Below are 115,343 nucleotides of genomic sequence, written 5' to 3'. Positions count from 1 at the left end.
TGTTAAAAATAACCACGTATTTACAATTAAAAATGAAGACTTAAACAAAGGTTACTTCCCACTAGGGAAAGATATGATCTTAGACGAAGTTGCTGAATTCGTTTTAGGTAAATAATGTATAAAGGAAATCACTTTTACTTCGGTAAAGGTGATTTTTTCTTTTTATAAAGGGAATTAATACAGTCTTTCATTTCTTTCTGTTTCTCATTTCGTTTATAATATAAAGTAAGAATGTAGTAAAGAAAGGGGGATGTCGGAAAGTGGTATATTTAAACGACAAACTCAGCGAAACAAAAGTGTTTAAAGACCCAGTACATAAATATGTGCACGTGCGTGATCGTGTTATTTGGGATTTATTCGGAACGAAAGAATTTCAACGCTTGCGCCGTATTAAGCAGCTTGGAACGACATTTTTTACATTTCACGGTGCAGAGCATAGTCGCTTTACTCATTCGTTAGGTGTATACGAAATTATTCGTCGTATGATTGATGATGTGTTTGATGGCAGACCAAATTGGAATGCTGAAGATAGATTGTTATGTTTATGTGCGGCATTACTTCATGATGTCGGCCACGGCCCATTTTCTCACTCGTTTGAAAAAGTATTTTCATTAGATCATGAGAAATTTACGCAAAAGATTATCGTAGGCGATACGGAGATTAATGATGTATTAAGTCGTGTTGATAAGGAGTTTCCACAAAAGGTAGCAGATGTAATTGCAAAAACGTCTACTAATAAATTAGCGATTAGTATGATTTCGAGTCAAATTGATGCGGATCGTATGGATTATTTATTAAGAGATGCTTATTTTACAGGCGTAAAGTACGGAAACTTCGATATGGAACGTATACTGCGTGTAATGCGTCCGTATGGGAATCAAGTAGTCATTAAAAATAGTGGTATGCATGCTGTTGAGCATTACATTATGAGTCGTTATCAAATGTATTGGCAAGTATATTTCCACCCGGTAACGCGAAGTGCAGAAGTTATTTTAACGAAGATTTTACACCGTGCGAAATCACTGCACGAGAAGTATTATACATTTAAAAATCATCCTGTTCATTTCTATTCTTTATTTGAAGAAGAAGTAACAGTAGAGGATTATTTAAAGTTAGACGAGAACGTTATGTATTACTACTTCCAAGTATGGCAGGAAGAAGAAGATCCAATTTTAAGCGATTTATGCCGCCGTTTTATGAATCGAAATCTATTTAAATATGTAGAGTTTACAGATAAACACGGTTTAGATAATTGGATGGAATTAAGTAGTTTATTTAAAAAGATTGGACTTGATCCGGAGTATTATTTAGTAGTCGATTCAACATCAGACTTACCGTATGACTTTTATCGTGCAGGAGAAGAAGAAGAGCGTCTACCAATCCTACTTCTTATGCCAAACGGAGAGCTTAGAGAGCTTTCACGTGAGTCGGATATTGTTGAGGCGATTACAGGTAAGAAAAGAACGGATCAAAAGCTATTCTATCCGCATGATTTAATCTATGAAGATGGAAGAAAAGGAAAATATAAAGAGAGAATTATTGAGTTGTTAGAAGGAAAGAAATAAGAAGCAGCTAATGGCTGCTTCTTATGAAAAAACTTGAAATTATTTGTCGCTTAAGCGTTTTCCGCCAACTGCATAATGGTTTTTAGACATTTCTTCGATGAAAACAACGATGTTTTCTTCAGGAGCACCAGTTGTTTCGCTTACTGCTGCTGTTACTTTCTCAGCAAGAGCTTTCTTTTGTTCTTCTGTGCGTCCTTCTAGCATTTTCACTGTTACGTATGGCATGTACAATCGCTCCTTTTATGTAAGTTACACTCTTATTATAGCGGATTATAGGGAAGAACAATCGAAAAAACAAATAATTTCTTTTTTTGACATATGGAAGAGGAGATGAAGCATGGATCAGTTATTTAGATACCCGTTGCACCAAATTCCTTTGGTAGCAATGGCCATTATTATCGCATTATCAGTTCATGAATTTGCACATGCATATGTAGCATATAAATTTGGAGACGATACAGCAAAGAGACAAGGTCGTTTGACTTTATCACCGATGGCACACTTAGATCCTATAGGTTTGATTGCAGTATTAATTCTTGGATTCGGTTGGGCAAGACCGGTTCCTGTTAACCCATATAACTTTAAAAGACCGCGTCTTGCAGGTGTATTAGTTTCAATTGCGGGGCCGATTAGTAATTTAATTTTAAGCGCAATTGGTTTAATTATTTGGTATAGCTTATTAAAATTTGGTGTATTATACTCAATTCCATCTGCAGTAGCAGATACGTTAGCTCAATTTTTCCAGATTTTTATTATGCTGAATATCGTTTTACTTGTATTTAACTTATTACCGATCCCGCCACTTGATGGGTATCGTGTAGTGGAAGATTTAGCGCCAGCAAATATTCGCGCGAAAATGACACAGTATGAAAAATACGGGGCAATTGCGTTATTAATTCTCGTTATTACACCGCTTAGTAATTACACAATTCAACCTATTTTCCAGGTAGTTATTCCACATGTATTTGTATTTTTAGATAGCATCATTGCGCCTATTTTTGGCCTTTTATAATTTTTAAGTGAGGAGGATTTTACATATGACAGAGAAAAAGAAAAAAATCGGTTTTAATATCGTGAAAAATGATTCAACAGATGGACATGGTGGATTTGGTGTTGGGGCATTAAGCTTAGAAAACATTTCACCTGTATTTGTTGATGTACTAGAGAAAACTGCATTCGTTGATATTGGTGCGATGCACGCGCGTAGTACAGTAGAAAAAGGTATTAAGTTTTTAACAAATAAAGATGAAGTTCCAAACGGAAAACCATTTTGGCTTGTTTGGGTAACGATTGAAAGAACTGCGACAGGTGCGTATTACGCAGGTGTAACAGCTTGTGAAATGACAGTAGACCGTGAAATTCGCCGCGGATATAAATCACTTCCAGAGCACGTAAATAAAATGGATAAATCATTGAAGCGTCACATTATGGTTGAACATATGGATGAATCATCTAAAAAAGTACTTGGTACGTTCTTGAAAGAACATAATGAAGCGATTTGGAACGAATCTAGTGAAGAATTGCGCCGTGCATTATTAAGTGAATAAAAAATAGCTGACGGATGCCCGTCAGCTATTTTTTTACCAAGGAAGATATTTTTTCCACCAACTTGTTTTTTTCTTTTCTTCAGTCGTTTTTTCAAATTCTTCTTTATCATCGACGTGATCCATACAATATTCAGTCGGTTCGGTACCTTTAGCGAAATACATTTTCACAGAAATAGGACAATTTTTTGTAGCAATTTTACCGTTCTCTGGATTGATATTAACCGCTACGACGTCACTTGGTTGTTTAAATTCTTTTTTTGGTTGTCCATCTAACCCTTTCTCCATCGTATCAGTCCATATTTTCTTCGCATATCCTTGTTCTGCTACGTTTGAAATAGATTTAGGTTGATCATATCCGACCCACACACCAGTTACGATTTGCGGAGTAAATCCAATCATCCAACTATCCGTTTCAGTAGAACCAGATTTGCCGGCATATGTTCTTGATAGTTTGGATAACATCGATTGACCAGTTACAGCAGCATAGCTGCTTAGTTTCTTATTAAACATACCAGTCATCATTTCTTCCATTACAAACGCTTTGCTCTTGTCGAGAACTTGTTTACTCTCTAAATGAGCATCGTATAATATATTTCCTTCATGATCCATAATGCGGCGAATGAAAGTAGGTTTTACTTCTTTTCCACCATTTGCGAACATGCTATAAGCGTTAACCATTTCAATTGGTTTTACTGGTGATGTACCAAGAGCTAGAGAAGGAACATCTTTTAATGCACTTTTAATTCCAAATTGTTTCGCTGTTTTTGCAAGCGCGTCATCGCCTAAAAACAAATTCGTTTTCACAGCATAAATGTTATCAGAGACTGCGAGAGCTTGTGCCATCGTTACGAAATCATCTGCATAATAATCTTTATAGTTCTTCGGTTTATACTTTGAAACGCCGTCACCTAAGGTGAATACAGTATATTCGCTTTTTAAGCGCGTAGCAGGCGTGAATCCTCGTTCTAATGCCGCATAATATAGAAATGGCTTAAATGTAGAACCAGGCTGACGAATGGCTTGTGTAGCCCTGTTAAATTGACTTGTAGTATAATCAGTTCCACCAACAAGAGCAGCCACTTCACCTGTCTTTGGATTCATAGAGACGAGAGCAGTTTGTATGTTTGTTGTGTCAGGTATGTGATCTTTTACAGCTTGTTCTGCTACAGCTTGTAGTTTAGGGTCTAGCGTTGTATAAATTCGCAAGCCACCCCATTGTAAAGCTTGTTCGTCTAATCCAACATCACGAAGGAGCGAAGCTTGTACAGCATCTTGGAAATATGGTGCGACCTCTGCTACTTTTTTCGTATCTAATGAGGCAAAAGTTAGTGGCTCTTTCTTCGCTAAGGCTGCTTGTTGCTTCGTAATATATCCTTGTTCTACCATTTCATCTAATATGAGAGCTTGTCGTCCTTTCGCACGATCCTCTTTCAAAAAGGGCGAATAGACACTTGGCCCTTTCGGGATACCTGCGAGCATACTAGCTTCTGCTAATGTTAACTCTTTTGCCGTTTTATCGAAATATAGACGGGATGCAGCTTCGATGCCATAAGCGCCATGTCCGTAATAAATTGTATTTAAATATCCTTCTAAAATATGATTTTTATTATAATTCACCTCAAGGCGAATTGTGTACATTGCTTCTAATAGTTTACGTTTCCACGTTTTATCATGATCTAAGTAAAGGTTACGAGCATACTGTTGTGTAATCGTACTAGCACCTTGGACTTTTGCCATCGCTTTTAAATCGGCAACAATGGCACCAGCAATACGTTTCATATCAAAGCCATGATGTTTGTAGAATCGTTGATCTTCAATAGATAGTGTCGCCTCTTTTACATAAGGTGAAATTTCATTAAGAGATACATTGTAACGTTTTTGCATTTCATTACTTTGTCCTATAACAGTGTCATCATTTGCGTAAAAGACGCTTGTTTGCGGGACCGCAACAGGAGGAGGTCCCATAATTTTTGCAACTATAATAATAACAAAAAAAGAAAAAACGAAGAAAAGGACGCAAGAAAACATTGCGGTGAAGAAAAGACGTTTATATTTTTTAAGTTTTGGATTCATAGTTTGATCCATCTTTTTTCAGCCCCTCATTAATACAAGCGTTATTGTATTAGTATTGAGGGTTTTCATTTATTTTAAACAATGAAATTTCGAAAATAAAAAAGCCCCTTCCATTAAGAAAGGAGCTCAAAGGCACGTGCTGGCCAATCAGTAATGATGACATCTACACCATAATCAATCATAGTTTGTAAATCTTTGTATTCATTAATTGTATATGGACGGAAAACATACCCTTGCTCTTGTGCTAACTGCACAAATTCTTTCGTTAATAACTGGAAGTTTGGATGTAATCCATTTGCTTCTCTATGTTTTGCTTCGGCAATTGGATCAGCAAGTGGTGTATCATATAAAATTGCTCTTGGGATTTCAGGAGCAATTTCTGCTAATAATGAAACAGAGTCATGGTTAAATGATGAAAATACAATTTGATTAGAAAGATGATATTCACGCACAAGTGCAACAGCTTTTTCCTCAATATTTGGGTAATGAATAACATCTGTCTTTAATTCAATATTTAGTTGTAAGTTCGTTGTGGAAAGCCAAATGAAAACCTCACGCAACGTTGGGATTTTTGCTTCATGGAAAGAAGGGTCTTTATAGCTACCAGCGTCCAATGATTGTAGTTCCTCTACCGTTTTTTCCGAAACAAGTCCAACGCCATTTGTTGTACGATTGACGGTTTCATCGTGAATTACGACAAGTTCACCATCTTTTGATAAGTGGACATCGAGTTCAATTCCGTGAGCGCCAATGCGTTCTGCTTCTTGGAAGGCAATCATCGTATTTTCGGGATGTGTTCCTTTTACTCCGCGGTGAGCGAAAATAAGTGGTTTACTCATGTGAAATTCTCCTTATTATCTCTTTTCTTTCATTATGAAACTGCTTTAGGGAAAATACAATTGAATATGACAAACATTTACAAAAGTCTAACAGTTGCACAAAAGTTAACGTTAACGTAAAATGTAATAATCAAGTGAAGGGAGGAATAAACATGTATAAAATTGATGAAGTAACAAAGCAAGTTGGTTTGACAAAACGTACACTTCGTTATTATGAGGAAATTGGTTTAATTCATCCCCCTGAACGTAGTGAGGGGAACATTCGCCTGTATACAGACGGGGATATCGCCAGAATTAAAAAAATTGTGGAAGCGAAAGAAGTGTTAGGAATTACGCTTCAAGAGATGCAGCATTTTTTATCGTTAAAAGAAAGAATGGAGCAAAGAAGAAGTAGTGAAAATCCTCGTGACCGTGAAGTGATTCAAGAAATTAAAGAGATGCTTGAACAACAAGTGCAAACGCTAGACGAAAAAATGGAGCAAATGCAACGTGTAAAGGCAGAACTCGAAGATAGTTTACATCGTGCAGTAACATTTTTAGAGAACACAAAAGGAGAGTAATCAAAATGGAGAGCAAACAAAAACTAGGGAGATTGATTACAGTGGTGGCTACCTTCCTTGCCTTTTCGGGTATAGGGGTAGTTGACCCAATTTTGCCAATTATTGCTGAGAAAATCGGTGCAACGCATTGGCAAGTTGAAATGTTATTTACCGCTTATATTTTAACGATGGCAATCATGATGTTACCAGCTGGTATATTTGCATCGAGATTTGGTGATAAACGAATGATGACAATCGGCCTTGCAATTGTGACTGTATTTGCGTTTATATGCGGTATATCGCAAACGATTGCTCAATTATCTCTTTTCCGCGCTGGATGGGGATTAGGAAATGCGATGTTTTTTGCTACAGCAATGACGCTATTAATAGCATTAAGTAAAGAAGTTCATGAAGCAGTAGGATTATACGAAGCAGCTATCGGTTTAGGCATGGCTGGCGGACCATTATTAGGCGGGATATTAGGTGGTCATTCTTGGCGTTATCCGTTTTTCGCGACAAGTATTTTAATTTTCTTAGCATTTATTTTAGTATTCTTTTTTGTAAAAGAACCGGAGCGAAAAGTGAAGCGTAAGGCTGCTGGGGTAGGAGAATTACTTAACCTGGTGAAGTATAAACCGTTTATGCAAGGTGCGATTTCAGGAATGTTATACTACTACGGATTTTTCGTTGTGTTAGCATATTCACCACTTATTATGCATTTATCAGCTATTCAATTAGGCTTTGTATTTTGCGGATGGGGGCTCGCGTTAGCTTACGGTTCTGCAATTTTAGCACATAAGCTAGAAGGGAAATATGAACCAAAAACATTATTAAAGGGTAGTTTACTCGTATTTGCGATTTTCTTAATTGCACTATTCTTTGTGAAAATTATGTGGTTACAAATTACTCTTATCGTTTTATCAGGATTGGCATCTGGCTTAAACAATGCATTATATACAAGTTATGTAATGGATATTTCACCTTATGAAAGATCTGTTACGTCAGGTGTTTATAACTTTGTTCGTTGGTTAGGTGGTGCGATTGCTCCAATTTTATCAGGAATTATCGGTCATACTGTTTCACCACAAAGTCCGTTTTTAGTAGGTGGAATTGTTGTGTTAGTTGGTTGTATTATGATCCTAATTCCAATTCGTAAACCAGTAGAAATAGAGACAAAAGCCCTTTCTTAAGAAAGGGTTTTCTTTCCTTTTACGGTGCAAACCCTTTCCGCACATATGTTAGAACCCTCTGACTAAAATATATTTTCGGTATTTTTGTACTTTTAACTATACATTTTGGATGTTTTGTTTTATTTTTGTTAGGGGACATTAATGATGTCCCTATTATAAATTTGCATTGAAAGGCGTGATTGTACGATGGAACTATGGTTCACTGAAAAACAAACAAAACATTTTGGGATTACGGCGCGTATTAACCGCACATTACATACGGAGCAAACAGAATTCCAAAAACTAGATATGGTTGAAACGGAAGAGTTCGGAAACATGCTTATTTTAGACGGCATGGTTATGACAACAGAAAAGGACGAGTTCGTTTATCACGAAATGGTAGCGCACGTACCTTTATTTACACATCCAAATCCTGAGAACGTATTAGTTGTTGGCGGCGGCGATGGCGGTGTTATTCGCGAAGTGTTAAAACACCCAAGTGTAAAGAAAGCAACTCTTGTTGAAATCGATGGAAAAGTAATTGAGTACTCTAAACAATACTTACCATCAATCGCAGGTGCATTAGATAATGAGCGTGTAGAAGTAAAAGTAGGAGACGGTTTCCTACACATCGCAGAAAGCGAAAATGAATACGACGTAATTATGGTAGATTCTACTGAGCCAGTAGGGCCAGCAGTAAACTTATTTACGAAAGGTTTCTACGCTGGAATCTCTAAAGCGTTAAAAGAAGATGGTATTTTTGTTGCACAAACGGACAACCCTTGGTTTACACCAGAACTAATTACGACTGTGTTTAAAGATGTAAAAGAGATTTTCCCAATTACTCGTTTATACACAGCTAATATTCCAACATACCCAAGTGGTCTTTGGACGTTCACAATTGGATCTAAAAAACATGATCCACTAGAAGTAAGTGAAGAGCGTTTCCACGAAATCGAAACGAAATACTACACAAAAGAATTACACAATGCAGCATTCGCATTACCGAAATTTGTTGGCGATTTAATTAAGTAAGAGAATTGTATCAAACAAATAAAGTGTAAGTAGCTCATTTAAGGTGTTTGTCCAGAAGACTTGAACATGCTAGCTACTTACACTTCTGTAGAGAAAATCGTCTTCTTATTGTTAAAAAGAAGACCCGGTAAATCGAGAAAGAGGAGCAATTCGCTCCAAATTTGAGAAATAGTGAAAGGTTGGGATACCTTAAGTTCCACATAAGGAGGAAAAGAATATGCGTTTTGATGAAGCTTATTCAGGTAAAGTATTTATTAAAAGTCATCCAAGTTTTGAAGAGTCAAAGGTAGTTATTTATGGGATGCCTATGGATTGGACAGTAAGTTACCGTCCGGGATCTCGTTTTGGCCCTGCACGTATTCGTGAAGTATCAATCGGTCTTGAAGAATATAGCCCGTATTTAGATCGTGAACTAGAAGAGGTAAAATATTTTGATGCGGGTGATATCCCATTACCATTTGGAAACGCACAACGCAGCTTAGACATGATTGAAGAGTATGTATCAAAACTTTTAGATGCCGATAAGTTTCCACTAGGTCTCGGCGGTGAGCACCTAGTGTCTTGGCCAATTTTTAAGGCAATGGCAAAAAAATATCCGGATTTAGCAATCATCCACATGGATGCTCATACTGATTTACGTGAATCGTATGAAGGGGAGCCTTTATCCCACTCTACACCAATTCGTAAAGTGTGTGATTTAATTGGTCCGGAAAACGTATATTCTTTCGGAATTCGTTCTGGAATGAAGGAAGAATTTGAATGGGCGAAAGAAGTAGGTATGAACTTATACAAATTTGACGTATTAGAACCGTTAAAAGAAGTATTACCGAAACTTGCTGGCCGCCCAGTCTATGTCACAATCGACATTGATGTATTAGACCCAGCTCACGCTCCAGGAACAGGAACGTTAGAAGCTGGCGGTATCACATCTAAAGAATTATTAGATTCCATCGTAGCAATTGCAAATTCAAATATAAATGTAGTTGGAGCAGACTTAGTAGAAGTAGCTCCAGTCTACGACCATAGTGATCAAACACCAGTCGCAGCAAGCAAATTCGTGCGGGAAATGCTGCTCGGTTGGGTGAAATAAAAGTGAAGCCGACTGTTTAGACCCGGTGACTAAGGTTCTTTCCTGCAAAAGGTGCTTTTTACCTTTTGGCAGGGAAGGTTCTTAGACGCAAGGGTCTAGGAGGCGTAACTGGATAAAATAAAAGCGGAAGCGGCTCGCTCAGAATGTGAGGGGGATGGAGCTTCAGACGTAGAGGCGCTTTTTGCCTCGAAGGAAGAAGCGAAGCCACCGATCATTCTAGCCGCTGCAGCTAGATAAAGTAAGAGCCCTCTATATGATTAGAGGGCTCTTACTTTGTCGTTATGTGTTGGTAAGTCGATATATTAAAAAAATCGCTGATATATTTAAAAAACCGCCGATATAATTTCATTTACCATTATGCAACCTTCTCTTCCGAAGTAACTCCGCGAATTTCATCAGCAGAGCGGATTGGATATTTACGGAACACAATAGATCCAATGTATCCGACAATAGTGGTAACGATTCCACATAGTACGGCAGCAATCGTTACTTTTATAACGTCATTAAATCCGAATAGGACAAGAAGACCTGGAATTGGTGATGCTGTTCCTGGTGCATTATTAACAAGTTGGAATAGCGATGTAATAATACCGGCAAGTGCACCGCCAACGAAATTTGTCATATAGATAGGAATTGGATTTGCTGAGACAACATCGGCTTGTGTTAAAGGCTCGATTGCTACAGCAATTGTATCTTTCTTTGAACAAATTTTTAATCGTTTAAAGAAAATAAAGTTCATCGGGGCTGAGGCCGCAACGGCAAGACTACCAATCGCCATTGGTAAACCTGTTAATCCAAGCATTGCAGTTAGTGCCATAGAACTCAGTGGAGAGGTAGAAATAACTGTTATTAATCCACCAAGCATAATACCCATAATGATAGGACTTTCTGTAGTTGCAACTGAAATCATAGAACCGATTTTACCGAGTGTTGCGTTAACGAGCGGATCCATAAGCATTGCCATTCCGCGTGAGATTGGTGCAGCGATAAATAGGATTGCTAAAAATTCCACGCCAGCTGGTAATTTCTTTTCGAGAAATTTCACGACGAAAGCACAAACGTATCCAGCGAAAAATCCTGGTAAAATACCGAATCCACTAGTAGCGATACCAATTAAAACAGCGTATACGGGGGAAACACCGATTGCTAATGCGACTAAAATCGCTGCTGCGACACCGCTCATACTACCGGAAGCTTCTCCTACTGATTGTAAAAAGTCATTATGAAACATTTCTCCACCTATATAACGGTGAAATGCTTCAATAAGAAAACTTGCGATTGCTGCATTAGCTAAAGCACCCATCGCCTTCATTCCATAAGGCGCACGGTAACTAAAAAGTGTAAATAGACAAAGTACAACAAGTAATAGTGCTAAACCTTGCAAGATAGCCATTTGAAAACTGTCTCCTTTGATTTTTGTAATAAAAATTCGTATCATTCAATAATAATATAAAAGTGTATGAAACGGAAAAATTTTTTCTTGGGAACTTGCTGTAAGAAAAAATCCCTTACAATAATGTAAGGAAAGTGTAAGACTTTTAGATAGAGTATAGTATGCTCTTTTCCGTATAATACAAGTATAGATATAATACTAGTGAGAAAGAAGTGCAAACAGGAGGTTCATGTATGAAATTGGTAATTAAAGTTTTAGCTGTATTCGCCATTATTCTAGGTGGAACAGCGTATTATTTGAACACAAAAACAGAAGGTGTACATGCTTTTGTAGACAACTTCTTTTCAAATAAAGAAATACAAGATTATTATGCGGTTATAGATAAAGGTGAGAAAAAAGACGGAGAATACTTGTATACTTTTAAAGGGTATACAGAAGACGGAAAGTTACAGATCATTAAAAGAATGATGAACCGTGAATTGCATACGGGGGCGTTTATAAAAATTTATGCAAAAGGTATGCAAGGAAAAGGATGGGCTGAAATCCCGAAAGAATCTATTCCACAAAAAGCGTTGGAAAAAATAGAAAAACCATAAAAGGAGCGACTCATTCGCTCCTTTTTAGTGCGTTAAAATAGTGATAGATGTTTTTTCCTTGTTAGAAATAATTTTTGCACGTCCACCAATTGGAAAAGTGAAAATCGGGGTTGTATGCCCGAAACTTGCGTTTGCAATGATAGGAATATGTGCAAGTTCAGGTTTTGAAGCAATCATTTCTTGAATGTCTTCTATCGTACATTCTGCACCTTTTTGCATCTTTCCTATAATGATTCCCTTTATGTATTCAAAATCTTGCTGCTGCATAAGGGAATGTAAATAACGATCAAAAGTTTTAAGAGTAGATGTTCCAGTTAAACTATCTTCTTCAATAAATAAAATTTTGTCCTTTAAATTTGGCATATATGGTGTGCCTTGCAGTAAGTTAAATGTGCTCATATTGCCACCGATAATATCTCCCGTAGCTTCTCCTTCCTGAATTGAAACGTATCCTTCATTTTTAATAAATTCTCGATTTTCCTGATCTATATACCAAGAATCATCGCTCCATGTTTCAGATGGCAGGACTTCAATAGGCTCATTAGAAGTTAAGCACTTTAAAAAGTAATCGGTTGTATACTCGAGCCCTTTCTCCATTCCAAAGGAAGAGAAATGGGGTCCTGAATATGTAACGAGCCCTGTTTTTGCGTAAATTGCATTATTTAAAGCAGTAATATCTGAATAACCACAGAAAAATTTCGGGTTTTTACGAATTAGATCATAATCGAGATGTTTCAATAAACCATTGGAGTTGTATCCGCCAAGTGTCGTCAAAATAGCTTTTACATTAGGGTCTCCAAATGCTTTATGGAGGTCTTGAATGCGGGAAGAAATAGAAGAGGAAGCAAATCGATCTATCTCATCGGCATATTTTGAGAATGTAACTTGAAAGCCCATGTCGGTTAATCTTTTTATAGCAAGTTTTTTATTTTCATTTGAAACAATACTTAAACTACACGATGGTGAAATCACTCGTATTTCATCACCCTTTTTTAACTTTGTTGGTATCACTATACTCACCTCTTTAATTGAAAGAATATTTAGATTTAAAAAATATTTTATCATATGAAATAAAGTAGAAGTGAATTATTTTTTGAAATGGAGTTTTCCTGATTTTTCAGCAGACAGACAGAGTCTTTTTTTGATATGATAGGAAAAGTGATTTATTATAAGTAGTATTTAATATCTATAACATTTGAAAGGTGTGCAAGACGTGGAGAAACAACTTGCAGGCTTGCCGGTACACGTTCATTTCGTAACAGAAATCCGTGAAGGGGCGAGGAAGGAAACCGTTGCTTTTGAAGCAAATGGTCAATACTATGTAAAAGGTCAAGGTACATATGTAACATTCCAGGAGCCGAACGAACAAGGCGAAGTGAAAACAATTATTAAAATTCAAGATGAACAAGTTCTCATTATGCGTTCAGGTGCTGTTTCTATGCGTCAGACGCATGTGAAAGGTGAATGGACAACTGGTACGTATACGAGTGAACTTGGTACGTTTGCATTGCAAACAAAGACTGATAACGTTCTTTTTAAATGGTCGGATGAAAAGAAAAAAGGACAACTCTTCTTAACTTACGCATTGCTTCTAAGTGAACAAGAAGCTGGCAGATATACTATTACAATTAATTTGAAGGAGGCAAAATAATGAATTCCTTAGAACAAGTAAAAGGATTGATTAAAGAAGAAATTCAGGCTGCTGTATTAAAGGCAGAATTAGCGACAGAAGAACAGATTCCAAACGTTGTATTAGAATCTCCAAAAGATAAAACAAATGGTGACTTCTCTACAAATATGGCAATGCAACTTGCACGCGTTGCGAAAAAAGCACCTCGTATGATTGCAGAAGAACTAGTTGCAAATTTCGATAAAGCAAAAGCTTCTATTGAAAAAATCGAAATCGCTGGTCCTGGTTTTATTAACTTCTATATGGATAATAGCTACTTAACAGATTTAATTCCAACAATCGTAAACGCTGGTGAAGCTTACGGTGAAACGAATACTGGTAAAGGTGAAAAAGTACAAGTTGAGTTCGTATCTGCGAATCCAACAGGTGACCTTCACTTAGGGCATGCACGTGGTGCGGCAGTAGGTGATACTTTATGTAACCTATTAGCAAAAGCAGGCTACGATGTATCTCGTGAGTACTACATTAATGATGCTGGTAACCAAATTCATAACTTAGCTCTTTCTGTTGAAGCTCGTTACATGCAAGCTTTAGGCTTAGATAAAGAAATGCCAGAAGACGGTTACCATGGTGCGGATATCATTGGAATCGGTAAACGTTTAGCTGAAGAATTCGGCGATCGTTATGCGAAAGCTGATGAAAAAGAAAGCTATGAATTCTACCGTGAGTACGGTTTAAAATATGAATTAGCAAAACTTCAAAAAGACTTAGAAAGCTTCCGTGTTAAATTTGATGTATGGTTCTCAGAAACATCACTATACAAAAACGGAAAAATCGATCAAGCTCTTGCCGTATTAAAAGAGCGCGAAGAGATCTTTGAAGAAGATGGAGCAACTTGGTTCCGTTCAATGACTTACGGTGACGATAAAAACCGTGTATTAATTAAAAACGATGGTTCTTACACATACTTAACGCCAGATATCGCGTATCACCGTGATAAATTAGAGCGTGGTTTTGATAAGTTAATCAACATTTGGGGTGCTGACCACCACGGTTACATTCCTCGTATGAAGGCTGCTATTCAAGCACTTGGTTACGATAAAGAAACACTTGAAGTAGAAATCATCCAAATGGTACAACTGTATCAAAACGGTGAAAAAATGAAGATGAGTAAGCGTACGGGTAAAGCAGTTACACTTCGTGAGCTTATGGAAGAAGTAGGCGTGGACGCAATGCGTTACTTCTTCGCAATGCGTAGCGGTGATTCTCATTTAGACTTCGATATGGACTTAGCTGTATCAAAATCTAATGAAAACCCAGTATACTATGCACAATATGCTCATGCTCGTGTATGCAGTATCCTTCGTCAAGGTGAAGAGTTAGGATTAGCTACAGGCGGAGATGTGAACTACAAGCTTGTTACTTCTGAGAAAGAAGTAGAGTTACTGAAAAAACTTGGTGAATTCCCAGCTGTAGTTGCGGATGCAGCACAAAAACGTCTGCCACACCGTATTACAAACTATGCATTTGAATTAGCAGCAACATTACACAGCTTCTACAATGCAGAAAAAGTATTAAACCAAGATAACTTAGAATTAAGTAAAGCTCGTTACGAGTTAATGAAGGCAGTACGCACTACACTTCAAAATGCATTAGCAATCGTAGGAGTATCTGCACCAGAAAAAATGTAATGAAGAAAAGCGGAAGCGGACTTTCGTTTTTAAATAAAAGGCAATCACACGATGTTGTGATTGCCTTTTTATGTGGAGATAATAAAAAAATAAAATTTTATCAAACAAAAGAGGAATTTGCGTCGTCTTATATAAATGACAGGAGGCGTATGATGGAAGAAAAGATAGAAGAATTAATTGATATATATAAGAAGCAAATATATTCCTTATGCTATAAGTTAGCGAAAACGAAAGAAGATGCGGAAGATATTTTTCAAGAGACGTGGATAAAGGTTTTTTCATCAAGGCACCAACTTTCTTATGTGGATAATTATAAAAAGTGGATTACTACAATTTGCGTTTGTACATTTTATGACTTTTACCGCAAGAAGAAAAGATGGAAAGATCGCGTATTAGATTTATTTCATAAAGAAGATGGTGGAGAAGTAGAGTTTGTAGATGATGTGAATATATCAGAGGAAATCATTCAAAAGGTAGAAGCGGAAATGATATGGGAAGTTATACATTTATTAAATGAAAAATATAAAACGGTACTCGTACTCTATTACTATGAACAATATTCTTACAAGGAAATGAGTGAAATATTAAATATACCGATTGGTACGGTAAAGTATCGGCTTAATTATGGGAAAAAGAAAATGCGAGAACATTTGGAGGGGTTCGTTCATGAAGGAAGATAAATTTGAACAGAAAATAAAGAGCAGTTTAGCAGGAGAGATAATTCCAAGCGAAGAGCTAATCAATAACACGAAGCAGAGTGTGCGAAAGGCTCAGAAGTTAGAGAAGAGGTGGCTAATTAGTATTCATGCCATTTGGATTGTTTTGTTAACAATTGTTATAGAACAATTTATCACTCATTTGGATCATAAAATTCCTATGCTGATAGCAAGTGTGATTATGATGCACGTATACGTTCCGATATATGTTGTAATACAGTCATTTTTAAAGAAGGAGTATAAATTACATGATAGAGTTCGCTAATCCATTTGTAGTATTTGAGATAGCTGGGATTACAATGTTTTTGGCTTTTATAGCACTTTTAATATGTGTTGGGTCATGGGTATATACAGATGCTAAAGCACATCAAATGAGCAAAGGATGGAGTATTTTAGCAGTTATATTACCATTCTTTATTGGTTTTTTATTATATATGGCAAGAAGAAGTAAAAAGAAGGTTGAAGGAGAACGTAAGGTGAATTTTGTTAAAAAACAGAAAGTAACATTAGTTGCGATATTGGCAAGCACAATGTTTGTATTACTTAGTGGTTTTACTTTTGCACAAACGTTAGATGATGCGTGGAGAGCCGGATATATATATTTAGCAAATGAGAAGCAAGGGAAAACAAGTTACGAGGCAAAATTCTCATCATGGGATATTGCCGGTAAGGATATTGAATTTCAGTATGAAAAGGATACAGAAGTGACATTTTCTTATGAGACAGATGCAAAACGAGGAAACTTATGTTTTAGTGTGTATGAAAGACAAGGAGAAGGTATAAAAGAGTTAAAGGAAATTTGTGAATCGAAAAAAGGTACTTTTACAATTACTTTAAAAGCAAATGAGGAATATGTATTGAATATAAGCGGATTAAAAGTAAAAGATGGATTTGTAAAAGTGAATTGGGAAGAGAAATAAAAGGGTCCTATAAAGGACCTCTTTTCTATTGAATAGTATAAGTAACAGAAAAACTAACAGGACTATAGTAAACGTAAGGTGCATGAAATTGAACGTACATATTTCCATCTGTTTTTGCAGTGAAAATTCGGCCGTAACCATCAGAATAACGTCCAATAAGGTTATGATTTGAGTCATAAACACTGTAACTAGGAGTTTTGCTGTTAGGTTGAATTGTTAACTCTTGTCCCTTTTGAAGGAAAACAGGTTCTTGTTCAGAACTACCTCCAGTTTGCAAAGAATAAAATTTTGTAAAGCTTTGTTCTTGAGCGGCAGCAGCGACTTTTGTTTCAGGAATAAACGCGGTAGCGCCGGTAATTCCTGCTAAAGTTAACGCACCTGCTAAAATCATTTTTTTCATAATAGAAAAAGCCTCCTTATTAGTTGTAATCAGTTTTGTTACAATTAATATTGTATACGATAATGGGTAGGATAAAATATGCTTTTATGCATATATATTTTTTCTCAATAAAAGACCACTGATAAAATCAGTGGTCTTTTAAATGATTAAGCAGCTTTCTGTTCAGTTTGAGGAACAGGTTTTTGAAGCGAGTTATAAACTCCTGTTCCGATAACGTCTAATGCCATTCTCATTCGTTCAGGTGAAATGTTTTCTAATACGTTATCTTGAGGTGTATGGTATACCTTCTCAATATGATAGATTAATGGATTCCAACTATCGACACCCATCCAAATAAATAGAGCAGCAGGAATACCAGCTTCAGCAAATGGAACATGATCACTAGAACCGAATTTACCTTGTAGGACGAGGTCATTATTTAGTTGTTTACCTGCTTGCAAGGCAGCATCTGTTACAAAGTTTGTAGAGCCATCAGGTGTCATTGCGTATAAATTCTTTGCTTTATCATAATTTGTTGCAACCATGTCGGCGTTAAAGACACCTAAAATACGGTCGCGTTCTTTTTGGGATAGACTATTCACGTAATAATCCGAACCAAGTAATCCAGTTTCTTCAGAACCAAAGGTAATAAAGCGAATTTCTTTATCAGTTTCTACATTTTGAAAAGCACGAGCTAGTTCTAATACTAATCCAGTTCCAGAAGCATTATCATTTGCGCCAGGTGCTCCGACAACACTATCATAGTGCGAACTTACAACGACTGCTTTTTCATTACCTGTACTCTTTTTTGGTTTCTTTTTTGCGATAACATTTTGAGATGTTAATTTAGATTCATGTCTTGCCTTTAGAGAAAGGATTGTAGTTCCTTTTTTCGCAATTTCTTCTTTAAATGCATTTCCTTGCGCATAAGCAAGGCCAAATACAGGTACAGATTGTTTTTTCGTTAAACGAGGATTGAAAGTTTGCCCATAATTTCCGCGTCCGCCAATTAAACTGTATAAAAGAACACCTTTTGCACCTTTGCTAACAGCATTTTCAACTTGTTTATTATAGTCGGTAACTGTCGTTCCTCTTTCAAATAAAACAATTTTACCGTTTACTTCATTTGGAATATCTTCTAATTTTGTCCCACCTTCAACAAAGATAAGGGGAGCTGTAACAGCTTCTGTAGAAATTAGTGCATTAGGAGCAGCACCAGCTTGCCAATTACGTTTTGTTGATAGGGGTGATTCAATGAATCCAACGTATTGATCGGGCACCTGAAATGGTTGATATTCTACTTCATAGCCCATTGATTTAAGCTGCATACCAATGTAACGAGAAGCCCATTCTTCGGATTTTGTTCCACCGGGGCGAGGACCAATTGTTTCAGATAAGAAACGAACATGTTCAATCGCGCGGTTTGGATCAATCTGTTTTGTAATAGATGGAGTTTGTGTAACCTCTGACGTGGAATCCGCTTTTGCTTGCCCAATTGGAGCTAAGCTAACAGCAAGTGATACAGCAAGCAAAGAGCTTACTATTTTTTGTTTCAATGATTTTCTCATTTTTTCCTCTCCTATTCTTCTATTCTCTCTGACTGACAAAAGAAGACGGATAATGACTTTATTTTACCTTCACACCTTTTATTTTTCAATATTCTGACATTGAGAAATAAAAAAACGATATATGCATATTTGCATATTTTTGAGGGAGATATGTATGCTATCATTTTAAACGAAGGTTCGCTTTCTACTCTGAAAGCTCCTACATTGCATGAATCTAGTGTACCCAAACTTTAGATTATGTAGAGGAATGGAACCACTGTAGGGTTTCATTTCTCATGTTTGAATCAGTTGATGGTAATTATGTTTCCGCATTTCATAATTATTATCAGTGATATATGTAAGGCATCCATATGAAAATAAGAGGCTGTTCAAAGGTTTTCCGTACTTTTGGGCAGCCTCACCCCGTTAAAAGGACGATACTTTATGTATCGTCCTTTTTGTATAAAAAAACATCCAATCAATTGAGAGATTGATTGGATGTGAAAAAATTATTAATAATTTTTTTTGCGTTTTGTAGCTAAAATACTTAATAATCCAGCTAGTAGAAGAACAATACCTACTGTTTGTGTAGGGTCTTCTTTATGACCTGTATTTGGAAGGTGCTTATCCGTATTTCGATCATCTTGCTGTTTGTTATCTGTTTTATTCGATGTTTCTTCGGAAGTTCCGTTTTCGTGTTTCTCAGGTGTTTCATTATTTTGTTCTTCAGAAGTTCCGTTTTCGTGTTTCTCAGATGTTTCATTGCCTTTGTTATCTTCTTTATTTGGAGGAGTAATTGGCTTGTCATCTCCACCTGAAGAAGATTCAATTTTTTTATTTGAAACTGTAATTTGTAGTGGCTTAGCTTGGGCTTTATCAATTGTAAAGTTTATTGGTGATGCATCTAATTGATAGCCTTTAGGAGCCTTTGTTTCTACTAATTGATAATTACCAGGTTTCAAATCATTTACGATTACTTTTCCGTGTTGATCTGTTTTTAAACCTTCTCGGATGACTTTTCCATCTTGGTCTAAAATATTGAAAATGGCACCTTCAAGTGTTCCGTGGTGATCAATATCAACTTTAGTTAACTCAATTGAACCTGTTGTTAAACTATTTAAGGCTGTAACAGAGGTAACCTGAGATTGTCCTTTCGTAATTGTAAAAGGAATTGGTTTAACGTTTAAATCATAGCCAGTTGGAGCTTTCGTTTCAATGAACTGATAATCTCCCGGACGTAAATCAGAAACTGAAATCTTCCCATCTTTATCAGTAGTTAAATCAGTGCGAACAATTTTACCTTTCGCATCGATGATGTTAAACACTGCATCGGAAAGTTTTGTATCTGGATTTATATCATCCACTTTTATTAATTCTACAGCACCCTCAGTTAAGCTATTTGTAGCAGTAACTTGGAGCTTTTCTTTTTGGCTTTTCTTAATTGTAAACTTAATAGGTGTACTATCTAATTTATAGTGTTCAGGAGCTTTCGTTTCAATAAACTGATAGTCCCCAGGACGTAAATCAGAAACAGAAATTTTTCCATGTACATCTGTTGTAAGTTCAGTGCGAATGTCGTTACCATTCATATCAGTAATTTTAAATATCGCATCTTTAAGAGCAGTACCATCTACATCATCTACTTTAGAAAGTTCCACAGTCCCTTTCGTTAAGCTATTTGTAGCTGTAACGGAGATAGGATCAGCTTGGCTCTTTGTGATTGTGAAAGGAATTGGCTCTTTGTTTAAATCATAGTGTTTCGGAGCCGTTGTCTCGATGAATTGATAATCACCAGGACGTAGGTCAGAAACGCTAATTTTACCTTGTTGATTGGTAACAAGATCTTTGCGAATTACAGTGCCATTCATATCCACAATTTTAAATACTGCGCCTTCAAGAGTAGTGCCATCGATGTCATCCACTTTAGAAAGTTCTACGCCGCCTTTTGTTAAACTATTTTTCATAGTAACGGTAGCAATATCTTTTTGGCTTTTTTCAATTGTAAATATAATTGGTTTTTTGTCTAAATCATAGTGTTCAGGAGCCGTTATTTCAACGAATTGATACGTACCAGGACGTAAGTTTTCGATAACGATTTTACCTTCACTGTTTGTTTTTAAATCTGTTTTAAGTACTTTGCCATCTTGATCTAGTAAATTAAATACCGCATCGGCAAGTTTTGTTTGAGTGTTTAAATCATCAACTTTAAGTAATTCGATACTACCTTGTTTTAAGCTATTTGTAGCAGTTAAAGAAATAACTTTCTTCTGTCCTTTTTCAATAGTGAATTTGATTGGTGTTTCATCTAAAACGTAATGCTTAGGAGCTTTCGTTTCGATGAATTGGTAATCACCAGGACGTAGGTCGTTAATTTCGATTATTCCTTGTTCATTTGTAACAAGGTCTTTATGAACTACATCACCGTTCATATTAACAATTTTAAATACTGCATCTTTAAGAACAGTGCCATCAATATCGTCTACTTTAGAAAGTTTAACTGCACCCTTTGTTAAAGCATTTGTAGCAGTGATATGAAGAGTTTCAGTTTGGCTCTTTTTAATTGTAAATACGATAGATTTTTTATCTAAATCGTAATGTTCAGGAGCAATTGTTTCAACGAATTGATACGTACCAGGACGTAGATTTTCAACAACAATTTTACCTTCAGCATTTGTTTTTAAGCCTTCTTCAACTAGCTCACCGTCTGCATCTAATAAATTAAATACGGCGTTAGAAAGTTTTGTATTTATATCAATATCGTCAATCTTTGTTAGTTCAACGCTACCTTTTTTCAAAGCATTTTTGCCTGTAACATTGATCTCTTTCGCTTGACTTCTTTCAATTGTAAATGGAATCGTTGTTTCATCTAATACATAGTGCTCAGGAGCTTTTGTTTCAATGAACTGATAGTCTCCAGGGTGTAAATCAGAAACAGAAATTTTTCCGTTTTTATCAGTAACAAGATTCGTATGAACTTCCTTACCATTCATATCAACAATCTTAAAGATTGCACCTTCGAGCATCGTACGATCGATGTCATCAATTTTTGTTAATGTTACTGCACCTTTCTTTAAACTGTTAGTAGCGGTAACAGTAATATTCTCTTTTTGACTTTTTTCGATAGTGAACGGAATAGGATCTTTGCTTAAGGTATAGTCTTTTGGAGCTTTTACTTCAATAAATTGATAGTCTCCAGGACGTAAATCAGAAGCAGTAATTTTACCGTTTTTATCAGTCGTTAAACCTTTTCTAATTACCTTTTTAGTATCATGAGCGTCAACGATTATAAATTCTGCACCTTCAAGAGTAGTGCCATCAACATCATCAACTTTTGTTAAAGTGACGCCACCTGTAAGTAAACTATTTTTTACAGTAACAGGGATAGGAAGATCTTCCTTACTACCTTTTTTAATTGTGAACTTAATAGGTGTTTTGTCTAATTTATAATGTTCAGGGGCTTTTGTTTCGATAAATTGATAATCCCCTGGTGCTAAATCAGGAATAACTAATACTCCGTGATCATCTGTTGTTAAATCTTTCATAATTTCTTTGCCAGTTGCGTCTTGCAATGTGAATACAGCGCCGGCAAGAGCTTTACTACTTTCCACATCATCTTCTTTAATAAGTTTAACTTTTCCTTTCGTTAAACTATTTTTAAATGTAAGTGGAAGGAGTTTTTGTTGTCCTTTTTCGATTGTAAATTCAATTGGTTCTACATTTACATCGTAATAAGTTGGAGCCTTTGTTTCGATAAGTTTATAGTTACCAGGACGTAAGTCATCTACAACTAGCATTCCGTTACTATTCGTAACAAGGTCCGTACGAACATCTTCATTAGTATCTCTATTAACGATTTTAAATACTGCACCTTCAAGTGTTTCCTTTTCATCTGCAGCATTCACTTTTGTTAACTCAATACCGCCTTTTGTTAAGCTGTTTTTAGCGGTAACAGTAGCCTGAGTTGTTTGACTTTCTGTAATCGTAAATTTAATTGGTTTTGTATTTTTGTCGTAATACTTCGGTGCTGTTACTTCGATAAATTGATAATCGCCAGGGCGTAAGCCAGTAGCGATAGCTTTACCATCCGCACCAGTTTTTATATTTTCGCGAATGACTTTCTTTTCATCATTTGCATCAACAATTTTAAATACAGCACCTTCAAGAGCTGTACCATCGACATCATCAACTTTTGTTAATTCAACATCTCCTGGTTTTAAAGCATTTTCAGCTTTCACAAGTAGAGTTTCTTTCTGACTTCTATCGATTGTAAATTCAATAGGTTCTGCTCGTAAAACGTAATGTTCAGGAGCAGCTATTTCAATGAATTTATACGTACCAGGACGTAGGTTACTAACTTTAACTTTACCGTGTTTATCAGTAGTTAAGTTAGTGTGAGGGGAAACGTCATTATTATTTGTATCGACAAGCTTGAATACTGCACCTTCAAGTGGTTTTTTCTCACCAAACTCATCAACTTTTAATAATTCAACTTCGCCCGTTTTTAAGCTGTTATTTGCCGTAACAGTAGCAAGAGCTTGTTGGCTTTTATCAATTGTAAACTCGATAGGGTTTGTACTTAACGTATAATCCTTAGGAGCTTCTGTTTCGATAAATTTATAAACACCAGGCTCTAGATCTTTAACGGTAACTTTTCCATCTGAACCTGTTTTTATATTTTCACGAATTACTTGTTTCTCGTCATTCGCATCGACAATTTTAAATACAGCACCTTCAAGGGCAGTGCCATCGACATCATCGACTTTCGTTAAAGTGACACCACCTTTAATGAGGTGATTTGTCGCGGTAACAGTAAGTGCTTTCTGTTGGCTTTTATCAATTGTAAATTTAAGCGGTTTTTTATCTATTTCATAATGTTCAGGTGCTTTCTCTTCAACAAATTGGTACTCTCCAGGAAGTAAATTTTTCGCTTCGATTTGTCCGTTACCATTTGTCGTTAATTTGGTATAACCAGGAATTCTTTTGTTATTTTGGTCCCGTACACTAAATACAGCACCTTCTAAAGTATTACCCTCTTTATCAACTTTTGTTAGGATAGCTGAGCCTCTAATTAAGCTGTTTTGGGCCGTTTTATTAATTACTGTTGTTTGATCTTCCTCGATTGTAAATTCAATAAGTCGATCATCTAATTGATAATGCTCAGGAGCCTTTATTTCTTTTAAATAGTAAGTTCCTGGTTTTAAATTATCTACAGTAATTTGTCCTTTATCATTTGTTGTTAATTTTTCGTGTTCTGAAATTATTTTTTTGTCTTTATCAAGTAGTGTGAAAACGGCACCTTGCAGTGTGACGTTTTTATTCAGGTCATCAGACTTTGTTAAAACTACTTTACCGACAAACTTCTTATTTGCAAGTTTATATGTTGTAGTCTCTTGTGTACCAAGTTCAACAATTTTCCCTTGTTTTAAATCCCAGCTAATTACATAGCCTTCAGGAGCCTTTGTTTCTTTTAATAAATATTTATCGCGTTTCAAATTATTAAATTTAGCGATACCGTCTTTGTCTGTTGTAATTTTACGGATAACAGTTTTACCTGTACGATCGTATAAAGTAAATTCTGCCCCAGCTAATAGTGCGTTCTTATTGTCGTTATCTACCTTTATAATTTCAAGGTTTCCACGGCCTTTAGTAGCAGATCCTCCGCCTGAACCAGAAGACATTCTCACTTCAATCGTTTCAGTAGTTTCTGTGTTTTTAACTGTCAACTTATTGCCTGTGATTTTCGCTTTATTACTTACTTTTTCTTTATCATATGCATTAATAAGTGAGCGATATTCTAAAATATAAGCTCGATCAATTTTTTTCAAGAAGGCAATTTCGAAATGTTGCTTTCCGGTATTATTGTCTGTTGTTATTTTGAGTTTATAGTCTGTTCCTTCTTTTAATTCGTTTACTGTATCTTTTGTTAAATTTCCATATGGATCAACAGTTGTAGGATATAAGTGGAATGAATCTTCCACAATTACCTGATTTTCGGTTGGATCATCTGTTACAACGGCATCTGCAATGGTTGATTGGCTTTCGTTAATTGCGATACTCCAATTAATATAGTTGTCGTCTTGCACAGCTTTTTTAGTAACGAAGCTGCCACCTTTATTTACTTGAGTGTCACCTGTAAGGGTGTTTACAATTTTAGAGCCATCTTTTAAATCTGCCTCGTTTTTGTAGGTGCCTTGGATAAGTTCACCATCAAGGCTTGTTTTAAAGATAATATAGTAAGGTGAATTAATTGATTGTTTGAAATGAACCTTTAGGGTGTTTTTATTTTCCTCTGTAGGTTCTTCAAGTTCATATTTCTCAGTTGGTACAGCATTACCAGGTTGTGCATTATCAGGATTTCCATTTAAAATCATATCGCGCACTTCAATGGATCCAGGCACTAACTTTTGTTTATCTTGTATGACGTCTATAACATAAGGATCTTTAATCTCGACATTATTATAGTTAAAGCCTATTATCCAAGTAATTTCCTTCGTTTGGGCGTTATAAGAACCGTATTTATAACCATTTGCCTTTGTGAAAGTATCAGGATCGAAATTAGCTTCAACTTTATTTGATTGTGGATTAGAATCCGTATCTATCCAAGAAAGGTTACCTGTATTTTTAAATGAAGTTTTACCACTTTCTAGCTTTGTATAATCAAAGTCTGTCGTATATTTTACGACTAATGTCTTTGTCATATTAGACTGATACGTACCTATAAGAGTGATTTTGAAGCCTTTATCTGTTACATCTAAAACATAGTCAGTCCCAGCTTGAAGGGTATAATTTCCGTCTTTAATTTCTAGTTTCTTATCTTTTAATTGTAATCCACCATGATCAAAGGTGTCCGTAATAATCGCGTTGTTTAATGGATAGTTGTTATTATTTACTATAATTGTCCAAGTTGTTGTTTTGTCTTTATAATTTGTTTCAGCTTTATTATTAGATTTAATAATATTTTGCTGCTTGAAGCTAGCTTCATTTTCTTTACTTGAATCATTATCAGCTGTAACTTTATTTTTTACTTTTCCATCTTCTATAACTTTATTAGTTGGCTTGGTTTTATAGGTAATCACATAAGCACTATTAATATCATCATTAAACTGTAAATCGAATCCATTCTTCTTGTTACTTACAGTGTAATTATTAACAGCGTCTCCTGTTACAAGCGTTCCTTTTTCATTATATGAAGCGTTTTTTACAACAATAGAATTTGCATCTAGTTCGTGTGTATCGTCAAAAATATCTTTTAAAATCGCATCTGCTTTTTTGATCTCTCTTTGATCACCATTGTAAGTAATTGTCCACTCAATTGTTTGCGTCTTTGGATCATATTTACTTGTTTTATTTAAGTGTGTACCACGAGAAACCGTTACAGTAGAGCTTGCGTTTTGTTGCTTTTGATTATCACTCGTTATCGTAACGTTATTTCGGAAACTTTTAATATTTTCATCAGTAACTTTTGTGGCATATTCGATTTGATATGCTTTATTGATAGAATCTTTGAAAGCAATCTCCAATTTTGAACCATCTGATGAAATAATATTGTAATCTGTTGGCTCAGCTTCTGCACCACGCGTTACATTCCCATTAACATCAACTTCTAAATAATAAACTTTAATAGAATCTTTATTTAAGTTTGTACCTTGTGGAATGTTATCTTTAAAAATAGCGTTTTTAAGGGTGTCTTGCGTTTTGTTCATCTCTACTTTCCAATTAATTTCATTTGTATTAATTGGTCTATCAGGTAATCCTTTTTTATTCGTAGCTGTTTGTACATTAGGCTTAAAGTCAACTGTAATAGAAACATCCTTATCTTTAATCGGGAAAGGAATTTCTTGTGTTGTTGTACCTTTAATTTCAGCTTTATTAAATTCTGTCTTTAATTGTAGGTTACCAGCAACATCTGGATGCTCTTCAACATAATCGTTGAATGTCATCGTGACTTTTCCATCTTTTGTAACAGTAAAATTACCAATTTGATGGTTTTCACTATCATATAAAGGACTGTTAATTGTATTGTAAATCTTAAAATGTTTAGGAAGATCAAAAATATAGTAATCTCCATTTTTCACATTCATTGATTTTAAAAGTTCCCATGTAAACTCAATATTGGCAGGGGAATCTGTACTTGGACGGTTATCCTCTGTAAATGGTTTTCCGTCTTTATCCGTCAACTTTACACCGGTTAAAATGTTTGTTGTTATTTGCTTTGGACCTGAATTTGTATTCTCAGCAGGGCCGCTTGATAGCTTTTGTTCTGGATTGTCAGTAGCAATTTTAGCTGCTGGGTTTTGTTCCAGATTATCAGTGGCAGTTTTAGCTGCTGGGTTTTGTTCCGGATTATCAGTGGCAGTTTTAGCTGCTGGGTTTTGTTTCGGATTATCGGTAACAGTTTTAGTTGCTGGGTTTTGTTCCGGATTATCAGTAACAGTTTTAGTTGCTGGATCTTGCTCCGGATTGTCAGTAACAGGTTTAGCTACTGGATCTTGCGCTTGTTTATTAGTATCCTGTTTGGTGCCATCTTCTTTAGAGTTTTCTACTTGAACAGGAACTGATATAGGCTGAACCATTGTTCCTAAAGGAAAAGCGATTTGAACTGATTTTTCCCCAGTTTTTAAAGTTGAGTTAAACACGGTATCAACTTTAATTTTTCCTTTAGCGTCTTTCAAATTTTCTACTTGATCATTAAATATTAATTTTAATTTATTATCTTTAGCTGTTATAAAATATTGACCAATATTTTTTTGATCTGTTACTAAATCCCCTTGCAAATCTTTAGATACTTTTAATGCAAGTGGTATTTGAACTACTGCTGTATCATTTGCGTGTGCAACTTGTTGATCCTTTATTGACCAAGCGTATTCTACTTGAATGGTTGATCCTATCTTTATTAAATTGTTAGGATTTTTTGCTTCGTCAATAATATGATTCGTCGCATCTTTCATTTCAACAGTGTCAAATAAGGAATCTCCTGTTAAGGTTTCCGCTCTTACTTGATTGTATGGAAAACTAGCAAGTTGCGAAAATAGTACGAATACAATTAAACATACATTAAAAAGTTTTTTCATTTTTCCTCCTCTGAACATTCATTTGTCCATTGGGGACTTATTCCACATGAACAAATGGAATATTAAAAGTATTTGTTATAAGCTATTTATTTTTGTTATCCCTCCGTTTCTATACGCGTTCTCAGACAAACAAGATTATGTTCAAAGTAAAATTGTTTAACGTAAAACAAAATGTATATTTACACAGTTCTGTGGAAATATACACAATTCGACAAAAAATGTCGAAAAAAATACTGATATAAAGAATGATATCAGACCTTTATATGTGAGATAGTTTTCATGTATATCTAGTAAAAAAGAATGGTTATAAAGGTAAGTTTTACGATACATACTAACCAATGTAGTGTATCCCTTTGTGAAGGCTTATTTTTGCCTTAAAGTTATGTGGAAATAAAAATCTAGATAGGGTTGGTTTTGGTCAGAATGAAGACAATATGTACTTTGAAAATAGTCATCTATTTTGTCTAAAGAGAGTTGTGCGATTAGTGGACCGAAGTTGAAAGATGATAGTTTCTTACATTGTTAGATAAATATAAGGATTACAGAATATTCGACTAACACGTTACTACGGTCATTTTTGAGACTGTTTAAACAATAAGAAAGAAGGTGTTTTACTCCTTAGTTACAATATCTTTTTAGTAAAGATAAGCTTAAGTAACCTCCGCTAAAGATTATATACTTAAATGATAAAGAGTTCAACAATGGTTCACATATTTTCCCAAAAATAAAAAAACGGCTGTTTTATGTGGAATAAAACAACCGTTTTTTTATATTAGATTTCTGTTAAGATTATTGGTTCACCGCGTGTTACGACAACGGTATGTTCACATTGTGCAACAAGACTTTTATCTGGTGTAACGAATGTCCAACCATCGTCACCACGTTCAATAATATGATCAGCTTTCATAGAGATGAACGGTTCTACAGCGATAACAAGACCATCTTTTAGAAGCGCATTATCCATTGGGTCATAGTAACTTAAAATGTGATTTGGTGCTTCATGTAAGCTAAGACCAATGCCGTGACCAGTTAAGTTTTGAATAACATTGTATCCACTTTTATGTGCGAAGTTTGAAACAGCACGACCAATTTGATTTTGTTTTGAGCCAGCTCTAACCTTTTTCATTGCTGCCCAAAATGCATCAACCGCTGCTTGGCAAAGCTTTTCTTTTGCCTCGTCTTCTCCAAGTACAAATGAAATGCCTGTATCTGCATAATAGCCATCAAGTGCAGCAGATACATCGACGTTTACTAAGTCGCCTTCTTTTAATACACGATCTCCTGGAATACCATGAGCAACTTCTTCATTTACACTAATGCAAGTTACACCTGGAAAATCATATTCTTTTTCAGGTGCAGAAATAGCACCATGCTCATCTAATACTTTTTTACCGATCAAATCAAGCTCTTTCGTTGTCATACCTGGCTTCGCTTGTTTTTTCATTTCTTCACGTGCAAGCGCAACGATGCGGCCGATTTTTCGTAAGCCTTCTAAATCTTGTTCATTACGAATAATCATGAAAACCACTGTCCTTCCTCGAATATATATCTTATCCGATTGTATCATGTTTATTTTCGTCCTGCTACTCGCTTGCGGTATGCAGGTTGATTCCTCTCATAAAGAATACATGACAATTGTCATATCGATGTCATGACGCATCATACTGTTTCCTAAGTTTTCCAAGGAATACAATGTAAATATAAGAAACAGCGGGGGTGGAGAGATGGAAAAGATTATTGAAGTAAATGATGTTTCTAAAACATTTAAACATAAAAACGCAGTAAATAATGTTTCATTTCATGTAAATAAAGGGGAAATAGTAGCGTTGCTTGGTCCGAATGGTGCGGGGAAAACAACGACGATGTCAATGATGCTTGGATTAAAGGAACCAACGGAAGGTAAGGTCTCTATATTTGGAAAGAGTCCAAAGCATAGAGATGTTCGTAATAGCCTCGGTGCAATGCTGCAAGAAGTAAGTGTCATTGATAGTATTACGGTGGAAGAGGCAATTGAGTTATTCCGTAGTTATTATACGAATCCTATAGAGAAAGAAACGTTACTGCAGTTATCAAATTTAGAATCAGAGCGAAAGCAAAGATGTGAGAAATTATCAGGTGGGCAAAAAAGAAGGTTAAACTTTGCGCTTGCACTTGCGGGAAATCCGGATTTGTTATTTTTAGATGAGCCGACAGTCGGAATGGATATTACGTCTCGAAGAACGTTTTGGGAAACGATTCGAAAGTTAGCAAGTGAAGGGAAAACGATTATTTTAACGACGCATTATTTAGAAGAAGCAGATGCTTTAGCAAATCGTATCTTATTATTTGCGAACGGAAAGATTATCGCAGATGGTACACCAGACGAAATGAAAGCAACGATTTCGAGAAAAACAATCACATTTTACTCAAAGGAAAGCATTCCTACAAAATTACTAAAGGAATTACCAAAAGTAATAGAAGTAAAGTCAAACGAAGGACGCTTCATTTTAACAACGGAGGATACGGATGCAACTTTAAAAGCCATTTATCAAAGGAGTTTACCTGTAACAGATGTTTCAGTTGAACGTGGAAGTCTTGATGAGGCATTTGAACAATTCGTTGCAAATCAGAAGGAGGAAATCGCATGAGAGCGTTATGGATGCAGTGCAAAATAGAAATTTTACGTACATTCCGCAATAAATTATTTATCTTTTTCTCATTATTAATGCCTGTTATGTTTTACTACATTTTCACAAATGTTGTTCAAGTACCACAAAACGGAGATGCGTGGAAAGCACATTATTTAATTTCGATGGCAACTTTCAGTATTGTAGGGACTGCACTCTTTAGTTTCGGTGTAAGACTTTCTCAGGAAAAAGGGCAAGGATGGACACATCTTCTAAAAATTACACCGCTTCCAGAGGGAGCATATTTAACAGCAAAAATTATCGCTCAAACAGTAGTAAATGCTTTTTCAATATTAGTTATCTTTATTGCAGGGATACTAATTAATCATATTGAGTTAACGGTAGGGCAATGGATTGGTGCGGGGTTATGGTTATTGTTAGGGGTAACACCATTTTTAGCGTTAGGAACAGTAATAGGTTCCATTAAAAAGGCGGACGCAGCTGCTGGCTTAGCAAATATTTTAAATATGAGTTTAGCCATAGTTGGCGGGTTATGGATGCCGATTGAAGTATTCCCCAAAATATTAAGAACGATTGGTGAATGGACACCAACATACCATTTCGGAAGTGGTGCGTGGGATATTGTAGCTGGAAAATCAATTGGATGGGAAAATATCGCGGTATTAGGAGGTTATTTCCTTATATTTGTTGTAGTATCAATATATATAAGAAAAAGACAGGAAGCGGTATAAATGATAGAGAAGAAGAGGATTGAGATTTTTCCGAAACATATGGGATTCTTTCCGTACATGTGGTTTGTTTATCTATTATTTCCAATTTATCACTTAGCACAAGCATCAGGATGGAAGCTTGTGCTAGGGAGTGGTATGTTGATACTCTTTATTATCACATACCGTCAGCTTTATTTTGTTCAGAAGACGTTTATTTTATGGGCATGCATTCAAATGATACTCATCTTTTTATTTGCTTTATTTTATAATCCTTTTATGATATTTTTTGGCTTTTTCACAGCAAGTGCGATGGGATTTGCGCCAAATAAGAAAGTATTTCGAGTGCTGTTATGCTCGTTAGTTATAATGCTTGGAGCATTTTTATTTGTAAATATGAATCAACTAACACCAACAAGTTTAGTAAATATCGTCCCGATGTTTATTTTAATGCTTCTTACGCCATTTGGTATGCGTAATTTTAATCAGAAAAAGATGTTAAGAAATCAATTAGATGAGGCGAACGAGCAAATTAAAGACTTAGTAAAACGTGAAGAACGGCAGCGGATTGCAAGAGATCTTCATGACACATTAGGGCATACGTTATCTCTTATTACTTTGAAAAGCCAGCTTGTAGAGAAGTTAATCGTAAAAAATCCAGAGCGTGCAAGTGCGGAAGCGAAGGAAATTACACAAACGTCTCGTACAGCCTTAAAACAGCTGAGAGAATTAATTTCTGATATGCGTATGATTACGGTAGAAGAAGAGCTAGAGCAAATAAAAGCGATCTTACAAGCAGCTAATATTAAATTAGAAGTGAGGCAAGAAGCAAGATCGAGCTCGTTATCACCAATTGAACAAAATATTGTCGGGATGTGTTTACGTGAGGCCGTTACAAATGTTGTAAAACATAGTAAGGCGACGCGGTGCGCAGTTTCTGTATTAGAATCGCAAGGTGAGCTGATTTTGAAAGTAGAAGATAACGGAATCGGTTTAACAGATCAAAATCATGATGGAAATGGTATTCGCGGCATGAAAGAACGAATTGCTCTTATTGATGGATTTGTTGAACTAGGTACAATCAATCCAGGGACGTTGTTAACAGTAAAAGTTCCAGTTGTTATTAGAACAGGAAAAGATGAGGTGAGGGCATGATCCGAATTATTATTGCAGAAGATCAGCGGATGCTTCGTGGTGCGTTAGGGGCTCTGCTTGATCTAGAAGATGATATCGAGGTAATTGGACAAGCGGCAAACGGGGAAGAGGCGCTAAAATTAATTGAATCGTTAAAACCGGATATAAGTATCATGGATATTGAAATGCCGATTCAAAGTGGATTAGATGTTGCTGAAGCGTTAAAGAAAGAAAAATCATCATGCAAAGTAATGATTTTAACAACATTTGCACGGCCGGGATATTTTGAAAGAGCAATGAAAGCTGGTGTGCACGGCTATTTATTAAAGGATAGCCCAAGTGAAGATTTAGCTGCAGCAATTCGTAATGTAATGAAGGGGAAACGAGAGGTCTCCCAAGATTTAATGTTTGGCTTATGGCAGGAGCAAAATCCGTTGTCAGATCGCGAAAAGGAAGTATTGTTGCTTGCGAAAGAAGGAAAGACAGCAAACGAAATTGCGAAGGCACTTTATCTTTCACCGGGTACAGTACGTAATTATATTTCTGAAGTATTAGCGAAGCTTGATGCGAAAAATAGAATTGAAGCAATTACAATTGCGGAAGAAAAGGGATGGATATGAAAAGAAGTTTACCTATGATTGGTAAACTTCTTTTTTTATTATTGTACCGCTATTACTTTATTTATTTTTTGTAACGGTTTGTAACCGTGTGCTTCAAATGCCTTTGCAAATTCATTTGATACGGCAGTGCCATATAAATCTTTTGCAGCTTGTACGATGTGAGATTGAAGTGATTCAAAGTCTTCAGCGGAAGTTGCATAATTTTGCAATGCACGCATAACAACTTTACTGACTTTTTCATTGCCTTGTTTTTGGACAGCAATACCGTTATATGTTTTACCTTCAGCTAATTGATATAATACGTGACTGATAATACCAGAATTCACGTGTGATTCTTGATTATTACCATCGTTATAGAAATCTTGTAAATTTGTATATAGTTTATGACCGCCGTCACCAATTTCCCTTGGGATATCACGAATTGTTAGGCCACCTAATGTATCGCCCATAATCCAGTTTCCTTTATCTTTCTTTACGTAATATTCGATTTGTGTACCCCAGAAATCCGCTAATCCCTCGTTTAGTGCAGATGTTTCAGCACTTGGATATCTCACGACTTTATTTTTCGTCGTGCCACTAAATACAGCATGTCCAAATTCATGAGCTGTTACATCAAGAGCGGATGTTAGTTTTCCGTCTAAACCATCACCAAATACCATTTGGTTCCAAGCGGGATGCCAAAATGCATTTACATAGTCTTCTTTTACACCATCACTAACTTCAGTAGAATCAAAACCGTGTACACTAGCAACAACTTTTGAATCTTTATTGTCGTAACTTTTTAGATTATGTTCTTTCTTAAAGTAATCGTAAATATCACTCATGTTCTTCATAGCGCCCGCGGCTTCTTTATCTGCAAAACTAGGAGTACTACTTGAAATTAGTGTCCCTGGATAACCAGCTTGACTATATCCCCCGAGGGAATCAGCGTAGTTTGCATTATAAATATAAATACCATTTCCGCGTGATAAATCCGCTAAATAAAATTTTCCATCAGTTCCTTTGGCAATATTGAAAGAGATGTTTTCTTGAAGTGCATTTTTCCCAGTTCCTTGCTCACTTGCAGGGGATAATCTAGGTGATGTTACTTGATTTATAGTCTTATTCTCTTTGTTTTTAATGAATTTTTCTTGAAAAAGTACTTCGCCAGTTTTTAAATCAACGATAGCATTGCCGTTTATAATTTGTTCATTGTTTTCATAAGTAAATGTAATAACAGTTGCGAATGTATAATAGCCATCTTTTTTCTTATAAACAACGGTTTCGTTAGAGAATTCTGTCTCAACTGCATCACTTGGAATTTGAACTATATCGCGTAATTTAGATTTTACTTCATTTTTCGACAAAAAATTTGTTATAGTAAGATTAGGTTGTTGATTTAAATTTTGAACAACTTTACCACTAACAGTTGTGATTACTCCATTTTTATCTACTTTTACAATGAGATCTTGGCCATATACTTTATAGTTTTTATATGTTTGTGCAAGGCGAACTTCGGTTTGATTTTCTTTGGTTTCTTTATTTGTAGGTTGGAAATCTACATTTTTTTCAGTAGTGACTTGTTCTTGTTGAGCTTTCGCCCCATTTACCTCACCTTTTAAATACTTTTTAGCAATATTTTCTTTCGTATCATTTTGAGGTTGTGTTAATTTCCCGATTGTTAAACCAGGCTGAGCAATTTCAACTTTGACTACACTTTTGTCTAATTCTTGAGCATGAATAGCTTCTGTTGATAAAGGGCAAAGAAGACCGAATGTAACGAAAGCACTAGCAAGTTTTCTATAATTCATCTATAACACTCCTAATCTATTATTGTATGTGAGATGAATTGTATGAAAAATTTGCCGAATTTTATATATATTATGCATTATTTCATATCAAAAATTGTCGAATTCACATTATTGTAGTGGTATGACAACTTAACAAATTAGATTGTTATAATGGGATGGTGAGTAAGTATGCACGCAGAGAAATTAGGAAGTGAAATTAAGAAAATTAGAGTGTTGAGAGGATTAACACAAAAACAGTTATCCGAGAACATATGTCATCAATCGGAAGTGAGCAGAATTGAATCGGGTGCGGTATACCCAAGTATGGATATATTGCAAGGTATTGCAGCAAAGTTACAAGTTCCCATTATTCATTTTTATGAGGTACTCATTTATTCCGATATTGAGAGGAAAAAGCAGTTAAAAGATCAAATCATTATGCTTTGTAAGCAAAAGAAATATAAAGAAATTTATAATAAAGTATGGAATGAGTTGAAAAAGGAAGAATATCATCCTGAGTTTCAGCAATTTCTTCAATGGCAATATCATGTAGCAGCGTATGTATTGAAGAAAATTGATTATGAATATTGTATTTTAGAATTAAAAAAATTGTTAAATCAACAATTAACTGGGATTGATGTGTACCAAAATCTTTATATAGAGAATGCAATTGCAAATATTTATGCTGAAAATGGTTATTTTAAGAAAGGTATGGAGTTATTTGAAGGTATATTAAAGCAATTAGAGGCATTACCTGAAAATAAAGAGTTTGATGTGAAGGTAAGACATAATTATGCGAAAACATTATACTTAGATAATCAATATGAAGAGGCTCTTTATCAAATAAATAAAGCTATTGAAATATCTTGTCGAATTAATAGTATGGCATTGATTGGGCAACTATACTATCAAAAAGGTGAATGCTTAGAAAAGCTAGGCTATGATGAGACAGAGAGTGAAGAGGCTTATGAAAAAGCTTATTTCTTTTTTGATATATTAGAAATGCATACGTATAAAGAAAAATTTATGAAAAAAATGAAGAAATAAAATAACGCAAAAACTAAATATGCATAATTGCATAATATATGGATAAATTTTCATGATATATTAAAAGAAAAAATGTGGGTGATGGAATATGAAGAAACTACTTATCGGTAGTCTATTAACGTTAGCAATGACATGGGGTATTTCATTAGCGGATACAGCTTTAGAGAAAAGCAAAGTAATTTCTCATGATAATCAAGAGGTACAATTAGCTTCAGATATGCCTTTTGAGTTTTAAAAAAACAACCGTCTTACTTAGACGGTTGTTTTTTTATGGAGTAACATCCAAACATCTTTACTAGAAACAGGTTTGCTAATAAAGAATCCTTGAATGTGATCACAATTTTGTTTATGTAAAAATTCCCATTCTTCTTCCGTTTCTACACCTTCTGCAATCACTTTTAAATTTAGTTCTTTTGATAGTGTAATAATGGAAGAGACAATTGCTTCTTCTAAAGGGCTAGTTGTAATTCCACAAATAAACTCTCGAGCGATTTTTAATGTGTTGATTGGATATTTTGTTAAATAAGCTAAAGAACTATAACCAGTTCCAAAGTCGTCGATTGAAATTTGAATACCGAGATTTTGAAGTTGTTCTAGTTTTGCAACTACAGATTGATTTTGATTAATCGCGATGCTTTCCGTAATTTCAATATCTAGTGCTTCTGGTTTTAGTTCTGTTTCTTCCAACACCTTTGAAATAGTTGGGATTAAATCTGCATGGTTAAATTGAACAACAGATAAATTTACACCAACTTTTAAGTGAGAAAAACCTTGATTATGCCATCTTTTTGCCTCTAAACAGGCAGTACGTAAAATCCAATTGCCAAGTTCAATAATAAAACCAGTTTCCTCTGCTAGAGGGATAAATTGGGCAGGAGATACGATACCGAGTTTTGGATGCTTCCAACGTATTAATGCTTCAAAACCGATAATTTGTTTTGTTTTTGTGCTTACTTGTGGTTGGTATTCAAGGAAAAATTCATTTTGTTGTAATGCTTTTGAAAGTTCACCTTCTAAGAATTGAATTTCATTTTGAGCGATACTCATTTCTTTTGAGAAGAAAACAAATCTGTTTTTTCCATTTGCTTTCGCACGGTACATAGCCATATCAGCATTTTTCATTAATTCATTTACATCAGTTCCATAATCAGGGTACATCGCAATTCCGATACTTGGTGTAATAGAGAGTTCTTCGCCTTGAATGAAGAATGGTTTGTTTAAAATAGTTAAAATCTGTTCAGCTATAAAAATTGCACTTTTTTCTGAGTACATTTCTGGTAATAGAATTGTAAACTCATCTCCACCTTGGCGAGCGACGATATCTTTTGAACGCAAGCAACCGCGTAATCTTTTTGCTACTTCAATTAATAATAAATCTCCGACGTCATGACCAAGTCTATCGTTAATTTTTTTAAATCGATCTAAATCAAGGAATATGACGGCGACATCATTTGCGTTAGTTTGAGCTGTATTTAAAATGGCTTTTAAATCTTTTTCGAACTTTCGGCGATTTGGTAATCCAGTAAGTGCATCGTGAAAGGCTAAATGCTCTACTTGTTTTTGTTTTTCGTATAAAGTGGTAATATCACGCGCTATCCCAAACATTCCGACCACTTCTTTGTTTATAAAAGTAGGGATAAGTGTAATATGAAGATAATAATAATAGCCTTCTTGTTCTTTTGTACGAACTTCTAACGTTTGTGGCCTACCTTCCTTTGTAATTTGTAAAGCCTTCTTTAGTAGTTCGTGGTCTTTTGAATCAATGAAGTGTACCAGAGAATAGCTTGCCACTTCGCAATAATAGGCAGTAAATAAGCTTTCGCAAGCCTTATTAGATTGTTGAAAAATGCCATTCATATTTAAAGAGAAAACGGCATCGGGATGATCTTCGAATAAAGATTTATAGCGTTGTTCACTTTTTGATAATGCAAATGCACCTTCTTCAACTTCGTCCTCTAGTTGTGTAGTCAACTGTTCGTATGTAAGGATTAGTGCTTGATTATCTTTCCACATGTAAAGTTGCCGCAAGAATAACAAAATAAGTGATAATACGAGACCAATTAACATAAATTTATCATCCCAAGGTTGAATGATAATAAAGGAAAAAGTAATAATTATACTAAAATAAGGTAGTATAAAACGTACATAATCGAATCGATAATATTTTGCTTTCGTTTCATGTTGCATTGGTTTATCCAAGATATATAGTATGGAAGAAAGTCCAATTAATAAAATAGAAGCAGTGTGTATTAAATAATTAAATTCAGGAGAAGTTTTCATCCCAAAATTTAATTGAAACAGATGAATGTAACCGTATACGAGTATAATAGTGAAACCGATAATTAATGCGATTCTACTAGAAGAATATTGTTCTCTTCTATATAGACTAATAACGGCGTAAATTACTAATGATTGTGCAATAAAATAGCCAATTAAAATCCAAGTTTCCTTTGTTAGCATACGGAAGCTTGAAAGGTCCAAGATAAAAGTTAAAGTGAAATAAATGTTCATAATAACAATAAATATGCTATCGAATGAAAATTGAGCAAGACCCTTAATAGAGTAAATTTTTATAAACTTTATAGCAAATCCAACAAAGAGTAAAACATATTGTATGATAAAAAAAGGTAATGCTTTATATGAGAATATAACTTGCTTATGAATAGAAAGTGAAGGAAGAAATAAAGTTATCTCCATAGCTAACCCGCATAGACAAGTACATAATAATAAAATCCAAAATAATTTATCACCAGGCGTCATTTTTCTAATCGCTTTACATAAGCAATAGCAAGAAAAAAGTGCAGCGAAACAGAATAAGAAAAGAATCCCGATTTCTTTTATATTCGACTCACTTGGTATAAGGAATATCCAAAGAGCAAATATAAATATGTATATTATGACAGATTGTATATACTTTTTTTGATTAATCATATTATGACTCCGTTTCAATAAAGTTGAATCTCGGGGAGAAAATGCTAATTTAAATAATAGCATATAAAATAGAATATTTTTTACTATAAAAATTACTTTTTTGAAAAAATGGTGCAAAGTTACAATTTACCACTGTAACATTGCACCACTTATTCTTTTAATTCCTCTTATAGCAGAAAGTTCATCTATTAATTGGAATAGTGCTAAGTCTTTTTGTTTACTTTCAATCATAATATCGAAATTATGATTATTTTTTTTTGCAATGTGTAAGAAAGGCTTAATAAACTCTAAATCGATATATTCAGCATGAGCCCTAAATTCTTTTTCCGATCTCGGGGAGGAAATGTGAACTTTAGGAGAGATATTTGTATGTGACCAAGTTTCAAAAATTGCAGGAAGCAACTCTTCTAGTGGTTCCTCGCAAAGGTTGGCCATATGATGATGATAATCAAATACAAATGGAATATTTTCTTTTTGGCAAATTGATAAAGTTTCAGCGGTTGTATAGGTTTTATCATCATTTTCAAGAGTCATTTGTTTTTTTATATGTGTAGGAAGTTTTTTTATGTTTTCATGGAAGCGCTCAATTGCCTTTTCTTTATTTCCATAGGCTCCACCTACATGAATATTAATGTAAGAAGAATCTGCAATGCCTATAGCATCCAATATTTTATAATGGTAAGTCATATCCGTAATAGCGTTAGTAGTAATATGTGGCTTGTCGCTTGTAAATAGCGTAAATTGATTTGGATGAAAACTTATTCGTAAATTGTGTTCTTTAATTAAAGCCCCTATTTTATGCCAAAGTGGTGTGAATAACCCAATATAGTCAAACTCGACTTCGGGATGTGTTGCAAGTGGGACGATGGAAGACGATAGGCGATATAGTGGGATTTCATGTGCTATATTGTAATGAAGGATACGTATTGTGTGCTCTAAATTTTGCCTTATAACATGGTACAGTTTGTCTTCTCGTTCTTGCTTGCTAAGTTTCTTAAAGCTTGTAAACGTCATTGTTTTGGCAGGAGAACAGTCCCAGAGTGCCATTGCATGTGAGACATATCCAAACCGTATAATCATATGAGATACACCTCTTTTATTCATTGTCTTTCCTATAAAAAGAAAGCAAGCATTGTTCCAATCCATTCCTTTCCTCTATCGATAAGAGAAGGCGGGTTTACATCGCTATAGGAAAGTACGGATGCATTCTCTAGATCTTCATGAAATTTATTTTTTACTGTTTGAATGAAATGTTTATTATATAACAGGCAGTTTATTTCATGATTAATATATAAACTTCTCATATCAAAGTTTGCCGTTCCAATATCACAAATATCATCGTCCACTATAATAATTTTGGCGTGAAAAAACCCTTGTTGAAATGCATAAATATTGCAACCAGCCTGTATTAATTTTCGGCAGTACGGGAATTTTGCTTCCCGAACGAGAGGGTGATCAGCTTTTTCTGGAACAAGAATTGTGATTTGAACCCCTCTTTCTCTTGCTTTTAATAAGGCATTCATAATTTTTTTTCCAGGAATGAAATATGGCGTACCGATACAGATTTCTTTTTTTGCTCCGTTAATTAAATGTAAAAAAGTATGCTGTAAATAAGCACCATCAGTCGGAATAAATTGATGCAGGATGGTACCTGGTTGTTGTTTTGGAAAATAAAGAGAAGCATCCAATAAATTCTGTTTCGTATCATCAAACCAATCATGCAAAAATTGCTTTTGTAAATCTTGAACCCCTTCTCCTGTAAGACGTAAATGATAGTCTCGCCATAATCCTAAGTGTTCATTATGCCCTAGATACTCTTCGCCAATATTAAATCCCCCGATATAGCCGGTTTTCCCATCAATCACTGTAATTTTTCTATGATTTCTTTGATTGGCAGAAAAGAAAGGAAGAGGAAATTTTACCTTATGACAAAATGAAAAAGATACACCATGTTTTTGCAGGGAGCGAATAGCTTCGTTTGATAAAGAATGGCTGCCAAATCGATCAAGTAAAAGTCGTACTTCAATTCCTTCCTGAGCCTTATCAATCAACAATTTTAAAAATTCACGACTGATTTTATCGGTTTTTACAATGAAGAATAAAATATGAATGTGGTGCTGTGCTTGTTTTATGTCAGTAAATAAAGCGTCATATAAATCTTTCCCGTATGTATAAAGGCGAAAATCACTTTGACGTAAAGGGAAAGTGCGAGAGCTTACCCGTTTTAAATGAAGAAGTCTCCCGTATGAAAGGTCAATTGTAATCCAAAGAGCAACGGATATTAACAAAAGAGATAAGTAGAGCATCAGTGAATTCCCTCCTTCGCATTCTTTTCACCTTCAGTGTGTTACAAATGATACGGGTAGCACGGTTGTTATTATAAAGTTCATCAGAGGATAGTATGTTGCATTGATGAAAGTTGCACTTTATCCCGCTTTAAAGGGCAATAAGCCTCACACCTCAAAAACTGTTGAATAAGTAGAAGTTAGTTTGGAAATCAACTGCCCGTAAAAGCCCGATTGGTTCAACTAATAATCAGCGGGGGAAGAACCGCCCCTACTGATTAAAGTTTCACTTTATAGTTTCACCGAAATAAACAGCTTTATGAAAAAATGTGTTGTTCTATAACAAAAAACTGTTGACTGAATGCTCACTCATTATATAATGGGGATAGGGGATATAATTCAGAAAATTATATATTTTTGAAGATTCAAAAAGAAAGAGGGCTTACAAAGAGAGGGGTAGCATAAAAATGAATAGCTTACTGATTATTAATTGGCTGGCTGCCATTGCTGTTATTGCTTATGCAGGATATTTGTTTGTATATCTTATACGGACGAGAATGGCCTACATACAATTAGGAAAAAAAATTGAGTTTGACCGTCGTTTTAAAGAGCGTTGGGATCTCCTTAAGGTCAATGTTTTCGGTCAGAAAAAGCTGCTGAAAGATAAGAAAAGCGGCATCATTCACGTTATGTTCTTTTACGGATTTATTCTTGTCCAATTTGGAGCAATTGACTTCGTTTGGAAAGGACTCGCACCAGGATCACATCTTCCACTTGGACCACTATACCCTGCATTTACATTCTTCCAGGAAATTGTCACACTTGTTATTTTAATTGCAGTATTTTGGGCTTTTCATAGACGTTATGTAGAAAAGCTTGTTCGTTTAAAACGTAACTTCAAATCAGGTCTTGTTCTTATCTTTATCGGTGGTTTAATGATTTCTGTGCTACTTGGTAACGGTATGGGACTTATATGGCATGGCGAGGAGCTTTCATGGAGTGAACCAATTGCTTCTGCAATCGCTTACGTTTTTAGCGGGGTAAATGAAACCGTAGCCATTTCAGTGTTCTATTTTTCTTGGTGGGTGCATTTACTAATTTTGTTAACGTTTTTAGTGTATGTTCCACAATCAAAACATGCGCATTTAATTGCAGGACCAGCTAATGTATTCTTCGGTCGTCTTTCAAACCCAGGGAAGCTTGAAAAGATTGATTTTGAAGATGAAACGCAAGAAACATTTGGTGTTGGTAAAATTGAAGACTTTAGACAAAATCAACTTATTGACTTATACGCTTGTGTAGAGTGTGGCCGTTGTACAAATATGTGTCCGGCAACAGGAACAGGAAAAATGTTATCGCCGATGGACTTAATTTTAAAACTTCGCGATCATTTAACTGATAAAGGAGCTGCGGTAACATCAAAAGCACCGTGGGTTCCAGTAGTTGCCTTCAATAATACACAAGGAAATCAGTTAGCGATGATGGCAGCTGGAAAAGGACAACAAGAATCAGCGTCTACAACGCTCGCTTACGATCCGAGTTTAATCGGAGATGTTATTACAGAAGAAGAGATTTGGGCATGTACAACGTGTCGTAACTGTGAAGATCAATGCCCAGTTATGAATGAGCATGTTGATAAAATTATTGATTTACGTCGATATCTCGTCTTAACTGAAGGGAAAATGGACGCGGAAGCACAACGCGCGATGACAAATATCGAGCGTCAAGGAAATCCGTGGGGGCTGAACCGTAAAGAGCGTGAAACATGGCGCCAAGGTGATGACGAAGTAACAGTTCCAACTGTAAAAGAAAAATCAAAAGCTGGGGAGGAATTCGAGTATTTATTCTGGGTTGGTTCAATGGGATCATACGACAATCGTAGTCAGAAGATTGCGATATCGTTTGCGAAGTTAATGAACGAAGCAGGCATTTCGTTCGCAATTCTCGGTAATAAAGAAAAGAATTCTGGAGATACACCACGCCGCCTTGGAAATGAATTTGTATTCCAAGAGATGGCGACAAAGAATATCGAAGAATTTGAAAAGGCAGGAGTGAAGAAAATCGTTACGATTGATCCTCATGCTTATAACACATTTAAAAATGAGTATCCGGACTTTGGCTTGCAAGCAGAAGTCTATCATCATACAGAATTGTTAGCTCAGTGGGTGAAAGAAGGGCGCTTAAAGCCTGTTCACGCTATTGAAGAAACAGTTACGTACCATGATTCCTGTTATTTAGGAAGATACAACGAAGTGTATGAAGCGCCACGTGACATTTTGAAAGCGATTCCTGGAGTGAATCTTGTAGAAATGGCACGTAACCGTGAAACGGGAATGTGCTGTGGCGCAGGTGGTGGCTTAATGTGGATGGAAGAAACAACAGGTTCACGTATTAACGTTGCTCGTACAGAACAAGCATTAGCTGTACAGCCATCCATTATCGGTACAGGTTGTCCATATTGCTTAACGATGATCAGTGATGGAACGAAAGCGAAAGAGGTAGAAGAGAAGGTTCAAACTCTTGATGTGACAGAGATTTTAGAACGATCTGTTATCGGACAGAAAAAAGAAGCGATGTAGTTTGTAAGAATGTATACAACTTTAGAAAGAGGTGCAATGATTGCACCTCTTCTCAACGTAGGGATACCGAGCGAGCGCTCAGTGTTAAAAAATGAAATGGGGGAAAGAAACATGAGTAAAACAGTTATTTTAAGTGCTGCAAGAACACCAGTTGGAAAATTTGGAGGATCTTTAAAAGATGTAAAAGCGACGGAACTTGGAGGAATTGCAATTAAAGCAGCGCTTGAAAGAGCAAATGTTGCGGCTAGTGATGTTGAAGAAGTTATATTTGGAACGGTTATTCAAGGTGGGCAGGGACAAATTCCATCGCGCCAAGCTGCGAGGGCTGCTGGAATCCCTTGGGAAGTGCAGACGGAAACAGTGAATAAAGTTTGTGCATCAGGGCTTCGTGCGGTTACGTTAGCGGATCAGATTATTCGTACTGGCGATCAATCACTGGTTGTAGCTGGCGGTATGGAGTCGATGAGTAACAGTCCTTACATTTTACGCGGAGCAAGATGGGGATACAGAATGGGCAATAACGAAGTTGTTGATTTAAACGTTGCTGACGGTTTAACATGCGCATTTTCAGGTACACACATGGGCGTTTATGGTGGAGAAGTTGCGAAGGAAGATGGAATTTCTCGCGAAGCGCAAGATGAATGGGCATATCGTAGCCATCAGCGTGCGGTTTCAGCGCATAAAGAAGGGCGTTTTGAAGAGGAAATCGTGCCAGTAACGATTCCGCAAAGAAAAGGCGATCCTATTGTCGTTGCAAAGGATGAGGCGCCACGTGAAGATACAACGATTGAAAAGTTAGCAAAGTTAAAACCTGTATTTGATAAGACAGCGACGGTGACAGCTGGTAATGCGCCGGGACTAAATGATGGTGGTGCCGCACTTGTATTAATGAGCGAAGACAGAGCGAAGCAAGAAGGAAGAAAGCCATTAGCGACAATTTTGGCGCATACAGCAATTGCAGTGGAATCTAAAGATTTCCCAAGAACGCCAGGTTATGCAATTAACGCATTGCTTGAAAAAACAGGCAAGAAAATTGAAGACATCGATTTATTCGAGATTAATGAAGCATTTGCAGCGGTAGCAATTGCAAGTACAGAAATCGCAGGAATTGATCCGGAAAAATTGAATGTAAATGGCGGCGCGGTAGCGATGGGACATCCAATTGGAGCAAGCGGAGCGCGCATTATCGTTACACTAATCCATGCACTTAAGCAGCGCGGCGGCGGAATTGGAATTGCTTCGATTTGTAGCGGTGGCGGTCAAGGGGACGCAGTGATGATTGAAGTTCACTAATTAAAGTTCGAGGGTATAAAATTTATTAACAATTAAGGGGGAAGAAAAAATGGGTGTACAAAACATTGTTGTAATTGGTGCAGGGCAAATGGGGTCAGGAATTGCACAAGTATGTGCAATGGCAGGATATGACGTGAAGGTACAAGATTTAAAGCAAGAGCAATTAGATAGAGGATTGGCTATCATTACGAAAAACTTAGCCCGCCAAGTAGAAAAAGGACGCATGAAGGAAGAAGAGAAGGAAGCGACATTAAATCGTCTTACAGTAACGCTTGATTTAGATTGTGTGAAAGAAGCGGATCTTATTATTGAAGCAGCTGTTGAGAAAATGGATATTAAAAAGAAAATCTTTGCGAATCTAGATGAAATTGCTCCAGAACACGCAATTTTAGCGACGAATACGTCATCTCTGCCAATTACAGAAATTGCAGCGGTAACGAAGCGTCCGGAAAAAGTAATCGGTATGCACTTTATGAATCCAGTTCCAGTTATGAAGCTTGTTGAGATTATTCGTGGTTTGGCTACCGATGATGCGGTATATGAAGCAATTGAAGATATTACGAAAAAAATTGGGAAAGTACCAGTTGAAGTGAATGATTTCCCAGGTTTTGTATCAAACCGCATTTTACTACCGATGATTAACGAAGCAATTTATACGTTATATGAAGGTGTAGCGACGAAAGAAGCAATTGATGAAGTCATGAAGCTTGGTATGAACCATCCGATGGGGCCTTTGACACTCGCTGATTTTATCGGTTTAGATACGTGTTTATACATTATGGAAGTGCTGCATGAAGGATTAGGAGATAGTAAATATCGCCCATGTCCATTATTACGTAAGTATGTGAATGCAGGATGGTTAGGGCGTAAAACAGGTCGTGGATTCTACGTTTACGAATAAATGCCCCCTTTGTTACAACATAGTGGTCTTACCAAATTATTTAAAGGATATATAGCAAATGGAGGCGGAATATATGAACTTTCGTTTTAATGAAGAGCAGCAAATGATGAGGAAAATGGTTCGTGATTTTGCACAGAAGGAAATAGCCCCCTTTGTTCCTAGTATGGAACAAGGGGTGTTCCCGAAAGAGATTTTGCAAAAGATGGGTGAGCTTGGATTAATGGGTATTCCAGCGCCTGCAAAATACGGCGGGGCAGAAATGGACTTTATTTCTTACATTCTAGCAATTGAGGAAATCTCAAAGGTAAGTGCAACAGTTGGTGTAATTTTAGCTGTACATACGTCAGTTGGAATGAATCCGATTTTATATTTCGGAACAGAAGAACAGAAGAAAAAATATGTTTCTAAACTTGCAACCGGGGAATATTTAGGTGCATTTGCTTTAACAGAGCCAAATGCAGGATCAGATGCAGGGAGTTTAAAATCAAGAGCTGTGAAAAAAGGTGATCATTATATTATTAATGGATCGAAAGTGTTTATTACAAATGGTGGTGAAGCAAGTACATACATTGTATTCGCTTCTACAAATCCAGAGGCAGGAAAAAGTGGTATTTCTGCATTTATAGTAGAGAAAGATACATCTGGTTTAATCATTGGAAAAGATGAACATAAGATGGGACTTCTCGGTTCTCGTACAGTACAACTTACTTTTGAAGATATGAAAGTGCCAGCTGAGAATTTACTTGGGGAAGAAGGAAAAGGATTCAAGGTGGCGATGGCGAATTTAGATGTTGGGCGAATTGGAATCGGTGCGCAGGCGTTAGGAATTGCTGAAGCGGCGCTTGGCTGTGCAATTGATTATGCAAAAGAAAGGGAGCAATTCGGGAAGCCCATTGCGGCGCAGCAAGGAATTGGCTTCAAGCTTGCAGATATGGCAACAAGTGTCGAGGCAGCAAGGTTACTCGTATATAGAGCGGCATCTCTTAGGGCACAAGGATTACCATGCGGTAAAGAAGCATCTATTGCGAAATTATTTGCTTCTAAGACAGCGGTTGAAGTCGCGATTGAGGCGGTGCAAGTATTTGGTGGTTACGGTTATACGAAAGACTATCCAGTAGAACGATTTTTCCGTGATGCGAAAATCACGCAAATATATGAAGGAACAAGTGAAATACAGAAACTTGTTATTAGCCGTGCTTTATAAAAGGGCGAGGGGGAGACGGAGATGCATTTTAAATTGTCAGAAGAACATGAAATGATAAGAAAAATGGTTCGAGATTTTGCTAAAAATGAAGTGGCACCAACAGCAGCTGAGCGTGATGAAGAAGAGAGATTTGATCGAGAGTTATTTGATCAAATGGCAGAGCTTGGTTTAACTGGTATTCCATGGCCTGAAGAGTACGGCGGAATTGGAAGCGATTACTTAGCGTACGTAATCGCTATTGAAGAATTATCTCGCGTTTGTGCTTCAACAGGTGTAACACTGTCCGCGCATACTTCACTTGCGGGATGGCCAATTTTTAAATTTGGGACGGAAGAGCAAAAGCAAAAGTTTTTACGACCGATGGCTGAAGGGAAGAAAATTGGTGCATATGGCTTAACGGAGCCAGGATCTGGATCGGATGCTGGTGGAATGAAGACAATCGCAAAGAGAGATGGCGATCATTATATTTTAAATGGATCAAAAATTTTCATTACAAATGGCGGTATTGCTGATATTTATGTTGTTTTTGCGCTAACTGATCCTGAATCGAAGCAGCGCGGTACGAGTGCATTTATTGTAGAAAGTGATACACCGGGATTTTCAGTTGGGAAGAAGGAGAGCAAGCTAGGGATTCGCTCTTCACCAACGACTGAAATTATGTTTGAAGATTGCCGTATTCCTGTAGAGAATCTACTTGGAGAAGAGGGGCAAGGGTTTAAAGTTGCGATGCAAACATTAGATGGAGGTCGTAACGGTATTGCGGCGCAAGCTGTTGGTATTGCACAAGGGGCTTTAGATGCTTCTGTAGAATATGCAAGGGAGCGCCATCAATTTGGAAAACCAATTGCGGCGCAGCAAGGGATTGGCTTTAAACTTGCGGATATGGCAACAGATGTAGAAGCGGCACGCCTCTTAACATATCAAGCGGCTTGGCTTGAATCAGAAGGGCTTCCGTATGGAAAAGAATCAGCGATGTCAAAAGTATTTGCAGGAGATACAGCGATGAAGGTGACGACTGAAGCGGTGCAAGTATTTGGTGGTTACGGTTATACGAAAGATTATCCAGTAGAGCGTTATATGCGAGATGCAAAGATTACACAAATATATGAAGGAACACAAGAGATTCAGAGGCTTGTAATTTCTCGTATGTTAACGAAGTAGGAACGAAAGCGTAGGTATTTTCCTACGCTTTTTCCTTCCAAAAAATAATAGAGAGGTGAAGGGAATGGTTAAACATAATGTGCATGCATCGGTGAAAGATGAAAAATTAGTTGCGTTAAGACGTGAACAAATGATTAAAGGTGCGGTGCAACTGTTTAAACAAAAAGGATTTCCGCGTACAACAACGAGAGAGATTGCAAAAGCGGCTGGGTTTAGTATAGGGACACTTTATGAGTACATTCGTACCAAAGATGATGTTTTATATTTAGTTTGTGATAGTATATATGAACATGTAAAAGAAAGATTAGAGGAAGTAGTGTGTACAGAAAAAGGGAGTATAGAAAGTTTAAAGATAGCAATAACGAATTACTTTAAAGTGATGGACGAATTACAGGAAGAAGTATTGATAATGTATCAAGAGGTACGCTTTTTACCGAAAGAATCACTTCCGTATGTATTAGAAAAGGAGTTTCAAATGGTAGGAATGTTCGAGAATATTTTAGAACAGTGTACGGAAAATGGAACATTTACATTAAATAAAAAAGAAATACAGCTTCTTGCGCATAATATTTTTATACAAGGACAGATGTGGGGATTTAGACGCTGGGCGCTGCAAAAACTGTATACGCTCGAAGAATATACAGAAATGCAAATTAGGTATGTATTGCAAGGGGCCCATATGCTTCCGAAATAAGGAACAGACAAATTATAATTTTACTACCCTATAAAAGTTTCCCGTTTTTTTTGTAGCATATTTGTGCGACTTTTGTTTATAATGAATAGTATGGATTTTTTTAAGCAGGCCGTTATATATAAGGTTATATTTGATGAAAGGAAGTGCCGCATAAGTGGATTTTAAGCAATATTCACCAGAAGAGCTAAAAGAATGTTCAATGATTGAAGTTGTACATAGCGTTTTAGGGGATAAAAAACAAGCAACGACATTCAACGAGTTGGTTCAAGAAATCGCTCAAGTGCTGGGACTATCTCAAGAGCAAGTTAATGCGAAAATCGCACAATTTTATACAGACTTAAACATCGATGGACGTTTCATTAATTTAGGAGAAAATCGTTGGGGACTACGCAGCTGGTACCCATATGAGCAAATTGATGAAGAAATCTTGCCTCAACCAAAACCGAAGAAGAAACGTAAAGTTGAAGAAGACGGTTTTGACGACTACATTGAAGAAGACGAAGATGACTTCGACGATGCAGACGTAATTGAAGAAGAAGACGATGTAGAAGATTTGGACAAAGTTCTTGAAGAAGAAGACGGAGATGACGACGATCTTGATGATTTAGACGAAGATGACGACGACTTCGCTGAAGAAGAACTTGAGTATGATGAAACTGAAGAAGAAGAAGAGGAAGAACTGTAGTTCTTGACTTTTCATTATCGTCCATGTAGAATCATTTTTGGGCTCTTTAAAAAAGGACGATAATACTTTTAAAGTGTAAATATAAAAGAAAATTGCTCCCTACTTATTACTTTTTGTGATGAGGGGAGCAATTTTCTTTTTTGTTTTTTGTTTAGAAAATAAAAAGAGTCTAACAATAAGATGGATACAGTGTTATCTACATACGTTGCGCTTTGCAACGGTGATTATATAACAGCAAAATAGAAGGGAGCTTTTTCATGACTAAGTATATTTTTGTAACAGGCGGTGTAGTATCGTCTTTAGGAAAAGGTATTACAGCAGCATCTCTTGGAAGACTTTTAAAAAATCGCGGTTTAAACGTAACGATTCAAAAGTTTGATCCATACATTAACGTAGACCCAGGGACTATGAGCCCATATCAACACGGTGAGGTATTCGTAACAGATGATGGCGCAGAAACTGACTTAGACCTTGGTCACTATGAGCGTTTCATCGACATTAACTTAAACAAATACAGCAACGTAACAACAGGTAAAATTTACTCTTCAGTTCTTCAAAAAGAGCGTCGCGGTGAATATTTAGGAGGAACAGTTCAAGTTATTCCTCACATTACTAACGAAATTAAAGAGCGCGTATATCGTTCTGGCCGTGAAACAAATGCGGATGTTGTTATTACAGAAATCGGTGGAACAGTTGGTGATATCGAGTCTCTACCATTCTTAGAAGCAATCCGTCAAATTAAGAGCGACATCGGTCGTGACAATGTAATGTACATTCACTGTACGTTAATCCCGTACTTAAAAGCAGCGGGTGAAATGAAGACAAAACCAACACAACATAGTGTTAAAGAACTTCGTAGCTTAGGTATTCAGCCAAACATTATCGTTGTTCGTACAGAAATGCCTGTTTCTCAAGATATGAAAGACAAGCTTGCATTATTCTGTGACATTGATACAAAAGCAGTTATCGAAGCTCGCGATGCAGATACTTTATATGCGGTTCCATTATCTCTTCAAGAACAAAACATGGACCAAATCGTTTGTGACCACTTAAAATTAGACAATCAAGCTGCAGATATGACAGAGTGGACTGCGCTAGTTAACAAAGTGCGTAATCTTTCTAAGAAAACAAAAATCGCTCTTGTTGGTAAATATGTAGAACTTCAAGATGCTTATATTTCTGTTGTAGAAGCACTTCGTCATGCTGGTTACTCATTCGACACAGATGTAGAAGTAAAATGGGTAAATGCTGAGCACGTAACAGCAGAAAACGTAAAAGAATTAGTTGGCGATACAGATGGTATCCTTGTACCAGGTGGCTTCGGCGATCGTGGTGTAGAAGGGAAAATCGTTGCGATTCAATATGCTCGTGAAAACAAAGTTCCATTCTTAGGAATTTGCTTAGGTATGCAACTTGCATCAATCGAATTCGCACGTAATGTATTAGGTTTAGAAGGTGCTAACTCTTCTGAAATCAACCCTGACACACCATATGCAATCATCGACTTATTACCAGAACAAAAAGATGTAGAGGACCTAGGTGGTACACTTCGTCTTGGTCTATACCCATGTAAGCTTGCTGAAGAAACCAATGCTTACAATGCTTATAATGAGCCGGTTGTATATGAGCGTCATCGTCATCGTTATGAGTTCAACAACCAGTTCCGTCCGGATATGGAAAAAGAAGGATTTGTATTCTCTGGTACAAGCCCAGACGGCCGTCTAGTTGAAATCATTGAATTAAAAGACCATCCTTGGTTCGTGGCAGCACAGTTCCACCCAGAACTTGTTTCTCGTCCAAACCGTCCACAACCATTGTTCCATGACTTCGTAAGAGCTTCTATTACGAATAAAGAGAGCAAGTAATAAAAAAAGCGCCTGAAATAAGGCGCTTTTTTTAATATTCATTTAACATTTCATCGATTGTGAATTTGATTCCGTGATAAGCAAATAAAGCTACTATTAAACTTGGGAATCCGTAGCGATTACCTTCATCATCTGGAATAAGACCTTTTAACAGTTTTGTATCAATATGTACGTCTGTATATCGTTCGAGTGATTCCGTACCTTCTTGAAGAGCAGAAATGCCGACAATAGAGTGTCCCTCTTCTTGTAGTTTTTTTGCAATTTCTACAACCGCTTCATCTGTTGAAAAACGGCTAATAAGAAGTACACGATCCGCAGAGGTTACTTCTGCTTCTTTACCATTTTCAAATAAGCGTTTTGCTTGCTTCATTGGTTCAGCACCGAATAGTGCCTCGGCAACAACGCCCTCCATTTCATTTGTACCATGTAAATAAATGAAACCATCGCCAACTAGTGCTTGAGCAAGTAAACGAGCGCTATCTTCTATATTCATTTCTTCTTTTTGAGAAACTCTGGAGAAATAACCACTTAATTGAGTTGAAAAAATTTTTAACATAATGTTACTCCCTTCGTACGTGTTTGCCGGCTTTCATTATAGTTTATTTTTTTAGAAAGGTGAAATCGTAGGGTAGCATAACAAAATAGGAAACGGTAAAATAAGAAAGAATAGGAAGGAATTTGCCAAAGAATAGCGAAAATAAATCGTTAAGATATAAGAAGCTTTAAATCTTGTACTTACACAGAAAGGTTGGGAATTATGGAAGGTAAAATTTTAATCGTTGATGATCAATATGGGATTCGTGTGTTATTACATGAAGTGTTCCAAAAAGAAGGTTATCAGACATTCCAAGCAGCAAATGGATTTCAAGCTTTAGATATCGTGAAAAAAGATAATCCAGATTTAGTAGTGTTAGATATGAAAATTCCAGGCATGGATGGTATAGAGATTTTAAAGCATGTAAAAGAAATTGATGAGAGTATTAAAGTAATTTTAATGACTGCTTATGGAGAGCTTGATATGATCCAAGAAGCAAAAGATTTAGGTGCTTTAATGCATTTTGCTAAACCATTTGATATTGATGAAATTCGTCAAGCTGTGAGAAATGAGCTCGCTGTAGAGGCGTAAAAATGAATTTTTTATAAAAAATATGGAAAAAAGCGTTTACATGGACTATTGTGCAGGTGAATACGGTTGAGTTTTTGAGTACAAGTTGTTATCCTATTGAGTGTAGAAAAAAGTCCGGTATGTATATATACATATTTTACCTTATTCTGGTCATACTACCAGCGATAAGAACTTATCGGATACAAAAAACGTTTTTTAGGAGGATTCACCATGCCTTTAGTTTCTATGAAAGAAATGCTAAACAAAGCACTAGAAGGAAAATACGCAGTTGGTCAATTCAACATGAACAACTTAGAGTGGACTCAAGCTATCTTAGCTGCTGCGGAAGAAGAAAAATCTCCTGTAATCCTAGGTGTATCTGAGGGTGCAGCTCGTCATATGACTGGTTTCAAAACAGTTGTAGCTATGGTTAAAGCTTTAATCGAAGAAATGAACATCACTGTTCCTGTAGCGATTCACCTTGATCATGGTTCAAGCTTCGAAAAATGTAAAGAAGCAATCGATGCAGGTTTCACATCTGTAATGATCGACGCTTCTCACCACCCATTCGAAGAAAACGTTGAAACTACTAAACAAGTAGTAGAATACGCACACGCTCGTAACGTATCTGTTGAAGCTGAGCTTGGAACAGTTGGCGGACAAGAAGACGACGTAATCGCTGAAGGCGTAATTTACGCTGACCCAGCAGAGTGTAAGCACCTTGTTGAAGCAACAGGTATCGATTGCCTAGCTCCAGCTTTAGGTTCTGTACACGGTCCTTACAAAGGTGAGCCTAACTTAGGATTCGCTGAAATGGAACAAGTTCGTGACTTCACTGGCGTACCTTTAGTATTACATGGTGGTACTGGTATCCCAACTGCTGATATCGAAAAAGCTATCTCTTTAGGTACTTCAAAAATCAACGTAAACACTGAGAACCAAATCGAGTTTACAAAAGCTGTTCGTGAAGTATTAAACAAAGACCAAGAAGTTTACGATCCTCGTAAATTTATCGGACCTGGCCGCGACGCTATCAAAGCAACTGTTATTGGTAAAATTCGCGAATTCGGTTCTAACGGTAAAGCGTAAGAATAAAATTCCGTTTTGGAAACCGTCTAGTCTTTTAGACGGTTTCCTTTCGTTGTATAATGAAAGCGTGAACAAGTCTAAAGATTTTATCATTTTTGTTTTTAAATAGAAAATAATGTGCATAGTCCTATTAATAAATGTGATAACGTATCTAAATTGATAAAGTGAATTCGATGAATAGTTGATCTTTATCTATTCGTGCTACAGGAGAAATGAAGATAATGGTTTCCTATTTATTGAGTTTTGGGATGGAAAGAGTAATTGAGATTCTTAAGGGGAGCTTTCTATAAAAAGATAGAAAGTAAATACATTCACAAGAAGGGAGCTCAATATGGAAAAATTGCTAATTGAAGGCGGAAGAGCTTTAAATGGAACAATTCGAGTAAGTGGTGCAAAGAACAGTGCCGTTGCATTAATTCCAGCGACAATTTTAGCAGATACTCCAGTAACTATTGGTGGTGTCCCTAATATTTCGGACGTGAAAATGTTAGGAGACTTACTAGAGGAAATTGGAGGGAAAGTAACTTATGGACAGGAGGAGGAGATGGTAGTCGATCCTTCTAACATGGTTGCAATGCCTTTGCCAAATGGAAAAGTGAAAAAATTGCGCGCTTCTTATTATTTAATGGGTGCAATGCTTGGCCGTTTTAAAAAAGCTGTTATTGGGCTTCCGGGTGGATGTCATTTAGGACCGAGGCCGATTGATCAGCATATTAAAGGGTTTGAAGCGCTAGGTGCACATGTTACGAATGAACAAGGTGCCATCTATTTAAGAGCAGATGAGCTACGCGGGGCACGTATTTATTTAGATGTTGTTAGTGTAGGAGCTACGATTAATATTATGCTAGCAGCTGTACGAGCAAAAGGTAGAACTGTTATTGAAAATGCAGCGAAAGAGCCCGAGATTATTGATGTAGCTACATTGTTAACAAGCATGGGGGCACGTATTAAAGGTGCTGGTACAGATGTAATCCGAATAGATGGTGTGGACTCTTTACATGGTTGTCACCATACTATCATCCCAGATCGTATTGAAGCTGGTACGTATATGATTCTAGGAGCTGCATCAGGAGGAGAAGTAACGGTTGATAATGTTATTCCTCAGCATTTAGAATCAGTTACTGCAAAGCTAAGAGAAGCTGGTGTTCAAGTTGAAACGAACGATGATCAAATTACGGTGAACGGTAATAGAAAGTTAAAAGTAGTTGATATCAAAACGCTTGTATATCCAGGTTTTCCAACGGATTTACAACAGCCGTTTACGACGCTTTTAACAAAGGCGCACGGGACGGGAGTTGTAACAGATACAATTTACGGTGCCCGTTTCAAACACATTGATGAATTACGTCGTATGAATGCTCAAATTAAAGTAGAGGGTCGTTCGGCAATTGTAACTGGTCCTGTGTTACTGCAAGGTGCAAAAGTGAAGGCGAGTGATTTACGAGCAGGAGCGGCACTTGTTATTGCAGGTTTAATGGCAGATGGAATTACAGAAGTAACAGGACTTGAGCATATTGATCGAGGTTATGAGAATATAGTGGACAAGCTTAAAGGGCTTGGAGCAAACATTTGGCGAGAACAAATGACAAAGCAAGAAATTGAAGAAATGAAGAACGCATAAGTGATACTTCCGCAAGGGGGAAGCGAAGCATCACTACTTGCGGAAGTACACTTTATAGAAAAACACGGTTCACAAAATACGGCAGAAATATAAAGACTTAAAGGAGAGGGATTATCGTGGAAAGAAGTTTATCTATGGAGTTAGTACGTGTAACAGAGGCTGCAGCTTTATCATCAGCGCGTTGGATGGGGCGCGGGAAAAAGGATGAGGCAGACGGTGCAGCAACATCAGCTATGCGTGATGTATTTGATACAATTCCGATGAAGGGTACAGTTGTAATTGGTGAAGGTGAGATGGATGAAGCACCAATGCTATATATCGGAGAGAAATTGGGTACAGGATATGGACCACGTGTAGACGTTGCGGTTGATCCTTTAGAAGGGACAAACATCGTAGCAGCTGGTGGCTGGAATGCTCTTGCTGTTATTGCAATTGCAGACCACGGTAATTTGTTACATGCCCCTGACATGTACATGGATAAAATCGCGGTTGGCCCGGAAGCAGTTGGGGCGGTCGATATTGATGCGCCTATTATTGATAACTTACGTGCAGTTGCGAAAGCGAAAAATAAAGATATTGAAGATGTTGTAGCGACAGTTTTAAATCGTCCACGTCATCAAGAAATTATCGAAGAAATTCGTAAAGCTGGTGCTCGCATTAAATTGATTAATGATGGAGATGTAGCTGGAGCGATTAATACAGCGTTTGATCGTACAGGTGTAGATATTTTATTTGGATCTGGTGGAGCACCTGAAGGTGTATTAGCAGCAGTTGCTTTAAAATGTTTAGGTGGAGAAATTCACGGAAAACTATTGCCACAAAACGAAGCTGAATTAGCACGTTGTAAAAAAATGGGCATAGAAGACATTAATCGTATCCTTCGTATGGAGGACTTAGTAAAAGGTGACGATGCAATCTTTGCAGCAACAGGCGTAACAGATGGAGAACTATTACGCGGTGTTCAATTTAAAGGTAGCGTAGGAACAACGCAATCCCTTGTTATGCGCGCAAAATCAGGCACAGTTCGCTTCGTAGATGGTCGTCATAGCTTAAATAAAAAACCGAACTTAGTTATTAAATAAAAAGTGCAAGCGGCTCGTTCAGAATCGCAGGGCATTGGAGCTCTCGACCTTGAAGCGCTCTTTGCTTCGAGTGAGAGAGTGAAATGACCGGAGATTCTAGCCGCTGGAACTGGATTAAGTAAAAAGCGTAAGCAGCTTGTTCAGAATGGGAGGGGGATGGAGCTTCTGACGAAGAGGCGCTTTTTGCCTCGCAGGAAGAAGTGAAGCCACCGACCATTCTAGCTGCTGAAGCTGGATTAAGTAAAAAGCGGAGGTGGCTTGCTCAGAAGGGGAAGGCATTGGAACTCCTGACGAAGAGGCGTTTTGTGCCTCGCAGGAAGGGGTGAAATGACTGACCCTTCTAGACACCGGAGCTGGATTAAATAAAAAGTGCAAGCGGCTCGCTCAGAAAGGTTAAAATGGTCGACTTTTCTAACTATCGGAGCTGGAACTAAATTAAATAAGAAGCGAAGACAAATTTTCTTGTCTTCGCTTCTTGTATTTGTGTTCCAACGTATTGATTAAAACTAGATAAAAGGGTTACAATAGTGAATATTACCCTACTTGAACTTATTGCCTTTCATTATTAATTATTTGCCTTCCGTATTTTTTCCCTTTACCCATGAAAAAAGAGAATAACGTTAAAGTGTGGTGTCTGAATGAATTTGTCAATTGCAGCATTAGAAAACATGAAATTAAAAGAGTTATACGAGCTTGCGAAAGAATTTAAGATTTCGTATTATAGCAAGTTAACGAAAAAAGAGTTAATTTTTTCCATTTTGAAAGCTCGAGCAGAAAAAGAAGGTTTCTTTTTCATGGAAGGCGTATTAGAAATTATTCAATCAGAAGGATTTGGATTCCTACGTCCTATCAACTATTCTCCAAGCTCAGAAGATATTTATATCTCAGCTTCGCAAATTCGTCGTTTCGATTTACGTAATGGAGACAAGGTTTCTGGTAAAGTACGACCTCCGAAAGAAAATGAACGCTATTTTGGGTTATTACAAGTTGAAGCTGTAAACGGAGATGATCCAGATTCAGCAAAAGAGCGTGTGCATTTCCCTGCATTAACACCATTATACCCAGATCGCCAAATGAAATTGGAAACGGAACCGAAAAAGTTACCGACACGCATCATGGATTTAATCGCACCAGTTGGATTTGGACAACGTGGTTTAATTGTTGCGCCTCCAAAGGCTGGTAAAACAAGTCTATTAAAAGAAATCGCGCATAGTGTTACAACAAATCATCCGGAAGCAGAATTAATTGTACTTTTAATTGATGAGCGTCCAGAGGAAGTAACAGACATTGAACGTTCTGTTAAAGGAGATGTTGTAAGTTCTACTTTTGATGAAGTACCAGAAAATCATATTAAAGTAGCTGAGCTTGTGTTAGAACGTGCGATGCGTCTTGTAGAGCACAAGAAAGATGTTATCATTTTAATGGATAGTATTACCCGTTTAGCTCGAGCTTACAACCTCGTTATTCCACCAAGTGGTAGAACATTATCAGGTGGTATCGATCCAGCTGCCTTCCATAGACCGAAGCGTTTCTTTGGAGCTGCACGTAATATTGAAGAAGGCGGTAGCTTAACAATTTTAGCAACAGCCCTTGTTGATACAGGATCCCGTATGGACGATGTTATTTACGAGGAATTTAAAGGAACTGGAAATATGGAACTTCACTTAGATCGTTCATTAGCTGAACGTCGTATCTTCCCGGCGATCGATATTCGCCGTTCTGGTACACGTAAAGAAGATCTATTAATTCCAAAAGAACATTTAGACAAGTTATGGGGCATTCGTAAAACAATGCGTGATACACCAGACTTCGTTGAAAGTTTCTTACGTAAGCTTCGTCAAACTAAGACAAATGAAGAGTTTTTACAAAACATTGTTGCAGACTCAAAAAGGTATGTAACAACTAAGTAAAGGGAAAAATCAGGACTCGCTTATTTTATAGTAAGCGAGTTTTTTATGCTGTTTAGGTGATATTAAAGAGAGAGATAAGTGAGAGAACCTTAGCCAGTCAGAGCTAAACGAGCCGTCTCCACTTTAAGATAATATCCAGCTCCAGCGGCTAGAATGGTCGGTGGCTTCGCGTCTTCCTACGAGGTAAAAAGCACCTCTACGTCAGAAGCTCCATCCCCCCTCCCATTCTGAACGAGCCGCGTGCGCTTTAAGGTGATATCGAGCTCCAGCGGCTAAAATCTCCGGTCATTTTGCTCTCTCGCATGAAGCAAAAAGCGCTTCAAGGTCGAGAGTTCCAATGCCCTGCGATTTTGAACGAGCCGCTTCTGCTTTTAAATGATATCCAGTTCCGGTGGCTAGCTCTTCGCATCTAAGAACCTTCCGCCCGAAAGGTAAAAAGCACCTTTAGGGCGAAAGAACCTTAACTGGTCAGAGCTGAGCGAGCCACCTCCACTTTAAATTTAATATCCAGCTCCAGCGGCTAGAATGGTCGGTGGCTTCGCGTCTTCCTACGAGGCAAAAAGCGCCTCTACGTCAGAAGCTCCATCCCCCTCCCATTCTGAACGAGCCGCTTGCGCTTTTAAAATTAAAAAGACAAAAACAGGTAGTTGCAAAATGAAGTTAGCCTTGTTATAATTTCATCATATGTGTTTCATCAATATAGTTGTGTATGCAGCTGAAGATGAAAAACTCTGTTTCGAAAATGATTCAGGGCGGAAGGAGATGAAAAGAATGAAAGCAGGAATTCACCCAGATTACAAGAAAGTTGTATTCATGGACACAAACACAGGCTTCAAATTCTTAAGCGGATCTACTAAAGGATCTAACGAAACTGTTGAGTGGGAAGATGGTAACACTTATCCATTACTAAAAGTTGAGATCAGTTCTGATTCTCACCCATTCTACACTGGACGTCAGAAGTTTGCTACTGCAGACGGACGCGTTGACCGCTTCAATAAGAAATACGGTCTTAAGTAATAAAAACATAAAACAGGCAAGTGTATGTATTCGCTTGTCTGTTTTTTTTGCGAAAATATTATACCTTTACCCTACTTTTAACTGAAAAGTAGATGAAAGGAGAGCTTCATGTACTTAATAAATCAAAATGGCTGGATTGAAGTGATTTGCGGTAGTATGTTTTCTGGCAAGTCAGAAGAGCTAATCCGCCGTGTGCGCCGTACGCAATTTGCAAAACAACATGCAATTGTATTTAAACCATGTATTGATAATCGATATAGTGAAGAAGATGTAGTATCACATAACGGATTAAAGGTAAAAGCAGTTCCTGTTTCAGCTTCAAAGGATATATTTGAACATATTACAGAAGAGCTGGATGTTATTGCAATCGATGAGGTGCAATTTTTTGATGGGGACATTGTGGAAGTGGTGCAAGTATTGGCAAATCGTGGCTATCGTGTCATTGTAGCTGGTTTAGACCAAGATTTCCGTGGTCTACCATTTGGACAAGTTCCTCAGCTGATGGCGATTGCTGAACATGTGACAAAACTACAAGCAGTATGTTCTGTATGTGGATCTCCAGCAAGTCGTACACAACGATTAATTGATGGAGAACCAGCGGCATTTGATGATCCAATTATTTTAGTTGGAGCTTCAGAATCGTATGAACCGCGTTGTCGTCATTGTCATGCAGTACCTGCAAACAAAGATAAGTAAAACTCGCTGCGCAAGGCGGGTTTTTTTCAAAATAGAGAGAATGAGCGGTGTGAGCCGCTTACGCTTTTAAATATATCTAGTTCTGGTGGCTAGCTCTTCGCATCTAAGAACCTTCCGCCCGAAAGGTAAAAAGCACCTTTAGGTCGAAAGAACCTTAGCTGGTCGGAGCTGAAAGAGCCACCGCCACTTTTAAATATAATTTGCGTTTTTTTGAGTAAGTACCATATACTATTTGTATTAGATACTAGGATGTAGAGGTGAATGATGTGTTAGATCGTTTGCAAGCTGTAGAAAATCGTTATGAGAAGTTAAATGAATTGTTAAGTGATCCAGCGATTATTAGTGATTCAAATAAGCTTCGTGAATATTCAAAGGAACAGTCTGATATACAGGAAACGGTAGAGGTGTATCGTGAGTATAAGGATGTTCGTGAGCAATTAAAAGATGCGAAAGCAATGTTAGAAGATAAGTTAGACGCAGAAATGCGTGAAATGGTAAAAGAAGAAGTTTCTGAGTTAGAATCACAAGATAAAACATTATCAGAGCGTCTGAAAATTTTACTTGTTCCAAAAGACCCTAATGATGATAAGAACGTTATCGTTGAGGTTCGTGGAGCTGCTGGTGGAGATGAGGCAGCTTTATTTGCTGGTGACTTATACCGTATGTATAGCCGTTACGCTGAGGTACAGGGCTGGAAAACGGAGATTATTGAGGCTAGCTATACAGAGTTAGGTGGATATAAAGAGATTATCTTTATGATTAATGGTAAAGGTGCTTTCGCGAAGCTGAAATTCGAGAATGGTGCTCACCGTGTACAACGTGTTCCTGAAACGGAATCTGGTGGACGTATTCATACATCTACAGCAACTGTAGCTGTATTACCAGAGGCAGAAGAAGTAGAAATTGATATTCATGAGAAAGATGTTCGTGTTGATACATTCGCTTCTAGTGGACCTGGTGGACAGAGCGTTAATACAACGATGTCAGCGGTGCGTTTAACGCATTTACCGACTGGTGTAGTTGTATCTTGTCAGGATGAGAAATCACAGATCAAGAATAAAGAAAAAGCGATGAAAGTATTACGCGCACGTGTTTATGATAAGTTTAGACAAGAAGCGCAAGCTGAGTATGATCAAAACCGTAAACAAGCTGTTGGTACGGGAGATCGTTCAGAGCGTATTCGTACGTATAACTTCCCGCAAAACCGTGTTACAGACCATCGAATCGGTTTAACGATTCAAAAGCTAGATCAAATCTTACAAGGTAAGTTAGATGATTTCATCAATGCCTTAGTGATGGAAGATCAGGCTCAAAAGATGGAGGCAGCTGAGTAATGCGTGTCTATGAAGCCCTGAAATGGGCTTCTTCTTTTTTACAGGAAAATGGACGAGATGAAAATGCGGGAGAAATTGTCCTTTGTCATGTATTAAAGGTGAACAGAACAGGATTACTTATGAATATGCGTGAAGAAATAACTGAGGATCAAGAGAAAAGCTTTACGGAGTTTATCCACAAGCATGTAGAAGGTATTCCTATTCAATATATGATTGGTTATGAAATGTTTTATGGACGGTCTTTCTTTGTGAATGAAGAAGTATTAATACCAAGACCGGAAACAGAAGAGCTTATAGTGGGAGTATTAGAAAGAATCGAGCGCCATTTTGGTGATGAGAAACTACATGTAGCAGATATAGGTACAGGTAGTGGAGCGATTTCTATTACGCTTGCTTTAGAAAATGAAAATCTTCATGTTTATACAGTAGATATTGCACAAGAGTCGATTGAAGTTGCAAAAGAAAATGCAAAAGCTTTAGGTGCAGAAGTAACGTTCTATCACGGTGATTTATTGTCACCATTTCATAAAACGGGTCAAAAGCTAGATGTTGTTGTTTCAAATCCTCCATATATACCGGAAGAGGATTGGCGTGGTCTTTCTCCTGTTGTGAAAGAGCATGAGCCGAAGAGAGCACTTGTTGGTGGTGAAGACGGATTAGATTTCTATCGCCGTTTTATGGAAGAATTGCCGAATGTGTTGCAGAAGAAAGCGATTGTGGCGTTTGAAATTGGAGTAGGACAAGGTGAGGATGTAAAAAGATTGTTACAACAAGCTTTTCCACATGCTCATGTTGAGGTTGTTTTCGATATTAACGGAAAAGATCGTATGGTATTTGCAGAGATGGAGTAAGGTTCACACCTTACTCTATTTTTTTGTGGAAAAATTCATATAGATTTTGAATTTAATAGTTTAGAAAGATGAAAGTCTGTCCACACTGTTTGTAGAAGGGACGGTGGAGAAAATGAAAAAACAAGTTATTGCTTATCTTCTTATACTATTAATTGGTGCACAGTTACTTGTGCAGTTTGGATATATGAAAGCTGATGCGAAAGGGCCTTCAGTTATTCCGAAAGAGGCCGTTCGATTAAGAATTTTAGCAAATAGTGATTCAGATAAAGACCAGGCATTAAAGCGTAAAGTGCGTGATGAAGTAAAAGCACAAATTGATGGATGGGTAGCGGATTTAACTTCATTTGAAGAGGCACGCAAAGTAATTCAAAGTCATATTCCAGAAATCGAGGAAACGGTGGAAAATACGTTAAAAAGAGAAGGAAGTAAAGATTCATTTCAAGTGAAATTTAGTAAGAATGTAAAGTTTCCTACAAAGGTATATGGGAATTTTATTTATCCAGCAGGAGAATATGAAGCAGTATTAATCACAATTGGAGAAGGTGAAGGGGCGAACTGGTGGTGTGTATTATTTCCACCAATGTGTTTCTTAGATTTTTCGAGCGGGACAGCTGTAAGAAAAGAAGAGCACGTTGTGAAGGCGGAATCTCCTGAAGAGGAGCAGGTGAAACAACTAGATGAGGAAGTAATAGATAAAGAAGAGAAGAAAGTAGATAAGGTAAAAGAAACGAAAGCTGTAAAGCAGGAAGTAGTAAAAAAAGTAACAGCTTCTGAAAAGAAAGTAGTAAAAAATGAAACAAAAGTCGAAGAGCAGCCTGTAAGTAAAGAAGAAATAAAAACTGTGGAAAAAGTGGAGAAACCTGTGGAGAAAAAACAAGAAAAACAAAATGAGTATGTAAAAGTAGAAGAGGAAGAAGAAAAGCCAGAAGTTAAATTGTTTATTGTAGAGGCTTTTACATCTTTATTCTCTAAATAGTACTATTAATAAATCCCTCTTCATATATAAAAATGAGGAGGGATTTATTATGAAGAAAGTGTATTTTGCTACGAAAGCAGATGTGGAAAGATTACATTCTTTTTTCGGACAAGCTAATAAAAAAGATGATAAAATAAATGAGTTGTACGCACAATTTATGATTTTGGAAGAAGCGGAAGAAATACGAGCTGTAATTGGTTATGAACAAAGTGGGGAAGATGTGCTTATTCGTTCTTGTTTATTCACACCTCATGTGGATAAACAGACTTTCTTATATTTTTTTGAAATGTTTTTGCAGTATATGAAAGAAAAAAGTGTTCAACAATTGTACTTACTAACAAATCATCCACAATCTGTACCGATCTTTCAGTTTTTTGACTTTTTTACTATAGAAAAGGATGAGGTTCCAGAGGGAATTCAACAGCTAGAACATTTTTGTAAAAATATAAAAGAGCAGAATGCAATAATACTAAATTGTCAGCTATTCACAAAGTTATCCACGGATTAATTAGGTTTATCCACATTTTGTGGATAAACCTTGTTTGTCTTTTGGATAAATCTCATAGTAAACTAAAAATAGACAAGTATTTAAGGGTAGAAAAGGACGTGGAAAAAAATGCATACAAACATGTGGGTTGTGGATAATGTTGTGGAAAGAAAAAAATATTATCCACAGTTACAAGAAGCAGCAAAATTATTAAGAGAAAATGAGGCGGTGGCTTTCCCTACGGAAACAGTATATGGGTTAGGGGCAAACGCGATGGATGATGAAGCAATCGCGAAAATTTTCGAAGCGAAAGGAAGACCGAGTGATAATCCACTCATTGTCCACATAGGTACAAAATCTCAGTTAGATGGGATTGTGAAAGAAATTCCACCAGTTGCAGAGAAGTTAATGGCGCATTTTTGGCCAGGACCATTAACAATTATTTTGCCGAGAAAAGAAGGGATTTCAGAGAAGGTGACAGCAGGACTTAATACGGTTGGAGTAAGAATGCCTGATCATCCAATTGCACTTGCTCTTATTGAAGAGGCGAATGTACCTGTTGCAGCACCAAGTGCGAATCGTTCAGGGCGTCCAAGTCCAACATTAGCTTCTCACGTATATGAAGATTTGAATGGGAAGATTGCAGGTATTGTTGATGGTGGTGCAACTGGAGTAGGCGTTGAATCAACTGTAATTGATTGTACAAGCGCGATTCCAACAATATTACGTCCAGGTGGGATTACGAAAGAACAATTAGAAGCGGTGATAGGTACTGTTTCTTTAGATCCAGCTTTAAAGGATGAGAAGGAAAAACCGAAATCGCCTGGAATGAAATACACACATTATGCCCCGAAAGCACCACTTAGTATTGTTGAGGGCTCACGTGAGTTTATTCAGCATCTTGTGGATGAGAAAAAGGAAGAAGGATTTAAAGTAGGCGTATTAACGACAGAAGAGTATCAGCATGTATATAGTGCAGATGTTATATTATCTTGTGGTGTTAGAAGTGACTTAGCTAGTGTTGCGACTAAATTATATGATGTACTTAGAACATTTGATGCAAGTGAAGTGGATGTTATTTTTAGTGAGTCATTCCCTAATGAAGGAATAGGAAATGCAATTATGAATCGTTTAACAAAAGCGGCAGGACATCATATTATTATTGAATGATAAGGTAAGATTAGCAAACAGAATATTTCTCCTTGGATAAGCATATTGTGAAGTAGCACGTCCAAGGAGGGGCATGAATGACGTTTGAACAGCTAATACCTTTAATAATTATGGCATTCGCCTTAGGGATGGATGCGTTCTCGGTGAGTCTTGGTATGGGGATGATACCCCTAAAGTTAAGACAAATCCTGTATATTGGTATGACGATAGGGATATTTCATATTATTATGCCGTTTATAGGAATGGTACTAGGTCGTTTTTTATCAGAGAAGTATGGAGATATCGCACATTTTGCGGGTGCTATTTTATTAATCGGACTAGGGTTTTATATCGTATATTCGAGCATTTTACAAAATGAAGAGACTAGAACAGCCCCTATTGGAATTAGTTTATTCGTATTTGCATTTGGCGTCAGTATAGATAGTTTCTCAGTAGGACTTAGTCTTGGTATTTATGGGGCACAAACAATTATTACGATTTTACTTTTTGGATTTGTTAGCATGTTATTAGCGTGGATGGGTTTATTAATTGGGAGACATGCGAAAGATATGCTCGGTACATATGGTGAGATAGTAGGGGGTATCATTTTAGTTGGGTTTGGATTATATATCCTTTTTCCTATATAATTTTATGTAGGAGGGAATTATGAACAAGCTATTGGAATGGTATGTTAAATTTTTAACCTTCTATCCTCGATGGCTAAGAAGGCTTATAATTTGGGGTATTATTTTGCAAATTTCGATGTTAGGTTGGATTAAGTTAATTCGTGAATGGTGAGATAGTTCCTTTCTGTGAATATTTTGTTTGTACTATATTTATTGCGCTAAAAATTACAGATATAGAAAGGATGAGATGAATGACGAGATTGAAGCAAGTTTTTGGTATTATTATTAGTTTTTTTGTTTTTTGGTTTAGTATGCTCGGTGTACAAATGTTTGCTGAGTTTTTAGATATTGAGTCATTGAAATTTGTTGCGGGAAAGACTGAGGCGGCGCGTGCCTTTTACTCTCCGTACCCGTTTTTAATTGTTTTTCTTATTACATTGCTTTCCCTATACTTCTTCGTAATTAAGCTAGGGAAGCCGAAAAAAGAGAAAATGCCTACTTTAGAGGAAAAGAAGGAAGAATTACAATGAGAAAATCCCCTGCTAAAAAGCAGGGGATTTTATATTTGAGTGATGGGAGGAATCTAGCCGTCTTGCTTTTAAATATATCCAGCTCCAACGGCTAGAATGGTCGGTGGCTTCGCGTCTTCCTGCGAGGCAAAAAGCGCCTCTACGTCAGAAGCTCCATCCCCCTCTCATTCTGAGCGAGCCGCTTCCGCTTTTAGATATTATCCAGTTCCAGTGGCCAGCTCTTCGCATCTAAGAACCTCCCGCACGAAAGGTAAAAAGCACCTTTTGTGCGAGAGAACCTTAGCTGGTCAGAGCTAAACGGGCCACTTCCACTTTTAAACTGGCCTAACCAATTCAAATTGTTCTCCTAATTTTGCATAGTTGTGTCCTGCTAGGCGGCTTATTGGTTTGAGTCCTTCGGCGTGAATGCGCCCTTTTTCATATAGATGTTCGGCAACGTGGAAACGAACGACGCGTCCAATTAGTAGATCACAAGCTGGTGAGTCTTCCGTTCCGCCAAGTGGAATTGCACGTTCTAATACGCATTCCATTCGAATATTTGCTTCTTTTACACCTGGAACAGAGATGACTTCACTTTCGATTGGGGTTAGTTTTGCTAGTTCAATTTCACTTTCATTTGGCGGGAGGTTAGCTGCTGTTTCGTTAATTGCTGCTACATATGATTCGTCAGAAATATGTACGACAAATTCTCCTTTTTCAATTGCGTTTCGGGAAGTGTCCTTTCTTTCTCCGACTTTTCGTTGTACAGATACTGAGATAAGTGGTGGATTAGCAGCGACAATATTGAAATAACTATATGGTGCTCCGTTTAGTACGCCTTCTTTTGTTACAGAAGTAACGAATGCGACAGGACGAGGGATGATACTTCCAGTAAGTAATTTGTAATTATCTTTTTCAGTTTGTTCATTTGGATTAATGGATAACATGCTTGTAATCCCCTTTCTAAATATGAATACTTATTGTTTGTTTACAAGATAACGATGAGAAAATCCTGCTGGAAATAATATTTTGTTTCATAAAAAGAACTTACTTCAATTGTAATGAAGTAAGTTCTTTTTTCAAGAATCTCAAATTTGAGATAAAAATTAAAGTAAAACGTATGCCCCAGGTCCGATTAAAGCTACACCAACAGCGACAGCGATTAACATTAAGTTATATTCATATCCGTTTTGGGTTACCCAGTAACCATTTTTTCCGTGAACAGTGAAGATAGCCATTAACATTGTTCCAATGATAAATAATGAACCAACTACAATGAAAATACCTGATGCAAATAAGAAACCACCTAGTAATTCAGTTGCGCCAGCCATAAATGCCATAAATACACCAGGACGTAAACCGATTGACTCCATCCAGCCACCTGTTCCTTTTAAACCGTAACCGCCGAACCAACCAAATAATTTTTGAGCACCATGACCCATGAATGTAATTCCTATAATAAGACGAATAATAAGTAGACCGAAATCCATCATTTTTAAAAACCTCCTAAAAGTTATTAACTTACCTTACGTAAGTAATAATAAAATAGTTACTTACTTTAGTCAAGTGGATTTTGAAAAAAGTTTGAATTAAATTTTACAAATTAACAACAAAAAATAAAATGTAGTAAAGACCTCTAGACAAGTTGGGCAAAAAAAGAGAAAATATAAATAGAAGTTAACTTCTAATTGTTATTCAGACAATCAGAATTGACTGGAATTTTGTGAAGCGCTACAATAAGAGTCTATTAGTAATGACGTAATTTATTTCGAAAGCGTTTTTACAGTATAATATTCGAAGTATGAAGTCTTACATGTATCCCGAGCTTTACTAGGGATTGCCCTATAAACTTTTAGGTAAATTATAAGGAGGACTATCCTATGTTTAAAAAATTATTCGGTCTTGGTTCAAAAACAAATGAAGAAACAATCGTAGCTCCATTAACTGGAGCAGTGAAAAATATTGAAGAAGTACCAGATCCAGTATTTGCTGGTCGTATGATGGGTGACGGTGTTGCAATCGATCCTACTGAAGGTGTAGTTGTATCTCCAGTTGATGGTGAAATCGTACAATTATTCCACACAAAACATGCTATTGGAATTAAAGCGAAAAACGGTACAGAAATTTTAATCCACGTTGGATTAGAAACTGTAAAAATGGAAGGCGAAGGATTCGAAGCTCACGTTTCTGAAGGCCAAGCTGTAAAAGCTGGAGATAAATTAATCTCATTCGACTTAGAATTAATCCGTGAAAAAGCGAAAAGCACAATTACTCCAATTGTTATTACAAACACAGATGCAGCTGAGTCTATTAAGACAACTGTAGGCGTAGCAGCTACAAAAGGTTCAACAGAAGTAATGAAAGTTACAATGAAATAAGTACAATATAAGAGGAATCCGTTTCGTATGAAATGGATTCCTTATTTTTGTTGCATGTTCAGCATGTATGTTAAAATACTCTAGGCACTTGGAAATAGGGTTTCACATATATGTGGATAAGGCGCATTTTTCTTAGAAAAAATATAAGAGAAATGCGCCTTTTGTATATTCACATTTCTTTTGTTCTATTCTAATGTAAGTTATGATGAATGGTAAGAAATCGAATATAGGGGTGGGTTTGAATGAAACGAGTGTTATTTGTTTGTACTGGCAATACATGTCGTAGTCCAATGGCTGAGGCGTTGCTTCGTCATCACGGAGGAGATAAGTTTGAAGTGCAATCTGCTGGTGTTTTCGCCTATCCTGGGAGCGATGCATCGGTACATGCGAAGGAAGCTTTAGCTGAAAAAGGAATTTTAATTGATCATGCGGCGCAGCAAGTAAATGAAACTTTGCTTGATTGGGCTGATATTGTCGTAACGATGACAGAAAACCATAAGCAAATTGTACTTGGGCATTATCCGAGCGTTGAAAAGAAATTAAATACGTTATATGGATTAACTGAAGGTATAGGCAAGGACATTTCAGATCCATTTGGAGGCTCGCTTTCTATTTATAAAGAAACGTTAGATGAGATGGAAAAACTTGTACAAACTTTACTGAAAAAACATTCAGTAGGTTGATGTTTCGTGTATAATACGATATTGGAGATCACTTCTTCCTATGTGAGGTAGCGAGTGTGAAATGAAGATAATTGATTGAAAATTTGGAGGGGTAAAAATGAAAGTAGTAATAGCATCTGATCACGGCGGTATGAATATCCGCAAAGAACTTGTAAGTTTATTAGAAGAGTTAAATATTGAATATATTGATTTAGGTTGTGAATGTGAAGCTGGTTCTGTTGATTACCCTGACTTTGCGTTTCCAGCAGCTGAAATGGTAGCGAATGGTGAAGTGGATCGTGGTATTTTAGTTTGTGGGACAGGCATTGGTATGTCAATCGCAGCAAACAAAGTAAATGGTATCCGTTGTGCGTTAGTTCATGATACTTTCAGCGCGAAAGCAACGAGAGAGCATAATGACACTAACATGCTAGCGATGGGCGAGCGTGTAATTGGTGCTGGTCTAGCGCGTGATATCGCGAAAATCTGGTTAACAACTGACTATGAAGGTGGTCGTCACGAAAACCGCGTAGGAAAAATTAAAACATACGAAACAAAGTAATAGATTCTAACTATCAGTAGTGTGAAATATAATTTGGTGAACCAACCTGTGAAAGGAAGAGGCGTAATGACAGAAATCGTAAAGGTAAGAGAACAGCTACAAATGTCGCTTTCTGATTTCCAAGAACAAGCTTCATTACAAAGCGGTCAAATTTTTGTAGTGGGTTGTAGCACGAGCGAAGTGCTAGGCGAAAGAATTGGAACATCAGGAACGATGGAAGTAGCAGAGGCGATTTTCTCTGAGTTAAAACAATTTCAAGAGCAAACAGGTATTGAATTAGCGTTTCAATGTTGTGAGCATTTAAACCGTGCTTTAGTAGTTGAGAGAGAAGTAGCGATAAAATATCAATTTGAAATTGTAACAGTTACGCCTGTTAGATCAGCAGGTGGTGCATTGGCGACATACGCGTATCATAATTTGAAAGATCCGGTAGTAGTTGAGTTTATTAAAGCTGATGCAGGAATGGATATTGGTGATACATTTATCGGTATGCATTTAAAGCATGTAGCTGTTCCGGTTCGTACAAGTGTGAAGGCAATTGGAAGTGCGCATGTAACGATGGCCAAAACACGTGGAAAACTAATTGGTGGAGCGCGTGCTGTCTATGCGGCAGTGGAAGAGACTACCACTTGCCGTTAAATATGAGAAATTAGGAAGTCATATAGTAACTGTTTATCATAAGATAAAAGGTATGTTGTCTGACTTTATAATAGAAGAAAGAAAAGACCGATTTTCGGTCTTTTTTTTCTTTTATGATATAGAAAGTCATGTTAGAATGTAGTTGAAAACATGAAGGTTCGAAAGAATTACAACCTGAATTTTCGTTTTTTCTGAATAAATAAGAAAAAACTGTTGGGAATCGATGTAATTCGTTCAGAAAAGGGGGATTTTGGTGGATCATTTAAAACGTCAAGATGAAAAGGTATTTGCTGCAATTGAGGCAGAACTAGGAAGACAGCGTTCAAAGATTGAGTTAATTGCTTCGGAAAACTTCGTAAGTGAAGCAGTAATGGAGGCACAAGGTTCTGTTTTAACGAATAAGTATGCTGAAGGATATCCTGGAAAACGTTACTATGGTGGCTGTGAACACGTAGACGTAGTAGAAGATATCGCACGTGATCGCGTGAAAGAAATTTTCGGCGCAGAGCACGTAAATGTTCAACCACACTCTGGTGCACAAGCGAACATGGCAGTATACTTTACGATTTTAGAGCAAGGCGATACAGTACTTGGTATGAACTTATCTCATGGTGGTCACTTAACACACGGAAGCCCTGTTAACTTCAGTGGAGTACAATATAATTTCGTAGAATATGGCGTGGATGCTGACTCTCACCGTATTAATTACGATGATGTATTAGCAAAAGCGAAAGAACATAAACCAAAATTAATCGTTGCAGGTGCAAGTGCATACCCTCGTGTTATCGATTTCAAGCGATTCCGTGAGATTGCAGATGAAGTGGGCGCTTATTTAATGGTTGATATGGCACATATCGCTGGTTTAGTAGCTGCTGGTTTACACCCAAATCCAGTACCACATGCACATTTCGTTACAACGACAACACATAAAACGTTACGTGGTCCGCGTGGTGGTATGATTTTATGTGAAGAGCAATTTGCAAAACAAATTGATAAATCAATCTTCCCTGGTATTCAAGGTGGTCCACTTATGCACGTAATCGCTGCAAAAGCTGTTGCATTTGGTGAAGCACTTCAAGATGATTTCAAAACATATGCACAAAATATCATTAACAATGCGAACCGCTTAGCTGAAGGTCTTCAAAAAGAAGGACTTACACTTGTTTCTGGCGGAACAGACAATCACTTAATCTTGATTGATGTTCGTAACTTAGAAATCACAGGTAAAGTAGCAGAGCACGTATTAGATGAAGTTGGTATTACAGTGAACAAAAATACAATTCCATTTGAAACAGCAAGCCCATTTGTAACAAGTGGTGTACGTATCGGTACAGCAGCTGTAACATCTCGTGGTTTCGGTTTAGAAGAAATGGATGAAATTGCGTCACTTATTGCTTATACATTAAAAAATCATGAAAATGAAGTTGCATTAGAAGAAGTACGTAAGCGTGTAGAAGCGTTAACTAGCAAATTCACAATGTATCCAAATCTATAATAGATTGAAGAAGACTGCCGAGACTTAATTGTTTTGGCGGTCTTTTTTGTGGACATATATTATTTTTAAAGTATGTATACAAATGATGAATAAATTTTGGCGATATAATGAAGGATACAGCTCCCATAATTGGTAAAGATACTAGATAGATTCATCGTAAAATCATGATTTTGCCAAATTTGCCCTTGAATATTAGTAGCGTTTTCTTTACAATCGTAAATAGTGTAAAAAAGCGTGCAAACGCATGAATATCATCTAAAGGAGAGATTCACATGGGAAAACTGTATGTATTTGATCACCCGTTAATTCAACATAAGATTACATATATTCGCGATAAGAATACAGGTACGAAAGATTTTCGTGAATTAGTGGACGAAGTAGCAAGTTTAATGGCTTTCGAAATTACTCGCGACCTTCCACTTAAGGACATTGAAATTGAAACACCTGTAAGCAAAGCGACAACAAAAGTGATCGCTGGTAAAAAACTTGGTTTAATTCCGATTTTACGTGCAGGTTTAGGAATGGTTGATGGAATTCTGAAATTAATTCCAGCAGCAAAAGTAGGACACGTTGGTTTATACCGTGACCCTAAAACATTGCAACCGGTAGAATACTATGTGAAACTTCCAACGGATGTAGAAGAGCGTGACTTTATCGTACTAGATCCGATGCTAGCAACAGGTGGTTCTGCGGCTGAAGCAATTAACTCTCTGAAAAAGCGCGGTGCGAAACAAATTAAATTAATGTGTATCGTTGCAGCTCCAGAAGGGGTAAAAGTAGTACAAGAAGAACATCCTGATGTTGATATTTATGTAGCAGCATTAGATGAGAAATTAAATGACCACGGATATGTAGTACCAGGTCTTGGTGATGCTGGTGACCGTTTATTCGGAACGAAGTAAGACAACTGACGAGCAGGGGAGATTCCCCAGCTCGTCTTTTTTGTTGTAAGCAAGTAGGGGAGGGGGAGAGGATAAATATACATCGTATATACAACATAAGTTGCATACACCTCACATATAATATAGAAGTCTTACGTCTGAGGAACACTATATTATGGAAGAAAAGCGTTATATCTCGAAAATATAATAGTGACAAACTTGTGAACATTTCCTTCTATTATAAAGAGAAAACTGTTAGAAATTGCATATATGTAACCAGTATTTAGAAGGGGAACGTTTTCATTTTTGGGAGGAAATGCCTAATACTCAAATTTTTAGATTTTTTACGATTTCTCGTTGACACTGTTAATACCCTATTGTATGCTAACAACGGGGATAGATGGTAGGGCTTTCAGTGACAAAATTACATCTATTCCGTGACGAAAATGTAAACTTTTTGTTTTGTATAGGATTTATGCAAAAAAATGAGTTATTATTAACACATCGTGAATGAGGGTTACATATTGGAGGGATGAATCCTTGCAAAAAAACGATCGCAGCCATATAAAAGCTTATGCTTTAATGTCAGGTATTCTTGCTCAATTAGTCGGTTCTATTCTTGTTGGAATCTTTGGTGGGCAGTGGATTGATAATAAGGTTGGAACGTTTCCGTTGTTTCTTATTATAGGGTTATTACTCGGACTAGGAACAGGGGTATACGCAATGATTCGACTCATTCGACATTACTATTCGGGAGAGCAATGATGATAGACGTACATGGACTTGTCCAAAGACAAAAGAAATATATGTACTACTTGCTTGCGCTTCTAGTGCTAGGATGGGGATTTACCTCTTACAAGGATGTATTTCTTGGACTGATTATCGGGACGATTTTCAGTTTTCTTAGTTTGCGCATCATTGCACGTAGAACAGACAAGCTGCTAGATCGCGTAACAAATGGAGAAAACGTGAAGTTCAAGGCAACAGCGGTAAGTACATATTCAAGATTCGCCACGATTGGGTTATTAATTTTATTTGCAGCCAAATATCAAGAGTTAATCGCGATGTGGGGCCTAGGTGTAGGATTGCTGACAGGATACCTTGTCATGATCATAGATTTTCTTTATTTAGAGTATAAGAGCAGGGAAGAGAGGTGAATTACTAGTGGAACACGGTAAATTAGTTGAATTTCTAGGTTTAACGTTCGATTTGTCATCAGTTATGATGGTTACTGTAGCAGCAGTTATTGTTTTCTTAATCGCTGTTATCGGAACTCGCAGCTTAGCTCTTCGCCCAACAGGAATGCAAAACTTCATGGAATGGGTGTTTGACTTCGTGAAAGGGATTATCAATAGTACGATGGACTGGAAAACAGGTGGACGTTTCTTAACGCTTGGCGTTACGCTTATCATGTTTATCATCGTATCGAACTTCCTTGGTTTACCATTCATGTATTCAGCAACTGAAGCTGGCGAACATATTGCATGGTGGAGATCACCAACGTCTGATCCAGCAGTTACATTAACATTAGCCGTGATGGTAGTTACCCTCACCCATTATTATGGAATTAAGATGAAGGGTACGAAAGAGTACGTAAAAGGTTATTTCCAACCTATGAAATTCTTATTCCCATTAAAGGTTATTGAGGAGTTTGCTAACACATTAACGTTAGGTCTTCGTTTATTTGGTAACATTTATGCAGGTGAGATCTTATTAGGATTACTTGCTAAGTTGGGCGGAGCATCATTCCTTGGCGCATTAGGTGCACTTGTACCTATGTTAGCGTGGATGGGATTCAGTGTATTCGTTGGTTCAATCCAGGCATTTATTTTCGTAATGTTAACGATGGTTTATATGGCTCATAAAGTAAGCCATGACCATTAATATAATTTAAGTAAGAAAAAATTTATTTTTTTATAATACAAAGGAGGACAAATTAAATGAGTTTAGGTGTAATCGCAGCTGCAATTGCAATTGGTTTATCAGCATTAGGTGCAGGTATTGGTAACGGTCTTATCGTATCACGTACAATCGAAGGTGTTGCTCGTCAACCAGAACTAAAAGGCGCACTTCAAACAATTATGTTCATCGGGGTTGCTTTAGTTGAGGCACTTCCAATCATCGGTGTAGTTATTGCTTTCATCGTAATGAACAAATAAGGGAGACTCCCCTTACATAGATGGCGAAGAGTGTTTTTCCGAACTTTCTTCGCCATTGCTTTATGAATGAAACGTATGTCTTTTTTTTTCATATGATCAATTTAGATATTTTGAAGGGAGTGAATCCTTGTGCCAACTTTATTATTAGGTGCTGCCATTCCATTTGGAACGATTGCTTATACATTGTTCATTTTCTTACTTCTATTAGTAATGCTACGCAAATTTGCGTGGGGTCCTTTAATGGGAATTATGAAAGAACGTGAAGAGCATGTTACTAATGAAATCGACGCTGCAGAAAGAAGTAATGCTGAGGCGAAGAAGTTAGTAGAAGAACAACGTGAAATGTTAAAACAATCACGTGTTGAAGCACAAGAGTTAATCGAAAGAGCGAAAAAGCAAGCTGTAGATCAAAAAGATGTTATTGTTGCTGCTGCGAAAGAAGAAGCAGAATCAATTAAAGCATCTGCTGTACAAGAAATTCAACGCGAAAAAGAGCAAGCAATTGCTGCTTTACAAGAACAAGTTGCTTCTTTATCTGTTCAAATTGCTTCTAAAGTAATTGAAAAAGAATTAAAAGAAGAAGATCAAGTGAAGTTAATTCGCGATTATATTAAAGAAGTAGGAGAAGCGCGATGAGCAATGGGATTGTAGCAAAACGTTATGCTGTCGCTCTTTTTAAAATTGCTAAAGAAAAACACGTATTAGAAATGTTTGAAGAGGAATTACGCCTTGTACAAAACGTTTATGTAAAGAACGGAGAACTACATAGCTTTTTAACGCAACCGAACATTTCAAAGGAACAAAAGAAAACGTTTCTTGCAAACGTATTCGGATCTGTTTCTGAATCTATTTTAAATACGTTATATATTTTAATTGATAACAAACGCATTGATATCTTACCTGAAATTGCAGATGAATATGTTGTTCTTGCTAATGAAGAACGTAACGTAGCGGACGCAACTGTATATTCTACTCGTCTTCTATCAGAAGAAGAGAAGCTTAACATTGCAGAAGCATTTGCGAAGAGAACAGGAAAAGATGCAATTCGCGTGAAAAATGTTGTAGATGAAGATTTACTAGGCGGCATTAAAGTACGTATTGGAAATCGCATTTATGATGGAAGTTTACAAGGAAAATTAGCACGTATTCAGCGTGAATTAATGAAGAATAGATAGGGGTGAAGCACATGAGCATCAGAGCTGAAGAAATTAGCGCACTGATAAAGCAACAAATCGAGAACTATCAGTCTGAAATCGAAGTTAGTGATGTTGGTACAGTTATCCAAGTTGGTGACGGTATCGCGCGTGCTCATGGTCTTGATAACGTTATGGCTGGTGAACTTGTAGAGTTCTCTAACGGCGTTATGGGACTAGCACAAAACTTAGAGGAAAATAACGTAGGTATTATCATTTTAGGACCTTACACAGAAATTCGTGAAGGTGACGAAGTTCGTCGTACTGGTCGCATCATGCAAGTACCGGTAGGAAAAGAACTAATTGGTCGTGTTGTAAACCCATTAGGTCAACCAGTTGATGGTTTAGGCCCAATCAATACAACAAACACTCGTCCAATTGAAAGTCCAGCACCAGGTGTAATGGATCGTAAATCTGTTCATGAGCCACTTCAAACAGGTATTAAAGCGATCGATGCTCTTGTACCAATTGGCCGTGGTCAACGTGAGTTAATCATCGGTGACCGTCAAACTGGTAAAACAGCGGTTGCACTTGATACAATCATTAACCAAAAAGATGAAGATATGATTTGTATCTATGTAGCAATTGGACAAAAAGAATCAACTGTACGTAACGTAGTAGAAACACTACGTAAGCACGGTGCATTAGAGTACACAATCGTTGTAACTGCATCTGCTTCTCAACCAGCTCCATTATTATACCTAGCTCCTTACGCTGGTGTAACAATGGGTGAAGAGTTCATGTACAATGGTAAACACGTATTAGTAGTATATGATGACTTATCAAAACAAGCAGCGGCTTACCGTGAGCTGTCATTACTATTACGTCGTCCTCCAGGTCGTGAAGCTTACCCAGGGGATGTATTCTACTTACATTCTCGCTTATTAGAGCGTGCAGCAAAATTAAGTGATGCAAAAGGCGGCGGTTCTTTAACTGCACTACCTTTCATCGAAACACAAGCAGGGGACGTATCAGCATACATCCCAACAAACGTAATTTCTATTACGGATGGACAAATCTTCTTACAATCTGACCTATTCTTCTCTGGCGTACGTCCAGCGATCGATGCGGGTACTTCTGTATCTCGTGTAGGTGGATCTGCTCAGATTAAAGCAATGAGTAAAGTATCAGGTACACTTCGTCTTGACCTTGCATCTTACCGTGAGTTAGAAGCGTTCGCTCAGTTCGGTTCTGACCTTGATAAAGCAACTCAAGCGAAATTAAACCGTGGTGCTCGTACTGTTGAGGTATTAAAACAAGGATTACACAAACCATTACGTGTAGAGAAACAAGTTATCATTCTTTACGCTTTAACACGTGGATTCCTAGATGATATCCCAGTAGTAGATATCACTCGTTTTGAAGAAGAATTCCATGCTTGGTTAGATTCTAATGCGACTGACTTATTAGAAGAAATCCGCACAACTAAGAAACTTGCGGATGACGACAAATTTGCAGCAGCAATTAATGGATTTAAAAAAGTATTTGTAGCTTCTGAATAATAAAAGCGGAAGCGGCTCGTTCTGAATGTGAGGGGGATGGAGCTTCTGACGAAGAGGCGGTGTTTGCCTCGTAGGAAGAAGTGAAGCCACCGAGCATTCAAGCCGCTGGAGCTAGATAGTATATATAAAAGGCATCTCGGGCTCTGAGATTGCTGACGGTTATGTAAAGGAAAAGAGTAGGTGCACCTATTCTTTTCCTTCAATCATGAGCAAGAATATCTTGCAACGTAGATTAGGAAGAGGATTCTTACTAATCGTGCCAACTTCCGGAAAAAAGGTGGTGAAAACCTGTGGCATCTTTACGCGATATAAAAGCGAAGATTAACTCGACAAAGAAAACGAGTCAAATTACGAAAGCGATGGAGATGGTATCTGCATCTAAGTTAAACCGTGCAGAGCAAAATGCTAAATCTTTCGTTCCGTATATGGAAAAGATTCAAGAAGTAGTAGCGAGCATTGCGCAAGGAAGTAAAGGAATTAATCATCCGATGCTAAATGCGCGTCCTGTAAAGCGTACAGGATACATCGTTATTACATCTGATCGCGGACTAGCAGGTGGTTATAACAGTAACGTATTACGTACAGTAAGTAACGTAATTCGTGAACGTCATAATATGGATTCAAACCAATATTCAATTATTGTGCTTGGACGACTAGGACGTGATTATTTAAAACGTCGCGGCTTTAACATCATTGATGAAGTAGTTGGACTATCTGACCACCCATCATTTACTGATATTAAAGACCTTGCTTCTCGAGCAATTGCGATGTTCGCAGATGGTGCTTATGATGAGCTGTACATTTACTACAACCATTACGTAAGTAAAATTTCACAAGAGGTAACGGAAAATAAAATTTTACCGCTTACTGATGTGGCGTCTGACAAACCGACGACAGCTTATGAATTCGAACCTTCTGAAGAAGAAATTTTAAAAGTACTATTGCCACAATACGCAGAAAGCTTAGTGTACGGTGCATTACTAGACGGTAAAGCAAGTGAACACGCAGCGCGTATGACAGCAATGAAGAGTGCTACAGACAACGCAATGGAAGTTATCGATTCACTTACACTTTCATTCAACCGTGCGCGTCAGGCAGCGATTACGCAAGAAATTACGGAAATCGTTGGTGGAGCAGCAGCGTTAGAATAGTATTAAAAGGCGGAAGCGGTTCGTTCAGAATGAGAGGGGGATGGAGCTTTTGACGTAGAGGCGATTTGTGCCTCGTAGGAAAAAGCGAAGCCACCGAACATTCTAACCGCTGGAGCTAGATTCAATAAAAAGCGGAAGCGGCTCTGTCAAAAGAGTCGCGTAAGCTATAAACCAATAAAAAATTAAAAGCTAGCTGCTCGTAGAAAGTTGGCTAATTAAAAGAAAGCTAGGAGGGAACCCGATGAATAAAGGGCGCGTTACGCAAATCATGGGTCCGGTTGTAGACGTTAAGTTTGATGGCGGAAAGCTACCAGAAATCTACAACGCCCTTACGGTAAAACAAAGCAACGAAAACGGAAGTATTAACTTAACATTTGAAGTTGCACTTCATTTAGGTGATGATACAGTTCGTACAGTTGCAATGTCTTCCACAGATGGACTTGTTCGTGGCACAGAAGTAGAAGATACTGGTAAACCAATCTCTGTACCAGTTGGTGATGTAACACTTGGTCGCGTATTTAACGTATTAGGTGATGCAATTGACTTAGATGGTGAGGTTCCTGCAGATGTACATCGTGATCCAATTCACCGTCAAGCACCTGCATTCGAAGAATTATCTACTAAAGTAGAAATTCTTGAAACTGGTATTAAAGTAGTAGACTTACTTGCTCCTTACATTAAGGGTGGTAAGATCGGCCTATTCGGTGGTGCCGGCGTAGGTAAAACAGTATTAATTCAGGAATTAATTAACAACATCGCACAAGAGCACGGTGGTATCTCTGTATTCGCTGGTGTAGGTGAGCGTACTCGTGAGGGTAATGACTTATACCACGAAATGAGCGATTCTGGCGTAATCAAGAAAACTGCGATGGTATTTGGACAAATGAACGAGCCACCTGGAGCACGTCAACGTGTTGCATTAACAGGTTTAACAATGGCTGAGCATTTCCGTGATGAGCAAGGACAAGACGTACTTCTGTTCATCGATAACATCTTCCGTTTCACGCAAGCGGGTTCTGAAGTATCTGCCCTTCTTGGTCGTATGCCATCTGCGGTAGGTTACCAACCAACACTTGCAACAGAAATGGGTCAATTACAAGAGCGTATTACATCTACAAATAAAGGGTCTATCACGTCTATCCAAGCGGTATATGTACCAGCCGATGACTATACTGACCCAGCACCAGCTACAACGTTCGCTCACTTAGATGCAACAACAAACTTAGAGCGTCGTTTAACGCAAATGGGTATTTACCCAGCCGTAGATCCATTAGCATCTACATCTCGTGCACTTTCTCCAGAAATCGTAGGAGAAGAACATTATGAAGTAGCTCGTCAAGTACAGCAAACTTTACAACGTTATAAAGAACTTCAAGATATCATCGCTATCTTAGGTATGGATGAGTTATCTGAAGAAGATAAGTTAGTTGTACATCGTGCTCGTCGTATTCAATTCTTCTTATCTCAAAACTTCCACGTAGCTGAGCAGTTTACAGGTCAAAAAGGTTCTTACGTACCTGTAAAGAATACAGTTAGTGGTTTCAAAGAAATTCTAGAAGGAAAATATGATGACCTTCCAGAAGATGCATTCCGCTTAGTAGGTGGCATTGAAGAAGTTATTGAAAACGCGAAGAAAATGATGGCGTAAGGCCTTAGGAGGGACGAAGTATGAAGACATTTCCAGTCAGTATTGTAACTCCTGATGGACCGGTTTACGAAAAAGAAGTAGAAATGGTAAGTGTAAAAGCAGAGAGTGGGGAAATGGGGATTTTACCAGGTCACATTCCAACTGTTGCACCATTAAAAATTAGTGCAGTTCGTCTGAAAAATGGTGGACACACTGATTATGTAGCAGTAAGCGGTGGCTTTATCGAAGTTCGTCCAGATAAAGTGACTGTATTATCATCATCTGCTGAAGAAGCAAACCATATCGATATCCATCGTGCAAATGAAGCGAAGCGTCGCGCTGAGCAACGTCTGCAAGATAAACAAGCACATGTTGACTTTAAACGTGCAGAAATGGCATTACAACGTGCTGTGAACCGTTTGAACGTTTCCGATATGAAGTAAAAAAATCCGTAAGGGCTTTGCCTTTACGGATTTTTTTTGTGTATTTTATGGATAATTTTACAAAACTGGTATAATTATATTGATGCTTGTATAAGTAGAAGTGTACAACAATTTATATTTCATAAAGGGGATGAATCAATGATTGGTGAAATGAAGCGAGAAGCATTGTACTCTTTAAAGGGAAAATGGGGACTAGGTGTTGGATCAACAATTTTATATTTTATTTTAAGTTATGTTGTTTCGATGGCTGCAATGCTTATACTATTAATTCCAGGAATTATTATATTTCTCTTATTTGCTGGTTTAGTAGGTTCACTTGAAGGGCAAACAATATCAAATGGAGCAAGTGTTACATTCGGGATTTTTTATTGCATTATGATAATTTTGAGTAGTGCATCCTATGGGATTACATCATACGGTTATACAAATGTATTTTTACAGATTAGTAAACGAGAAGATGCTAAAGTAGATTACTTATTCGAAGGATTTCGTGGCTTTAAAAGAATGATGAAAACAATATGGGCAATGCTTGCAATTTTATTATATACAGGTACATGGATTCCGATATTGTTAGTAGCCTTATTTGCATTTTTTGGTGAAGAAGGAAATGCGTCGTTTGCTATTGCTATCTGTGTACTACTAGCTATTTCAATCGTTGGTATGATTGTGATGTATTTTTCTTATGCACTGACGTACTATGTGATGATTGAAAATCCAGAATATAGTGTTTCGCAGGCGATGAAGGAAAGTAAGAATCTTATGAAGGGTCATAAGTTAGATTTGTTTCTTTTATGGCTGAGCTTCATAGGATGGGCTATTTTAGCGCTTCTTACTTTTGGAATAGGATTTCTTTGGCTTAGTCCGTATATGAGTACGACGACAGCACACTTTTATCGCTATATTTCAAAAGGTGAATTTCAATAGGAACATGCTATACTAATAGAATTATTGTGTATAGGAGGCGAGGCTACGCATGATTAGTGATTTAAAAGGAGAAGCACTAGATTCATTAGAAGGAAAATGGGGATTAGCTGTTGGAGCTACACTACTCATTTCAATTCTTATCACGGCTTTTAGTTTTAGTGTTGATTGGGGATTTTCTTTGATTTTCGGTTGGCAAAAAACAAATGGTTCACTTTCAACGAATATTCTTACATTTTTTGTTACTGGACCGTTAACTTTAGGTGGATATTACCTTGGTTTAAATATCCTTCGTGAAAAGCAAGCTAGTATTGGTAATGTATTCATTTGGTTTTCAGAGGGAAAGAGATTTCTAAAATCATTTTTATTATATTTATTAGTAAATCTTTATCTTTTCTTATGGACGTTATTGTTCATTATTCCAGGTATTATTAAATCATTTTCTTATGCGATGACATACTTTATTATAAACGATCATCCTGAGTATTCACTGAACCAAGCTATTACAGAAAGTCGTCGTATGATGGATGGACATAAGATGGAGTATTTCATTTTATGTTTAAGTTTTATTGGCTGGTTTATATTAAGTTGTATTACGTTAGGGATTGGATTCTTATGGTTAATTCCATATTTCTATACGACATCTGCAGCTTTTTACGAAGAGATTGCAGAAGAATATTATGAGAAAAATATTTAGCACTAAAAAACCCCCGGTATGAATTATTTGTTCATACTGGGGGTTTTTTGTAGAAACTTTATAAACTGATTGCTAGTAAGTGGTTTACTGAAATAGTAACCTTGCATATATTTACAGTTATGTTTTTGCAGAAACTTAAGTTGTTTTTCGGTTTCAATTCCTTCGGCGACGACTGAAAGATTTAAAGTATTCGCGAGGGAAAGTATTGTAGAAACGATGGCTCGTTCTTCAGGACGATGATCAGCTAATTGTGTAAATTCTCTCGGTACTTTTAATGTGTCGATTGGAAAAATTGATAAATAAGCAAGAGAAGAGTATCCAGTACCGAAGTCATCAATGGAAGTTTGGATACCGTATTCTTTTAATTGCTTCAGTCTTAATAACGTTTCTTTCTCGTCAACCATTGCAATTCTTTCTGTTAACTCAAGTGTTACATATTTTGGATCGACTTGCACGTCGTTTAATATTTGTGAAATGCTTTCAATTAATTGATCTTGCCGGAACTCTTTTGCGGATAGATTAACACTTATTTTTAAATTTTGGTAGCCAAAGGTATGCCATATTTTTAATTGGAGACAAGCTTCTTGTAATACCCAATGTCCAAGTGGGACTACTTGTGGCGTCTCTTCTACAATTGGAATAAACTCACATGGTGAAATGTCACCTAATAGTGGGTGTTTCCAACGTATTAAAGCTTCAGCGCCGATAATTTTATTTGTTGTCGTATCAATTTGTGGTTGATAAACGAGATAAAATTCTTTGTTTACTAAAGCGATTGGCAAATCTTTTTCAATTCGAGCTTTTCGTTCCATTTTTTTATATAGTTCTTTCGTGTAAAGAGAGCTACCGTTTTTTCCTTTATTCTTTGCTTCGTACATGGCCATATCAGCATGCTGCAAAATGGATAGCGCATCTTCACCTGCTTCAGGATATATTGCAATTCCGATGCTCGGTGAGATTTGTAAATGTTGATTTTCGATTTCAAATGGCTCATTCATGGCCGTTACAATCCTATCAGCTATTTTTTGGACATCTGGCTTTTTTTTGTAATTCTCGATAAGGATTGTGAACTCATCCCCAGCTAGCCGCGCGAGTTTCATATTTGATGTTGCTATTCTTTCGAGCCTTTTTGCTACTGCGATGAGCAATAGGTCTCCTACTCGATGACCGAGGGTATCATTAATAACTTTAAAACGGTCTAGGTCGAGAAACATAACAGCAAAAGGCTTTTTCGATATTTTTGCTCGCGCAATTGCCTGTTCTAAATGTTGATGAAATGCACGTCGATTTGCAAGCTCTGTTAAAGTATCATGGTATGCTAGGAAATTAATTTGTTCTTGTTGTTGTTTGCTTTCTGTAATATCTTTAATCATTAAATAAACCCCAGAAATTTTCTCCTTTAAAAAGATCGGTACGGCGGTAACGTGCAAGTAGTAAATATCTCTGCTTTTATGGTAAGCCCGTATTTCTAAAGAGATAGAATACCCCTTTTTCACGCGATGAAAGGCGTTAATCATTTCTTCTAAATCTTCTTCGTATATGAGTGAATAGTAAGGCTGGTTTAATAATTCATTCGTTTGATAACCGAGTAAAGTAGTGCCAGCGTTATTTACTTTGAGAAAATTACCGTACAAATCTAATGTGAAGATTGGATCTGGATGATGCTCGTATAAAGATTTAAACATTTGTTGATTATGATAGAGTTCATTTTTCTGTTCTACTAAATCTTCTGTACGTAGTTTAATTTGTTTCTCGAGTTCTGAGTTGAATTGCATTTGAGCAAACAATAATATTTTATTTTGTTTTCGAACTAAGCTATGACGTATGAGAACGAAAGAGAAAGTTATTATAAGTCCGATTACTATAATAGGCGCAAAAACGTATTCAACTAATATAAAAACAATAAGCATTACTACCGAAATATACGGTAATGATAATCGGATTGATTCACCAATTTTAGGTGTTAGTAGTACTTGTTCTTGTTTTTCAGGCTCTTTTGTATGGAGAATACAGGCGATTGCTACTAACACTAAGGTTACTTGATAGAAAGGAGTAACTGTAAACATAGAATACTCTGGTATGAAGTATTTTATATAAGCATAAATCGCATCTGTAGTAGCATATAAAATTAAAGCACTGCCAAGAAGTGCACCGACCTTTTTAGGTAATAAGGATAGTGGTTTGAATAAAAGGTTGATTCCTATTAAGAGAAAGAGTAAATCAGCCATTGGATAGGTAAGTTGAACAAATATGTCGATATAGGATGTTGTAAAGATGTGAATAGTTCGTTCAATAAGTAAGTAGTAACTTAAAGTAAATTGGGCTGTAACGATAATACAAATATCACATAGCATAAAAAGTTTTTCTAATAAATCTCGGTTATAAATGATTTCGTATAGAAAGGCAAACGTAAAACTAACTAAAAAAAGTAAGTAAAAAAAGTCAGATGGATCAACGAACGTATAGAAGTCTTTTACAATTAAACGCTGATAGGCAACGACTATATCACCGATAAAATAAGAGAGAGCTCCAACAGATAATATGATCCAAAATAAACGAGATAGCCCTTCTTTCATGTTTGAAAAATAAAGTATATAACTACAAGCGATAATATCAATTAATAGGGTACTCATTCCGATTAATAGCTGAAAAGGAAATGAGTATTCATATAGAAAAGGCATCGCTACGTAGTGAATCGTTATGGACAGCAATACAATGCTTATAAGAATACTTACATGTGTTTGTTTTTTCATTTATATCACCTACGGTTTCTTGAAAAGCATATATAAGTTTTATATTTATTTTGCACAATTATAGCAAGTTGTAAAGATAGATTTTAATAATTCTTGTTTCTGCCTCCCAACATATCGACATAGGAATTTGAAGTTTGCTATAATGATTAGAATAGTTGCATTATTTAGAAAAATTTAAAAATAATAATTACTGCAACTAGGACATATTGTTTACTATGTGAACTTGTTCTTAATTTAGGGGGGAGGGTTTCACAATGGCAAGTGTATATGAAAATAGTTATATGATCGTTTTGATTTTCTTGCTATTAGGTATATTGCTGCCGGTAGTGGCTCTTACATTAGGAAGGATGCTGCGCCCAAATAAACCAAGTGCAGCAAAGGCGACGACGTATGAGAGTGGAATTGAGCCTTTTCATGATGCAAATATTCGGTTTCATGCGCGTTATTATATTTTCGCTTTATTGTTTGTGATCTTTGATGTAGAAACTTTATTTTTATATCCTTGGGCTGTTGCGTATGACAAGCTAGGTTTATTTGCATTAATTGAAATGCTCATCTTTGTTGTAATGTTGCTAGTTGGATTAGCGTATGCTTGGAAAAAGAAGGTGTTACAATGGTTATAAATTTTGAGGAATTACATCCAAATGAGCGAGCAGAATTAGAACGAAATATCTTTTTTTCTACATTGGAACAGTTGAAAGGATGGGCGAGGAGCAACTCTTTATGGCCGATGACATTCGGACTGGCGTGCTGTGCAATTGAAATGATGGGGGTAGGCTCATCACATTATGATTTAGATCGATTTGGGTCATTTTTTCGAACTTCACCAAGGCAATCGGACGTCATGATTGTATCGGGAACGGTAACGAAGAAGATGGCTCCTATTGTTCGGCGCTTATATGATCAAATGCCCGAACCGAAATGGGTTATTGCGATGGGATCTTGTGCGACAGCAGGTGGTCCGTATGTAAATTCATATGCTGTTGTGAAAGGTGTAGACCAAATCGTACCAGTTGATGTGTATATTCCTGGTTGTCCCCCAAATCCAGCTGCTTTAATTTATGGAATTAATAAATTGAAAGAAAAAATTCGTTACGAAGCAAAGACCGGGAAGCAGGTGACGAATAAATGAGTAATCCAAATAAAGATTTAGAGGAGCTGAAAAAAGAAGCAGCTAGGCGTGCAAAAGAAGAAGCGAGAAAACGCCTTGTAGCGAAACACGAGGCGGAAATAAGTGAGCTTGAGGAAGAAGATCAAGAAAAAGAGAAAGCGCTACCAAAAAAAGATGATATTACTATAGAAGAAGCAAAACGACGTGCAGCAGCAGCTGCAAAAGCAAAAGCGGCGGCGTTAGCGAAGCAAAAAAGAGAAGGAACAGAAGAAGTAACGGAAGAAGAAAAAGCGAAAGCAAAGGCGAAGGCAGCAGCAGCTGCAAAAGCAAAAGTGGCGGCGTTAGCGAAGCAGAAAAGAGAAGGAACAGAAGAAGTAACGGAAGAAGAAAAAGCGAAAGCAAAGGCGAAGGCAGCAGCAGCTGCAAAAGCAAAAGCGGCGGCGTTAGCGAAGCAAAAAAGAGAAGGAACAGAAGAAGTAACGGAAGAAGAAAAAGCGAAAGCAAAGGCGAAGGCAGCAGCAGCTGCAAAAGCAAAAGCGGCAGCGTTAGCGAAGCAAAAAAGAGAAGGAACAGAAGAAGTAACGGAAGAAGAAAAAGCGAAAGCAAAGGCGAAGGCAGCAGCAGCTGCAAAAGCAAAAGCGGCAGCGTTAGCGAAGCAGAAAAGAGAAGTAATGGAAGAAGAAAAAGCGAAGGCCAAGGCGAAGGCGGTGGCAGCGGCCAAGGCAAAAGCGGCAGCATTGGCGAAGCAGAAAGCCTCGCAAGGTGATGGGGATTCGGGAGATGAAAAGGCAAAGGCAATTGCAGCGGCAAAAGCGAAAGCAGCAGCGGCTGCAAGAGCGAAGACAAAGGGGGCTGAAGGTAAGAAAGAGGATGAGCCGAAGCAGGAAGAACCGTCCGTAAATCAGCCGTATTTAAATCAGTATGTTGAGGCTATTAGGGAGAAGTTAGGAGAGGGTGCATTAGTAGATTCCTACATTAATAAACTGTCAAAGGATGTGCCAACTCTTGTGGTGGATCCCGAAAAGTATTATGAAGTGATGGAGTTACTGCGATTCCATGAGGGACTTGCTTTTGATTATATGTCAGAGCTACATGCGACGGATTTTGTGACACATATGGAAGTGTATGTTCATTTGTTTTCATATAGTAAGAAACAATCGGTAGCGGTGAAGGTAAAGATAGACCGGGAAGCGCCGCAAGTCGAATCTGTGACAGCGCTTTGGAAAGGGGCCGACTGGCCGGAGCGAGAAGCATACGATTTGCTCGGCATTGTATTTAAAGGGCATCCGAATTTAACGCGTATTTTAATGCCAGAGGATTGGGTAGGCTATCCGCTTAGAAAAGACTATGAACCGTATGATGTGGAGGTGTAGCTATGATCCGTACGGAAGAGATGCTTTTGAATGTAGGACCTCAGCATCCGAGTACACATGGTGTGTTCAGGCTCGTAATTAAGATTGACGGGGAAATTATTAAAGAAGCTACACCTGTTATTGGGTATTTACATCGCGGGACGGAAAAGATCGCTGAGAGCTTACAGTATACGCAAATTATCCCTTATACAGATCGAATGGACTATTTATCAGCTATGACGAATAATTACGTCATTTGCCATGCTGTAGAGACGATGATGGGGCTTGAAATTCCAGAGCGTGCCGAATACTTGCGAGTACTTGCGATGGAGCTAGGAAGAATTGCGAGCCATCTCGTTTGGTGGGGGACGAATCTTCTTGATATAGGAGCGGTTAGCCCGTTTTTGTACGCTTTTCGTGAACGAGAGATGATTATAAATTTATTAAATGAATTATGCGGGGCACGGCTTACTTTTAACTATATGAGAGTTGGTGGTGTGAAGTGGGATGCGCCAGATGGTTGGATTGAAAAGGTGGAAGAGTTTGTTCCGTATATGAGAGAGCAACTGGCAGGTTATCATGATCTTGTTAGCGGTAATGAGATTTTCTTAAATCGTGTGAAAGGCGTTGGTATATATAGCGCGGAAGAAGCGATTTCGTATTCTTTAAGCGGAGCAAATTTGCGGTGCACTGGAGTAAACTGGGATCTTCGCAAAGATGAGCCGTATTCGATTTATGATCGTTTTGATTTTGATATTCCTGTTGGAAGCGTGGGAGATGCTTGGGATCGCTACGTTTGCCGAATGCAAGAAATCGAGGAGTCTTTAAAGATTGTTGAGCAAGCGGTTCAGCAGTTCCCGAAAGATGGAGCTGTGCTGGCAAAAGTACCGAAAATTATTAAGGCACCTAAGGGAGAAGCATTTGTACGTATCGAATCGCCGCGCGGAGAGATTGGGTGTTATATCGCTAGTGACGGAAAGAAAGAGCCGTACCGCTTGAAGTTTCGTAGGCCGTCTTTTTACAATTTGCAAATTTTACCGAAGTTATTGAAAGGTGAAAACATCGCCAATTTAATTACGATTTTAGGTGGAGTTGATATTGTACTTGGGGAGGTTGATGGCTAATGATTGAAACGCTCTTACAATCACCTTCAAGCTGGACGAATTTCTTCATTTTTTTCGGATTAGCGGTACTTCTACTATTTGCAGTCCTTGGCTTCGTTACATATGGAATTTTGGCAGAACGGAAAGTGATGGGGTTTATGCAAGGGCGGATTGGACCAAACCAGGTTGGAGGCCGATTCGGTTTACTGCAAACGGTAGCTGATGTTTTAAAACTATTATTGAAAGAAGATAGTATTCCAAAAGCAGCAGATAAACCGCTGTTTATATTAGCGCCTGTCATTGCATTTGCACCAGCATTTATGGTGCTTGCGGTTATCCCGTTCACTGATAAATTTCAATTTGCAGATATTGGAGTTGGGCTACTTTATTATATTGCTGTTTCCGGTATTACGACGATAGGTGTTGTAACTGGGGGATGGGCATCGAATAATAAATATTCCCTTTTAGGAGGAATGCGTGCGGCGGCGCAAATGATTTCTTATGAGATTCCGCTCGTAATGAGTGTAATTGGTATCGTTTTGCTAGCTGGTAGTCTGAATTTAAATGAGATTGTAGCGGCGCAGGAGAAGGTTTGGTACATTTTCGTACAGCCAATTGGCTTCGTCGTTTTCTTAATCGCAGCAGTTGCAGAGTTAAATAGAACGCCATTCGATTTGCCAGAAGCGGAGTCAGAACTTGTTTCTGGATATCATACGGAATACTCAGGTTTTCGCTGGGCGTTTTTCATGCTTTCAGAGTACGTATATTTCTTCGGGATGGCATCGTTAATTACAGTGCTCTTTTTAGGCGGATGGAATCCAGTCATGTTTCTTGGATTTATCCCAGGTGCCGTATGGTTTGCTTTGAAATTTAGCAGTGTAGTCTTTCTATTAATTTGGTTCCGCGTTACGTTCCCGCGTATAAGAGGTGACCAGTTAATGGAGTTTGGTTGGAAAGTATTATTGCCGATTGCACTTGCAAATATTTTCTTAACGGCATTGATTAAGGAGTTATTCTTCTAATCTATGAGGGGGGTGCCAGTAAGAGATGAAAGGACTATTTAAAGGATTAAAATATACATTAAGTAATTTGAGCAAGAAGAAGGTAACGTATGATTATCCAAATCAACCGTTGCCGTTGCCAGACCGTTTTCGTGGAATTCAAAAATTTTATCCGGAGAAATGTATTGTTTGTAATCAGTGCTCTAACATTTGTCCGACAGACTGTATTCAGTTAACAGGAAAGAAACATCCGGATCCTACGAAAAAAGGAAAAATTATCGACACGTATGATATTAATTTTGAAATTTGTATTCTTTGTGATTTATGTACAGAAGTTTGTCCGACAGAGGCAATTGTCATGACAAATAACTTTGAACTCGCGGAATATTCACGTGATGACTTATTTAAAAATTTGCAGTGGCTTGACGAAAACGACGAAAACGTCAGGAAGGAGAACAAGGCATGAATGGCGAGTTTGTAGCATTCTTTATACTATCCTTGTCTGCAATTATCGGCGGTGTTCTTATGTTGAACTTAACGAAAGTTATGCACATGATGCTAGCTCTCGTTCTGACATTTCTCAGCATTGCAGGTTTGTATTTTCTTTTATCAGCTGAATTTATAGGCGTTGCACAAATTTTACTTTACTCTGGTGCAATCACAATTATTATGATTTTCGGCATTATGTTAACGAAACATAACGCGGAAAATGAATCGCGTCTTACTCTTCGAAAATGGATTATCTTCTTTGCAGTTGTAGCATTTGGAGCGGTTATGTATTTCGCTGTTAATAATGTTGATTTTGCAAATGAAAGCACACAAGGAAGTTTACCTCTCCATGAAAACAACACACTTCAAATCGGTACGCTTCTCTATTCAAAATATATTATCCCATTTGAACTAACTTCAGTTATTTTACTTGTAGCACTCGTTGGCGCGATTGTACTTGCGAAAAAGGATGAGAAAGAGGAGGATTCCAATGAGTAGCGTTCCAGCTTCTGCATATTTAACACTTGCGATTATTTTGTTTTGCATCGGTCTATTTGGAGCTTTAACAAAGCGGAATACAGTAATCGTATTAGTTTGTATCGAATTAATGCTGAATGCTGCCAATTTAAACTTAGTGGCGTTTAGTAAATTAGGCTTATTTCCGAATTTAACAGGTCAAATTTTCTCACTGTTTACGATGGCTGTAGCGGCAGCGGAAGCGGCGGTAGGACTCGCTATTTTAATTGCTTTATATCGTAATCGTACAACAGTTCAGGTGGATGAAATGGATACGCTCAAAGGATAACATTGTGACCGAAAAAGGGGGAAGGAAACAATGATCGATTATGCATGGCTCATACCGCTTTTCCCACTCGTTTCGTTTTTGTTACTTATTATATTCGGGAAGAAAATTAGAGAAGGAAGCAGCGTACTTAGTATTTTTTTCGTCTTTCTCTCCTTTATACTTGCGGTACTTGTGTTAATAGAAAGGTTTTCAGAAGCAAGCGTGAAGCATAAGTGGGTGTGGCTTAGAGCTGGAGATGTGGATATATCATTCGGCTTTGAAGTGACTGCATTAGGAGCTTTAATGTTATTTATCGTGACGCTTGTGAGTCTACTTGTACATGTGTATTCGAAAGGTTATATGAAAGGTGATGAACGATTACCAACCTTTTACGCATATTTAGGACTCTTTACATTTGCGATGTTAGGGCTTGTTATATCAACGAATTTATTACAGCTTTATATATTTTGGGAATTAGTTGGCCTTGGTTCATTTTTACTTATCGGTTTTTATTTCTTTAAAGAAGAAGCGAAGGCTGCTGCAAAAAAGGCTTTTATTATGACCCGTATTGGGGATGTTGGTTTATTTATCGGGATGATTTTAATTTTTTGGTACGCAGGTAGTTTTGAATATGACGCAATATTTAGGGCGATTTATACAGGGGATCTACCTCCTTACATGATTACAATAACAGCGATATTAATTTTTATCGGGGCGATGGGAAAATCAGGTCAGTTCCCGCTTCATACGTGGTTGCCAGATGCAATGGAAGGGCCAACGCCCGTTTCGGCACTTATTCACGCGGCGACGATGGTGGCAGCTGGCGTATATTTAGTAGCGACGATGTTCCCTCTATTTTCAGCAAGTACAGTGGCGATGCAGACAGTGGCAATCGTTGGAGCTTTCACTGCAATCTTTGCGGCCTCTATTGGTCTTGTGCAAACAGATATAAAGAGGGTGCTTGCTTATTCTACAGTTAGCCAGCTCGGGTATATGATGCTCGCGTTAGGTTCTGCCGGTTATGTAGCTGGTATATTCCATTTAACGACACACGCTTTTTTTAAAGCACTATTATTTTTGGCGGCAGGAAGTGTAATTCATGCTGTGCATACGCAAAACATTAATAAAATGGGCGGTTTACAGAAGAAGATGAAAGTAACTGGTACGCTATTTTTAATAGGTACCCTTGCCATTAGCGGTGTTCCGCTGCTTTCCGGTTTTTTCAGCAAAGATGAAATTTTAGCGGCGACGTGGATGAATGGCAATTACGTTTTATTTACTTTAGCGGTAATTGCGGCGTTTTTAACAGCATTTTATATGTTCCGCCTATACTTTCTTGTCTTTACTGGAGAAACGAAGACGAAGGAAGAAGTGCATGAATCGCCTCGCGTTATGACGTATCCAATGATTGTTCTCGGCGTTCTTGCGGTAGTGGCAGGATATATAAATACACCATGGTTTGGGACGTTTCTCGGAGATTGGTTGACGAAAGATGTAGGGTTTAAGGTTGAAGAAGCGCATGGACCAGTTTGGATTATGATTGTTGCGACACTCGTTTCATTTGCGGGAATCGCTCTTGCATATTTCATATATGGCAAGAAATCAATTTCTAGAGATTGGGCTGGGGGTACGGAAACATCTCTTTATAATCTTTTGAAAGAAAAATATTATGTGGATGAACTATACAACATGACGGTGATCCCTATTACGAAAGGAATCGCTCATGTGCTTCGCTTATTTGAAGTGTATGTAGTCGAAGGAATTGCAGTTTTAATTGGAAGTGTAGTTAAAGGCACAAGTAATCTTGGATCGAAACTTCAAAACGGGAATGTACAAGTGTACGGTACTGTAACGGCAGTTTCGCTCGCTGTACTCGTCATTATTTTGCTCTATACGGGAGGGGATTTACGATGAATGATTTGTTGTTAACGTTCTTCATTTTTTCCCCGCTTTTAGGAATTTTATTGCTTGTATTAACACCGAAAAAGGAATTGCGTACAGTGCGAGCGCTTGGCTTATTTGGGACGGCACTTCCATTTGGAATCGCTATCGTCCTCGCTTGTACATATGCTTCTGGAAAGAATTTGTCACTATTTGATGAAAAGGTGAAATGGATTAAGTTCGGCGATTTTACAGCGGTAGATAAAAGGTGGTTTTCTATTTATTACGAGCTCGGTATTGATGGTTTGTCGCTTGTCATGATGGTACTGACGGCTCTTCTAGCAACGCTTGCAGCAATTGCAGCCTTTTCTATTAAAAGAAATTTAAAAGCATTTTATATGCTGTTACTTATGCTAGAAATAGGAATGCTCGGCGTCTTTGCTGCTCAAAACTTAATGTTGTTTTTTATCTTCTTTGAAATTACGTTGCCACCAATGTTCTTATTAATTGGAAAGTGGGGAAAATTGTCGAGTGAAAAGGCTGCGTATAGTTATTTAATATATAACGGTATTGGCTCAGCTATTTTGCTCATTGTTTTCTCAATTTTGTTCGCGAAAACAGGTACAACAAATATTGTGGAGCTGAAAGAGATATTAAGAAGCGTAAGTGCAGAGGGAGCACTCGTCATCCCAAGTAGTTTGCAGCTTGGTGTATTTATTGCCATAATGATTGCTTTTGCAATTAAACTACCTGTTTTTCCGTTGCACCGCTGGATGGTCAATGTACACATAGAAGCGCATCCAGCTGTAGTTATGCTTCATGCGGGTGTTTTGCTAAAGATTGGAGCGTACGGTATTATTCGCTTCGGAAAAGGGCTATTCCCGGAATATTTTCACGATGTTGCAACGCTAATTGCGATATTAGGCGTAATTAATCTACTATACGGTGCCTTTTTAGCGCTCATCCAAACGGACTTTAGGAAAGTACTGGCTTACTCTAGTATTTCGCATATGGGAATTGTGTTAATGGGACTTGCGTCACTTAATGCACCTGGTACACAAGGAGCGCTATTCCAAGTTGTATCACATGGTTTAATTGCAGCCTTGCTCTTCTTCCTACTGGGTGTTATAGAACAACGATTTGGAACTTCGGATATTACGGTGCTAGGCGGACTTGCGAAAAGTGTACCGATACTTAGCGGATTCTTTTTAGCAGGAGGAATGGCCTCGCTTGGATTACCAGGGATGTCTGGGTTTGTTAGTGAATTTCTTGCCTTTCTCGGTTTATTTCAAAGAGAGCCCGTCATTGCTGCAGTCGGTGTGATTGGCATCATTTTAACCGCTGTATACGTATTAAGGGCGACACTTCAAGTGACATTTGGAAAGAAAGAGTGGGAAGCAAAAACTGATATACACGGATGGGAGTATGTCCCTGTTTTACTACTTATCTTTTGTATTATTGCAATTGGAGTTATGCCAGAGTTACTAGGGGATCCGCTTCAAAATACATTGAAAACATTGGGGGTGAAGTAGGATGGATATGAATACGTTACTTAGCTTATCGTGGCATCTAATGGTGCCAGAATTTATTATTCTCGGCGCCGCCATCCTCCTTTCCATATGTGATTTGTTTTTTAAGCTGAATCATAGATATGTAGCTCTTGGTGCGATTGCTGCTATCGTATTAGCAATCGTGTCATTAATTACGCTATATAGCGAACCAGCTGGAGATATTTTAAACGGATCGTTTGTGTTAGATGGATTTTCAAAAGGGTTTAAAACATTGCTATTAGGTGCCTCAGCTCTCATTTTATGCACCGCAATGAGCGATGATAAGAAGAATCCAATTGAAGATAAGGGTGAATATTATTACTTATTTTTAATGGCACTTCTTGGTGCAATGTTCATGGCTTCTAGTGTTGATTTCATTACCCTTTTCGTTGGTTTGGAGTTACTTTCACTTTCTTCTTATATTTTAGTAGGAATACGAAAAAAGAGCCGTGCATCAAATGAAGCGGCAATGAAATACGTCATTAGCGGAGGAATTGGAACGGCGATTACGCTCTTCGGAATGAGTTATTTATACGGTATTACAGGTTCAACTAACATTGTAGATATGCAAAAGGTACTCACTGGGGAACTCGCTAGTGGTATTCAGTTATTGTTAGCTCTCGCATTTCTTTTATTGCTAGTTGGTCTCTCATTTAAAATTGCCACAGTGCCGTTTCATATGTGGGCACCTGATGTGTATGAAGGAGCGGCTACACCAGTTACTGCTTTTCTTGGAACGATTTCTAAAATTGCTGGGTTCCTGCTCATTATTCGTTTGTTCCTTATGGTTTTTGCAAGTGTATTAATACAAGGAGATATGCAATCTTTATATGGGCATATGAGTATATATATCGCGGTGTTAGCAAGTATTACGATGATTGTTGGGAATGTAGTCGCGTTAAAACAATACAATATAAAGCGTTTATTTGCTTATTCGGGCATTGCTCATGCAGGGTATTTACTCGTTCCACTTGTGGCATTATCACCATTTACGATGGATAGCATGTGGTTTTATATGCTGGCATACATGCTTATGAATATAGGTGCATTTGCTATCATCCACGGCTTAATCTTACAAAATGATGAGGAAAATATAACGATTTTCACAGGTTTATATAAAAGGTCACCATTTGCAGCGATTATGATGACAATCTTTATTTTATCGCTGGCTGGGATACCAGGAACGGCTGGATTCATTGGAAAGATTAACATCTTTTTAGGCGCGCTTCATGTAGAGCCAGCACATTACGTACTAGCTTCGATTATGATGGGTACGACAGTTGTTTCATTCGTATATTATTTCCGTATTTTACAACAAATGTTTTTCCGCACAGGAGAGACAGAAGAGAGGATACGGTTACCGTTAAATATAAAGGTTGTTATGAGTCTTTGTGCAATTTCGATTGTAATACTAGGGATTATGCCGATGATTGGGTACAATTTCTTTTATGAATATTTTCCATTAATGAAAGATTTCTTCTTCTTAGGGAACGTGGTACAATAGTGAAAATAAAAGGTGTGGAGTCAGTACTCTGCGCTTTTTATTTTGTGTTAACTTGTAATGTAGATATACGTTTTTGGAAAGAAAATCACGATGTAAAATGTAAGATGTCTATGTGCATTTGAAAAAGTGTAGCTCCTACTTATTATGGTATCGTTTTTATATTCTTTCATAAGTAGTAGCTGAGTAAAAAGGGGTCGATTTTTTGGCACAACTTTTAGGGCAACAAGCACTGATTGCCATTGTTTCGCATTTATTGTTTATTACCATTACGTGGTGGGCCTTACAAGGCATTCACATTGAGCGTTTAATGAAGTCCGGAAAAGTGCTGCAGACGCGAGTATTGCTCATCTTAATTACAATTGCAATTGGGACATCTGTAAGTAACTTTTTCCTTGATTATTTAGGCTATTCGAAGAGTTTAACGTATTTAGTAAAGTAAGTGTATAGAACCTCAAATCTCCGTTAACAATGGGGATAGGAGGGGATGAAATTGAAGCTTAAAGCCATTCTTATTGTTGCACTTAGTGTTGTTTTATTTTTGGTTGGATATAGAGAGATGAAACCGATAAGCGATGAACAGAAAATGGAGAGCATGATCAAGGCTTTAGAGAAAAATGATGCTAAAGTAGAAAAATGGTCATGGTTAGCGAGAGAAACAAAAACAATTTCTAACATACATACGTTTCAAAAGTTGTTAAACGATGTGAAGGAAAAGGCAAATATTCAAAAGTGGGAAGTAGAGCAATCTCCAGATGGATATAAAGCTACATCCTATAAAAAGCTTTCTTCTTATGAAGAACGAGTAGTAGTAACTTGGAGTAAAGAAAATACTAAAGAAAACACTTTCATTATCTTTGAAGTAAGTGGGGCGAAATGGGACCCGAAGTATGTTCAAAACATGAATAAAATTTTTAGTGAAAAACCTATAATTTACACTTGTGTTCAAGGTGTACTGAATGATAAGATTGAAGGTGTTTTGCAAAATAAAACCAATCAGGTTTTGAAAGATCTTTCAGCAAGAGCGATCGAACAAGTAGAAGAAAGAGCATTTGTGTCAGTCTCCGCATACAATAAAAAGTGGGATGACGCTCTTTCAACAAATAGAGAGAAAATAAATGTGCAAATAGCAATACGTTCTACAGACAACAAAGATACAATTGTGGTTGGCACACCGATCATAACTTCTGAGTATTGAGTGAATAGATACTGAAAAAAGGACACGGAGGGGAATAATTTGGAAAAGATCATCGTCCGTGGCGGAAAGCGGTTAAACGGCACAGTGCGTGTTGAGGGCGCAAAAAATGCTGTATTACCTATAATCGCTGCAGCCCTATTAGCGAGTGATGGAAAGAATGTACTATCTGAAGTACCAGTTTTGTCTGATGTATACACAATTAATGAGGTATTACGTCATTTAAATGCTGAAGTCGTATTTGAAAATAATCAAGTAACAATCGATTCTTCTAAAGAACTAAACATTGAAGCACCATTTGAATATGTACGTAAAATGCGTGCATCTGTTCAAGTAATGGGACCATTATTAGCACGTAATGGTCGTGCTCGTATTGCACTTCCTGGTGGATGTGCAATTGGTTCACGTCCAATTGACCAACATTTAAAAGGCTTCGAAGCAATGGGAGCGAAAGTACAGGTTGGTAACGGTTTTGTTGAAGCATACGTTGAGGGAGAACTAAAAGGAGCTAAAATCTACTTAGACTTCCCAAGCGTAGGCGCGACAGAAAACATTATGTCTGCAGCTACATTAGCAAAAGGGACAACAATTCTTGAAAACGCAGCGAAAGAACCAGAAATCGTTGACTTAGCTAACTTCTTAAATGCGATGGGAGCGAAAGTACGCGGAGCTGGAACTGGAACGATTCGTATCGAAGGCGTTGATAAATTATATGGTGCAAACCACTCTATTATTCCTGACCGTATTGAAGCGGGAACATTCATGGTTGCAGCAGCAATTACTGGTGGAGACATCTTAATTGAAAATGCTGTACCTGAACATTTACGCTCAATTACAGCGAAAATGGAAGAAATGGGTGTTAAAATCATTGAGGAAAACGAAGGTGTACGTGTTATCGGCCCAGATAAGTTAAAAGCGGTTGATATTAAAACTATGCCTCACCCAGGTTTCCCAACAGACATGCAATCACAAATGATGGCATTATTACTACAAGCTGATGGAACAAGCATGATTACAGAAACGGTATTCGAAAACCGTTTTATGCACGTTGAAGAATTCCGTCGTATGAATGCTGATATTAAAATTGAAGGTCGTTCTGTTATTATGAACGGTCCAAACAGTTTACAAGGTGCTGAAGTAGCAGCAACTGACTTACGTGCTGCAGCTGCATTAATCTTAGCTGGTTTAGTATCAGAAGGTTATACTCGTGTAACTGAGTTAAAACATCTTGACCGTGGCTATGTAAACTTCCATAAGAAATTAGCTGCATTAGGTGCAACTATTGAACGTGTAAACGAAAAAGTAGAAGAAGTGAAAGAACAAGAAGTTTCTGATCTTCACGCTTAATTGAAATAGTCTCTATGTCTTTTGACATAGGGGCTATTTTTTTGGGTTATTACTGTTATAGTCAATAAATTCTATACTTATGCACGTACCAGTAAAAATATTTAGAAAATTTCTGTTTTATACTCTTCCCCTTAAGTATGTTCTAAAAGAAAGAGTTGTTCCATAAGAATGAATGGAGTAAAGCTTTTATATTGGGGGAAAATAGGATGAAATTTTCAAAGCCACTTTTTATTACAGTAGCGCTCTTAATAGCGCTCGTTATCATTGTACCTGCAGCCCTTGTTATTCCATTTGCGAAAGCAAAAGTAGGGGAAGAAACGGCCTCTAAAACTCCTCCAGCGATAGAAAGCATACCAGCTCCAGGAAAAGTAGATACAGCTGTTCAAGTTGCTGTATATCGCGAAAAACAAAAGAAGGTAGAAACATTACCAGTGGAGGAGTATGTGACAGGTGTAGTAGCTTCTGAGATGAATGCCAGTTTTGAAATAGAGGCACTAAAGGCGCAGGCATTAGCAGCAAGAACATTTGTAGTACAACGTATGCTAAGCGGAGGAAAGAAAAATAATGCGGACGTGACAGATACGGTGAAAGATCAAGTGTACAAAGGCAAAGATGAATTGAAGAAGCAATGGGGCAATAACTACGAAAATAATTTGAAGAAAATCGAAGAAGCCGTTTCGAAAACAGCAGGACAAGTTTTAACGTATGAGGGAAAACCAATTTCAGCATCCTTCTTTTCAACGAGTAATGGTCGAACAGAAAATGCAGCTGACTATTGGGGAAATGATTATCCGTACTTGAAAAGTGTAGATAGTCCGTGGGATCAAGCCTCTCCAAAGTTTACGAGCGAGCAAACATTTACAGTAGCTGATTTTCAAAAACGTCTCGGTGTGAAAGTGCTAGCAGACGGGAAGGTTGGAAATATTAAAGACCTTACGGAAGGAAAGCGCGTAAAGGATGTAGCTTTTCAAGGAAAAACATTAACAGGAAAAGAAGTTCGTGAAAAGTTAGATTTACGTTCTTCTGATTTCACGTGGAAACAACAAGGAGATAAAATCATCGTTACGACGAAAGGCTTCGGTCACGGCGTTGGTATGAGTCAATACGGGGCGAACGGCATGGCAGCGGAAGGAAAGAAATATACAGATATCGTCGCTCATTACTATAAAGGCGTTGAAATAAAGACGATGAATGATTATGAAGGAAAATTGATGGTGAAGAAATAGGTGTCAGAACTCTGGCATCTATTTTTTCTGTTTAAAGTATCATAATTTTCCATTAACTGTTTGATATAATAGGATAAAAAGGCATTTGGGGGAGATGAAATGGCGTTACTAGAGTTGAAACAGTTAGGGAAGGCGAACCAGTTACCGGAAATTGAGCTAAAGGTTGAAAAAGGACAATGTATTGTTTTGCAATGCAATAATCATACAGCTAAAGTGTTACACCGTATTATTATTGGTGAAGAAGAAGCTTCAACTGGCAACGTACTGTTTGAAGGGGAAGCAATTGGAAAGAAAAATTATTCCCGCATAGGCTTTTGTTTTTTGAAGGATGAAGCATATGATCGTTTGAAGGTGAAGGAATACTTTAAGTTTTTAATGGGGCTTTATGAATCAAATATGAGTACGGAAGAAGTTGTACAATATGTTGGTCTCTTAGATAAGTTAAACGTTAAAATAGAAAAACTATCATTTTCAGAGAAACGTCGTCTTCATATTGGGCGAGTGATGATTCATAATCCGGATTTAGTCATTTTGGAAGAGCCAGAGCAAAATGTAGATACAGAGAGTACGATTATTATTCGAAAAGCGATTATGAAAATGAAAGAGCAAGGAAAGGCAATCTTTATTACGTCATCATTTCTATCAGATGCCCTTTCGTTAACAGAGGACGTATACATATTAAACAACGATGGTGTGAAAAAGATAGAAATTGAGCAAGAGGAAGCAGAAGAAGTCGATGAAGAGAAGGTCGTTCAAATGATTCCGCAAATGAAGTTAGAAAGAATACCTGCGAAAGTGAACGATAAAATCATTTTACTTGATCCGATGGAAATCCATTTCATTGAAACACAAAACGGAGTAACACATATTCACGTTCGTGAAGGGGATTTCGTATGCGCTTTAACATTAGGTGAACTAGAAGCAAGGTTAACAGGTTTTGGTTTCTTTAGATGTCATCGCTCGTATCTTGTGAATTTACAAAGAGTGCGAGAAGTGATTACTTGGACTCGTAACAGTTTTAGCTTAATTTTAGACGACGAAAGAAAAAGTTCAATCCCGCTTTCAAAAGGACGAATGGATGAATTAAAAGGTGTTATTGGACTATAAAAGTGCTCCAATAAGCTCAACATGCGATTCATTCACCGGTAAAAATACTCCTTTTACCGGTATTTTAATGCGCCTACACTTTGTTTTTCATATGATTGAGTCAAGAAAAGCGAAACAAACGAACGAAAAGCGCTAAAGCGACTTTCATCTATAAAGAAGAAAAACAAAGGGGATGAAGAAATGACATTGGCAATTGAAATGAAAGATGTAATGAAAAGTTTCGACGGAAAAACGGCACTTCGAAATGTAAATATTGAGGTGAAGCAAGGAGAGATATTCGGATTCCTTGGACCGAGTGGATCTGGTAAGACGACAACAGTAAAAATTTTAACTTCTCAATTGCTTCATAGTGTTGGAACGGTAAGAGTATTAGGGAAAGATATTACAGGACCAAGTAGCATCGATTACAAACGAATTGGTATTTTAACAGATAACAGCGGCTTATATGAAAGACTTAGCATTTATGATAACTTACTATTATTTTGTGACTTATATGATTGCAAAAAAGAACGAATCGATGAAGTACTAGCACAAGTGAATTTATTAGATGATAAAAAAACACCAGTAAAAAAATTATCAAAGGGAATGAAGCAACGCGTCACACTAGCAAGAGCAATCCTTCATAAACCAGATATCCTCTTCTTAGACGAACCAACATCTGCACTTGATCCAGTAAACGTACAAAACATTCATAAAATCTTAAAAGACTTAAATAAAGAAGGAACGACGATTTTCTTAACGACTCACAACATGGACGAAGCAGAAACGCTTTGTAACCGCATTGCCTTCCTGTGTGGCGGAGAGATTGTAGCACTTGATACACCGGAGAACCTTCGCTTACAATACGCGAAAGATCAAATACAAGTCGTGTTAAAGGATAAGAAGAAAGAAACGGTACAAAAAGATGAATTAGGTGCAAAACGTATTTCAGAATGGATGAACAAAGGAGAATTACTATCCATTCATTCACACGAACCAACTTTAGGCGATATTTTTATTGAAGTTACTGGGAGGGGATTATAATGACATTTTCAATGAGACGTGTATCAGCTATTTTTAGAAAAGAAGTACAAGATTTTAAGACAAATTCACAAGTGTTGTTAATGGCATTTTTACCAATTATACTTTCATTTTTGTTTAGCAGATTTGGAGTGGGAAAGGAAATGTTAGGCATTACTACTATAACGGCCTTCCTATTTGTCGCAGGCTTTGTTCAATCTATGGTAATTGCAGAAGAAAAAGAAAAACATACATTGCGTGTATTAATGCTATCACCGGCATCTTCGGTTGAAGTTCTACTTGGAAAAAGTATATTAACAGTATGTTTGACACTGGGCATTTGTATTGTGAACTTATTTATTTTGGATCAATTCAGTGGAAATCTATTATTGCTAGGATTTATTTTCTTATGTGGAACAATTCTATTTATTGTGATTGGAACAATGATTGGATTGTTAGCTGCATCTGTACCACAAACATCAATAATTGGAATGCCGATATTAATGACGATGTATTTGGCTGTACAGTTTGAGCCGATGGTTGAAAATAAAGTAATTAAGACGATGATTGGATATCTTCCAACATCTCATATTGTGAAAGCACTTAACAGTTTAGTAGGTGGGGCGGGATTTAGTAGTATTAGTGGGCATGTATTAAATGTTGCAGTTTGGCTTATTATATCGCTCTTTGTATGTTTAATCGTATATAAAAAGAAACAATTAGACTAAAAACTGAGCCAAAAGTGCTCAGTTTTTTCTTTTTTCTATCATTTCCTCGGAAATTTTGCAATTCTCATACATATTTTTACAGATTTTGTCGAAAAGTAATTAGTTATACGTTGTATAGGATGCGTGAATATTGTTCAAAATGATTGCTGAGGTGATGATGGAATGCGAGGAAGAAATAATAAAAAGTCGCAAAAGGTAGTACATTTATTTCAAAAAAGATGGGTGTTTCCGGCACTATACATTGCTTGTGCAGCGGTAATCTTAATGGTTGCGCTATGGTTCCAAGGAGCTAATCCGAAGAAGACTCCGAACCATGATCAAGCAACACCGTATACACAATCGGAAGATCCAGCAGTACCAGTAACGAAATCTTCAGAAGTAGTGAAAATGCCAGCTGCCGCGAATGCGGAAGTAGTCGTACAGAAGAAATTCTATGAAGATGCAGCAACTGAGGCGGAACAAGAAAAAGCACTTGTTTTTTATAACAACACATATTCCCCAAACAAAGGAATTGACATTGCTGCGAAGAATGGAAAAGAATTCAATGTTGCTGCTGCTTTAAGTGGTACAGTAACGAAAGCTGAAAAAGATTCACTTCTTGGTTATGTTGTAACAGTTGATAGTGGAAATGGTGTAGCGGTATCTTATCAAAGCTTAGGCAGTGTGAAAGTAGAAAAAGGTGCAAGAGTTGCACAAGGTGAAGTATTAGGAACATCCGGTCTAAGTGCAATGAATAAAGAGGCAGGCTCTCACGTTCACTTTGAAGTACGTAAAGATAATGTGGCTGTGAACCCTGAACGTTACTTAAATAAATCAGTAACAGAAATTAAAGCTGATGCAGGTGCTGCAAAGGCAACGAACGCTTCTGGTAAAAAAGCTGATGATAAATCTCAAAAAGAAGAAAAGTCAACGAGCACGAAACCAGAAAGTAAAACAGAAGACAAATCTCAAAAAGAAGAGAAATCAACAAGCGGTTCAACTAGTGACAAAAAAGAAGAACCGAAGAAAGAAGAAAAATCAACAAATGGTTCTACAGAATCATCTAACGATTCTTCTTCACAAGAATAAGAAAGTGAAAAAATCAGTTCCCACTAGGGGAGCTGATTTTTTTATTTCCATATAAAAATACTCAATTTCGAGAAAAAAGTTGCAATAACAAGGAAAAATGACGAGATTCTCGAATATATATTACAAAAGGGAGGGGATACTGTGTCATTTTTGTTTGTTCTGTCGACTGCTATTATTTTATTGTTTGTTTTATTCACTTTATATTATTACATTGCCGGTAAGAAAGAGGTTCCCCACCATCAATTGTTAGAAGAAGAATTGGAACGAGAAGAATGACACCTTTTATACAAGGTGTCATTTTTTTTCGCTATAATAGTCAGTTTTAACGTATTTCTCACAAAAAAACGTAATTTTTCTTAACTTAGTCCGCAAAAATAGTGAACATGTAGCATATATCAGTAGTGCGGGCAATACAATGGTATAAACCAAAGCAAAGAGAGTGTTTGAGGTGAGAAATCGTGAATTATTTCATTATAAATCCAAGAATGTTTAACGCTTACAAACAGCACTCACACTTACTTCTTAGTCGTATGCAGCGAGGCTCATTTCACCCTTCTCACATCCAAATTAGGGAGGCGAGTGGTGTGCACGATTACATCAAAGAGAGAACTATCAAGATTGGTAAGTATATCGTGGAGACAAGAAAGACAGTGCGTGTCATTGCAAAGGAATTTGGGGTATCAAAGAGTACAGTCCATAAAGATTTAACAGAACGTCTACCAGAAATTAATCCAGAGCTCGCAAATGAAGTGAAAGAAATTCTTGATTATCATAAGTCTATTCGTCATTTAAGAGGTGGAGAAGCAACAAAACAAAAGTATAGAAAAGAAGATGTAGAGAAGCCTGTACGTCAATAATGTTACAGTAGCAAACATTCCGTTCACATTCGGTAATATTTTTCAGAAGAATTCTTTTTGCGAATATTACGTTTCTGTTAAATTTATGATAAAATCAGAAATTAGGTGAAAAGAATTCGGGTGTAACCTGATTTTGAATATCGAGGAGGAAAAAACGGGAATGTTTGCGCGAGATATCGGAATTGACCTAGGTACGGCTAACGTATTAATTCATGTTAAAGGTAAGGGTATTGTATTAAATGAGCCATCTGTTGTGGCAATTGATCGTAATAGTGGTAAAGTATTAGCAGTAGGTGAAGAAGCGAGAAGCATGGTGGGACGTACGCCTGGTAATATTGTAGCAATTCGTCCACTTAAAGATGGTGTAATCGCAGATTTCGAAATTACAGAAGCAATGTTAAAGTATTTCATTAACAAATTGGACGTAAAGAGCTTCTTTTCAAAACCTCGTATTTTAATTTGTTGTCCAACAAATATTACATCGGTAGAACAAAAAGCAATTCGTGAAGCTGCTGAACGTTCAGGTGGTAAAACAGTATTTTTAGAAGAAGAACCAAAAGTAGCCGCAGTTGGTGCTGGTATGGAAATCTTCCAACCAAGCGGTAACATGGTTGTTGATATTGGTGGAGGTACAACAGATATCGCTGTACTATCTATGGGTGATATTGTTACCTCTTCCTCTATCAAAATGGCTGGCGATAAGTTTGATATGGAGATCTTAAACTATATTAAACGTAAGTATAAGCTATTAATCGGAGAACGTACTTCAGAAGATATTAAAATTAAAGTTGGTACAGTATTCCCAGGTGCACGTAGCGAAGAACTTGAAATTCGCGGACGTGACATGGTAACAGGCTTACCACGTACAATTACAGTATGCTCTGAAGAAATTACAGAAGCATTAAAAGAAAATGCAGCTGTTATTGTACAAGCTGCAAAAGGTGTATTAGAGCGCACACCACCAGAATTATCTGCAGATATCATCGACCGCGGTGTTATTCTAACAGGCGGTGGAGCTTTACTACACGGTATCGACATGCTTCTAGCAGAAGAACTAAAAGTACCAGTATTAATTGCTGAAAACCCAATGCACTGCGTTGCGGTTGGTACAGGTATTATGTTAGAGAATATCGACAGATTACCAAAGCGTGCTTTGAGATAATTTGAAAGAACTAAGGCTGGTGCCTTAGTTCTTTTTTTCGTTTTTATATTTTTTTATTTTGTTTTTTTGCGAAAATGGAAGGAAAATAGAGAAATATGAAGGAAACAGGTAAAATATTCATATATATGGTTAAATTTAATATTTCCTTAATTGAAAACGTTTATAATATAATGAGTCGAATACGACATTAAGGCAAATAATGTTTCAATACATATTGCCTTTCCCTAATTTGGGCATACACTCTTTTCCACCTCCGTGTCAGTTGCAAAAATGTGCAACTATTTTAATGGAATAGAGTGTGTGCATTTTTTTTAGGAAGTTGTGCTAAATATAAAATGTTACTTTGTAATGACAAACAATAAACAAAATGGGATAATAGCAATATGTCCAAGTGGTAAGACCAATATTACAAAAGGGGCGATTGTTACATGCTAAATATAGAACAAATTAAAGAAATCATTCCTCACCGCTATCCATTTTTACTTGTTGATAAAATATTAGAAGTAGATGAAGGAAAAAGAGCGGTTGGGATTAAAAATGTATCCGCAAACGAAGAATTCTTTAACGGACACTTCCCTGACTATGCAGTTATGCCTGGTGTACTTATTGTAGAAGCATTAGCACAAGTCGGAGCAGTTGCAGTATTAAAGAAAGAAGAAAACCGCGGAAGACTTGCTTTCTTTGCAGGTATCGACAATTGCCGTTTCAAAAAACAAGTACGCCCAGGTGATCAGCTTCGTCTAGAAGTAGAAATGACACGCGTACGCGGCCCAATTGGAAAAGGAAAAGCAATCGCAACAGTAGATGGTGAAGTTGCATGTGAGGCAGAAATTACATTTGCAATTGGTGATAAAAAAGAATAGATAGTACTGAAAAATCCTTCTACATGTGCAGAAGGATTTTTTTATTACTATTTTGTTAGAAGTTTTAAAATTAATAATAACCAGAATTTTAACTATAAGTAAATGGAAATTTGTATATGATGACGCTATAAATATCTTGGAATTAAGATAAATGATAACGCGATAAAAATAGAGATATCATTGTCACATTATAGAAGGTATAAGATAGGACAAAGGTTATTCTGATTAGTTATGATGGATTACAGAGACAAGAAATGGAGAAATTTAACGGTAGAAGTAAATAAAAAATTTGCGTAGCATATCGGGCATAAAAGAAAAAAGGGGAAAATGTTGTATTTTGAAAAAAAGGAGATCATAACATGTTCGGGAGAAAAAAAAGAAAGCCATTAAGACAACTAATTACTCATAAAGAGCCTAAATCACGCATTGCGGAACAATACCGTAATATCCGTACAAATATTGAATTTACATCTGTAGATAACCACATTCGTTCCATCATTGTTACTTCAGTAGATCCTGGTGACGGAAAAACAACGACAATCGCAAACTTAGCGGTTGTTTTTGGCCAACAAGGAAAAAAAGTATTGTTAATTGGAGCAGACTTACGTAAGCCGACATTGCAAAATTTATTCGCTGCATATAGTCCAAATGGATTAACGAATTTATTATCAGGACAGACTTCGTTTGTGCAATGTATTCAAAAAACGGATATAGAGAACGTATATGTTATGTCAGCAGGTCCAATCCCACCAAATCCAGCAGAGCTACTTGGATATCGTAAAATGGATGAAGTGCTTCTAGAGGCATATAAGATGTTTGACATTGTTCTAATTGATACACCACCCGTAATGGCCGTTACGGATGCACAAATACTCGCTAATAAATGCGATGGTGTTGTATTAGTAGCACGAAGTGAAAAAACTGAAAAGGATAAACTAATAAAAGTGAAACAAATATTAGATAAAGCGTCAGGAAAGCTACTTGGTGTTATATTAAACGATAAAAGAGAAGAACAAGAGCCGTATGGATATTATTAGAAAATAATGTATGAAATAGTATTTTTTAAAAGTTAGCAATTTTTCGCTAACTTTTTTTTTGGTTTTTAAAAATTTATTATTAAAATATAAGGAAACAAAATGCAATAGAATTTTTGGCGAATTGATGGAATGTGTTGTCATATTTAAGATTATTTTGTAAGATTATATATGTTTTTAAATAACAATCGTACATAGATATTACTAAAATAAAAAAATGTAAGATTATATGTTATAATTTTTCCTATGTGTAAATTTTAGAAAGTTGGAGGAACTTATGGAAGAAACAATTAGTTTAAAAGAGTTATTTCATATCTTAAAAAAACGTTTAGCAATGATCCTCGTAATCGCATTTGGTGCAGCTATAGTAAGTGCTATCATTAGCTTCTTCTTTATGACACCAATCTATCAATCTTCGACGCAGATTCTTGTTAACCAGAAGAAGCAAGAAGGTGCAGCTATTCAATACAATGAGGTACAAACAAATATTCAATTAACAAATACATACAAGGTTATTATTAAAAGCCCAGTTATTTTGGATCAAGTGAAAGAAAAGCTAGGTTTAAATATAACAGTACAAGAGCTAAACAATAAAATTGAAGTAGCTAATGAGAAAGACTCACAAGTAGTGGCGGTAACTGCGCAAGATAAAGACCCAAAACTAGCTCGTGATATTGCTAATACAACTGCAGAAGTGTTTAAAGGTGAAGTTGCTAAAATTATGAGTGTTGATAACGTAACAGTGTTATCAAAAGCAGAAGTTGCAGAAAATTTATCTCCAATTAAACCACGTCCAATGTTAAATGTAGCAATTGCTTTCGTTATTGGTTTAATGGCTTCAATTGGTCTTGCATTCTTACTAGAATACTTAGATAACACAGTGAAAAAAGAAGAAGATGTAGAAAGCTTACTTGGCTTACCAGTGTTAGGTATTGTCGCTCGTATGGATGAAGAAACATTGAACGTGAAATCACACGCTCCATCATCAAGAAAAGTGAGGGGACAAACAATTGGCTCTTAATTTATTTAAAAAGAAAAAGAATCATCGTCAACGTCGTCAATTAATTGCTCATCAACAACCGAAATCACCAATTTCAGAACAATATCGTAATATTCGAACGAATATTGAATTTGCAGCTGTTGATTTGAATTTACATTCATTAATGGTAACATCTGCGAATCCAAGTGAAGGGAAAACGACAACGACAGCTAATATGGCAGTTGTGTTTGCTCAACAAGGAAAGAAAGTATTATTAATTGATGCTGATATGCGTAAGCCGGCGATGCATCAAATGTTCCAAGTAGATAATATTTTTGGACTAACGAATGTATTAACATATAGTGAACGTTTAGAGAAATGTGTACAAACGACATCTGTAGAAAATCTGAACTTTTTGGCATGTGGCCCAATCCCACCAAATCCAGCAGAATTATTAGGTTCAAAATCAATGAAAGAACTTCTTGGACAAGCATACAGCATGTACGACTTAGTTATTTTTGATATGCCACCTATTTTAGCTGTTACCGATGCGCAAATTATGGCAAATGTATGTGATGCTTCTATTCTTGTTGTTCGTAGTGAATCAACAGAGAAAGAAACAGCAGTAAAAGCAAAGGGATTGTTAGAATCGGCTAAAGGTAAATTGTTAGGTGTTGTTCTAAACGATCGTGAACGTGAAGAAGGCTTATATTATTATTACGGTGCAAACTAATTAAAAGAGTGAGATATGGTTGAAACATATCTCCTTTTTTCCCTTGAATATGAGAAATCTCTCATATTCAAGGGAAAAAAGATTTTTATATGAGAGAGGGAGGATGAAACAAATGATAGATTTACATTGTCACATTTTACCTGGTATCGATGACGGTGCACAGACAGTAACAGATAGTTTAGCAATGGCACAACAAGCCGTTTCAGAAGGAATACATACCATTGTCGCAACGCCACATCATCAAAATGGAAAATATATAAATGAACGTACCTCAATTATTCATGGAGTAAAACAACTGAATGATGAACTACAACAACATAATATCCCGCTTACTATTTTACCGGGGCAAGAGGTCAGATTATATGGTGATTTATTAGAAGACTATGAAACTGGTAAAATTGTTACTTTAAATGAAACAAATAAATATATATTCATTGAATTTCCATCGAATCACGTACCTCGTTATGCTGAACAACTATTATATGAACTGCGCGTTAAGGGAATGATTCCAATTATCGTTCATCCGGAACGTAATGCCGAGTTAATTGAGCGGCCAGATAAGTTATATAACCTTGTAAATAAAGGGACATTAACGCAAGTAACAGCAGGTAGTTTACTTGGGAAGTTTGGCAAAAAAATTAAAAAATTCTCACTACAGCTTGTGGAACATAATTTAACACATATGGTCGCTTCAGATGCACATAACACAACTTCAAGAGGATTTCATTTAGCGGAAAGCTATGAATTAATTGAGAAAGAATTCGGGATGAATGTTATGAGTGATTTGAAAGAAAATCCGTACTTATTAATTAGCGGCAAGGCAATTTATAAAGAAGATCCAGAACAAATTCGTCGCAAAAAATTATTCGGTATTTTTTAAATAAAGAATTGGTGATGTCTCCTAACCGTTATCAACGGGGGCACTCGGTCGTGCTGTGGGTAGAAATTTTATTTCATGCCTACCTTAGACGCTTGTCGTCGGGAGTATGGCGTGAGGATGGGTTAGATGCCCATAATTTATTTGTAATAGAAACTCTACCTATGGAGTTATAAAAATGACTCTATAGGTAGGGTTTTTTGTTATTGTTACATACAAATAAATAGATTTATAGGGGGAGTATAATTGAAAAAAGTAAGAAAAGCAATTATTCCAGCTGCTGGACTGGGGACAAGATTTTTACCAGCAACGAAAGCGATGCCGAAAGAAATGTTACCGATCGTTGATAAACCAACAATTCAATACATAATAGAAGAAGCGATTGAATCAGGAATTGAAGATATTATTATTGTTACTGGAAAAGGTAAACGTGCCATTGAAGATCATTTTGATCATTCATTTGAACTAGAACAAAACCTTTTAGAAAAAGGGAAGTATGAAATGCTTGAAAAAGTACAAGCTTCTTCAAAAATTAACATTCATTACATAAGACAAAAAGAACCGAAGGGTTTAGGGCATGCAGTATGGTGTGCACGTAAATTTATTGGAAATGAACCATTTGCGGTATTACTTGGTGATGATATTGTGCAAGCAGAAACGCCATGTTTGCGTCAATTAATGGATCAATATGAAGGAACACAATCATCTGTTATAGGTGTACAAACAGTACCAGAAAATGAAACGCATCGTTACGGTATTATCGATCCAGTTGAACAAAATGATCGACGTTATCAAGTACGTCAATTTGTAGAGAAGCCAGAGCAAGGAACAGCACCATCAAACTTAGCTATTATGGGTCGTTACGTATTAACACCAGAAATTTTTATGTTTCTAGAGAATCAACAAACAGGTGCAGGCGGCGAAATTCAATTAACAGATGCGATTCAACGATTAAATGAAATTCAGCGTGTGTTTGCTTATGACTTTGAGGGGATTCGTTATGATGTTGGGGAGAAGTTTGGATTTATTAAGACGACAATTGAGATGGCACTTCAACATGAATCCTTAAGGGAAGATTTAATAAGTTATATGAATGAACTTGTAAAAAAAGAAAATGTACATATTTAAAGTGAGGTGAAAAGGCATTGGCCTTAACTAAAGTATCAAGTGGAGTTGTAAAAGAACAAAGAATGCTTGTTGCTGAAGAGATAAATCAGAGTGTGTTTTATTTATTTATGAAGCGTGTAATAGATATATTAGGTTCATTATGCGGTCTTATTTTTCTTTTTCCTGTTTTCCTTGTTATAGCGTTACTTATTAAGTTAGAAGATCCTAAGGGTTCCATTCTTTTTAAGCAGGTTCGTGTTGGGAAAAATGAAAAGGAGTTTGGAATGTATAAATTTCGTTCCATGGTGACAGATGCAGAAGAGCGATTAAAGGATTTATTAGAACATAATGAAGTATCAGGGGCAATGTTTAAAATGAAAGAAGACCCCCGTGTCACGAAAATTGGCAAGTTTATTCGGAAAACGAGTATCGATGAATTACCACAATTATTAAATGTACTAAAAGGTGAAATGAGTTTAGTTGGACCGCGTCCACCGCTTCCAAGAGAGGTAAAAGAATATACTTTGTATGATAAACAGAGATTGCTTGTTACACCAGGTTGTACAGGACTATGGCAAGTTACAGAGAGAAATAGTGTTGGTTTTGCAGAGATGGTGGAATTAGATTTAACTTATATTAAAAAGCGTAATATTAGGTTTGATTGTAAGTTAATATTAAAGACGGTATTAGTTTTAGTTGGTTCAAAAGATGCCTATTGATGAATAGTTCAATTAATAGATCAGATTTAAAAAGTGGTAGTTGGTACACTAACTTGTATTTAAGTATAAAATGTCTGCAAGGGAGATTTTTAATATGAATATAGCGGTAGTAGGGACTGGATACGTAGGTCTAGTGACAGGTGTAGGTTTATCAGAAGTAGGACATAGTGTTACTTGTATTGATATGGATGAAAAAAAAGTGGAGAAAATGCAAGATGGGCAATCACCAATTTATGAGCCTGGTTTAGATGAGTTAATGCTGAAAAACATCGAGGCTGGACGCTTAAATTTTACTACAGACCATCTAACAGCATTTAAGGAAGCTCAAGTCATTTATATAGCGGTAGGTACTCCTGAAAATGAAGATGGAACAGCAAACTTAACTTATGTTAATCAAGTTATAGAACAAATTGCTCAAAATGTAAAACGAGATATTATAGTAGTAACAAAAAGTACAGTACCTGTAGGAACTAATCATTATATTAAAGGTAGATTAAAAGAGTTATTAGTGGAAGGTATTAAAATTGAGGTAGTATCAAATCCAGAGTTCCTTCGAGAAGGATCTGCCGTTTATGATATATTCAACGGTGATCGTATTGTAATTGGTGCTGAATGTGATGAAGCATTAGAAGTAATGCGTAAGGTTAATAAACCTTTTGGTATTCCTATATATGAAACCGATATTTGTAGTGCTGAAATGATTAAATACGCCTCTAATGCATTTTTAGCTACAAAAATTAGTTTTATTAATGAAATTGCTAACGTATGTGAAAAAGTAGGTGCTGATGTAGAGAAGGTAGCCCTTGGAATGGGATTAGATAGCCGTGTTGGTAATCAATTCTTAAAAGCTGGAATTGGTTATGGGGGCTCTTGTTTCCCAAAAGATACAAAGGCACTTAAAAAAATCGCAGAAAATGTAGACTATGATTTTAGCTTGTTAAGTTCGGTTATTCAATTTAACAATAAGCAACAAAGGAAGTTACTTGATCAGGCTATAAAGGATTTTGGGACATTAGAAGGAAAAAAAGTAGGTATATTAGGACTAACTTTTAAGCCTAATACAGATGATATGCGAGAAGCAGCTTCATTAGTTATTATCCCAGAACTTATAGAAATGGGTGCACATGTAAAAGCTTATGATCCAATAGCAATTGATAATGCAAAGAAAATCTTACCTAGTACAATAGAATATGTGAATGAAGTAATAGAAGCGATTAAAGATACAGAAATTGTATTTATTTTAACAGAATGGGATGAAATTAAATCCATACCATTAGAAAAATTTGGAATAGAAATGAAAGATCCAAATATATATGATGGCAGAAATTGTTTTGGAATTGAAGCTGTGAAGAATAGTGATATAAACTATTTTTCAGTAGGAAGAGAAGCTATTAAAAGAAGCAGTGTAAGGGTTTAGTTTAAATTGTAATTTTTAACTAGAGATTTGTAAAAAAGTTAGTAGTAATTATATAAGGTATATGAAGGAGGGGGAATATTGAAAATATGTTTTGCTGCTTCATCAGGGGGACATCTAGAGCAATTAATGATGCTACATCCAATGATGAAAGATCATGATAGTTTTATTTTGACAGAGAAGACAAATTACCAATTTAATTCAAAAGGCATTAAGTCTTATGATGTCATTCAAATTAATAGAAGGGAATTCTCCTTCTTTTTTAAATTTATTATTTTAGTTTTTCAGTCTATATTTATTTTATTGAAAGAGAAACCGGATGTTGTTATCTCTACTGGAGCATTAGCAACAGTGCCCATGTGTTTATTAGCTAAGTTGTTTAAGAAGAAATTAATTTTTATAGAATCCTTCTCTAAAATCACTTCACCGACTATTACAGGTAAATTGATGTATAAGTATGCAGATTTATTCTTAGTGCAATGGGAAGATATGAAACAATTTTATCCAGATGCAACTTATGGAGGCGGAATATATTGATTTTTGTAACAGTAGGTTCCCAAAAATTCCAATTTAATAGATTGTTAGAAGAAGTTGATCGTTTAGTTGAAGAAAAAAAAATAAAACCAGATGAAGTGTTTGCTCAAATTGGTTATTCAACATACGAACCACGTTATTACTCATACAAGAAATTTTTAAATAAAGAAGAATTTTTGGATTTAATGTTTAAAAGTGAAATAGTGATTACTCATGGAGGAACAGGTTCTATTATAAACGGGGTAAAACAAGAAAAGAAAGTAATAGGTGTTCCTCGAACTGTAGAATATGGTGAACATGTAGACAATCACCAATTTGAAATAATTGAGCAATTCACAAATTCAAACTTAATATATGGAATTTCAGATGTTAAAGAACTAGAAAAATCATTAGATGTTGTGAAAGAAATGAATTTCAAAAAATATCAATCTAATACTAGTAATATTATTGATATACTTGAGACGTTTTTAAAAAAGACTCTATGATGCATATAACTAAAAATATATAGAAATAGGTGAGCGAATGAAAGTTATCATGATTGGATCTCACATACGTGTAACAGGTGGGATTACCAGAGTGGTAAAGAACTATATACAAGCGGGCCTTAATGAGAAAACTGATTTAGAATATTTTCCAACTTATTATGGTAGTAATCATTTTGTAAATATAGTTTATTTTATAATTCAATATGTAAAGTTGTTCTTTAAACTTAATATACTAAAAAGGAAATATGATATAGCTCATATTCATATGTCGTATAGAGGAAGTTTTATTCGAAAAAGTAAAATTATAAAGATGTTGCATAAGAATGGTATTCCAATTGTATTACATATGCATGGCTCTCAATTTAAAGATTTTTATAATGAGAGTTCGGATAAAAGAAAGAAAGATATTGTGGATACATTAAACAAGGTAACCGTGATATTAGCTTTAGGAGAGCAGTGGAAAGAATACTATAAATCAATTAGTACAGCGAAAGTGGTTTCTTTAGATAATGCAGTTTTTCCGAAAAACGTCAGCAGCAATTCCCAGGATGCGGTTTATATCACAACAATGGGAGTGCTTTCTCAAAGAAAAGGTACATATGATTTGATTGAGGTAGGCGCTAAATTAAAAGGAAAAATAGATAACAAATATAAATTTGTTTTAGCCGGTGATGGAGAAATCGATAAGGTCAAAAAGAAAATTGCTGAAATGGAATTAGAAGATTTGTTTGTTGTTCCAGGTTGGATATCAGATGAGACTAAGATAGAAGAAATTTATCGAAAAAGTGCCATTTATGTACTACCATCCTATAATGAAGGCATGCCAATGTCTATATTAGAAGCAATGAGTTACGGTTTACCTGTTATATCTACCGATGTTGGTTCTATAGCTTCTGTTGTAGAAGAAGATAATGGATTTGTGATAAAACCGGGAGATGTAAGCACATTGGCTAATAATATTATTTATTTGTTAAATAATAAGTCACATATAGAAAAAATAGGCGAAAATAATGCAGAAAAAATACGTACAAAATATAATGTCTACAACTCATTAGATAAGATGTGTGGTTTGTATGAAGATATTGTAAAAAAAAAATATAAATAAAATTTTGATTAAAGTGAGTTGAAAATGATGCCAGGATTCTTTGGTTTTATTTCAAATAATAAAAGTGTTTTAAATAATGAGCTGGATATGTATGAAATTGTAGATAAAAGCAATGATTTAATACAAGAAGAAATTGAACTTCAGGGTTCTGGAATATATGGGAAAATTTTTAGGAATGCTGTGAATAAGTTTAGTTTCGATAAAGCTTTTTATAG

The 115,343-nt window shown here is 36.8% G+C and carries 113 protein-coding genes (2 of these 113 only partly in view); 96 read left to right on the top strand and 17 right to left on the bottom strand.

The features are described 5' to 3' along the window. Positions 1 to 115, top strand: partial view of an ABC transporter substrate-binding protein gene (locus MHB52_RS27580; protein ID WP_000787725.1) — the 3' end only. Its footprint begins 824 nt before the window's first position; only the last 115 of its 939 coding nucleotides appear in the window; its start codon lies beyond the left edge, outside the window; the stop codon is at positions 113 to 115. A 145-nt stretch (positions 116 to 260) separates the two neighbouring features. Then, the gene (locus MHB52_RS27575) at positions 261 to 1,565 is read left to right on the top strand and encodes an HD domain-containing protein (protein ID WP_061664279.1); all 1,305 of its coding nucleotides are present in this window, start codon (positions 261 to 263) and stop codon (positions 1,563 to 1,565) included. Positions 1,566 to 1,604: 39 nt separating this feature from the next. On the opposite strand, the gene MHB52_RS27570 is transcribed toward MHB52_RS27575, so the two are convergent. Further along, positions 1,605 to 1,790 (bottom strand): 2-hydroxymuconate tautomerase, encoded by a 186-nt coding sequence (locus MHB52_RS27570; protein ID WP_001147171.1) that lies wholly within the window; start codon positions 1,788 to 1,790, stop codon positions 1,605 to 1,607. A 112-nt stretch (positions 1,791 to 1,902) separates the two neighbouring features. Between MHB52_RS27570 and MHB52_RS27565 the strand changes: the two genes are divergently transcribed. Together MHB52_RS27565 and MHB52_RS27560 are read left to right on the top strand one after the other, a co-directional pair. Next, positions 1,903 to 2,577, top strand: a complete 675-nt coding sequence (locus MHB52_RS27565) for a site-2 protease family protein (RefSeq protein WP_000372456.1) — start codon at positions 1,903 to 1,905, stop codon at positions 2,575 to 2,577. A gap of 25 nt (positions 2,578 to 2,602) precedes the next feature. Next, positions 2,603 to 3,112: a YwhD family protein gene (locus MHB52_RS27560; RefSeq protein ID WP_016118957.1), complete on the top strand. Its 510-nt coding sequence runs from the start codon at positions 2,603 to 2,605 to the stop codon at positions 3,110 to 3,112. A gap of 33 nt (positions 3,113 to 3,145) precedes the next feature. On the opposite strand, the gene MHB52_RS27555 is transcribed toward MHB52_RS27560, so the two are convergent. Continuing rightward, complete coding sequence (locus MHB52_RS27555; RefSeq protein ID WP_061664280.1) at positions 3,146 to 5,197, bottom strand: transglycosylase domain-containing protein; 2,052 nt, start codon at positions 5,195 to 5,197, stop codon at positions 3,146 to 3,148. A 101-nt stretch (positions 5,198 to 5,298) separates the two neighbouring features. Next, complete coding sequence (locus tag MHB52_RS27550) at positions 5,299 to 6,024, bottom strand: glycerophosphodiester phosphodiesterase (protein ID WP_061664281.1); 726 nt, start codon at positions 6,022 to 6,024, stop codon at positions 5,299 to 5,301. 152 nt (positions 6,025 to 6,176) lie between these two features. Between MHB52_RS27550 and MHB52_RS27545 the strand changes: the two genes are divergently transcribed. The 4 genes from MHB52_RS27545 to speB all read left to right on the top strand — a co-directional run bounded on the left by MHB52_RS27545 (position 6,177) and on the right by speB (position 9,857). Beyond that, positions 6,177 to 6,584 carry a MerR family transcriptional regulator gene (locus tag MHB52_RS27545; RefSeq protein WP_061664282.1) on the top strand — a complete coding sequence of 136 codons (408 nt, stop codon included), beginning with the start codon at positions 6,177 to 6,179 and terminating at the stop codon, positions 6,582 to 6,584. Positions 6,585 to 6,589: 5 nt separating this feature from the next. After that, positions 6,590 to 7,753, top strand: a complete 1,164-nt coding sequence (locus tag MHB52_RS27540; protein WP_000444233.1) for an MFS transporter — start codon at positions 6,590 to 6,592, stop codon at positions 7,751 to 7,753. A gap of 186 nt (positions 7,754 to 7,939) precedes the next feature. Next, entirely contained in the window at positions 7,940 to 8,767 is an 828-nt protein-coding gene (speE, locus tag MHB52_RS27535; protein ID WP_000424696.1) for a polyamine aminopropyltransferase, read from the top strand. A 217-nt stretch (positions 8,768 to 8,984) separates the two neighbouring features. Next, a complete protein-coding gene (speB, locus tag MHB52_RS27530) occupies positions 8,985 to 9,857 on the top strand; it encodes an agmatinase (protein WP_001209831.1) in 873 nt (290 codons plus the stop codon). A gap of 355 nt (positions 9,858 to 10,212) precedes the next feature. Here the strand turns inward: speB and MHB52_RS27525 are convergent, their stop codons facing one another. Further along, positions 10,213 to 11,250 carry a PTS sugar transporter subunit IIC gene (locus tag MHB52_RS27525; protein ID WP_000996328.1) on the bottom strand — a complete coding sequence of 346 codons (1,038 nt, stop codon included), beginning with the start codon at positions 11,248 to 11,250 and terminating at the stop codon, positions 10,213 to 10,215. Between the two features lie 233 nt (positions 11,251 to 11,483). Here MHB52_RS27525 and MHB52_RS27520 point away from each other — a divergent pair, with 233 nt between their 5' ends. Then, positions 11,484 to 11,846 (top strand): YxeA family protein, encoded by a 363-nt coding sequence (locus MHB52_RS27520; RefSeq protein ID WP_000779920.1) that lies wholly within the window; start codon positions 11,484 to 11,486, stop codon positions 11,844 to 11,846. Between the two features lie 24 nt (positions 11,847 to 11,870). Here the strand turns inward: MHB52_RS27520 and MHB52_RS27515 are convergent, their stop codons facing one another. After that, positions 11,871 to 12,857, bottom strand: coding sequence for a S66 family peptidase (locus MHB52_RS27515; RefSeq protein WP_061664283.1), 987 nt, complete (start codon positions 12,855 to 12,857; stop codon positions 11,871 to 11,873). 202 nt (positions 12,858 to 13,059) lie between these two features. Here MHB52_RS27515 and MHB52_RS27510 point away from each other — a divergent pair, with 202 nt between their 5' ends. The 5 genes from MHB52_RS27510 to MHB52_RS27490 all read left to right on the top strand — a co-directional run bounded on the left by MHB52_RS27510 (position 13,060) and on the right by MHB52_RS27490 (position 16,803). Next, positions 13,060 to 13,497 carry a DUF1934 domain-containing protein gene (locus MHB52_RS27510; RefSeq protein WP_000414867.1) on the top strand — a complete coding sequence of 146 codons (438 nt, stop codon included), beginning with the start codon at positions 13,060 to 13,062 and terminating at the stop codon, positions 13,495 to 13,497. Further along, a complete protein-coding gene (gene argS / locus MHB52_RS27505) occupies positions 13,497 to 15,167 on the top strand; it encodes an arginine--tRNA ligase (RefSeq protein ID WP_001086447.1) in 1,671 nt (556 codons plus the stop codon). The genes MHB52_RS27510 and argS overlap by 1 nt, the downstream gene beginning before the upstream one ends. Positions 15,168 to 15,319: 152 nt before the next feature. Then, positions 15,320 to 15,847: an RNA polymerase sigma factor gene (locus MHB52_RS27500; protein WP_016118955.1), complete on the top strand. Its 528-nt coding sequence runs from the start codon at positions 15,320 to 15,322 to the stop codon at positions 15,845 to 15,847. After that, a complete protein-coding gene (locus tag MHB52_RS27495; RefSeq protein WP_016118954.1) occupies positions 15,834 to 16,148 on the top strand; it encodes a hypothetical protein in 315 nt (104 codons plus the stop codon). Before MHB52_RS27500 ends, MHB52_RS27495 begins: the two co-directional genes overlap by 14 nt. Continuing rightward, positions 16,132 to 16,803 carry a hypothetical protein gene (locus tag MHB52_RS27490; protein ID WP_061664284.1) on the top strand — a complete coding sequence of 224 codons (672 nt, stop codon included), beginning with the start codon at positions 16,132 to 16,134 and terminating at the stop codon, positions 16,801 to 16,803. Before MHB52_RS27495 ends, MHB52_RS27490 begins: the two co-directional genes overlap by 17 nt. 25 nt (positions 16,804 to 16,828) lie before the next feature. On the opposite strand, the gene MHB52_RS27485 is transcribed toward MHB52_RS27490, so the two are convergent. The 4 genes from MHB52_RS27485 to map all read right to left on the bottom strand — a co-directional run bounded on the left by MHB52_RS27485 (position 16,829) and on the right by map (position 29,367). Then, complete coding sequence (locus tag MHB52_RS27485) at positions 16,829 to 17,203, bottom strand: hypothetical protein (protein WP_000738223.1); 375 nt, start codon at positions 17,201 to 17,203, stop codon at positions 16,829 to 16,831. Positions 17,204 to 17,349: 146 nt separating this feature from the next. Then, positions 17,350 to 18,750: a M28 family metallopeptidase gene (locus MHB52_RS27480; protein ID WP_016118952.1), complete on the bottom strand. Its 1,401-nt coding sequence runs from the start codon at positions 18,748 to 18,750 to the stop codon at positions 17,350 to 17,352. Positions 18,751 to 19,241: 491 nt separating this feature from the next. Then, on the bottom strand, positions 19,242 to 27,800 hold the full coding sequence (locus MHB52_RS27475) for a SpaA isopeptide-forming pilin-related protein (protein WP_061664285.1): 8,559 nt from the start codon (positions 27,798 to 27,800) through the stop codon (positions 19,242 to 19,244). Positions 27,801 to 28,572: 772 nt separating this feature from the next. Beyond that, positions 28,573 to 29,367: a type I methionyl aminopeptidase gene (map, locus tag MHB52_RS27470; RefSeq protein WP_003313889.1), complete on the bottom strand. Its 795-nt coding sequence runs from the start codon at positions 29,365 to 29,367 to the stop codon at positions 28,573 to 28,575. A gap of 157 nt (positions 29,368 to 29,524) precedes the next feature. Between map and MHB52_RS27465 the strand changes: the two genes are divergently transcribed. The 4 genes from MHB52_RS27465 to MHB52_RS27450 are packed head-to-tail and all read left to right on the top strand — an operon-like array spanning position 29,525 to position 32,888. Further along, a complete protein-coding gene (locus MHB52_RS27465) occupies positions 29,525 to 30,427 on the top strand; it encodes an ABC transporter ATP-binding protein (protein WP_000411113.1) in 903 nt (300 codons plus the stop codon). Continuing rightward, a complete protein-coding gene (locus MHB52_RS27460; RefSeq protein WP_061664286.1) occupies positions 30,424 to 31,158 on the top strand; it encodes an ABC transporter permease in 735 nt (244 codons plus the stop codon). Before MHB52_RS27465 ends, MHB52_RS27460 begins: the two co-directional genes overlap by 4 nt. Continuing rightward, complete coding sequence (locus tag MHB52_RS27455; RefSeq protein WP_000570612.1) at positions 31,159 to 32,289, top strand: sensor histidine kinase; 1,131 nt, start codon at positions 31,159 to 31,161, stop codon at positions 32,287 to 32,289. Then, positions 32,286 to 32,888 (top strand): response regulator transcription factor, encoded by a 603-nt coding sequence (locus tag MHB52_RS27450; RefSeq protein ID WP_000619244.1) that lies wholly within the window; start codon positions 32,286 to 32,288, stop codon positions 32,886 to 32,888. The genes MHB52_RS27455 and MHB52_RS27450 overlap by 4 nt, the downstream gene beginning before the upstream one ends. Before the next feature lie 38 nt (positions 32,889 to 32,926). On the opposite strand, the gene MHB52_RS27445 is transcribed toward MHB52_RS27450, so the two are convergent. Then, entirely contained in the window at positions 32,927 to 34,678 is a 1,752-nt protein-coding gene (locus MHB52_RS27445; protein WP_001109514.1) for a M4 family metallopeptidase, read from the bottom strand. A 168-nt stretch (positions 34,679 to 34,846) separates the two neighbouring features. Between MHB52_RS27445 and MHB52_RS27440 the strand changes: the two genes are divergently transcribed. Together MHB52_RS27440 and MHB52_RS27435 are read left to right on the top strand one after the other, a co-directional pair. Beyond that, a complete protein-coding gene (locus tag MHB52_RS27440) occupies positions 34,847 to 35,704 on the top strand; it encodes a helix-turn-helix domain-containing protein (RefSeq protein ID WP_000542906.1) in 858 nt (285 codons plus the stop codon). An 88-nt stretch (positions 35,705 to 35,792) separates the two neighbouring features. Continuing rightward, positions 35,793 to 35,939: a quorum-sensing peptide PapR gene (locus MHB52_RS27435; RefSeq protein ID WP_000734743.1), complete on the top strand. Its 147-nt coding sequence runs from the start codon at positions 35,793 to 35,795 to the stop codon at positions 35,937 to 35,939. 17 nt (positions 35,940 to 35,956) lie between these two features. Here the strand turns inward: MHB52_RS27435 and MHB52_RS27430 are convergent, their stop codons facing one another. From MHB52_RS27430 to cls, 3 genes are all read right to left on the bottom strand, one after another. Then, on the bottom strand, positions 35,957 to 38,635 hold the full coding sequence (locus tag MHB52_RS27430) for a DUF4084 domain-containing protein (RefSeq protein WP_061664287.1): 2,679 nt from the start codon (positions 38,633 to 38,635) through the stop codon (positions 35,957 to 35,959). Positions 38,636 to 38,761: 126 nt separating this feature from the next. After that, positions 38,762 to 39,715, bottom strand: coding sequence for a UV DNA damage repair endonuclease UvsE (gene uvsE / locus MHB52_RS27425; protein WP_016118948.1), 954 nt, complete (start codon positions 39,713 to 39,715; stop codon positions 38,762 to 38,764). Between the two features lie 32 nt (positions 39,716 to 39,747). Next, complete coding sequence (gene cls / locus MHB52_RS27420; protein ID WP_016118947.1) at positions 39,748 to 40,941, bottom strand: cardiolipin synthase; 1,194 nt, start codon at positions 40,939 to 40,941, stop codon at positions 39,748 to 39,750. 446 nt (positions 40,942 to 41,387) lie between these two features. Here cls and MHB52_RS27415 point away from each other — a divergent pair, with 446 nt between their 5' ends. The 8 genes from MHB52_RS27415 (at position 41,388) to pyrG (ending at position 51,302) form a co-directional block, all read left to right on the top strand. Beyond that, a complete protein-coding gene (locus tag MHB52_RS27415; RefSeq protein ID WP_001086779.1) occupies positions 41,388 to 43,499 on the top strand; it encodes a heterodisulfide reductase-related iron-sulfur binding cluster in 2,112 nt (703 codons plus the stop codon). 9 nt (positions 43,500 to 43,508) lie between these two features. Then, positions 43,509 to 44,792: an acetyl-CoA C-acetyltransferase gene (locus MHB52_RS27410; RefSeq protein WP_002001542.1), complete on the top strand. Its 1,284-nt coding sequence runs from the start codon at positions 43,509 to 43,511 to the stop codon at positions 44,790 to 44,792. Between the two features lie 49 nt (positions 44,793 to 44,841). Further along, positions 44,842 to 45,693, top strand: coding sequence for a 3-hydroxybutyryl-CoA dehydrogenase (locus tag MHB52_RS27405; protein ID WP_000538874.1), 852 nt, complete (start codon positions 44,842 to 44,844; stop codon positions 45,691 to 45,693). A gap of 73 nt (positions 45,694 to 45,766) precedes the next feature. Next, on the top strand, positions 45,767 to 46,897 hold the full coding sequence (locus MHB52_RS27400; RefSeq protein ID WP_061664288.1) for an acyl-CoA dehydrogenase: 1,131 nt from the start codon (positions 45,767 to 45,769) through the stop codon (positions 46,895 to 46,897). Between the two features lie 21 nt (positions 46,898 to 46,918). Further along, on the top strand, positions 46,919 to 48,058 hold the full coding sequence (gene acdA / locus MHB52_RS27395) for an acyl-CoA dehydrogenase AcdA (RefSeq protein ID WP_000545543.1): 1,140 nt from the start codon (positions 46,919 to 46,921) through the stop codon (positions 48,056 to 48,058). Positions 48,059 to 48,122: 64 nt separating this feature from the next. Then, the gene (locus MHB52_RS27390) at positions 48,123 to 48,752 is read left to right on the top strand and encodes a TetR/AcrR family transcriptional regulator (RefSeq protein ID WP_000238599.1); all 630 of its coding nucleotides are present in this window, start codon (positions 48,123 to 48,125) and stop codon (positions 48,750 to 48,752) included. A 154-nt stretch (positions 48,753 to 48,906) separates the two neighbouring features. After that, positions 48,907 to 49,437 (top strand): DNA-directed RNA polymerase subunit delta, encoded by a 531-nt coding sequence (gene rpoE / locus MHB52_RS27385; protein WP_000346277.1) that lies wholly within the window; start codon positions 48,907 to 48,909, stop codon positions 49,435 to 49,437. Positions 49,438 to 49,694: 257 nt separating this feature from the next. After that, positions 49,695 to 51,302, top strand: coding sequence for a CTP synthase (gene pyrG, locus MHB52_RS27380; protein WP_000170462.1), 1,608 nt, complete (start codon positions 49,695 to 49,697; stop codon positions 51,300 to 51,302). A 31-nt stretch (positions 51,303 to 51,333) separates the two neighbouring features. On the opposite strand, the gene MHB52_RS27375 is transcribed toward pyrG, so the two are convergent. Then, positions 51,334 to 51,858, bottom strand: a complete 525-nt coding sequence (locus MHB52_RS27375) for a DUF2529 domain-containing protein (RefSeq protein ID WP_000912402.1) — start codon at positions 51,856 to 51,858, stop codon at positions 51,334 to 51,336. 201 nt (positions 51,859 to 52,059) lie between these two features. Between MHB52_RS27375 and spo0F the strand changes: the two genes are divergently transcribed. The 15 genes from spo0F (at position 52,060) to MHB52_RS27300 (ending at position 65,775) form a co-directional block, all read left to right on the top strand. Next, entirely contained in the window at positions 52,060 to 52,428 is a 369-nt protein-coding gene (spo0F, locus tag MHB52_RS27370; RefSeq protein ID WP_000398594.1) for a sporulation initiation phosphotransferase Spo0F, read from the top strand. Between the two features lie 210 nt (positions 52,429 to 52,638). Continuing rightward, positions 52,639 to 53,496 carry a class II fructose-bisphosphate aldolase gene (locus MHB52_RS27365; RefSeq protein WP_001131855.1) on the top strand — a complete coding sequence of 286 codons (858 nt, stop codon included), beginning with the start codon at positions 52,639 to 52,641 and terminating at the stop codon, positions 53,494 to 53,496. Positions 53,497 to 53,827: 331 nt separating this feature from the next. Continuing rightward, positions 53,828 to 55,117 carry a UDP-N-acetylglucosamine 1-carboxyvinyltransferase gene (gene murA, locus MHB52_RS27360; protein WP_000413254.1) on the top strand — a complete coding sequence of 430 codons (1,290 nt, stop codon included), beginning with the start codon at positions 53,828 to 53,830 and terminating at the stop codon, positions 55,115 to 55,117. Positions 55,118 to 55,233: 116 nt separating this feature from the next. Next, on the top strand, positions 55,234 to 56,199 hold the full coding sequence (gene glpX, locus MHB52_RS27355) for a class II fructose-bisphosphatase (RefSeq protein ID WP_000442340.1): 966 nt from the start codon (positions 55,234 to 55,236) through the stop codon (positions 56,197 to 56,199). Between the two features lie 638 nt (positions 56,200 to 56,837). Beyond that, entirely contained in the window at positions 56,838 to 58,109 is a 1,272-nt protein-coding gene (gene rho, locus MHB52_RS27350) for a transcription termination factor Rho (RefSeq protein WP_001053903.1), read from the top strand. Between the two features lie 771 nt (positions 58,110 to 58,880). After that, positions 58,881 to 59,126, top strand: a complete 246-nt coding sequence (locus MHB52_RS27345; RefSeq protein ID WP_000643433.1) for a type B 50S ribosomal protein L31 — start codon at positions 58,881 to 58,883, stop codon at positions 59,124 to 59,126. A 108-nt stretch (positions 59,127 to 59,234) separates the two neighbouring features. Then, complete coding sequence (locus tag MHB52_RS27340) at positions 59,235 to 59,822, top strand: thymidine kinase (RefSeq protein ID WP_000280859.1); 588 nt, start codon at positions 59,235 to 59,237, stop codon at positions 59,820 to 59,822. Positions 59,823 to 60,088: 266 nt separating this feature from the next. Further along, on the top strand, positions 60,089 to 61,156 hold the full coding sequence (gene prfA / locus MHB52_RS27335) for a peptide chain release factor 1 (RefSeq protein ID WP_000887064.1): 1,068 nt from the start codon (positions 60,089 to 60,091) through the stop codon (positions 61,154 to 61,156). Continuing rightward, positions 61,156 to 62,007 (top strand): peptide chain release factor N(5)-glutamine methyltransferase, encoded by an 852-nt coding sequence (gene prmC / locus MHB52_RS27330; protein ID WP_001267055.1) that lies wholly within the window; start codon positions 61,156 to 61,158, stop codon positions 62,005 to 62,007. The genes prfA and prmC overlap by 1 nt, the downstream gene beginning before the upstream one ends. A gap of 112 nt (positions 62,008 to 62,119) precedes the next feature. Further along, positions 62,120 to 62,983 carry a stage II sporulation protein R gene (gene spoIIR, locus MHB52_RS27325; protein WP_061664293.1) on the top strand — a complete coding sequence of 288 codons (864 nt, stop codon included), beginning with the start codon at positions 62,120 to 62,122 and terminating at the stop codon, positions 62,981 to 62,983. Between the two features lie 49 nt (positions 62,984 to 63,032). Continuing rightward, entirely contained in the window at positions 63,033 to 63,491 is a 459-nt protein-coding gene (locus tag MHB52_RS27320; protein WP_000758437.1) for a mechanosensitive ion channel protein, read from the top strand. A 108-nt stretch (positions 63,492 to 63,599) separates the two neighbouring features. Next, positions 63,600 to 64,640, top strand: coding sequence for an L-threonylcarbamoyladenylate synthase (locus MHB52_RS27315; RefSeq protein ID WP_061664289.1), 1,041 nt, complete (start codon positions 63,600 to 63,602; stop codon positions 64,638 to 64,640). Between the two features lie 77 nt (positions 64,641 to 64,717). Next, on the top strand, positions 64,718 to 65,266 hold the full coding sequence (locus MHB52_RS27310; protein WP_000142463.1) for a manganese efflux pump MntP: 549 nt from the start codon (positions 64,718 to 64,720) through the stop codon (positions 65,264 to 65,266). Positions 65,267 to 65,285: 19 nt separating this feature from the next. Continuing rightward, complete coding sequence (locus MHB52_RS27305) at positions 65,286 to 65,417, top strand: hypothetical protein (protein WP_001037636.1); 132 nt, start codon at positions 65,286 to 65,288, stop codon at positions 65,415 to 65,417. Between the two features lie 79 nt (positions 65,418 to 65,496). Continuing rightward, complete coding sequence (locus MHB52_RS27300; protein WP_000197472.1) at positions 65,497 to 65,775, top strand: DUF3935 domain-containing protein; 279 nt, start codon at positions 65,497 to 65,499, stop codon at positions 65,773 to 65,775. Positions 65,776 to 66,089: 314 nt separating this feature from the next. Here MHB52_RS27300 and MHB52_RS27295 read toward each other — a convergent pair whose 3' ends face one another. Both MHB52_RS27295 and MHB52_RS27290 read right to left on the bottom strand, forming a co-directional pair. Next, positions 66,090 to 66,701, bottom strand: a complete 612-nt coding sequence (locus MHB52_RS27295; protein WP_061664290.1) for a flavin reductase family protein — start codon at positions 66,699 to 66,701, stop codon at positions 66,090 to 66,092. A gap of 159 nt (positions 66,702 to 66,860) precedes the next feature. Next, the gene (locus MHB52_RS27290) at positions 66,861 to 67,247 is read right to left on the bottom strand and encodes a DoxX family protein (protein WP_000968615.1); all 387 of its coding nucleotides are present in this window, start codon (positions 67,245 to 67,247) and stop codon (positions 66,861 to 66,863) included. 387 nt (positions 67,248 to 67,634) lie between these two features. Between MHB52_RS27290 and MHB52_RS27285 the strand changes: the two genes are divergently transcribed. The 19 genes from MHB52_RS27285 to MHB52_RS27195 all read left to right on the top strand — a co-directional run bounded on the left by MHB52_RS27285 (position 67,635) and on the right by MHB52_RS27195 (position 82,064). Then, a complete protein-coding gene (locus MHB52_RS27285) occupies positions 67,635 to 68,132 on the top strand; it encodes a PTS sugar transporter subunit IIA (RefSeq protein ID WP_000473665.1) in 498 nt (165 codons plus the stop codon). Between the two features lie 242 nt (positions 68,133 to 68,374). Next, positions 68,375 to 68,815, top strand: coding sequence for a low molecular weight protein arginine phosphatase (locus MHB52_RS27280; protein WP_000832369.1), 441 nt, complete (start codon positions 68,375 to 68,377; stop codon positions 68,813 to 68,815). A gap of 97 nt (positions 68,816 to 68,912) precedes the next feature. Continuing rightward, positions 68,913 to 69,356, top strand: coding sequence for a ribose 5-phosphate isomerase B (gene rpiB / locus MHB52_RS27275; protein ID WP_000869542.1), 444 nt, complete (start codon positions 68,913 to 68,915; stop codon positions 69,354 to 69,356). Between the two features lie 66 nt (positions 69,357 to 69,422). Next, positions 69,423 to 69,995, top strand: a complete 573-nt coding sequence (locus tag MHB52_RS27270) for a TIGR01440 family protein (protein WP_061664291.1) — start codon at positions 69,423 to 69,425, stop codon at positions 69,993 to 69,995. A gap of 253 nt (positions 69,996 to 70,248) precedes the next feature. Continuing rightward, the gene (glyA, locus tag MHB52_RS27265) at positions 70,249 to 71,490 is read left to right on the top strand and encodes a serine hydroxymethyltransferase (RefSeq protein ID WP_000349809.1); all 1,242 of its coding nucleotides are present in this window, start codon (positions 70,249 to 70,251) and stop codon (positions 71,488 to 71,490) included. Between the two features lie 272 nt (positions 71,491 to 71,762). After that, a complete protein-coding gene (gene upp, locus MHB52_RS27260; protein ID WP_000517539.1) occupies positions 71,763 to 72,392 on the top strand; it encodes a uracil phosphoribosyltransferase in 630 nt (209 codons plus the stop codon). Positions 72,393 to 72,771: 379 nt separating this feature from the next. Beyond that, entirely contained in the window at positions 72,772 to 72,885 is a 114-nt protein-coding gene (locus MHB52_RS27255; RefSeq protein WP_000232962.1) for a DUF4024 domain-containing protein, read from the top strand. Between the two features lie 26 nt (positions 72,886 to 72,911). Continuing rightward, positions 72,912 to 73,136 carry an AtpZ/AtpI family protein gene (locus MHB52_RS27250; RefSeq protein ID WP_001171223.1) on the top strand — a complete coding sequence of 75 codons (225 nt, stop codon included), beginning with the start codon at positions 72,912 to 72,914 and terminating at the stop codon, positions 73,134 to 73,136. Continuing rightward, the gene (locus MHB52_RS27245; protein WP_000567600.1) at positions 73,136 to 73,528 is read left to right on the top strand and encodes an ATP synthase subunit I; all 393 of its coding nucleotides are present in this window, start codon (positions 73,136 to 73,138) and stop codon (positions 73,526 to 73,528) included. Before MHB52_RS27250 ends, MHB52_RS27245 begins: the two co-directional genes overlap by 1 nt. Positions 73,529 to 73,535: 7 nt before the next feature. Further along, on the top strand, positions 73,536 to 74,255 hold the full coding sequence (gene atpB / locus MHB52_RS27240; protein ID WP_000399870.1) for a F0F1 ATP synthase subunit A: 720 nt from the start codon (positions 73,536 to 73,538) through the stop codon (positions 74,253 to 74,255). Between the two features lie 56 nt (positions 74,256 to 74,311). Then, the gene (gene atpE, locus MHB52_RS27235; RefSeq protein ID WP_000052064.1) at positions 74,312 to 74,530 is read left to right on the top strand and encodes a F0F1 ATP synthase subunit C; all 219 of its coding nucleotides are present in this window, start codon (positions 74,312 to 74,314) and stop codon (positions 74,528 to 74,530) included. Positions 74,531 to 74,659: 129 nt separating this feature from the next. Next, positions 74,660 to 75,166 carry a F0F1 ATP synthase subunit B gene (gene atpF, locus MHB52_RS27230; protein ID WP_001142618.1) on the top strand — a complete coding sequence of 169 codons (507 nt, stop codon included), beginning with the start codon at positions 74,660 to 74,662 and terminating at the stop codon, positions 75,164 to 75,166. Next, positions 75,163 to 75,705 (top strand): F0F1 ATP synthase subunit delta, encoded by a 543-nt coding sequence (gene atpH, locus MHB52_RS27225; RefSeq protein ID WP_000064683.1) that lies wholly within the window; start codon positions 75,163 to 75,165, stop codon positions 75,703 to 75,705. The genes atpF and atpH overlap by 4 nt, the downstream gene beginning before the upstream one ends. 11 nt (positions 75,706 to 75,716) lie before the next feature. Further along, entirely contained in the window at positions 75,717 to 77,225 is a 1,509-nt protein-coding gene (gene atpA / locus MHB52_RS27220; RefSeq protein ID WP_000027518.1) for a F0F1 ATP synthase subunit alpha, read from the top strand. Positions 77,226 to 77,515: 290 nt separating this feature from the next. Then, on the top strand, positions 77,516 to 78,376 hold the full coding sequence (atpG, locus tag MHB52_RS27215; RefSeq protein WP_000157696.1) for a F0F1 ATP synthase subunit gamma: 861 nt from the start codon (positions 77,516 to 77,518) through the stop codon (positions 78,374 to 78,376). A gap of 241 nt (positions 78,377 to 78,617) precedes the next feature. Beyond that, on the top strand, positions 78,618 to 80,024 hold the full coding sequence (gene atpD, locus MHB52_RS27210) for a F0F1 ATP synthase subunit beta (RefSeq protein WP_001032593.1): 1,407 nt from the start codon (positions 78,618 to 78,620) through the stop codon (positions 80,022 to 80,024). A gap of 20 nt (positions 80,025 to 80,044) precedes the next feature. Next, positions 80,045 to 80,446, top strand: coding sequence for a F0F1 ATP synthase subunit epsilon (gene atpC / locus MHB52_RS27205; protein WP_000847211.1), 402 nt, complete (start codon positions 80,045 to 80,047; stop codon positions 80,444 to 80,446). Between the two features lie 36 nt (positions 80,447 to 80,482). Next, positions 80,483 to 81,370: a DUF975 family protein gene (locus MHB52_RS27200; protein WP_016118944.1), complete on the top strand. Its 888-nt coding sequence runs from the start codon at positions 80,483 to 80,485 to the stop codon at positions 81,368 to 81,370. Positions 81,371 to 81,419: 49 nt separating this feature from the next. After that, on the top strand, positions 81,420 to 82,064 hold the full coding sequence (locus tag MHB52_RS27195) for a DUF975 family protein (protein ID WP_000622467.1): 645 nt from the start codon (positions 81,420 to 81,422) through the stop codon (positions 82,062 to 82,064). Between the two features lie 23 nt (positions 82,065 to 82,087). Here the strand turns inward: MHB52_RS27195 and MHB52_RS27190 are convergent, their stop codons facing one another. Next, positions 82,088 to 84,817, bottom strand: a complete 2,730-nt coding sequence (locus tag MHB52_RS27190; protein WP_000744993.1) for an EAL domain-containing protein — start codon at positions 84,815 to 84,817, stop codon at positions 82,088 to 82,090. Between the two features lie 254 nt (positions 84,818 to 85,071). Here MHB52_RS27190 and nuoA point away from each other — a divergent pair, with 254 nt between their 5' ends. The 34 genes from nuoA to MHB52_RS27020 all read left to right on the top strand — a co-directional run. Further along, positions 85,072 to 85,440, top strand: a complete 369-nt coding sequence (gene nuoA / locus MHB52_RS27185) for an NADH-quinone oxidoreductase subunit NuoA (protein ID WP_000179273.1) — start codon at positions 85,072 to 85,074, stop codon at positions 85,438 to 85,440. Further along, entirely contained in the window at positions 85,431 to 85,949 is a 519-nt protein-coding gene (nuoB, locus tag MHB52_RS27180) for an NADH-quinone oxidoreductase subunit NuoB (protein WP_000236331.1), read from the top strand. The genes nuoA and nuoB overlap by 10 nt, the downstream gene beginning before the upstream one ends. Continuing rightward, positions 85,946 to 87,301, top strand: a complete 1,356-nt coding sequence (locus MHB52_RS27175) for an NADH-quinone oxidoreductase subunit C (protein WP_340768023.1) — start codon at positions 85,946 to 85,948, stop codon at positions 87,299 to 87,301. The genes nuoB and MHB52_RS27175 overlap by 4 nt, the downstream gene beginning before the upstream one ends. Positions 87,302 to 87,303: 2 nt before the next feature. After that, complete coding sequence (nuoD, locus tag MHB52_RS27170) at positions 87,304 to 88,404, top strand: NADH-quinone oxidoreductase subunit NuoD (RefSeq protein WP_000621434.1); 1,101 nt, start codon at positions 87,304 to 87,306, stop codon at positions 88,402 to 88,404. Further along, entirely contained in the window at positions 88,404 to 89,405 is a 1,002-nt protein-coding gene (gene nuoH, locus MHB52_RS27165) for an NADH-quinone oxidoreductase subunit NuoH (RefSeq protein WP_000573426.1), read from the top strand. Before nuoD ends, nuoH begins: the two co-directional genes overlap by 1 nt. A gap of 25 nt (positions 89,406 to 89,430) precedes the next feature. After that, on the top strand, positions 89,431 to 89,850 hold the full coding sequence (gene nuoI / locus MHB52_RS27160; RefSeq protein ID WP_000677191.1) for an NADH-quinone oxidoreductase subunit NuoI: 420 nt from the start codon (positions 89,431 to 89,433) through the stop codon (positions 89,848 to 89,850). Next, the gene (locus MHB52_RS27155) at positions 89,847 to 90,371 is read left to right on the top strand and encodes an NADH-quinone oxidoreductase subunit J (protein WP_001012814.1); all 525 of its coding nucleotides are present in this window, start codon (positions 89,847 to 89,849) and stop codon (positions 90,369 to 90,371) included. Before nuoI ends, MHB52_RS27155 begins: the two co-directional genes overlap by 4 nt. Beyond that, a complete protein-coding gene (gene nuoK / locus MHB52_RS27150; protein ID WP_000100079.1) occupies positions 90,364 to 90,678 on the top strand; it encodes an NADH-quinone oxidoreductase subunit NuoK in 315 nt (104 codons plus the stop codon). Before MHB52_RS27155 ends, nuoK begins: the two co-directional genes overlap by 8 nt. Before the next feature lie 30 nt (positions 90,679 to 90,708). Further along, positions 90,709 to 92,571 (top strand): NADH-quinone oxidoreductase subunit L, encoded by a 1,863-nt coding sequence (gene nuoL / locus MHB52_RS27145; RefSeq protein ID WP_000568224.1) that lies wholly within the window; start codon positions 90,709 to 90,711, stop codon positions 92,569 to 92,571. Then, positions 92,568 to 94,070 carry an NADH-quinone oxidoreductase subunit M gene (locus MHB52_RS27140; RefSeq protein ID WP_061664357.1) on the top strand — a complete coding sequence of 501 codons (1,503 nt, stop codon included), beginning with the start codon at positions 92,568 to 92,570 and terminating at the stop codon, positions 94,068 to 94,070. The genes nuoL and MHB52_RS27140 overlap by 4 nt, the downstream gene beginning before the upstream one ends. Before the next feature lie 7 nt (positions 94,071 to 94,077). Then, a complete protein-coding gene (nuoN, locus tag MHB52_RS27135) occupies positions 94,078 to 95,592 on the top strand; it encodes an NADH-quinone oxidoreductase subunit NuoN (protein ID WP_033668383.1) in 1,515 nt (504 codons plus the stop codon). Positions 95,593 to 95,794: 202 nt separating this feature from the next. Then, complete coding sequence (locus tag MHB52_RS27130) at positions 95,795 to 96,031, top strand: DUF1146 family protein (RefSeq protein ID WP_000057889.1); 237 nt, start codon at positions 95,795 to 95,797, stop codon at positions 96,029 to 96,031. A gap of 51 nt (positions 96,032 to 96,082) precedes the next feature. Beyond that, positions 96,083 to 96,787 (top strand): YwmB family TATA-box binding protein, encoded by a 705-nt coding sequence (locus tag MHB52_RS27125; RefSeq protein WP_000767916.1) that lies wholly within the window; start codon positions 96,083 to 96,085, stop codon positions 96,785 to 96,787. 39 nt (positions 96,788 to 96,826) lie between these two features. Beyond that, positions 96,827 to 98,131, top strand: a complete 1,305-nt coding sequence (gene murA, locus MHB52_RS27120; RefSeq protein ID WP_000411274.1) for a UDP-N-acetylglucosamine 1-carboxyvinyltransferase — start codon at positions 96,827 to 96,829, stop codon at positions 98,129 to 98,131. Positions 98,132 to 98,337: 206 nt separating this feature from the next. Continuing rightward, positions 98,338 to 99,357: a stage II sporulation protein D gene (spoIID, locus tag MHB52_RS27115; protein ID WP_061664356.1), complete on the top strand. Its 1,020-nt coding sequence runs from the start codon at positions 98,338 to 98,340 to the stop codon at positions 99,355 to 99,357. Positions 99,358 to 99,456: 99 nt separating this feature from the next. Beyond that, entirely contained in the window at positions 99,457 to 100,464 is a 1,008-nt protein-coding gene (locus tag MHB52_RS27110; protein WP_061664355.1) for a LytTR family transcriptional regulator DNA-binding domain-containing protein, read from the top strand. A gap of 180 nt (positions 100,465 to 100,644) precedes the next feature. Next, positions 100,645 to 101,487 carry an ABC transporter ATP-binding protein gene (locus MHB52_RS27105; RefSeq protein ID WP_016118935.1) on the top strand — a complete coding sequence of 281 codons (843 nt, stop codon included), beginning with the start codon at positions 100,645 to 100,647 and terminating at the stop codon, positions 101,485 to 101,487. Next, complete coding sequence (locus MHB52_RS27100; RefSeq protein ID WP_000144448.1) at positions 101,487 to 102,191, top strand: ABC transporter permease; 705 nt, start codon at positions 101,487 to 101,489, stop codon at positions 102,189 to 102,191. Before MHB52_RS27105 ends, MHB52_RS27100 begins: the two co-directional genes overlap by 1 nt. A 162-nt stretch (positions 102,192 to 102,353) precedes the next feature. Further along, complete coding sequence (locus MHB52_RS27095; RefSeq protein WP_001214926.1) at positions 102,354 to 103,259, top strand: M23 family metallopeptidase; 906 nt, start codon at positions 102,354 to 102,356, stop codon at positions 103,257 to 103,259. Between the two features lie 141 nt (positions 103,260 to 103,400). Continuing rightward, a complete protein-coding gene (locus MHB52_RS27090; protein WP_000008903.1) occupies positions 103,401 to 103,535 on the top strand; it encodes a hypothetical protein in 135 nt (44 codons plus the stop codon). 308 nt (positions 103,536 to 103,843) lie between these two features. Next, entirely contained in the window at positions 103,844 to 104,116 is a 273-nt protein-coding gene (gene spoIIID / locus MHB52_RS27085) for a sporulation transcriptional regulator SpoIIID (RefSeq protein WP_000544012.1), read from the top strand. 160 nt (positions 104,117 to 104,276) lie between these two features. Beyond that, positions 104,277 to 105,278, top strand: coding sequence for a rod shape-determining protein (locus tag MHB52_RS27080; protein ID WP_000457978.1), 1,002 nt, complete (start codon positions 104,277 to 104,279; stop codon positions 105,276 to 105,278). A gap of 428 nt (positions 105,279 to 105,706) precedes the next feature. Continuing rightward, positions 105,707 to 106,141 (top strand): 3-hydroxyacyl-ACP dehydratase FabZ, encoded by a 435-nt coding sequence (gene fabZ, locus MHB52_RS27075; protein ID WP_000931959.1) that lies wholly within the window; start codon positions 105,707 to 105,709, stop codon positions 106,139 to 106,141. A gap of 359 nt (positions 106,142 to 106,500) precedes the next feature. Continuing rightward, the gene (locus MHB52_RS27070) at positions 106,501 to 107,178 is read left to right on the top strand and encodes a CpsD/CapB family tyrosine-protein kinase (RefSeq protein WP_061664354.1); all 678 of its coding nucleotides are present in this window, start codon (positions 106,501 to 106,503) and stop codon (positions 107,176 to 107,178) included. A gap of 274 nt (positions 107,179 to 107,452) precedes the next feature. Next, positions 107,453 to 108,196 (top strand): YveK family protein, encoded by a 744-nt coding sequence (locus tag MHB52_RS27065; RefSeq protein ID WP_016111010.1) that lies wholly within the window; start codon positions 107,453 to 107,455, stop codon positions 108,194 to 108,196. Then, positions 108,186 to 108,887, top strand: coding sequence for a CpsD/CapB family tyrosine-protein kinase (locus MHB52_RS27060; protein WP_017656719.1), 702 nt, complete (start codon positions 108,186 to 108,188; stop codon positions 108,885 to 108,887). Before MHB52_RS27065 ends, MHB52_RS27060 begins: the two co-directional genes overlap by 11 nt. Before the next feature lie 112 nt (positions 108,888 to 108,999). After that, positions 109,000 to 109,767, top strand: coding sequence for a tyrosine-protein phosphatase (locus MHB52_RS27055; protein WP_017656718.1), 768 nt, complete (start codon positions 109,000 to 109,002; stop codon positions 109,765 to 109,767). Positions 109,768 to 110,010: 243 nt separating this feature from the next. Further along, on the top strand, positions 110,011 to 110,892 hold the full coding sequence (bpsC, locus tag MHB52_RS27050) for a UTP--glucose-1-phosphate uridylyltransferase BpsC (RefSeq protein WP_048538356.1): 882 nt from the start codon (positions 110,011 to 110,013) through the stop codon (positions 110,890 to 110,892). A 17-nt stretch (positions 110,893 to 110,909) separates the two neighbouring features. After that, on the top strand, positions 110,910 to 111,590 hold the full coding sequence (locus tag MHB52_RS27045; RefSeq protein WP_017656716.1) for a sugar transferase: 681 nt from the start codon (positions 110,910 to 110,912) through the stop codon (positions 111,588 to 111,590). Between the two features lie 94 nt (positions 111,591 to 111,684). Beyond that, a complete protein-coding gene (locus MHB52_RS27040; protein WP_001017619.1) occupies positions 111,685 to 113,007 on the top strand; it encodes a UDP-glucose dehydrogenase family protein in 1,323 nt (440 codons plus the stop codon). Positions 113,008 to 113,085: 78 nt separating this feature from the next. Next, positions 113,086 to 113,541, top strand: a complete 456-nt coding sequence (pssD, locus tag MHB52_RS27035) for a PssD/Cps14F family polysaccharide biosynthesis glycosyltransferase (protein WP_000686464.1) — start codon at positions 113,086 to 113,088, stop codon at positions 113,539 to 113,541. After that, positions 113,538 to 114,023 carry a PssE/Cps14G family polysaccharide biosynthesis glycosyltransferase gene (pssE, locus tag MHB52_RS27030; RefSeq protein ID WP_000578429.1) on the top strand — a complete coding sequence of 162 codons (486 nt, stop codon included), beginning with the start codon at positions 113,538 to 113,540 and terminating at the stop codon, positions 114,021 to 114,023. The genes pssD and pssE overlap by 4 nt, the downstream gene beginning before the upstream one ends. Positions 114,024 to 114,060: 37 nt before the next feature. Further along, positions 114,061 to 115,128: a glycosyltransferase family 4 protein gene (locus MHB52_RS27025; protein WP_061664353.1), complete on the top strand. Its 1,068-nt coding sequence runs from the start codon at positions 114,061 to 114,063 to the stop codon at positions 115,126 to 115,128. Positions 115,129 to 115,152: 24 nt separating this feature from the next. Further along, a protein-coding gene (locus tag MHB52_RS27020; RefSeq protein WP_061664352.1) for a hypothetical protein crosses the window boundary here: on the top strand, positions 115,153 to 115,343 show its beginning. Its footprint extends 1,591 nt past the window's final position; the window shows 191 of its 1,782 coding nt (coding positions 1-191); its start codon is at positions 115,153 to 115,155; its stop codon lies off the right edge, out of view.

It is taken from the genome of Bacillus sp. FSL K6-0073, assembly GCF_038006085.1.
Classification (GTDB): Bacteria; Bacillota; Bacilli; order Bacillales; family Bacillaceae_G; genus Bacillus_A; species Bacillus_A cereus.
The sequence above is the reverse complement of the archived record's forward strand: the minus strand, read 5'-3'. Positions and strand labels throughout refer to the sequence as shown.

Excerpts from the sequence above, each read along its gene's own strand:
- MHB52_RS27570 (WP_001147171.1), bottom strand. The coding sequence starts at position 1,790 with ATGCCATACGTAACAGTGAAAATGCTAGAAGGACGCACAGAAGAACAA.
- MHB52_RS27565 (WP_000372456.1), top strand. The coding sequence starts at position 1,903 with ATGGATCAGTTATTTAGATACCCGTTGCACCAAATTCCTTTGGTAGCA.
- MHB52_RS27560 (WP_016118957.1), top strand. The coding sequence starts at position 2,603 with ATGACAGAGAAAAAGAAAAAAATCGGTTTTAATATCGTGAAAAATGAT.
- MHB52_RS27555 (WP_061664280.1), bottom strand. The coding sequence starts at position 5,197 with ATGGATCAAACTATGAATCCAAAACTTAAAAAATATAAACGTCTTTTC.
- MHB52_RS27550 (WP_061664281.1), bottom strand. The coding sequence starts at position 6,024 with ATGAGTAAACCACTTATTTTCGCTCACCGCGGAGTAAAAGGAACACAT.
- MHB52_RS27545 (WP_061664282.1), top strand. The coding sequence starts at position 6,177 with ATGTATAAAATTGATGAAGTAACAAAGCAAGTTGGTTTGACAAAACGT.
- MHB52_RS27540 (WP_000444233.1), top strand. The coding sequence starts at position 6,590 with ATGGAGAGCAAACAAAAACTAGGGAGATTGATTACAGTGGTGGCTACC.
- speE (WP_000424696.1), top strand. The coding sequence starts at position 7,940 with ATGGAACTATGGTTCACTGAAAAACAAACAAAACATTTTGGGATTACG.
- speB (WP_001209831.1), top strand. The coding sequence starts at position 8,985 with ATGCGTTTTGATGAAGCTTATTCAGGTAAAGTATTTATTAAAAGTCAT.
- MHB52_RS27525 (WP_000996328.1), bottom strand. The coding sequence starts at position 11,250 with ATGGCTATCTTGCAAGGTTTAGCACTATTACTTGTTGTACTTTGTCTA.
- MHB52_RS27520 (WP_000779920.1), top strand. The coding sequence starts at position 11,484 with ATGAAATTGGTAATTAAAGTTTTAGCTGTATTCGCCATTATTCTAGGT.
- argS (WP_001086447.1), top strand. The coding sequence starts at position 13,497 with ATGAATTCCTTAGAACAAGTAAAAGGATTGATTAAAGAAGAAATTCAG.
- MHB52_RS27500 (WP_016118955.1), top strand. The coding sequence starts at position 15,320 with ATGGAAGAAAAGATAGAAGAATTAATTGATATATATAAGAAGCAAATA.
- MHB52_RS27495 (WP_016118954.1), top strand. The coding sequence starts at position 15,834 with ATGAAGGAAGATAAATTTGAACAGAAAATAAAGAGCAGTTTAGCAGGA.
- MHB52_RS27490 (WP_061664284.1), top strand. The coding sequence starts at position 16,132 with ATGATAGAGTTCGCTAATCCATTTGTAGTATTTGAGATAGCTGGGATT.
- MHB52_RS27485 (WP_000738223.1), bottom strand. The coding sequence starts at position 17,203 with ATGAAAAAAATGATTTTAGCAGGTGCGTTAACTTTAGCAGGAATTACC.
- MHB52_RS27480 (WP_016118952.1), bottom strand. The coding sequence starts at position 18,750 with ATGAGAAAATCATTGAAACAAAAAATAGTAAGCTCTTTGCTTGCTGTA.
- MHB52_RS27475 (WP_061664285.1), bottom strand. The coding sequence starts at position 27,800 with ATGAAAAAACTTTTTAATGTATGTTTAATTGTATTCGTACTATTTTCG.
- map (WP_003313889.1), bottom strand. The coding sequence starts at position 29,367 with ATGATACAATCGGATAAGATATATATTCGAGGAAGGACAGTGGTTTTC.
- MHB52_RS27465 (WP_000411113.1), top strand. The coding sequence starts at position 29,525 with ATGGAAAAGATTATTGAAGTAAATGATGTTTCTAAAACATTTAAACAT.
- MHB52_RS27460 (WP_061664286.1), top strand. The coding sequence starts at position 30,424 with ATGAGAGCGTTATGGATGCAGTGCAAAATAGAAATTTTACGTACATTC.
- MHB52_RS27455 (WP_000570612.1), top strand. The coding sequence starts at position 31,159 with ATGATAGAGAAGAAGAGGATTGAGATTTTTCCGAAACATATGGGATTC.
- MHB52_RS27450 (WP_000619244.1), top strand. The coding sequence starts at position 32,286 with ATGATCCGAATTATTATTGCAGAAGATCAGCGGATGCTTCGTGGTGCG.
- MHB52_RS27445 (WP_001109514.1), bottom strand. The coding sequence starts at position 34,678 with ATGAATTATAGAAAACTTGCTAGTGCTTTCGTTACATTCGGTCTTCTT.
- MHB52_RS27440 (WP_000542906.1), top strand. The coding sequence starts at position 34,847 with ATGCACGCAGAGAAATTAGGAAGTGAAATTAAGAAAATTAGAGTGTTG.
- MHB52_RS27435 (WP_000734743.1), top strand. The coding sequence starts at position 35,793 with ATGAAGAAACTACTTATCGGTAGTCTATTAACGTTAGCAATGACATGG.
- MHB52_RS27430 (WP_061664287.1), bottom strand. The coding sequence starts at position 38,635 with ATGATTAATCAAAAAAAGTATATACAATCTGTCATAATATACATATTT.
- uvsE (WP_016118948.1), bottom strand. The coding sequence starts at position 39,715 with ATGATTATACGGTTTGGATATGTCTCACATGCAATGGCACTCTGGGAC.
- cls (WP_016118947.1), bottom strand. The coding sequence starts at position 40,941 with ATGCTCTACTTATCTCTTTTGTTAATATCCGTTGCTCTTTGGATTACA.
- MHB52_RS27415 (WP_001086779.1), top strand. The coding sequence starts at position 41,388 with ATGAATAGCTTACTGATTATTAATTGGCTGGCTGCCATTGCTGTTATT.
- MHB52_RS27410 (WP_002001542.1), top strand. The coding sequence starts at position 43,509 with ATGTATACAACTTTAGAAAGAGGTGCAATGATTGCACCTCTTCTCAAC.
- MHB52_RS27405 (WP_000538874.1), top strand. The coding sequence starts at position 44,842 with ATGGGTGTACAAAACATTGTTGTAATTGGTGCAGGGCAAATGGGGTCA.
- MHB52_RS27400 (WP_061664288.1), top strand. The coding sequence starts at position 45,767 with ATGAACTTTCGTTTTAATGAAGAGCAGCAAATGATGAGGAAAATGGTT.
- acdA (WP_000545543.1), top strand. The coding sequence starts at position 46,919 with ATGCATTTTAAATTGTCAGAAGAACATGAAATGATAAGAAAAATGGTT.
- MHB52_RS27390 (WP_000238599.1), top strand. The coding sequence starts at position 48,123 with ATGGTTAAACATAATGTGCATGCATCGGTGAAAGATGAAAAATTAGTT.
- pyrG (WP_000170462.1), top strand. The coding sequence starts at position 49,695 with ATGACTAAGTATATTTTTGTAACAGGCGGTGTAGTATCGTCTTTAGGA.
- MHB52_RS27375 (WP_000912402.1), bottom strand. The coding sequence starts at position 51,858 with ATGTTAAAAATTTTTTCAACTCAATTAAGTGGTTATTTCTCCAGAGTT.
- spo0F (WP_000398594.1), top strand. The coding sequence starts at position 52,060 with ATGGAAGGTAAAATTTTAATCGTTGATGATCAATATGGGATTCGTGTG.
- MHB52_RS27365 (WP_001131855.1), top strand. The coding sequence starts at position 52,639 with ATGCCTTTAGTTTCTATGAAAGAAATGCTAAACAAAGCACTAGAAGGA.
- murA (WP_000413254.1), top strand. The coding sequence starts at position 53,828 with ATGGAAAAATTGCTAATTGAAGGCGGAAGAGCTTTAAATGGAACAATT.
- rho (WP_001053903.1), top strand. The coding sequence starts at position 56,838 with ATGAATTTGTCAATTGCAGCATTAGAAAACATGAAATTAAAAGAGTTA.
- MHB52_RS27345 (WP_000643433.1), top strand. The coding sequence starts at position 58,881 with ATGAAAGCAGGAATTCACCCAGATTACAAGAAAGTTGTATTCATGGAC.
- MHB52_RS27340 (WP_000280859.1), top strand. The coding sequence starts at position 59,235 with ATGTACTTAATAAATCAAAATGGCTGGATTGAAGTGATTTGCGGTAGT.
- prmC (WP_001267055.1), top strand. The coding sequence starts at position 61,156 with ATGCGTGTCTATGAAGCCCTGAAATGGGCTTCTTCTTTTTTACAGGAA.
- spoIIR (WP_061664293.1), top strand. The coding sequence starts at position 62,120 with ATGAAAAAACAAGTTATTGCTTATCTTCTTATACTATTAATTGGTGCA.
- MHB52_RS27320 (WP_000758437.1), top strand. The coding sequence starts at position 63,033 with ATGAAGAAAGTGTATTTTGCTACGAAAGCAGATGTGGAAAGATTACAT.
- MHB52_RS27315 (WP_061664289.1), top strand. The coding sequence starts at position 63,600 with ATGCATACAAACATGTGGGTTGTGGATAATGTTGTGGAAAGAAAAAAA.
- MHB52_RS27310 (WP_000142463.1), top strand. The coding sequence starts at position 64,718 with ATGACGTTTGAACAGCTAATACCTTTAATAATTATGGCATTCGCCTTA.
- MHB52_RS27305 (WP_001037636.1), top strand. The coding sequence starts at position 65,286 with ATGAACAAGCTATTGGAATGGTATGTTAAATTTTTAACCTTCTATCCT.
- MHB52_RS27300 (WP_000197472.1), top strand. The coding sequence starts at position 65,497 with ATGACGAGATTGAAGCAAGTTTTTGGTATTATTATTAGTTTTTTTGTT.
- MHB52_RS27295 (WP_061664290.1), bottom strand. The coding sequence starts at position 66,701 with ATGTTATCCATTAATCCAAATGAACAAACTGAAAAAGATAATTACAAA.
- MHB52_RS27290 (WP_000968615.1), bottom strand. The coding sequence starts at position 67,247 with ATGATGGATTTCGGTCTACTTATTATTCGTCTTATTATAGGAATTACA.
- MHB52_RS27285 (WP_000473665.1), top strand. The coding sequence starts at position 67,635 with ATGTTTAAAAAATTATTCGGTCTTGGTTCAAAAACAAATGAAGAAACA.
- MHB52_RS27280 (WP_000832369.1), top strand. The coding sequence starts at position 68,375 with ATGAAACGAGTGTTATTTGTTTGTACTGGCAATACATGTCGTAGTCCA.
- rpiB (WP_000869542.1), top strand. The coding sequence starts at position 68,913 with ATGAAAGTAGTAATAGCATCTGATCACGGCGGTATGAATATCCGCAAA.
- MHB52_RS27270 (WP_061664291.1), top strand. The coding sequence starts at position 69,423 with ATGACAGAAATCGTAAAGGTAAGAGAACAGCTACAAATGTCGCTTTCT.
- upp (WP_000517539.1), top strand. The coding sequence starts at position 71,763 with ATGGGAAAACTGTATGTATTTGATCACCCGTTAATTCAACATAAGATT.
- MHB52_RS27255 (WP_000232962.1), top strand. The coding sequence starts at position 72,772 with ATGGTAGGGCTTTCAGTGACAAAATTACATCTATTCCGTGACGAAAAT.
- MHB52_RS27245 (WP_000567600.1), top strand. The coding sequence starts at position 73,136 with ATGATAGACGTACATGGACTTGTCCAAAGACAAAAGAAATATATGTAC.
- atpE (WP_000052064.1), top strand. The coding sequence starts at position 74,312 with ATGAGTTTAGGTGTAATCGCAGCTGCAATTGCAATTGGTTTATCAGCA.
- atpH (WP_000064683.1), top strand. The coding sequence starts at position 75,163 with ATGAGCAATGGGATTGTAGCAAAACGTTATGCTGTCGCTCTTTTTAAA.
- atpA (WP_000027518.1), top strand. The coding sequence starts at position 75,717 with ATGAGCATCAGAGCTGAAGAAATTAGCGCACTGATAAAGCAACAAATC.
- atpD (WP_001032593.1), top strand. The coding sequence starts at position 78,618 with ATGAATAAAGGGCGCGTTACGCAAATCATGGGTCCGGTTGTAGACGTT.
- atpC (WP_000847211.1), top strand. The coding sequence starts at position 80,045 with ATGAAGACATTTCCAGTCAGTATTGTAACTCCTGATGGACCGGTTTAC.
- MHB52_RS27195 (WP_000622467.1), top strand. The coding sequence starts at position 81,420 with ATGATTAGTGATTTAAAAGGAGAAGCACTAGATTCATTAGAAGGAAAA.
- MHB52_RS27190 (WP_000744993.1), bottom strand. The coding sequence starts at position 84,817 with ATGAAAAAACAAACACATGTAAGTATTCTTATAAGCATTGTATTGCTG.
- nuoA (WP_000179273.1), top strand. The coding sequence starts at position 85,072 with ATGGCAAGTGTATATGAAAATAGTTATATGATCGTTTTGATTTTCTTG.
- nuoB (WP_000236331.1), top strand. The coding sequence starts at position 85,431 with ATGGTTATAAATTTTGAGGAATTACATCCAAATGAGCGAGCAGAATTA.
- MHB52_RS27175 (WP_340768023.1), top strand. The coding sequence starts at position 85,946 with ATGAGTAATCCAAATAAAGATTTAGAGGAGCTGAAAAAAGAAGCAGCT.
- nuoD (WP_000621434.1), top strand. The coding sequence starts at position 87,304 with ATGATCCGTACGGAAGAGATGCTTTTGAATGTAGGACCTCAGCATCCG.
- nuoH (WP_000573426.1), top strand. The coding sequence starts at position 88,404 with ATGATTGAAACGCTCTTACAATCACCTTCAAGCTGGACGAATTTCTTC.
- nuoI (WP_000677191.1), top strand. The coding sequence starts at position 89,431 with ATGAAAGGACTATTTAAAGGATTAAAATATACATTAAGTAATTTGAGC.
- MHB52_RS27155 (WP_001012814.1), top strand. The coding sequence starts at position 89,847 with ATGAATGGCGAGTTTGTAGCATTCTTTATACTATCCTTGTCTGCAATT.
- nuoK (WP_000100079.1), top strand. The coding sequence starts at position 90,364 with ATGAGTAGCGTTCCAGCTTCTGCATATTTAACACTTGCGATTATTTTG.
- nuoL (WP_000568224.1), top strand. The coding sequence starts at position 90,709 with ATGATCGATTATGCATGGCTCATACCGCTTTTCCCACTCGTTTCGTTT.
- MHB52_RS27140 (WP_061664357.1), top strand. The coding sequence starts at position 92,568 with ATGAATGATTTGTTGTTAACGTTCTTCATTTTTTCCCCGCTTTTAGGA.
- nuoN (WP_033668383.1), top strand. The coding sequence starts at position 94,078 with ATGAATACGTTACTTAGCTTATCGTGGCATCTAATGGTGCCAGAATTT.
- spoIID (WP_061664356.1), top strand. The coding sequence starts at position 98,338 with ATGAAATTTTCAAAGCCACTTTTTATTACAGTAGCGCTCTTAATAGCG.
- MHB52_RS27110 (WP_061664355.1), top strand. The coding sequence starts at position 99,457 with ATGGCGTTACTAGAGTTGAAACAGTTAGGGAAGGCGAACCAGTTACCG.
- MHB52_RS27105 (WP_016118935.1), top strand. The coding sequence starts at position 100,645 with ATGACATTGGCAATTGAAATGAAAGATGTAATGAAAAGTTTCGACGGA.
- MHB52_RS27100 (WP_000144448.1), top strand. The coding sequence starts at position 101,487 with ATGACATTTTCAATGAGACGTGTATCAGCTATTTTTAGAAAAGAAGTA.
- MHB52_RS27095 (WP_001214926.1), top strand. The coding sequence starts at position 102,354 with ATGCGAGGAAGAAATAATAAAAAGTCGCAAAAGGTAGTACATTTATTT.
- MHB52_RS27080 (WP_000457978.1), top strand. The coding sequence starts at position 104,277 with ATGTTTGCGCGAGATATCGGAATTGACCTAGGTACGGCTAACGTATTA.
- fabZ (WP_000931959.1), top strand. The coding sequence starts at position 105,707 with ATGCTAAATATAGAACAAATTAAAGAAATCATTCCTCACCGCTATCCA.
- MHB52_RS27070 (WP_061664354.1), top strand. The coding sequence starts at position 106,501 with ATGTTCGGGAGAAAAAAAAGAAAGCCATTAAGACAACTAATTACTCAT.
- MHB52_RS27065 (WP_016111010.1), top strand. The coding sequence starts at position 107,453 with ATGGAAGAAACAATTAGTTTAAAAGAGTTATTTCATATCTTAAAAAAA.
- MHB52_RS27055 (WP_017656718.1), top strand. The coding sequence starts at position 109,000 with ATGATAGATTTACATTGTCACATTTTACCTGGTATCGATGACGGTGCA.
- MHB52_RS27040 (WP_001017619.1), top strand. The coding sequence starts at position 111,685 with ATGAATATAGCGGTAGTAGGGACTGGATACGTAGGTCTAGTGACAGGT.
- MHB52_RS27025 (WP_061664353.1), top strand. The coding sequence starts at position 114,061 with ATGAAAGTTATCATGATTGGATCTCACATACGTGTAACAGGTGGGATT.